Origin of the sequence: Tianweitania sediminis (genome assembly GCF_017813335.1) — a bacterium.
GTDB lineage: Bacteria > Pseudomonadota > Alphaproteobacteria > Rhizobiales > Rhizobiaceae > Tianweitania > Tianweitania sediminis.
On the sequence record NZ_JAGIYY010000003.1, the window covers coordinates 1 to 113508 of the forward strand.

Annotated in this window: 109 protein-coding genes, 1 tRNA gene, 1 other RNA gene and 1 pseudogene (1 of these 112 only partly in view); 48 read left to right on the plus strand and 64 right to left on the minus strand. The window is 62.2% G+C overall.

The genetic code is table 11. The features are described from left to right. Positions 1-693: 693 nt before the first annotated feature. The 11 genes from J5Y06_RS10565 to J5Y06_RS10615 are packed head-to-tail and all read right to left on the minus strand — an operon-like array spanning position 694 to position 12145. On the minus strand, positions 694-1284 hold the full coding sequence (locus tag J5Y06_RS10565; RefSeq protein WP_209335137.1) for a malonic semialdehyde reductase: 591 nt from the start codon (positions 1282-1284) through the stop codon (positions 694-696). A 36-nt stretch (positions 1285-1320) separates the two neighbouring features. After that, the gene (locus tag J5Y06_RS10570; RefSeq protein ID WP_209335138.1) at positions 1321-1866 is read right to left on the minus strand and encodes a flavin reductase family protein; all 546 of its coding nucleotides are present in this window, start codon (positions 1864-1866) and stop codon (positions 1321-1323) included. A 10-nt stretch (positions 1867-1876) separates the two neighbouring features. Continuing rightward, complete coding sequence (locus J5Y06_RS10575) at positions 1877-3055, minus strand: CaiB/BaiF CoA transferase family protein (protein WP_209335139.1); 1179 nt, start codon at positions 3053-3055, stop codon at positions 1877-1879. Beyond that, positions 3052-4230 (minus strand): acetyl-CoA C-acyltransferase, encoded by a 1179-nt coding sequence (locus J5Y06_RS10580; protein WP_209335140.1) that lies wholly within the window; start codon positions 4228-4230, stop codon positions 3052-3054. The genes J5Y06_RS10575 and J5Y06_RS10580 overlap by 4 nt, the downstream gene beginning before the upstream one ends. Before the next feature lie 23 nt (positions 4231-4253). Beyond that, on the minus strand, positions 4254-5639 hold the full coding sequence (locus tag J5Y06_RS10585) for an LLM class flavin-dependent oxidoreductase (RefSeq protein WP_209335141.1): 1386 nt from the start codon (positions 5637-5639) through the stop codon (positions 4254-4256). A gap of 40 nt (positions 5640-5679) precedes the next feature. Then, positions 5680-6828: an ABC transporter ATP-binding protein gene (locus J5Y06_RS10590; protein ID WP_209335142.1), complete on the minus strand. Its 1149-nt coding sequence runs from the start codon at positions 6826-6828 to the stop codon at positions 5680-5682. Beyond that, positions 6825-7637 carry an ABC transporter permease gene (locus J5Y06_RS10595; RefSeq protein WP_209335143.1) on the minus strand — a complete coding sequence of 271 codons (813 nt, stop codon included), beginning with the start codon at positions 7635-7637 and terminating at the stop codon, positions 6825-6827. The genes J5Y06_RS10590 and J5Y06_RS10595 overlap by 4 nt, the downstream gene beginning before the upstream one ends. Beyond that, a complete protein-coding gene (locus J5Y06_RS10600; protein ID WP_209335144.1) occupies positions 7634-8554 on the minus strand; it encodes an ABC transporter permease in 921 nt (306 codons plus the stop codon). Before J5Y06_RS10600 ends, J5Y06_RS10595 begins: the two co-directional genes overlap by 4 nt. A gap of 5 nt (positions 8555-8559) precedes the next feature. Continuing rightward, positions 8560-9675 carry an ABC transporter substrate-binding protein gene (locus J5Y06_RS10605; protein WP_209335145.1) on the minus strand — a complete coding sequence of 372 codons (1116 nt, stop codon included), beginning with the start codon at positions 9673-9675 and terminating at the stop codon, positions 8560-8562. Continuing rightward, on the minus strand, positions 9672-10529 hold the full coding sequence (locus J5Y06_RS10610) for an enoyl-CoA hydratase/isomerase family protein (RefSeq protein WP_209335146.1): 858 nt from the start codon (positions 10527-10529) through the stop codon (positions 9672-9674). The genes J5Y06_RS10605 and J5Y06_RS10610 overlap by 4 nt, the downstream gene beginning before the upstream one ends. A gap of 8 nt (positions 10530-10537) precedes the next feature. Next, positions 10538-12145 carry a class I adenylate-forming enzyme family protein gene (locus J5Y06_RS10615; RefSeq protein ID WP_245247776.1) on the minus strand — a complete coding sequence of 536 codons (1608 nt, stop codon included), beginning with the start codon at positions 12143-12145 and terminating at the stop codon, positions 10538-10540. Between the two features lie 99 nt (positions 12146-12244). On the opposite strand from J5Y06_RS10615, the gene J5Y06_RS10620 reads away from it, so the two are divergent. Then, positions 12245-12985, plus strand: coding sequence for a TetR/AcrR family transcriptional regulator (locus J5Y06_RS10620; RefSeq protein ID WP_209335148.1), 741 nt, complete (start codon positions 12245-12247; stop codon positions 12983-12985). Between the two features lie 883 nt (positions 12986-13868). Here the strand turns inward: J5Y06_RS10620 and J5Y06_RS10625 are convergent. From J5Y06_RS10625 to J5Y06_RS10640, 4 genes are all read right to left on the minus strand, one after another. Further along, on the minus strand, positions 13869-14930 hold the full coding sequence (locus tag J5Y06_RS10625; RefSeq protein WP_209335149.1) for a GlxA family transcriptional regulator: 1062 nt from the start codon (positions 14928-14930) through the stop codon (positions 13869-13871). Between the two features lie 54 nt (positions 14931-14984). After that, positions 14985-16412 carry an aspartate ammonia-lyase gene (locus tag J5Y06_RS10630; protein WP_209335150.1) on the minus strand — a complete coding sequence of 476 codons (1428 nt, stop codon included), beginning with the start codon at positions 16410-16412 and terminating at the stop codon, positions 14985-14987. Positions 16413-16600: 188 nt separating this feature from the next. Further along, positions 16601-17593: an ectoine utilization protein EutC gene (gene eutC / locus J5Y06_RS10635; protein WP_209335151.1), complete on the minus strand. Its 993-nt coding sequence runs from the start codon at positions 17591-17593 to the stop codon at positions 16601-16603. Continuing rightward, positions 17594-18157: a pyridoxal-phosphate dependent enzyme gene (locus J5Y06_RS10640; RefSeq protein WP_342453410.1), complete on the minus strand. Its 564-nt coding sequence runs from the start codon at positions 18155-18157 to the stop codon at positions 17594-17596. 33 nt (positions 18158-18190) lie between these two features. Between J5Y06_RS10640 and J5Y06_RS10645 the strand changes: the two genes are divergently transcribed. From J5Y06_RS10645 to J5Y06_RS10695, 12 genes are all read left to right on the plus strand, one after another. Further along, on the plus strand, positions 18191-18439 hold the full coding sequence (locus J5Y06_RS10645) for a hypothetical protein (protein ID WP_209335152.1): 249 nt from the start codon (positions 18191-18193) through the stop codon (positions 18437-18439). Between the two features lie 375 nt (positions 18440-18814). Continuing rightward, the gene (locus J5Y06_RS10650) at positions 18815-19618 is read left to right on the plus strand and encodes a HipA family kinase (RefSeq protein WP_209335153.1); all 804 of its coding nucleotides are present in this window, start codon (positions 18815-18817) and stop codon (positions 19616-19618) included. Beyond that, entirely contained in the window at positions 19618-20415 is a 798-nt protein-coding gene (locus tag J5Y06_RS10655) for a DUF3037 domain-containing protein (protein WP_209335154.1), read from the plus strand. The genes J5Y06_RS10650 and J5Y06_RS10655 overlap by 1 nt, the downstream gene beginning before the upstream one ends. A 718-nt stretch (positions 20416-21133) precedes the next feature. After that, a complete protein-coding gene (locus J5Y06_RS10660) occupies positions 21134-21298 on the plus strand; it encodes an IS3 family transposase (protein ID WP_465306312.1) in 165 nt (54 codons plus the stop codon). A 173-nt stretch (positions 21299-21471) separates the two neighbouring features. Next, the gene (locus J5Y06_RS10665; protein WP_209335155.1) at positions 21472-22872 is read left to right on the plus strand and encodes a family 16 glycosylhydrolase; all 1401 of its coding nucleotides are present in this window, start codon (positions 21472-21474) and stop codon (positions 22870-22872) included. Continuing rightward, positions 22773-23018 (plus strand): LamG domain-containing protein, encoded by a 246-nt coding sequence (locus tag J5Y06_RS23565; RefSeq protein WP_385931789.1) that lies wholly within the window; start codon positions 22773-22775, stop codon positions 23016-23018. Before J5Y06_RS10665 ends, J5Y06_RS23565 begins: the two co-directional genes overlap by 100 nt. A gap of 2218 nt (positions 23019-25236) precedes the next feature. Then, a complete protein-coding gene (locus J5Y06_RS10670; protein ID WP_209335156.1) occupies positions 25237-26136 on the plus strand; it encodes a hypothetical protein in 900 nt (299 codons plus the stop codon). A gap of 348 nt (positions 26137-26484) precedes the next feature. After that, positions 26485-26832, plus strand: a complete 348-nt coding sequence (locus J5Y06_RS10675) for a hypothetical protein (protein WP_209335157.1) — start codon at positions 26485-26487, stop codon at positions 26830-26832. Positions 26833-27044: 212 nt separating this feature from the next. Then, a complete protein-coding gene (locus tag J5Y06_RS10680; RefSeq protein ID WP_209335158.1) occupies positions 27045-27875 on the plus strand; it encodes a hypothetical protein in 831 nt (276 codons plus the stop codon). Between the two features lie 477 nt (positions 27876-28352). Beyond that, entirely contained in the window at positions 28353-29009 is a 657-nt protein-coding gene (locus J5Y06_RS10685; protein WP_209335159.1) for a hypothetical protein, read from the plus strand. Between the two features lie 474 nt (positions 29010-29483). Continuing rightward, on the plus strand, positions 29484-30026 hold the full coding sequence (locus J5Y06_RS10690; protein WP_209335160.1) for a hypothetical protein: 543 nt from the start codon (positions 29484-29486) through the stop codon (positions 30024-30026). Positions 30027-30101: 75 nt separating this feature from the next. Continuing rightward, positions 30102-30959, plus strand: coding sequence for a hypothetical protein (locus tag J5Y06_RS10695; protein WP_209335161.1), 858 nt, complete (start codon positions 30102-30104; stop codon positions 30957-30959). 1430 nt (positions 30960-32389) lie between these two features. On the opposite strand, the gene J5Y06_RS10700 is transcribed toward J5Y06_RS10695, so the two are convergent. From J5Y06_RS10700 to J5Y06_RS10710, 3 genes are all read right to left on the minus strand, one after another. Further along, positions 32390-32719 (minus strand): hypothetical protein, encoded by a 330-nt coding sequence (locus J5Y06_RS10700; RefSeq protein ID WP_209335162.1) that lies wholly within the window; start codon positions 32717-32719, stop codon positions 32390-32392. Further along, positions 32716-33048, minus strand: a complete 333-nt coding sequence (locus J5Y06_RS10705; protein ID WP_209335163.1) for a hypothetical protein — start codon at positions 33046-33048, stop codon at positions 32716-32718. The genes J5Y06_RS10700 and J5Y06_RS10705 overlap by 4 nt, the downstream gene beginning before the upstream one ends. 390 nt (positions 33049-33438) lie before the next feature. Further along, positions 33439-33720 carry a hypothetical protein gene (locus J5Y06_RS10710; protein ID WP_209335164.1) on the minus strand — a complete coding sequence of 94 codons (282 nt, stop codon included), beginning with the start codon at positions 33718-33720 and terminating at the stop codon, positions 33439-33441. 205 nt (positions 33721-33925) lie between these two features. Between J5Y06_RS10710 and J5Y06_RS23055 the strand changes: the two are divergent. Continuing rightward, positions 33926-34292, plus strand: a pseudogene (locus tag J5Y06_RS23055) (TrbI/VirB10 family protein); the annotation flags it as partial. Positions 34293-34469: 177 nt separating this feature from the next. Here the strand turns inward: J5Y06_RS23055 and J5Y06_RS10715 are convergent. Beyond that, positions 34470-34931, minus strand: a complete 462-nt coding sequence (locus tag J5Y06_RS10715) for a hypothetical protein (RefSeq protein ID WP_209335165.1) — start codon at positions 34929-34931, stop codon at positions 34470-34472. Between the two features lie 465 nt (positions 34932-35396). Between J5Y06_RS10715 and J5Y06_RS10720 the strand changes: the two genes are divergently transcribed. Beyond that, positions 35397-36290, plus strand: coding sequence for an ATP-dependent DNA ligase (locus J5Y06_RS10720; RefSeq protein WP_209335166.1), 894 nt, complete (start codon positions 35397-35399; stop codon positions 36288-36290). Here the strand turns inward: J5Y06_RS10720 and J5Y06_RS10725 are convergent. Beyond that, positions 36287-37255, minus strand: coding sequence for a nucleotidyl transferase AbiEii/AbiGii toxin family protein (locus tag J5Y06_RS10725; protein ID WP_209335167.1), 969 nt, complete (start codon positions 37253-37255; stop codon positions 36287-36289). The genes J5Y06_RS10720 and J5Y06_RS10725 overlap by 4 nt on opposite strands. A gap of 438 nt (positions 37256-37693) precedes the next feature. Between J5Y06_RS10725 and J5Y06_RS10730 the strand changes: the two genes are divergently transcribed. Further along, complete coding sequence (locus J5Y06_RS10730) at positions 37694-38131, plus strand: hypothetical protein (RefSeq protein ID WP_209335168.1); 438 nt, start codon at positions 37694-37696, stop codon at positions 38129-38131. A 68-nt stretch (positions 38132-38199) separates the two neighbouring features. On the opposite strand, the gene J5Y06_RS10735 is transcribed toward J5Y06_RS10730, so the two are convergent. Further along, a complete protein-coding gene (locus tag J5Y06_RS10735) occupies positions 38200-38550 on the minus strand; it encodes a hypothetical protein (protein ID WP_209335169.1) in 351 nt (116 codons plus the stop codon). An 808-nt stretch (positions 38551-39358) separates the two neighbouring features. On the opposite strand from J5Y06_RS10735, the gene J5Y06_RS10740 reads away from it, so the two are divergent. From J5Y06_RS10740 to J5Y06_RS10785, 10 genes are all read left to right on the plus strand, one after another. After that, positions 39359-41014: a hypothetical protein gene (locus J5Y06_RS10740; RefSeq protein WP_209335170.1), complete on the plus strand. Its 1656-nt coding sequence runs from the start codon at positions 39359-39361 to the stop codon at positions 41012-41014. Beyond that, entirely contained in the window at positions 41011-41676 is a 666-nt protein-coding gene (locus J5Y06_RS10745) for a hypothetical protein (RefSeq protein WP_209335171.1), read from the plus strand. Before J5Y06_RS10740 ends, J5Y06_RS10745 begins: the two co-directional genes overlap by 4 nt. A gap of 181 nt (positions 41677-41857) precedes the next feature. Then, positions 41858-42415 (plus strand): hypothetical protein, encoded by a 558-nt coding sequence (locus J5Y06_RS10750; protein ID WP_209335172.1) that lies wholly within the window; start codon positions 41858-41860, stop codon positions 42413-42415. Next, the gene (locus tag J5Y06_RS10755) at positions 42415-43209 is read left to right on the plus strand and encodes a metallophosphoesterase (protein ID WP_209335173.1); all 795 of its coding nucleotides are present in this window, start codon (positions 42415-42417) and stop codon (positions 43207-43209) included. The genes J5Y06_RS10750 and J5Y06_RS10755 overlap by 1 nt, the downstream gene beginning before the upstream one ends. A gap of 2 nt (positions 43210-43211) precedes the next feature. Then, positions 43212-43646 (plus strand): hypothetical protein, encoded by a 435-nt coding sequence (locus tag J5Y06_RS10760; protein WP_209335174.1) that lies wholly within the window; start codon positions 43212-43214, stop codon positions 43644-43646. After that, positions 43643-43996 carry a hypothetical protein gene (locus J5Y06_RS10765; protein ID WP_209335175.1) on the plus strand — a complete coding sequence of 118 codons (354 nt, stop codon included), beginning with the start codon at positions 43643-43645 and terminating at the stop codon, positions 43994-43996. The genes J5Y06_RS10760 and J5Y06_RS10765 overlap by 4 nt, the downstream gene beginning before the upstream one ends. After that, positions 43996-44427 (plus strand): nucleoside/nucleotide kinase family protein, encoded by a 432-nt coding sequence (locus tag J5Y06_RS10770; protein ID WP_209335176.1) that lies wholly within the window; start codon positions 43996-43998, stop codon positions 44425-44427. Before J5Y06_RS10765 ends, J5Y06_RS10770 begins: the two co-directional genes overlap by 1 nt. Positions 44428-44485: 58 nt before the next feature. After that, positions 44486-44725 carry a hypothetical protein gene (locus J5Y06_RS10775; protein WP_209335177.1) on the plus strand — a complete coding sequence of 80 codons (240 nt, stop codon included), beginning with the start codon at positions 44486-44488 and terminating at the stop codon, positions 44723-44725. Next, positions 44722-45006, plus strand: a complete 285-nt coding sequence (locus J5Y06_RS10780) for a hypothetical protein (protein ID WP_209335178.1) — start codon at positions 44722-44724, stop codon at positions 45004-45006. Before J5Y06_RS10775 ends, J5Y06_RS10780 begins: the two co-directional genes overlap by 4 nt. Next, positions 45006-45710, plus strand: a complete 705-nt coding sequence (locus J5Y06_RS10785) for a hypothetical protein (protein ID WP_209335179.1) — start codon at positions 45006-45008, stop codon at positions 45708-45710. Before J5Y06_RS10780 ends, J5Y06_RS10785 begins: the two co-directional genes overlap by 1 nt. Positions 45711-46125: 415 nt before the next feature. Here J5Y06_RS10785 and J5Y06_RS23285 read toward each other — a convergent pair whose 3' ends face one another. Beyond that, positions 46126-47502, minus strand: a complete 1377-nt coding sequence (locus tag J5Y06_RS23285) for a tyrosine-type recombinase/integrase (RefSeq protein WP_209335180.1) — start codon at positions 47500-47502, stop codon at positions 46126-46128. Between the two features lie 154 nt (positions 47503-47656). Here J5Y06_RS23285 and J5Y06_RS10795 point away from each other — a divergent pair. After that, positions 47657-47767: transfer RNA gene (locus J5Y06_RS10795), tRNA-Lys, on the plus strand. Positions 47768-47826: 59 nt separating this feature from the next. Here J5Y06_RS10795 and J5Y06_RS10800 read toward each other — a convergent pair. The 3 genes from J5Y06_RS10800 to J5Y06_RS23290 form a co-directional block, all read right to left on the minus strand. Continuing rightward, entirely contained in the window at positions 47827-49032 is a 1206-nt protein-coding gene (locus J5Y06_RS10800) for a GGDEF domain-containing protein (RefSeq protein ID WP_209335181.1), read from the minus strand. A gap of 132 nt (positions 49033-49164) precedes the next feature. Further along, complete coding sequence (locus tag J5Y06_RS10805) at positions 49165-49908, minus strand: Crp/Fnr family transcriptional regulator (RefSeq protein ID WP_209335182.1); 744 nt, start codon at positions 49906-49908, stop codon at positions 49165-49167. A gap of 103 nt (positions 49909-50011) precedes the next feature. Then, positions 50012-50140, minus strand: coding sequence for a hypothetical protein (locus tag J5Y06_RS23290; protein WP_280819030.1), 129 nt, complete (start codon positions 50138-50140; stop codon positions 50012-50014). Between the two features lie 196 nt (positions 50141-50336). Here J5Y06_RS23290 and J5Y06_RS10810 point away from each other — a divergent pair, with 196 nt between their 5' ends. Genes J5Y06_RS10810 through J5Y06_RS10820 form a run of 3 tightly spaced genes read left to right on the plus strand, consistent with a single transcriptional unit; the run spans position 50337 to position 53562 of the window. Beyond that, the gene (locus J5Y06_RS10810) at positions 50337-51653 is read left to right on the plus strand and encodes an efflux RND transporter periplasmic adaptor subunit (RefSeq protein ID WP_209335183.1); all 1317 of its coding nucleotides are present in this window, start codon (positions 50337-50339) and stop codon (positions 51651-51653) included. Further along, a complete protein-coding gene (locus J5Y06_RS10815) occupies positions 51653-52354 on the plus strand; it encodes an ABC transporter ATP-binding protein (RefSeq protein WP_209335184.1) in 702 nt (233 codons plus the stop codon). Before J5Y06_RS10810 ends, J5Y06_RS10815 begins: the two co-directional genes overlap by 1 nt. Continuing rightward, the gene (locus J5Y06_RS10820; RefSeq protein ID WP_209335185.1) at positions 52354-53562 is read left to right on the plus strand and encodes an ABC transporter permease; all 1209 of its coding nucleotides are present in this window, start codon (positions 52354-52356) and stop codon (positions 53560-53562) included. Before J5Y06_RS10815 ends, J5Y06_RS10820 begins: the two co-directional genes overlap by 1 nt. A gap of 16 nt (positions 53563-53578) precedes the next feature. On the opposite strand, the gene J5Y06_RS10825 is transcribed toward J5Y06_RS10820, so the two are convergent. Continuing rightward, on the minus strand, positions 53579-54304 hold the full coding sequence (locus tag J5Y06_RS10825; RefSeq protein WP_209335186.1) for a hypothetical protein: 726 nt from the start codon (positions 54302-54304) through the stop codon (positions 53579-53581). Between the two features lie 169 nt (positions 54305-54473). On the opposite strand from J5Y06_RS10825, the gene J5Y06_RS10830 reads away from it, so the two are divergent. Next, positions 54474-54998: a BA14K family protein gene (locus J5Y06_RS10830; protein WP_245247777.1), complete on the plus strand. Its 525-nt coding sequence runs from the start codon at positions 54474-54476 to the stop codon at positions 54996-54998. 117 nt (positions 54999-55115) lie between these two features. Next, on the plus strand, positions 55116-55409 hold the full coding sequence (locus tag J5Y06_RS10835; protein WP_209335187.1) for a PilZ domain-containing protein: 294 nt from the start codon (positions 55116-55118) through the stop codon (positions 55407-55409). 315 nt (positions 55410-55724) lie between these two features. Here J5Y06_RS10835 and ilvC read toward each other — a convergent pair whose 3' ends face one another. From ilvC to J5Y06_RS10850, 3 genes are all read right to left on the minus strand, one after another. Further along, positions 55725-56762, minus strand: coding sequence for a ketol-acid reductoisomerase (gene ilvC / locus J5Y06_RS10840; RefSeq protein WP_280819038.1), 1038 nt, complete (start codon positions 56760-56762; stop codon positions 55725-55727). An 18-nt stretch (positions 56763-56780) separates the two neighbouring features. Next, on the minus strand, positions 56781-57419 hold the full coding sequence (locus J5Y06_RS10845; protein ID WP_209335189.1) for a TetR/AcrR family transcriptional regulator: 639 nt from the start codon (positions 57417-57419) through the stop codon (positions 56781-56783). An 85-nt stretch (positions 57420-57504) separates the two neighbouring features. Next, positions 57505-59433: a potassium transporter Kup gene (locus tag J5Y06_RS10850; protein ID WP_209335190.1), complete on the minus strand. Its 1929-nt coding sequence runs from the start codon at positions 59431-59433 to the stop codon at positions 57505-57507. 229 nt (positions 59434-59662) lie between these two features. On the opposite strand from J5Y06_RS10850, the gene J5Y06_RS10855 reads away from it, so the two are divergent. Together J5Y06_RS10855 and J5Y06_RS10860 are read left to right on the plus strand one after the other, a co-directional pair. Continuing rightward, positions 59663-60064: a SpoIIAA family protein gene (locus J5Y06_RS10855; RefSeq protein ID WP_209335191.1), complete on the plus strand. Its 402-nt coding sequence runs from the start codon at positions 59663-59665 to the stop codon at positions 60062-60064. 85 nt (positions 60065-60149) lie between these two features. Then, positions 60150-60554 carry a hypothetical protein gene (locus J5Y06_RS10860; protein WP_209335192.1) on the plus strand — a complete coding sequence of 135 codons (405 nt, stop codon included), beginning with the start codon at positions 60150-60152 and terminating at the stop codon, positions 60552-60554. A gap of 19 nt (positions 60555-60573) precedes the next feature. Here J5Y06_RS10860 and J5Y06_RS10865 read toward each other — a convergent pair whose 3' ends face one another. The 4 genes from J5Y06_RS10865 to J5Y06_RS10880 form a co-directional block, all read right to left on the minus strand. Continuing rightward, a complete protein-coding gene (locus J5Y06_RS10865) occupies positions 60574-61701 on the minus strand; it encodes an ATP-dependent DNA helicase (protein ID WP_209335193.1) in 1128 nt (375 codons plus the stop codon). A gap of 214 nt (positions 61702-61915) precedes the next feature. Next, positions 61916-62512 carry a LysE family translocator gene (locus J5Y06_RS10870; protein WP_209335194.1) on the minus strand — a complete coding sequence of 199 codons (597 nt, stop codon included), beginning with the start codon at positions 62510-62512 and terminating at the stop codon, positions 61916-61918. Positions 62513-62579: 67 nt separating this feature from the next. Next, entirely contained in the window at positions 62580-63152 is a 573-nt protein-coding gene (gene ilvN / locus J5Y06_RS10875; RefSeq protein ID WP_209335195.1) for an acetolactate synthase small subunit, read from the minus strand. A gap of 41 nt (positions 63153-63193) precedes the next feature. Beyond that, positions 63194-64975 (minus strand): acetolactate synthase 3 large subunit, encoded by a 1782-nt coding sequence (locus tag J5Y06_RS10880; protein WP_209335196.1) that lies wholly within the window; start codon positions 64973-64975, stop codon positions 63194-63196. 315 nt (positions 64976-65290) lie between these two features. On the opposite strand from J5Y06_RS10880, the gene J5Y06_RS10885 reads away from it, so the two are divergent. After that, positions 65291-67108, plus strand: a complete 1818-nt coding sequence (locus tag J5Y06_RS10885; protein ID WP_209335197.1) for an ATP-binding protein — start codon at positions 65291-65293, stop codon at positions 67106-67108. A 74-nt stretch (positions 67109-67182) separates the two neighbouring features. On the opposite strand, the gene J5Y06_RS10890 is transcribed toward J5Y06_RS10885, so the two are convergent. Both J5Y06_RS10890 and miaA read right to left on the minus strand, forming a co-directional pair. Next, positions 67183-67971 carry a GGDEF domain-containing protein gene (locus J5Y06_RS10890; RefSeq protein ID WP_209335535.1) on the minus strand — a complete coding sequence of 263 codons (789 nt, stop codon included), beginning with the start codon at positions 67969-67971 and terminating at the stop codon, positions 67183-67185. Positions 67972-68107: 136 nt separating this feature from the next. Next, positions 68108-69025, minus strand: a complete 918-nt coding sequence (miaA, locus tag J5Y06_RS10895) for a tRNA (adenosine(37)-N6)-dimethylallyltransferase MiaA (RefSeq protein ID WP_209335198.1) — start codon at positions 69023-69025, stop codon at positions 68108-68110. Here miaA and serB point away from each other — a divergent pair. Beyond that, positions 69024-69911: a phosphoserine phosphatase SerB gene (gene serB / locus J5Y06_RS10900; protein ID WP_209335199.1), complete on the plus strand. Its 888-nt coding sequence runs from the start codon at positions 69024-69026 to the stop codon at positions 69909-69911. The genes miaA and serB overlap by 2 nt on opposite strands. Before the next feature lie 119 nt (positions 69912-70030). Here the strand turns inward: serB and J5Y06_RS10905 are convergent, their stop codons facing one another. The 7 genes from J5Y06_RS10905 to J5Y06_RS10935 form a co-directional block, all read right to left on the minus strand. Then, the gene (locus tag J5Y06_RS10905) at positions 70031-71635 is read right to left on the minus strand and encodes a DegQ family serine endoprotease (RefSeq protein WP_209335200.1); all 1605 of its coding nucleotides are present in this window, start codon (positions 71633-71635) and stop codon (positions 70031-70033) included. A 117-nt stretch (positions 71636-71752) separates the two neighbouring features. Next, complete coding sequence (locus tag J5Y06_RS10910; protein ID WP_209335201.1) at positions 71753-71938, minus strand: DUF2065 domain-containing protein; 186 nt, start codon at positions 71936-71938, stop codon at positions 71753-71755. A 10-nt stretch (positions 71939-71948) separates the two neighbouring features. Next, positions 71949-72998, minus strand: coding sequence for a protease modulator HflC (gene hflC, locus J5Y06_RS10915; RefSeq protein ID WP_209335202.1), 1050 nt, complete (start codon positions 72996-72998; stop codon positions 71949-71951). After that, positions 72998-74206 carry an FtsH protease activity modulator HflK gene (gene hflK, locus J5Y06_RS10920; protein WP_209335203.1) on the minus strand — a complete coding sequence of 403 codons (1209 nt, stop codon included), beginning with the start codon at positions 74204-74206 and terminating at the stop codon, positions 72998-73000. Before hflK ends, hflC begins: the two co-directional genes overlap by 1 nt. Before the next feature lie 146 nt (positions 74207-74352). Then, positions 74353-74871, minus strand: a complete 519-nt coding sequence (locus J5Y06_RS10925) for a dihydrofolate reductase (RefSeq protein ID WP_209335204.1) — start codon at positions 74869-74871, stop codon at positions 74353-74355. Positions 74872-74897: 26 nt separating this feature from the next. After that, on the minus strand, positions 74898-75794 hold the full coding sequence (locus J5Y06_RS10930) for a thymidylate synthase (protein WP_209335536.1): 897 nt from the start codon (positions 75792-75794) through the stop codon (positions 74898-74900). 9 nt (positions 75795-75803) lie between these two features. Beyond that, complete coding sequence (locus J5Y06_RS10935) at positions 75804-76640, minus strand: oxidoreductase (RefSeq protein ID WP_209335205.1); 837 nt, start codon at positions 76638-76640, stop codon at positions 75804-75806. A 74-nt stretch (positions 76641-76714) separates the two neighbouring features. Between J5Y06_RS10935 and ssrA the strand changes: the two genes are divergently transcribed. The 4 genes from ssrA to J5Y06_RS10955 all read left to right on the plus strand — a co-directional run bounded on the left by ssrA (position 76715) and on the right by J5Y06_RS10955 (position 78194). After that, positions 76715-77070: a transfer-messenger RNA gene (gene ssrA, locus J5Y06_RS10940) on the plus strand. Positions 77071-77167: 97 nt separating this feature from the next. Then, a complete protein-coding gene (locus tag J5Y06_RS10945) occupies positions 77168-77758 on the plus strand; it encodes an SspB family protein (protein WP_209335206.1) in 591 nt (196 codons plus the stop codon). A gap of 11 nt (positions 77759-77769) precedes the next feature. Next, on the plus strand, positions 77770-77958 hold the full coding sequence (locus J5Y06_RS10950; RefSeq protein WP_209335207.1) for a DUF4169 family protein: 189 nt from the start codon (positions 77770-77772) through the stop codon (positions 77956-77958). After that, positions 77955-78194, plus strand: coding sequence for a ribbon-helix-helix domain-containing protein (locus tag J5Y06_RS10955; protein ID WP_342453411.1), 240 nt, complete (start codon positions 77955-77957; stop codon positions 78192-78194). Before J5Y06_RS10950 ends, J5Y06_RS10955 begins: the two co-directional genes overlap by 4 nt. Before the next feature lie 24 nt (positions 78195-78218). On the opposite strand, the gene J5Y06_RS10960 is transcribed toward J5Y06_RS10955, so the two are convergent. Beyond that, positions 78219-82019, minus strand: coding sequence for an AsmA family protein (locus J5Y06_RS10960; protein WP_342453420.1), 3801 nt, complete (start codon positions 82017-82019; stop codon positions 78219-78221). A 148-nt stretch (positions 82020-82167) separates the two neighbouring features. Continuing rightward, positions 82168-83577, minus strand: a complete 1410-nt coding sequence (locus tag J5Y06_RS10965) for an FAD-binding oxidoreductase (RefSeq protein WP_209335209.1) — start codon at positions 83575-83577, stop codon at positions 82168-82170. A gap of 123 nt (positions 83578-83700) precedes the next feature. Between J5Y06_RS10965 and J5Y06_RS10970 the strand changes: the two genes are divergently transcribed. Further along, positions 83701-84183, plus strand: a complete 483-nt coding sequence (locus J5Y06_RS10970; RefSeq protein WP_209335210.1) for a thioesterase family protein — start codon at positions 83701-83703, stop codon at positions 84181-84183. A 179-nt stretch (positions 84184-84362) separates the two neighbouring features. Here the strand turns inward: J5Y06_RS10970 and J5Y06_RS10975 are convergent, their stop codons facing one another. Genes J5Y06_RS10975 through J5Y06_RS10985 form a run of 3 tightly spaced genes read right to left on the minus strand, consistent with a single transcriptional unit; the run spans position 84363 to position 86471 of the window. Continuing rightward, a complete protein-coding gene (locus J5Y06_RS10975; RefSeq protein ID WP_209335211.1) occupies positions 84363-84983 on the minus strand; it encodes a glutathione S-transferase family protein in 621 nt (206 codons plus the stop codon). A gap of 58 nt (positions 84984-85041) precedes the next feature. Further along, positions 85042-85929, minus strand: coding sequence for an alpha/beta fold hydrolase (locus J5Y06_RS10980; RefSeq protein WP_385931607.1), 888 nt, complete (start codon positions 85927-85929; stop codon positions 85042-85044). A 20-nt stretch (positions 85930-85949) separates the two neighbouring features. Beyond that, positions 85950-86471, minus strand: coding sequence for a cupin domain-containing protein (locus J5Y06_RS10985; protein WP_209335212.1), 522 nt, complete (start codon positions 86469-86471; stop codon positions 85950-85952). 166 nt (positions 86472-86637) lie between these two features. On the opposite strand from J5Y06_RS10985, the gene J5Y06_RS10990 reads away from it, so the two are divergent. Together J5Y06_RS10990 and J5Y06_RS10995 are read left to right on the plus strand one after the other, a co-directional pair. Further along, on the plus strand, positions 86638-87672 hold the full coding sequence (locus J5Y06_RS10990) for a phosphotransferase (protein ID WP_209335213.1): 1035 nt from the start codon (positions 86638-86640) through the stop codon (positions 87670-87672). Between the two features lie 57 nt (positions 87673-87729). Then, positions 87730-90411 carry an ATP-dependent helicase gene (locus J5Y06_RS10995; RefSeq protein WP_209335214.1) on the plus strand — a complete coding sequence of 894 codons (2682 nt, stop codon included), beginning with the start codon at positions 87730-87732 and terminating at the stop codon, positions 90409-90411. An 11-nt stretch (positions 90412-90422) separates the two neighbouring features. Here the strand turns inward: J5Y06_RS10995 and J5Y06_RS11000 are convergent, their stop codons facing one another. From J5Y06_RS11000 to J5Y06_RS11015, 4 genes are all read right to left on the minus strand, one after another. Further along, positions 90423-91634: a DUF3644 domain-containing protein gene (locus J5Y06_RS11000; RefSeq protein ID WP_209335215.1), complete on the minus strand. Its 1212-nt coding sequence runs from the start codon at positions 91632-91634 to the stop codon at positions 90423-90425. Positions 91635-91890: 256 nt separating this feature from the next. Further along, entirely contained in the window at positions 91891-92262 is a 372-nt protein-coding gene (locus J5Y06_RS11005) for an endonuclease domain-containing protein (RefSeq protein WP_209335216.1), read from the minus strand. A 790-nt stretch (positions 92263-93052) separates the two neighbouring features. Continuing rightward, positions 93053-93286, minus strand: coding sequence for a hypothetical protein (locus J5Y06_RS11010; RefSeq protein ID WP_209335217.1), 234 nt, complete (start codon positions 93284-93286; stop codon positions 93053-93055). 77 nt (positions 93287-93363) lie between these two features. Continuing rightward, complete coding sequence (locus tag J5Y06_RS11015; RefSeq protein WP_209335218.1) at positions 93364-93846, minus strand: DUF421 domain-containing protein; 483 nt, start codon at positions 93844-93846, stop codon at positions 93364-93366. A 150-nt stretch (positions 93847-93996) separates the two neighbouring features. Between J5Y06_RS11015 and J5Y06_RS11020 the strand changes: the two genes are divergently transcribed. Both J5Y06_RS11020 and J5Y06_RS11025 read left to right on the plus strand, forming a co-directional pair. Then, complete coding sequence (locus tag J5Y06_RS11020) at positions 93997-95073, plus strand: FUSC family protein (RefSeq protein WP_209335219.1); 1077 nt, start codon at positions 93997-93999, stop codon at positions 95071-95073. 162 nt (positions 95074-95235) lie between these two features. Further along, complete coding sequence (locus tag J5Y06_RS11025; RefSeq protein WP_209335220.1) at positions 95236-96291, plus strand: sensor histidine kinase; 1056 nt, start codon at positions 95236-95238, stop codon at positions 96289-96291. Positions 96292-96295: 4 nt separating this feature from the next. Here the strand turns inward: J5Y06_RS11025 and J5Y06_RS11030 are convergent, their stop codons facing one another. After that, positions 96296-96931 carry a DapH/DapD/GlmU-related protein gene (locus J5Y06_RS11030; RefSeq protein ID WP_209335221.1) on the minus strand — a complete coding sequence of 212 codons (636 nt, stop codon included), beginning with the start codon at positions 96929-96931 and terminating at the stop codon, positions 96296-96298. A 6-nt stretch (positions 96932-96937) separates the two neighbouring features. Continuing rightward, positions 96938-97426 (minus strand): CreA family protein, encoded by a 489-nt coding sequence (locus tag J5Y06_RS11035; RefSeq protein ID WP_385931615.1) that lies wholly within the window; start codon positions 97424-97426, stop codon positions 96938-96940. A gap of 305 nt (positions 97427-97731) precedes the next feature. On the opposite strand from J5Y06_RS11035, the gene J5Y06_RS11040 reads away from it, so the two are divergent. Together J5Y06_RS11040 and J5Y06_RS11045 are read left to right on the plus strand one after the other, a co-directional pair. Then, positions 97732-98310 (plus strand): SCO family protein, encoded by a 579-nt coding sequence (locus tag J5Y06_RS11040; RefSeq protein ID WP_209335222.1) that lies wholly within the window; start codon positions 97732-97734, stop codon positions 98308-98310. After that, complete coding sequence (locus tag J5Y06_RS11045) at positions 98310-99176, plus strand: 50S ribosomal protein L11 methyltransferase (RefSeq protein ID WP_209335223.1); 867 nt, start codon at positions 98310-98312, stop codon at positions 99174-99176. The genes J5Y06_RS11040 and J5Y06_RS11045 overlap by 1 nt, the downstream gene beginning before the upstream one ends. 26 nt (positions 99177-99202) lie before the next feature. Here the strand turns inward: J5Y06_RS11045 and J5Y06_RS23295 are convergent, their stop codons facing one another. Next, positions 99203-99334 carry a hypothetical protein gene (locus J5Y06_RS23295; protein WP_280819032.1) on the minus strand — a complete coding sequence of 44 codons (132 nt, stop codon included), beginning with the start codon at positions 99332-99334 and terminating at the stop codon, positions 99203-99205. 176 nt (positions 99335-99510) lie between these two features. On the opposite strand from J5Y06_RS23295, the gene J5Y06_RS11050 reads away from it, so the two are divergent. Next, positions 99511-101337, plus strand: a complete 1827-nt coding sequence (locus J5Y06_RS11050) for an aminopeptidase P family protein (protein WP_209335224.1) — start codon at positions 99511-99513, stop codon at positions 101335-101337. Here the strand turns inward: J5Y06_RS11050 and J5Y06_RS11055 are convergent. The 10 genes from J5Y06_RS11055 to J5Y06_RS11100 form a co-directional block, all read right to left on the minus strand. Next, positions 101334-101630: an AzlD family protein gene (locus J5Y06_RS11055; protein WP_209335225.1), complete on the minus strand. Its 297-nt coding sequence runs from the start codon at positions 101628-101630 to the stop codon at positions 101334-101336. The two genes, J5Y06_RS11050 and J5Y06_RS11055, sit on opposite strands and share 4 nt — an antisense overlap. Continuing rightward, positions 101627-102373, minus strand: coding sequence for an AzlC family ABC transporter permease (locus J5Y06_RS11060; RefSeq protein WP_209335226.1), 747 nt, complete (start codon positions 102371-102373; stop codon positions 101627-101629). The genes J5Y06_RS11055 and J5Y06_RS11060 overlap by 4 nt, the downstream gene beginning before the upstream one ends. A 98-nt stretch (positions 102374-102471) precedes the next feature. Further along, positions 102472-104661 carry an NAD-dependent DNA ligase LigA gene (gene ligA / locus J5Y06_RS11065; RefSeq protein WP_209335227.1) on the minus strand — a complete coding sequence of 730 codons (2190 nt, stop codon included), beginning with the start codon at positions 104659-104661 and terminating at the stop codon, positions 102472-102474. Between the two features lie 70 nt (positions 104662-104731). After that, positions 104732-106408: a DNA repair protein RecN gene (recN, locus tag J5Y06_RS11070; protein WP_209335228.1), complete on the minus strand. Its 1677-nt coding sequence runs from the start codon at positions 106406-106408 to the stop codon at positions 104732-104734. Between the two features lie 16 nt (positions 106409-106424). After that, a complete protein-coding gene (locus J5Y06_RS11075; protein WP_245247809.1) occupies positions 106425-107267 on the minus strand; it encodes an outer membrane protein assembly factor BamD in 843 nt (280 codons plus the stop codon). A gap of 182 nt (positions 107268-107449) precedes the next feature. Then, positions 107450-108400, minus strand: a complete 951-nt coding sequence (gene lpxC / locus J5Y06_RS11080; protein WP_209335540.1) for a UDP-3-O-acyl-N-acetylglucosamine deacetylase — start codon at positions 108398-108400, stop codon at positions 107450-107452. 243 nt (positions 108401-108643) lie between these two features. Beyond that, the gene (gene ftsZ / locus J5Y06_RS11085) at positions 108644-110314 is read right to left on the minus strand and encodes a cell division protein FtsZ (protein WP_209335230.1); all 1671 of its coding nucleotides are present in this window, start codon (positions 110312-110314) and stop codon (positions 108644-108646) included. A gap of 76 nt (positions 110315-110390) precedes the next feature. After that, positions 110391-111701 carry a cell division protein FtsA gene (gene ftsA, locus J5Y06_RS11090; RefSeq protein WP_209335231.1) on the minus strand — a complete coding sequence of 437 codons (1311 nt, stop codon included), beginning with the start codon at positions 111699-111701 and terminating at the stop codon, positions 110391-110393. Beyond that, complete coding sequence (locus J5Y06_RS11095) at positions 111698-112516, minus strand: cell division protein FtsQ/DivIB (RefSeq protein WP_245247780.1); 819 nt, start codon at positions 112514-112516, stop codon at positions 111698-111700. Before J5Y06_RS11095 ends, ftsA begins: the two co-directional genes overlap by 4 nt. A 98-nt stretch (positions 112517-112614) precedes the next feature. Continuing rightward, on the minus strand, positions 112615-113508 hold the 3' portion of the coding sequence (locus J5Y06_RS11100; protein WP_209335233.1) for a D-alanine--D-alanine ligase. It continues 33 nt past the right edge of the window; only the last 894 of its 927 coding nucleotides appear in the window; its start codon lies beyond the right edge, outside the window; its stop codon occupies positions 112615-112617.

Genomic DNA, 113508 nt, shown 5'->3' on the forward strand with positions numbered 1-113508 from the left:
GCCGCCGGCGGGATCAGGAACGGAGCGGCAGCACGGCCCAACCTCGTGCGTCGCCTTCGCGAGATCTCTGGCGGTGCTATGATCCTGCTGGGCCTGGGATTAGCCTTCGCCAAACGTCCTAGCTCCTAATCGGAAATCGACTTTCCTCGCTTAGCCATGCACGCACGTCGCTCTTCGACGTCTCTCTTAACACCAGCAATGCCACCTCTCAGCGACAAATGATGCTGTGCGCTCCTTGACACCAACCGCGATAGAGAAGCTGCCGTTCTGAATCTGCGTGATCGGGCAAAGTTTGCCGGGTCCGGTTCCGACCCCTTCTCGGTCATTCGGGTAGATCGCGTACCCCACGGAAGCGGCCGTTCGGGAACCGGCAGCAGTCCGTTCCGTCATGTTCGACGCTCGATATCGGCAAACGCAACTGGGAACAGGTTTCGGGAAAGCAGCCCACCAAACGCATCCGGAAAAACATCCTTCCCATACTATCCCGCTGACGTTCCCGATGGGGAATGTGCTGGCCGCTGCGCAATGCAGTCCTTCTGCTGTGCTCGTTAGACGCGAAGCAACACGCAGCCTGACCACCACCGAAAGAAACGCCAATCTTGCCGAGCGGCTTCTCGGTGGAATAGGCGACGACCGCCTCGACGGCCTCTTCGAACCGGAAACTCGGGCAATCTCGACCGTCAGGATGCGAAGCTAGACGATCGTAGCCGCTTCCTCGAAAGCTAGGCGCGGCAATCGCGGGAAGGTGCCAGACATGTTGCCGACACCGACATTTACGAGAAAGTTGCTGCGGATCGTGGTGCCTGCAAAGAAGGCCTCATCAACGAGCTTGTTGTCGAAGCCGGACATTGGACCTGTATCGAGCCCCAATGCACGCGCGGCAAGGATGAGATAGGCGCCCTGAAGACTGCCGTTGCGAAAGGCGGTTTCGTGAGCCGTCGCTGGGCTGGATGTGAACCACGATTTCGCGTCGGCATGCGGGAAAAGTTGCGGAAGCTTCTCATAAAAGGCTTCGTCGTGTGCGACGATGACGGTGAGCGGGGCCTGAAGCGTCTTCTCGAGGTTTGCCCGCGACAGTGCAGGCGCGAGCTTCTGTTTGGCTGCCGGCGACTTAACGAAACAGAAGCGGCCCGGGCTGCAGTTGGCCGATGTGGGGCCCACCTTGACTAGGTCGTAGAGGGCCCGGATGGTCCCGTCGTCGATATCCTCGTCGGACCACTTATTGTAGGTTCGCGCCTCGGTGAAAATCTGGGCGATGACGTTTGCGTCAACGGGTGACTTCATTCTGCAGGTATCCGTTTCTTTGAACTTGTTCGGTGTCTAGGACGGATCGCTGGACAGCGAGCGAAAACGCGAGCCGTGGAACACGAGTGGTTCTCCGTCGGTGCGTATCCAACCGCTGCCAGGCTGAACAAGGACGACCGTGTGATCTCCGGCATCGACCTCGTTGAAGATCGAGCATTCGAGCCAACCGCTGCTTTCCGGGACGATGATGGACCGGGTGCCGGAGCGCGTTACCTTCAAGGTCACGTTCTCGAACCGCTTCTTCGGGTCAGAGGAGGATAGCTGTCGGCACAAATCCTGCTGATGGGCCGCGAAGAGGGATATGCCGAGTTGCGGCGCCTGGCGCAGGGTCGGCCAAGTTCGCGATGTCTTCTGTATCGCGAATAGGGCCAACGGCGGGTCCATCGAAATACCCGTCATGAATGATGAGGCGACCAGGACCCGCGGCTCACCGTCCACCTCAGCGCCGATCGCGACAACGCCAGCGGGATGGTGACCGAACACGCGTCGGACACCTTGCCCATCGAGCGAGACCGGCTCCCAGTTCGATGGGATGGGACTCGTTTCCGGTGACAAAGGCATGGCGGTCACTCTACTTGGTTGTTTCGAGCAGGGCGCGGATTGCGGCCTCCTGCTGTCCGGAAGCCGGCGCTGGACTTCTTGGCGCAAGATCGAAGCCTGAGATGGAAACAGGCGATCCGACAAGTGGATAACTGCCCCGTTCCTCGTCATCGACGACGCTGAAGTAGCCGCATCCCGCCATTTCGGCCGAATTCCACATCTGGTGCAACGACTGCACCGGCCCCGCCGGAATCCTTGCTTCCTCCAACTCGCGCAGCGCTTCCGCCGAGGTGCGCTTCGCCGCCCACTCCGCCATGATCGAGCTGAGTGTCGCACCGTTGCGCCCACGGCCGGGATCGTTGGCAAAGTCCGGCTGGGCGATCATGTCGAGGCGACCGACCAGCTTCGCCCACCGCGCAAAAATCGGGTTGCCTACGACCTGAACGACGATATGGCCGTCGGTTGTTCCGTAGATGTCGGATGGCCCGGCCACCGTGCTTCGGTTGCCTGTGCGCTGCCTGTCGTGCCCGTTCCTCAGGTCCTCGATCAGCGTCGCGTTCGTCATGGACAGTGCGGTGCTCATGAGGGACGCCTCGATCAAACGTCCCTTTCCTGAGATCGTCCGGTCGTAGAGCGCGGCGGCAATGGCAAATGCCATCGCGTAAGCTGTGCTGTAGTCGACGTAAGTCACCTGCGATCGCGTCGGGCTATCGGGGCCGCCAGTCAGCGCCACAGCACCCGACATCGCCTGTGCCACGCCGTCGAAACCCGTGCGGTCGGCCAACGGCCCTTTCGAACCGAACGCCGTTATGCAGGCGAGGATGATATCGGCGCGCCTGGCTTGCAGCACATCGAACCCTATCCCCAACCGCTCAAGACCGCTCACGGGCATGTTGGCGAGCACTACGTCGCTGACGGATACAAGCCCGAGGAAGGTGGCACGATCGGCGTCGGACTTCAGATCCAGCTCGATCGATCTCTTGTTGCGGTTGTTCACGATGAACGCAGCGCCATCCAAGCCCTCGCGTTCAGCCATCAGGCTGCGATCCTCGCTGCCGCCACGACGGTCTATCCGAATGACGTCGGCACCCATGTCGGCAAGCAGGGCGCCGCATGCCGGTCCGGCAAGGAAGCGGCTCAAATCGAGTACCCGCACGGCCATCAGCGGACCTGGCTCCCGCACATCGCCCGAATTGGTTGGCGGGCTCAAGAGGTCACCTCCAGCAAGGCCGCGCAGCCCATGCCGCCGGCAACGCACATGCTGACGACGGCATACTTCGCGTCGCGGCGCTTCCCTTCAAGCAATGCGTGTCCAACGAGCCGCGCTCCCGACATGCCGAACGGGTGGCCGATACTGATGGCGCCGCCGTTGACATTCACCCGCTCTGGATCGATGCGGAGTTCATCTCGGCAGTAGACCGCCTGAGATGCGAAAGCCTCATTCAGTTCCCATAGATCGATATCCTGCACGCCAAGACCGTGGCGCGAAAGAAGCCGCGGGATTGCCAGTACAGGTCCGATCCCCATCTCGTCCGGAGAGCAGCCGTGCGACACGAAACCGCGAAAGATGCCCAAGGGCTTCAATCCGTGTGACTTCAGGAACTCGCCCGAAACGAGAACCGATGCCGACGCGCCATCCGAGAGCTGGCTCGCATTACCCGCGGTGACGAAGCCGCCTTCGCGCACAGGTTTCAACTGCCCCAGCCCCTCTTTTGTTGTTTGAGGCCGTGCGCCTTCGTCGTGGCGAAGGACGACAGGCTCTAGGCGAGACTTGCTGCTTTCCTTGTCGGTGACGAGCATCGTTGTCGCGATCGGTTCGATTTCTTCCTCGAACAGGCCGCGCTGCCGGGCCGCGCCATTCCTTGCCTGACTTTCCGCGGAGAAGGCATCCTGCGCCTCACGGCTGATGCCGTAGCGTTGTGCCACAATATCGGCGGTTTCGATCATCGACATGTAGATGTCTGGCCGCTCACGGAGCAGCGCCTCATTCTGGTAGAGTTCCCGTTTGACCTGGGGCTGAACCAGGCTGATCGACTCGACCCCGCCAGCAACCGCAGCCGGTACCCCATCGAGCCTGATGCGGCCGGCGGCATTGGCAATCGCTTCAAGGCCGGAGGCGCAAAAGCGGCTCACCGTAACGCCAGCGGAGCCGACCGGCAGACCCGCCACCAGCGCGCCATGGCGAGCCACGTTGCCACCGGTCGCACCTTCCGGATAACCACAGCCGATGATCACATCCTCGATGGCGTCGGGCTCGACCCCGGCCCGCCTGATGGCATGAGTTATCGCGTGGCTGATCAAGTCAGCTCCCTTGGTAACATTGAGGGCACCCTTGAACGCCTTGCCGATTGGCGTGCGTGCGGTGGAGACGATAAATGCTTCCAATGTCCTGCCTCCTAGCGCCGGTATCAGCCTGCCGCCGCCAAGCGGCCTGTTTCGGCTGCTGTCTTGTGCCAGGGCACCTTCGGAAGCCCAAGATTGTCGCGCAATGTCTTGCCTTCATAGTCGAGTCGAAGGAGTCCCCGCCGCTGCAGCTCCGGCGTGACCAGTGTGACGAAATCCTTGACGGCGCCGTTCGTGAAAGGCGGTAGGTAGATGAAGCCGTCGGCAGCGCCGGTCGTCAGCCACTCTTCCATCATGTCGGCCAGCTGGACGGGCGTGCAGACCATTCCCAGATGCCAGTAGCCTTCGGCGATCGCCTCGTAGAGCTGCCGGACCGTCAGGCGATCCTCTTTGACGCGCGCGATCAGCTTGGCCTTGGCCGAACCATGCTTCTGGAAATCGACATACTCGCTCTCGCCATCCACGGCCGCCAGCGGCACCGGCTCATCGAGCGGCAGGTGGGACATGTCGCCAAAGATCGGCAGGATCATACCCAAGCCGGCCTTTGGATCGATCAGCCTCTGCATCTCGTCGAACTTGGCGCGCGCCTCGGCTTCTGTTTCGCCGATAAAGGCCATCACGCCTGGCATGATCTTGAGGCTGTCAGGATCACGCCCACGGGCAGCGAGACGCTGCTTCACGCCGGCATAGTAGGCGCGCGCGCTCTCGAGGTCCGGCTGACCAGCGTAAAGAACATCGGCATAGTCGGCAGCGAAGTCCTGAGACTGCGCACTGTCCCCCGCCGTGACCGCCACCGGATAGCCCTGGGGGGGACGAGCGACGTCCAAGGGACCGCGTACCGAGAAGTGCTCGCCCTTGTGGTTCAGCACGTTGAGCTTGGCGACATCCAGGTAAACCCCGGATTCCTTGTCACGAGGAAACGCGTTCTCCGCCCAGCTGTCCCAAAGTCCCCGAGTGACGGCGATGAACTCCTTTGCCCTCTCATGACGAAATTTCCCGTCGGGCAGGCTGTCGTAGCCGAAGTTGCGCGCCTCGTCGGGCGAGAACGAGGTGACAATGTTCCAGCCCGCGCGACCGCCGCTGATGTGGTCAATGGTTGCAAACTTGCGAGCCAGGTCGAACGGGTGATTGTAGGTCGTCGAGGCCGTCGCCACCAAACCGACGTGCTCCGTTACGGCGGCCAGCGCGGCCAGCAGAGTCAGCGGCTCGTGCTTAACGATGTGGTGAAGCCGTTCTCTTGCAAGCTTCGGATTATCGAGGTCGCGAGTGGCAGCAACGTCTGCCAGGAACATCATGTCGAAACGGCCCTGCTCTGCCAGTTTTAGAGCCTCAACGTAGTGGCTAAAACGCATGTTGCCGTCCGCCGGGACGTCGGGATGCCGCCAGCAGGCAGGATGGTAACCAAGATTTCCGAGTGAAAGTGCCAGGCTCAACTGACGTTTCTTGGCCATGATAGGCCTCCCATGAGATACTTCGATTGGAATGGCTGGCTTAGGTGGTCGGGACAACGATCGGCTTGTTTGCCTTGAACCCGCAGTTCACGATTGCACCCTGCGAGAGGATGCTGTCCCCGGATACGATGGTGCGTATCTTCCAGCCGCAATCGAGCTTGACGTGAACGTGCTGGAAGGGCCCTAGGAAGGTGATCCCCTCGACCACGCCCCGAATATATGGCGCAGTGCATCCCGTGGGCTCCTGGCCGTCCTCGACGACTACACAGTCTTCAGGTCGAACGATTAGCTTCGAACGGTCGGACGCGTGTTCGGGCATGCGGGCCCGTATCTCCAGGCCTCCCTCGACGTGCACCCAGGTTTCGCCGCCACGCTCGAACATTTCCAAAACGTCCACTGCATTCGCGTCGCCAAGGAACTGCGCCGACCATAAAGTGCGCGGGCTGCGATAGATCGCCGCCGGCTTGTCATTCTCCACGATATCCCCGGCGCGCAGGATGATGATCCTGTCCGACATGGACATCGCTTCTTCTTGGTCATGCGTGACGTAAAGCGTAGGAATACGGGTCTCGATCTGGATGCGCCGGATCTCGTCCTGAAGGTTTTGCCGAAGGCGCCGGTCGAGCGCGCCGAGCGGTTCATCCATCAAGAGCAGGTCGGGCTCAAAGACGAGTGCACGTGCCAGAGCCACACGCTGCGCCTGGCCGCCTGAGATTTCGGATGGAAATCGTTTCGCCAGCTGCTCAAGCCCAACGAGCTGGAGGAAGTGCATGACGCGTCCGCGTTTCTGCACTTCCGGCAGGCCGCGCACCTTCAACGGAAACGCTACGTTATCGAACACCGATTTGTTCGGGAAAAGCGTGTAACGCTGGAACACCATCCCGATGTTACGCGCATGCGGTGGAGCGAAGGTCACGTCCCGGCCACGTGAGATCACCTTACCTTCCGAAGGCTCTGAAATCCCAGCGGCGATCGACAGGATTGTCGATTTGCCGGAACCGGAGGGCCCCAGCAGCGTCAAGAACTCGGAGCTGCCGACGGTCATGTCGATCGGATTGAGGACCCTGAGCGATCCGTAATCCTTGGCGACGCCCTGCATTTCCAACGCGGGGGATTGCTCCCGTTGGTCTTCAGGAATTCTGGCCAACTTGATGCTGCTCCCCATGGCTGTGTTGGAGTGGATGTTCATGGTGTGGCCTCGTCGGACTTCGGCTCCCGCCGCCCCCGCAACTTGCCGAGAAGAGCTGCGGATGCCCCTAAGACGAGTGTCATGACGATCAGGAGGGTTGCGATCGCCGTGACGGATGGATCGATCATCTCCTGGAGGATGGCGAACATTCGCGTCGGGAGAGTCGGAACGATCGTCGGCCCGATGAAAATGGCCAGCGTGACCTCATCCCATGAGGTAATGAAGGAGATCAGGAAGCCAACAATCACACTGATCGCTAGGTTGGGAACCACGATCTCGCGCATGATGCGCGGCCACTTCGCGCCCAGAGAACTGGCAGCCGTCCACAACAACGGGTCGAGCGTATCGACGGCATTTAGGAAGATGATCGCCGTGAGGGGAATCGCAAGGCAAGCATGGGCTAGCGTCAGGACCGGAGCAGAGCCGAGAAGCCCCAAAGGTAGCAACAGCGTAAACAGACCAGTCGCCATCACGACGTGAGGTGCGACCAGCGGCAGCATGAGGAAGATGCGCATGCCTAGGCTGATTTTTCCGTGCCGCATATGCGCAATGCCCACCAGAAAGCCTGCAACGACTGAAATGACCGATGCCCCGATCGCGATCCAGAGCGACAGCTTAGCGGATTCGAGCCACCGGCCGTCGTTCAGTACCGCGTCGTACCAACGCGTCGACACCTCGGTCGGCGGAAAGATGAGAAGGTCGGATTTGCCGAAGCTCATCGGGACGATGATCACGAGAGGCAGAAGCAGGAAGATGACCAGCAAAACGCAGTAGGCCCAGCCGAGCAGTTGCAGGGGACGCCGTCTCATTTGGTCATCTCCTGCGAAATCTTGCGGAATGAGCCTCCGGAGAGAACGAGAGCAACCAGGGCGATTGCCAGCAGGCAGATCGTCAGGAGTACGCCGGTCGCAGCAGGGATACCGCTCGAATATTGGGTGCTCAGATCGGACTTCATCTGCATTGCGATCATGATCTCGCTCGTGCTGCCGAGCAGTGCCGGCGCGACGAAGAATGCGCTCGTCAGGACGAAGACGATCAGGAAGGTCATCACGAAGGAGACGCGGATCTGCGGCCAATAGATCTCGCGGAAGATCAGGAGATTTCGGGCGCCCAGCGTGCGGGCTGCGGTGATGAGGTCCCAGTCGATCCGGCGCATCGCCGCGACCAGCAGGATCGTTGCATACGGGATCATGAAATGGACCATCGACAGGACGACTGCCCCGCGTGTGTAGGTCAGCGAGAGCGGTCGCTCGGTGGCGCCCACGCCCTGCAGCAGAGCATTAAGCGGGCCAAGGCGAGCCAGGATGACCTGCCAAGCAAATATCTTCACGAGCACCGACACCCAAAGGGACGCTACGATAAAGCCAAGGACGATCGTGGTGACACGCGGGGACTGGCGTGCCAGGAAAGCCGAAGCCGGTATGGCCAGCCAGAGCGTGATTGCCGTGACGGTGAATGCGATCTCGAAGGTCTGCCGCAGCACGATGGTATAGGGCGATTGGGTGAGCAGCGTCTGGAAGTTCGAAATCGACCAGGCACCGCCCGGCCGCAACGAATCGTATAGCGCGAGCGCCAGTGGCAAGAGCACGACAGCAAACACGAGCAGCACCGCCGGTGACAACAGCAGTCCACGGAGGAGGGCTCGCTTCAACTGGCGTTTGCGAGACGCGGCCGCGATCGATGGCGTCGATCCGGCACCATCTTCAGATATGGTGATCAAGGCCATGGGTCTTACTGCTTTACGACCCAGGCATCCCAGCGCTTCTGGACATCAGCGATGTTGTCGGCCCACCAGGCGCCGTCGATCACCGATGCCTGGGCGACGTGATCCGGTGCCGTCGGAAGAATGTCGAGGACCGCCTTGTCGACCATTTCTGCGACATTCTTGTTGCCGCCCGAGTAACCAATCGCGTTTGCCAGTGCCGCCTGCCGCTCAGCACGCTGCATGTAGTACAGCAAGGCTTCCGCGTTCCTGGCGTTCTTCGCCCCCTTCAGGATAAATGTCCACGAGCTGTGCAGAAGTGCCCCGTCCCAGGAAATGGCCACTGGCTTGTCGCTTTTCATCGCGGTAACCGCGCGCCCGTTCCAGGTGCTTCCTGCAACGAACTCGCCGGTGGCAACTCCCTGGACGGGCTGGTCCGCAGAGGTCCAGAATGCGCGAATTTCGGGTCGGATCTCGTCGAGCTTGGCAAAGGCCCTGTCAACGTCGAGCGGGTAGATCTTGTCAGGCTCGACACCATCGGCCAGCAGCGCGATCACGAGCGACATGGGCCCGTTCTGGAGCATACGGGGCCCAGGAAACCTCTCGGTGTCCCAGAAGTCGGCCCATGTCGCCATCGCAGGAGCACCTCCAGCGGTCGAGTAGACCAGAACATCGGAGTATGGCGACGCCCAGGCGCCGTACTCGCTGGTCGAGCCTTCGACCATCTCGGATGCGATGTCGTCCCAGAAGCCATCTGGCAACTTATGGAAGATGCCTTCCCGTACCCCAAGAGGATATTCCTGATCCGAGATGGTCGCGCCGATGTCCCAGGGCATGTTGCCCGCGTCGACGAACTGCTGCAGCTGGGAGAAGTTTCGCGAGCCGGTCGAGTGAACGACCTTCACCCCGCATTCTTTCTCAAATGGCTCGAAGTAGTGCTCCTGAATGGCATTGCCGTAGGAGCCGCCGCTCGAGAAGAAGATGACTTCGCCTGATATCGGCTGTCCGTCTGGATGACAGCTGGCTGCCGCCGAGGCGCTGGCCATAAAGGCCGATCCGCCCAGAGCCAGTGCAACGGCGCAGAGACTGCTTTTCGGGACTGCCCATCGCTTTTGATGTTTCGTGGTTTCGTTTGCACGTTTCATTTCATTCTCCCATTCTTGTGGCTACTGAAGTTGTCCTCCCGCCCGGTTCCCGGGTTCTTGGAGGAGTAAGCAAGCATCTGGCTGCCGACGGACTCGCCGCCTTCAGTGGCAAGCGCCAGCCGTTGCATCCGGTACATGTGCTTGGTCAGAGTGAGTGCGTCGGCCTTCGAGAGATCGAGGCTACGATAAAACAGCTCCATCTCGATCCGGACCGCCTCCGGCGGGTGCTTCGCTATGTGCTCCGCGATTTCCTGCGCCCTCCAGAGGAGCTTCGCGGGCTCTACTATCTCGTTGATGAGATTGTGCTTGAGCGCCTCCTCCGCCGCCATGGGTTCGGCCGTGAGAAGCATCCACATAGCGACCGGCGGCGGCAGCAACCGCCCCAGTCGGGTGTTCCCTCCAGCTCCCGCCATCCCATAGGCGATTTCTGGGAAGCCGAACTTGGCGCGCGTCGATGCGATACGGATGTCGGTCTGATGGAGCAGGTAGATCATTCCCTGCCCCAGGCACCAGCCGTCGACGGCGCCGATGATGGGCTTATAGCGCTCGACAGCCGCCAGATCGCGTGCCCATGCGAAGGTTTCCGGAACGTCCGCCTCGTTACGATGAGGCCAAAGGTGGTCCGCAAGCTCTTCCCGGGAATCCTTCGCCGCCTTGTAAGGCGTCTTGATGTCGTCTCCGGCGCAAAACGCCCGCTCGCCCGCGCCGGTCAAGATCCCGCAGCGAACATCATCGTCTGCGACGAATTCTTTCATCGCGAGATAGAATTCCTTGTGCATGCTCGGGGTGAGCGCGTTCACCGGCGGGTTGTCGAATGTGAAAACCGCCACCGAGCCCGATTTCGAGTAATTCAAGGACATATTCACCGCCAAAGGTTGTCGACGCGGTCGAAGGCGCCTGTTCGAAGATCGGGGCGCTCGGAGCGGAGAACGTGCTTTGCGACCTTGTCCGAGCTGGTCTTGGGCAACTCGCTCCGCAATTCGATGAAGCGCGGCACTTTGAAGGGGGCAAGATTCTGGCGGCAATGCCGGATGTAGCCGTCGACGAAGCTCTCATCGGCCCCCGCTGCGGTATCCGTCACGAGATAGATTTTCACTTCCTCGCCGCGGACTTCGTCTGGAACGCCAAGAGCGGCAGCCTCCTTGACGCCGGCCATCGAGAGCGAAACAGCCTCGACTTCCCTGGCGGCGATGTTCTCGTTCGATCGCCGGATCATGTCCTTGATCCGCCCGGTGATGTAATAAAGTCCGTCGGCATCCTTGCGGAAAAGGTCGCCGGTGCGGAACCACCCACCCTCGCGGAAGACCTCCGCATTGGCATCGGGACGTTTCCAGTATCCCTGCATGATCGAACGGCCGCGGACCCAAAGCTCGCCTTCTTGACCATCAGGCAAGGCATTTCCGTCAGGGTCGCGGATGGAAAGCTCACGGAACGGCGATGCGATACCGCAGCTCCCTGTCCCCACGACGTCCTCAAGCTCAAATGGCGAGATAATGGCGGAGCCGACCTCGGTCATTCCGTAGCCCTCACGAGCGACGAACCCGAACCGCTCTTCCATCTCGGCATGCAACTGCTTGGGCAGCCCGTAGACGACTACGTGACGCAAGGAATGGTCACGATCGTCCGGTCGCGCAGGTGCCTTTGCGAGGAGGTCGGGGAAACTGCAGAACTCGATCCGGAACCGGCGTACCCACTCCATGAACCGTGTCGTCGACATCTTTTCAGCGACGAAGAGCGTGCCGCGCACCCGGATAGCCATCATCAGCAGCCACTGCGGATCCATGTAGAAGAACGGCTGCGCCACGAGGACGTTCTGAGCTTCGAAATTCAGACGCGCAGCGGTCACGGCGCTTAGCACGAGCCAGTAGTCATGCGTCAGCATGCAACCTTTCGGAAACCCGGTGGTGCCGGACGTATACTGGATGTTCACCAGCGCTTCGGGGCTGACCTCGGGCAGAAGGGCCTCATCGGTGGAAGCCAGATCGCCCCATCTGACCGAGCGGGAAAAACCTTCGTCCACCACGATCAGGGCAATTGATGCGAGTAGGTCCCTGGTTTCAGCGTCTCCGCTCAACCGTTCGGCGAGGTCGGAGGTTGTGATGAGGTTCGTGGCGCCGCTGTCAGCTAGAACATATGCAACTTCCCTTGAAGTGTAGCCGACATTCACGGGAACCATAACGGCCCCAATACGGCCGATGGACAGCCAGGCCAGCGGGAACTCGGGCCGGTTCGGCAGCATAACCGCAACACGGTCACCAGCTTGGATGCCGAGTTCGAGAAGTCCACTTGCCACACTGCGCGTCGCAGCGGCAAGTTGCACATAGGTTATTTCCGACCCGTCGGCGATGAAGTGCCAGGCAACTCCGTCCGGGTGAGTGCGGGCTGCCTCCTCGATCACGGCGTGCAAATTGACATTGATGTCAGCTTGAATGCATCTCGCCTTGAAAGCTTCGGAGACGGCTTGGCTCATGGATAACATTCCTGTCATACCGGGCGACCGCTTTCATGAAAATCAGAATGTGATATCAGCGTCACAAAATAGATGATGTCAAGGGATAGGCGGGCGATTTTGAAGGTTGAAAAGGCGTCGACTATGTCAGCCCCAGCTGATGGCTTTGATTTCATAGATCAACTCACTCACGAGTTGGTCGAATCGGCTGCTGCGAAAAAAGCTCACAAGACGCGGGCAGCTCTCGAAATCGCAGTTGCGCAGATCCTGGCAGCCGATGGCTACCACGCTCTCAAGGTGGCCGATATCTGTGCGCGGGCGGGCGTTGGCCACGGAACGTTCTATCGCTATTGGAAGGATACGGAGAGCGCGACCTACGATACGTTGACGCACTTCATGGCCGCAATCCGCCAGAATCGACCACGACCCGAGCGCTCGGCTGACCTTTATGCGCGCATCCTCGCAGGTCACGAATACTATATCGAAGTCTACCGCCGAAATTTCGGGCTTATGCGCTGCCTGTTTCAACTTGCAGACCAAGTACCGAAATTCGCGGAATTGGACGCAGCGCAAAATCTGCAGCTGGCGAAACGCGTGGTTTCGGCGTTTGAGCGATCTGGCGAGATGGGTCCCTGGCCAGTTCATGCCGATGAAAAACTTGTCACCGCATTATCCTGTATCACTGCAGTAGACGGCTCGCTACGCATGATCTTCAACAACGCGGAGCTAGAGAGTATTGACAGGCAACGGCTCGCGGCCACCTTCTCCAATCTATGGTTTAGGGCCTTCTGCGGGAAAGATGCCGATGCAGTGGGCCTTCACCTCGTAAGGCGAAGCGAAATTGGTCAACCCGAAGAGTAGCGGGCATTTTTAGGAGTGTCCGCTTTCGCTGATTGTTGGACGAAAGCTGCCTGACGGCATTCCACACCCAGAAGCGGACAGTCCGCTCTTAGGCAGCATCAAGTGGAAGCAGCCATTCACCTTACGACCCCGTCCCTGCCATTTGTTTGAGTGTTACGTTTCCCTAAAAGCGGCCGTTTGAGTGAGATCCGCGGAGCTGCGGGTCGGGGTCCTGATAATGACCTCTACTGACGGCGCTTCTCCTGATATTCGGTCACCTCGTGACACCAGTAGCGCGGCCCGCGTCCGATGCGTCCCTGCCGATAATTTTCGAGAAGCTGCTTGAACATTCCGCCGCCCTCAGCTGGCGCTCGCGGCTTCCCCGGGCGGCGAGCAGGAGACCCTCAGCCGCATTCTTGACGCGTGCCCAGGATTTCATGCGGCCTGCCGCTGCAGCAAACGCCGTGCCGCCACCGCTGGCGAAGGCGATCGGCAGTGAGATCGTGAAGCGGCAGCATGGGTCAAGCAGACCTGGAAGCTGCTCGGCGGGCGGGACCTCCGGTGCAGTGGCACCGAAGCCCGCTTTTGGAAGAGGCGATGGAACGGAGGACTGTTATCGGAGGAAAACGTGCGTTCCCGGAGATGCTCAGCAGTGCCGATCACGAAGCGATCAGCGTAAGCGCACGGAGGTAATCCGCCCTTTGGTCGATGTCATTCCGGAGATCGTCGATCGGGAGAGTGGTCTCGAAGCGGATGCCATTCGGCACTTCTCGTGCGGTTTCCGACTTCCTCATCAAGGTGATGGAGTGCAAGCTCCCGGATCGCAACCGCACGCTTCTCGTAGGCCTCATGCATGCCCTCGGGCGTAGGGACGAAACGGACGCCCTCTTTTTCATAATCATCTTCAAGCTCGAAGCTGGCGATGCTCGGCACGGAAATCAGACGGTCGCTTCGCTTGGAAGTGACGGAACCACGTAGCGAACCTGGACGGAGAGGAAAATCCTACCGCAAGCCCGACCTGGATGAGCGGTTGTTCGGTGTAGAGCAGTAGTTCGCGGGCACGATCAATACGTACCGAGAGATAATATCGCGTAGGAGTGGTGCTGAGGTGCCGCTGGAAAAGCCGCTCCAACTGGCGGGGACTCATCTTGACCCTCTCACCTATCGTCTCAAGGCCGATCGGATGTTCTAGGTTTTCTTCCATCAGCCGCACCGCCTTCCTGACCGGAGACGGCAACGCCCCCAACTCCTGCCTCCGTCCGCCTTTCTGGTCTTCCTGCTGATCCCTTATCCACTGGTGCTGAAGCTGTGACGCTACGCTTAGTGCGAGACCCGTTCCATGGCCGTCGGCGATGATCTTCAGCATCAGGTCGATCGCGGCGGTCTCGCCCGCGCAGGTCAATCGGTCCCGGTCAGTCTCGTAGATCTTGTTGGTAACTGTCGCCAAGGGACAGCATTCGGCCAGTGCAGACGCACTTTCCCAATTGACCGTACAACGATATCCGTCGAGCAGTCCCGCATAGCCAAGAAACTGGGTGGCGGTCGAAAGTGCGCCGAGAGTTATGCCCATACGGGCAGCGCTTTTCAACGTTGCCGCCACGTAGGGCTCACTCGAGGGGTCGGTCCAAGTGCCACCGCACGTGAACAGTATGTCCGCTTCGCGCAAAGCCGGCTGCACGCAAGTGGTGTCCAGTGCAATTTCGTTCGAAGCGAAAACGGGCTTCCCGTCCTTGCTGCAGAGCAGCCACCCGTATGCCTTGAAGCCAAGCAATCGATTTGCTGCCCGCAGAGGCTCGATGGCTGACATAAGGCTCATCATCGAGAACTTTTCGGTAAGCAAGAAGCAGACGGTGAACAGCTTTCGTGCCCTTTCGCTAGGTTCGAACCTCATTGGAGAACGAACATCGTCGTCAACATTCCTTGTCAAACGGATGTTGCAGAGGGCGGCATTGCTCCGTTGCGCCATCCGACAACTGCCAATGGCAATCGTTCGGCTCACACTGAAGCGGTGTCATCGTTTCTAAGAAGCCAGACGCGGTTTCGAAGGACGGGTAAGGACACCGGGATCGGCCGTAATCAAGATGAGATCCTCCGAGAGGTCAGGTTGCTCCGCCAGGACTTCTCGGATGGTCCTGCCGGACGCGAGGACTTCTTGCGCCAGGGCCGAAGCGCGCTCGTAGCCGATGACCGGCGTCAGCGCCGTCGCGACGGCGGTACTAGCCTCCAGATGCATGCGACACGTCTCGACGTTCGCCGTGATACCGACAACGCATTTCGTGCGGAGCACGTCGCTCGCATTCGTCAGAAGCTCCAGGGAGTGCAAGACGTTAAAGGCGATCACGGGCTCCATCACGTTCAGCTGCAACTGGCCTGCTTCCGATGCGAGCGTGACGGTGAGGTCATACCCGATGACCTGGAAAGCCACCTGATTGACGACCTCCAGAACGACAGGGTTCACCTTGCCGGGCATTATCGACGATCCAGGCTGGAGAGCCGGCAAGTTGATTTCGTTGAGGCCGCCGCGAGGTCCGCTGGACAGAAGTCGCAGGTCGTTGGAGATCTTTGAAAGCTTCGTCGCCGTCCTTTTCAGCATGCCCGAAAACAGCACGAAGGCTCCGGTATCCCAGCATGCCTCGATCAGGTTCCCAGCCGACACAAGCGGCATTCCACTCACGAGCCGGAGTTCTTCCACGACTGCCGACTGATAGCCGTTGCAGGTATTGATGCCCGTGCCGATCGCCGTGCCACCGAGATTGATCTCCCGGAAAAACGCAGTGGTTTCGCCGATGCGCGCGACATCCTCCCGAAGCGTCGCAGCGAAGGCCTGGAACTCCTGCCCGAGGGTCATGGGCACGGCATCCTGCAACTGCGTGCGGCCGAGCTTGATGACATCCTTGAAGTCCTCCGACCTCGCCTCGAACTCGCTTGCTAGCCGCTCGAGAGACTTCTGCAGTTGTCCGTGCGACAACAGGATCGCAAGACGGATCGCTGTCGGGTAGACATCGTTCGTCGATTGCGCGTGATTCACGTGATCGTTGGGATGAAGCTGGTCATACCTGCCACGAGGCAATCCCAGGAGCTCCAGCCCTCGATTGGCAATCACCTCATTGACGTTCATGTTCGTGGACGTGCCGGCACCGCCCTGGAACACATCAAGCGGGAATTCCGCGAGGTGCCTGCCGTCGATGAGTTCGGCACAGACCCGACAGATGATGTCGGCCTTTCCTTGATCCAGATGTCCCAGAGCGGCATTCGCCCGCGCGGCTGCCATCTTCACGTAGGCCAGCGCCTTGATAAAGGCTGGGAAGTGGTTGATGCTGATGCCTGAAATAGGAAAGTTAACGATACCCCGAGCCGTCTGGGGACCGTAGTAGGCATCCTGCGGGATCGAGATCGCCCCGAGTGCATCCCTTTCCAGTCGTTCGACCTTTGGCGCGTCGTCGGTCATTAGCTACTCCTTGGCGGATCGCGGCTTGTCCGCGACCCCTCAAGCTGACGGAGGGCTCACGTTGCAGTCAGCGGGCCTTCCAAGGCGACCCGTGCGCATAACCGAAATTTCCGTTATGCACGTCCTGCTACCGCGGCGATTATCTGGCTCGCCTCCCGGACGAGCGGCAGCGAAGAGCTCAGCTACGGTTAGTTCTGCACCTGAATAGCCGCGCCACCAGACACGGCGCGCTCGAACGCAAGCGATGCTATCGCCGTGTCCTGGATCCCGGTGCCCGTCAGATCGGCGATGGTTATCTGATCGTCGTTCAGTCGAGCTTCCTGGATACCCGCGGTAACATCGCCCAACTCGATCTGGCGCGTTCCGCTCAAGTCGACCCCAGCGGACAGGGCATGGTGGAGTTCGCCCAGCCTCCGGGTCTGTTCAAGGCTGTCAGCCACATAGACATCGGCGAGAGCCAGCACGTCCGGATCGAGCTCGTTCTTATGCTCGGCATCGGACCCCATCGCCGTGACGTGCTGTCCGGCGGCGAGCCATTCGGCTTGCAATATCGGCTTCGAAGACGGCGTCGTCGTGACGGCGATGTCCGACCCGATCACGGCCTGCTGTGGATCAGCACAGGCGGTGACTGGAAAGCCAAGGGCCTCCTGAAGTTCACTGGCGGCTGCCCGGGCCTTCGCCGGATCCCGGGCCCAGATCCGAGCTTCCCGGATCGGACGCACGAGCGACAACGCCCGCAACTGCAGTCTCGCCTGGACTCCGGCACCTAGGATCGCAGCGGTCGATGCGTCGTTCCGAGAAAGATGTCTGGCGGCGACGGCTCCCGCCGCAGCGGTGCGAACATCCGTCAGGTAGCCATTGTCCAAGAGAACCGCCTGGACGAACCCGGTAGTGCTGGACAGCACCACCATCAGCCCGCTCGTGCTCGGGAGACCACGCAAGGGGTTGTCGAAGAAACCGGGTCCGATCTTCACGGCGAACGTCTCGAGCCCGGGCAGATAGGCGGTCTTCACATCGACTTCGCCCCTGTTCTCGGCGATGTCCAGCCGAAGGATCGGAGGCATCACTACCCGCTTCGTCGCGAGGGCGCGGAACGCTTCTTCCACGCACAGGATGGATGCCTCATCCAGTTGGACGAGTTCGCGGAGGTTCTTTTCGGTGACTACTGTGACGGTCTGCATTCACACGCTCACGCGCTTGTCATTGAATTCACCGCCGATGACGCGGCCATGAAGAGATTCGTCGATGTTGCCGCCGGAGATGATGCTGACGAGAGGTCCGCTGGACGGAGGGACCTTTCCCGAAAGCAGCGCAGCCATTCCGACCGCTCCGGCACCCTCCAAGACCTCGCCCTCCCGCTCGTAGGCATGACGGATTCCGGTGGCTATCTCCTCCTCGGTGACGAGGATAATGTCGTCGAGAAGTTCTTGGCATGCGGAGAAGGCGTGTTTGTTGGGTATGCCTATGCCACCACAAAGGGCATCGGCCAGGCTGGTAAACTCTTCCACTTCGACTGGATGCCCAGCTTCGAGGCTTGCTTTCATCGCGGCGCCGCGATCCATGGAAACCCCGAAGACGCGCGCCTGTGGCCGAAGCCCCTTGATCGCGGCAGCGACGCCCGACGACAGCCCGCCACTGCCAAGGGCGATGAGCACGGTCGCCACGTCTGGCAAGGCTTCGACGATCTCGAGGCCGATGGTGCCTTGGCCTGCGATGATCGCCAGATCGTCCGAGGGATGGATCATCGTAAGCCCTTCCTCATCCACGAGCCGCAGCGCATGCCGTTCGGCTTCGTCGCCTGGCGCTTATTGCCGACGCTTCCTCTCTGCTCCATGCGCCAATCCTTTGGTAATGGTGGCGCCCCGACCCCAGAGCGGGATCCACTGGCCGACTCTGACAAGGTCCAGCGTTTCGAAGACACGGTGATCCGTGCTGCCGACGCGATCGTGACCGCCTTCGTTTCTGCTTCCAGCTGTCTGCTCAGTTGCAGTACCAGCAGGTCCTCGCCCGGCTTTCCGCTCGTCTGAACGCTGCCTGTCATCGTACACGTTGTCTTCGATAAGGTCGCCGAAGTTCTCGATCGCCACCTTTCACGGCGAAAACACGGGTTCGTTTCCCGTTGGGCGTGCCATACTCTGCAAGGTTCTGCGGGGTTCTTGGCGGATGAGGTGCGGCCTTTTTCTTAGACCAGCACCGGAGCCAGCCCTTCATCCTCCGGCGGGCTGCCGACGATCCTAAGCATGCCGCTCGGGAGCGGACGCTGCAACCCTCTCGTTTCGCCCCCGGTGCGTGCCCTTGGCTTATAGTCGGGTTGTCTGCGTAACCTTTGAGCGGTGACGTTCACTGGCCTAGAGACAGGAATCTCGCTATTCGGAAAGCAGTGGGAGTGCTTGGGTAGGCTTATGACTCTTTCTTGCGGGACCATCCGTAGCCCGACGCGGGTAATTCGTGAAATCAAATCCTTTCCATCGAGCACCAACCCGTTTTTCGTTCAGACTGATGATGGACGCGGCTTCATCAAAGCCACGAACAATCCATATAACGGCCCCGCTTTGACCGCAGAATTGGTCGCCGCAGAGCTCGGCACTTGGTTTGGATTGCAGATTCCAGCCTTCGCCGTGATCCCAACATGTGACATCGATCTTCCCATGAAAAACGGTCAGTTGGTGCAGGGACCGTTGTTCTTCTCTGCTGAGGTGGAGGCGACCAGCTTTGATGGATCCGACTTGTTCCTGAAAAAGCTGCACGACAAGACCGACATCGCCAAGCTCGTTGTCTTCGATACTTGGATCATGAATTGGGATCGTTACGGGCTGGGTGATGCCAATGCGGAGAACCTGCTTTTCGCAAAGCGTGATAAAAGCCGGAAGTACGACCTGATCCCAATCGATCACACCTGGGCGTTCGATGGCGATTTCCCACTCGCTCTCAACGAGGATGACGTGGAAAGTCCCGGCGTATATGGACGGTTCCCTGCGTTCGAACCATATATCACTTCAGAGACGCTCGCCCCTGCGCTGCAGCGGCTCCGTAGCTTAGACCGGACGTTCGTGAAGGAAGTCATTAACTCCGTGCCCTCAGAATGGGGCGTGGGCCCCGTCGCTAGAACGACGCTCATTGAATTGATTTGCAGCCGCGCGGCGTTTGTGGTGAACACGATCGAGGAGCGGCTGATTGATGCTCCGCTCCTTCCTGGTGTGAATTGATGCGCGAAAATCAAGGATACTTCGCCCTTGTGCAGTACTCGGAACATCCCGAGCGCGCGGAGTTTGTGAACATTGGCGTCGTGCTGTTCGCGAGCCGCGCTCCTCACATCTCGATGAGATTCGCGGAGCGCCCCACGCGCGTTGACCGTGTTTTTGACATCAGTGTCGGCTCCGAGTTTTCGGACCTCAAATCAGCGATCCGGAACAAGCTCATGAATGAGTTCTCCGGTGGCTGGGACCCTGAACGGGTGAAACAATTCATTCAAATGAGGTCCGGCAAGGTTAGGTTGTCCACCCTGCGCTCGATCCTGATACTCGGATCGATGGACGAAGAGCTCAAAATCCTCTTCGACGATCTGGTTGGAGACATTCTGAAGCCTGAGCATGGCGCGAAAGCCAGAACAAAGCTTAAGAACCAACTCGCGCTAAGGGGAGTAGAAGGCCTCCTAGATCGTCCTCGGCCAGTTAGCCTGCCTTCAGGCTTGGAGGTCAAGGCGCATTACGGGTATCAGAACGGCGCGTACAACCTTCTTAAGGCAGTTTCGCTGCAAGGGTCACCCGATAGCGCGCTGGACAGAGCAAGCCCTCACATGATCGAGGGGAAGCTTCTCTTTGATCATACAGGGCCAACGGCCCGCAAGAAGCTGGTGGTGATTGGTGACGTTGCCAATCAGGAAGCGAGCTTTATCGATTTGGTGGAAGAGCAAATGCATAAGCATGATGTGGGCTTCTACCGACTTGATCAGATCGAGCCGCTGGTTTCAGAGATAAGGAAGAGCGTCGGTGGTCACCACTGACGCTCGTTAGCCTCAGAGGCACTTTGCACTCATTCGCGTTTTGGCTTCCCGCCTTCTTGCGCTTGGAACTTCAAGCGCCGCCGCTGTCAAAGTCCATTCTGAGATGCGGCTTAGCGGGCATCTGACCTCGCTCCAGCCATCACCCGGTCGATCATTGCTTGCTGCTCATCCCACTCGGCTCTTGCCGAGGTGACTGTTTCCAGGGGTGCTGGTGTAGCGGGAATGGTAGGGTACGCGAAAGGTTCCATCTCCTCGGCGAAGCCCCTTGCGCAGTGTTTCAGGATTTCCTGTCGCAAGATCAACTAGCCGCCCGACGTGCCCGAGGCACTTCTCTAAGTTGGGTAGTTGCCGCCCCCCGGTGGGCGGGTAGCGCGCCGACTGCCACCCGTAGCGGAAAAAATCGTCTTCATGGGCAGCGCGGATCGCCATCACCGCATAAACGTCTTCTGGTTCCAGCTTAAGGCCCTGCCGAAGCGCCTCCTCAAGCAGAGGCTGGAGATGATGCCGGATCTTCGGGGACTTCAGTTGTTGAGTGCATGATCACCTATCCTTCTGCTCGCGCTTGATGGGGTCGGGTGGGAAGCCGCCATAAGATCCTGCCTCACGATGCAGCTTCGCTCTGGATCACAAAGTAAGGATCGTATCCCGCATTCTCGTCACAGTATCTTCTAGGGTTCGCAGCAACCCGCGTTCTCCCGACCTCGCAATTGCAGCTATCGTGTACGTGACCATGGATCCAGAGTTCTGGCGCACCGTCTTTCAGAGCCGCGCCGAGGCGACCGTCGCCATCGGTCGCTACATCGATGGATTCTACAACCCCGTCCGGCGCCATTCGGCACTAGGCTTCATCAGCCCGCTTCAATTCGAAAGGCAGGCCGCGTAAACTGAAAACGCTCTCCACCAAGTGGGACAAGTCCACCCCGCGGTTGACGGCGCGACGGCAGAGCGGTCGCGGCCACAGCGGACGTCGACCCGCGTTACGTTCTCGCCCACCAGCTTCACGTGCAGCCGGACGCCAAACTAGAGGCCTGCTTCGGATAGAATGAGGCGGTGACGATGACACGTCAGGAGATCGCCGTCGCCCGATCACATATCGAAGCGTGGAAGGCCGTTGCGACGGGATCCGAGGAGCATGTCCTGATCCTCGAGGACGACGTGTGGTTCCGACCGGGCGCAGCCGCATCGATCGAAAGGGCATGGCGCGAGGCGTTAATTAGGGGGAACGGCGGAGGACCGGCCATGTTCTACCTGTCCTACGAGGACGCCGGCGGGACCTGCGAGCGGGCAGACGTCTGCGGGACACTGTTCCGTCCGATACGGGGACTATGGTTCCTCTGCGGCTACGTTCTCTCGCGAGGTGGAGCGCAGGCGCTGCTGCGCGCGATGCCTGTCGCGGGACCGGTCGACATGTGGATCAACAGGCAGTTCGATTGGCTGAGGCCGCTCGCCGTTATGACGCCGGCAATCATGCAGCGGCCCGACGCGGAGATTGCCACTTTGTTCAACACTTTCGACGCCCTGGTCGATCCGCCGTTCCCGCCCGATGCTCTGCCAGACGGAATCGACGATCTCGTCACCGGCTTGGTCCTAGAGCAGATTCGAGCGCAGCGGATCGTCGCCTCCGACCGCTCAAAGCATCCATGGACCATCCTGCCCGGAGACGGGCCGGGCGACGATTGGTGGCCGCCGCTCTGTTCGCTGACGGGGGTGAAGACGCCGGTCCAAGTATTCCCCTCCGGTGCACCAGGCGATTGGCGCCTGTTCCGCGACGGACGTCGGAATAGCGGGCCTTCGACCGAACCCATGCGGACCGCACGACCGATGGCGATGGACGACACGCCTTGGGCGATCGACAAAGCTGACGGATGGCCGCGCGCTTGCGAGCCAGCATCTCCGAGGAAAGGTGAGGCGGTCGAGATGCAGTGCCCACTCACCGAGCCTACCATCGAGATGCCCGCGATGCTCGGAACCTTCCCGGGCAACCTAGCGACTTTCGGATCCGACGCCATCAACCACGGCCCCGATGGCGCGACGATTACACTGAGCGCATCGGCGACGGGGGACCGCCCCTTCCGCTCCGGCGCTCTCTCGTCGGCGCATCGCTTCCTGCACGGCCGTTTCCAAATCGAGATGAGAGCGGCGCGGGGGAGCGGAATGGTCACCGGCTTCTTTCTGCACCGTCCGGCGCCACGGCAGGAGATCGACATCGAGATCACCGGCAACGAACCGCGTAGGATGCTTCTCAACGTCTACTTCATCCGGGAAACGAAGGCACGGAACTCGATTACGGCTACCGCGGCTCGCCCTGTGCGATTGATCTCGACTTCGACGCCAGCGCGGACTTCCATCGGTATGCGATCGAATGGCTTCCCGACCGAATCTGCTGGTTCGTCGACGACGTCCTTGTGCACGACCGTGGAAGCTGGGATCCGACCCCAGTTCCGCACCTGCCCATGACGCTCCACGCGAACCTCTGGTCGCCTCGGTCGGTTGAACTGGCGGGACCTGCGGACAACCGATCGCTTTCGATCACCGCATCGTTCCGGAACGTCAGGGTTGATGGCCTAAGCCACGCATCGTGCGGCGCCCGGCTCCAACGGTAACCCTTGTAGCGGAAAGTGACGCCACTCTCGTTGAACGCGATCAGGCGGCGTTCGGACGGCTACGGGCGGGAGCATCACCCCGCCCTGTCTGCATTCGCGCCACCACAGCCGCAAGAGTTCCAGGAGCTGCAGCGGGAGCATGGCGTTACGGGCCTTGCAGGCCCTTGCCCTGCTCGACAGGAAGCAGCATGCGCGTCGAGTCGACGTCATCGAGGTGCGCGACTCCGGAAACACCCAGGCCTGCGCCATAGGCGACGGAGCGCGGCTTTGCACTTGAGGCCTGGTGCGGCTTCGAGCAGCCTCCCCGCTTCCTCAACGCTCAGCACATCTGGCAGTTTGGAATAAAGGGTGATTACCAGTGCGCCTGATAGATTCCGGCGCTGCAGTGTCACCAGAAACAGAAACCGCAACGCCGAGACCGCGCCGTTGCATGGTGGCAGGACCCGCGCCGTTCTCATGCTGATCAATCTGGAAGCGGCGGACATCCTCCGTCGTTGCGGTGTGGCGCGAGCGGCCGAGATACGCGGCAAAACGCACCACGCGGCGAAGGTAATCCTGCGGCGTGGGAGGCGTGCCCCCGCATTAACATGTCGAGTTGAATACGAAGCGGCGAGATTGGTACTTGGTAGCCATGGCGAGTTCCTCGCGTTGGAGGGAACTCCATGGTCGGCTTACAGGCTTCCACCCGCTCAAAGGCTATGCATCCTAGCCATCTCCGCCGAAGCGCCCCTCTCGCGAAGCGGGTTAGTGCAGGGGGCGCGAAGCTGCCGGCGGCTACGCGGCAGGTTGACGGGCCTCCGAAGCGAAATCGGATCTCTCGACAATGAAGACCCGAACGCTCGGTGAACACCCGAGTGACCACGACGCCTACAAACGCGTTTGAGCGACCTCAGTTACTAGCCATTCACAGCTGGAGAAGGTCGCTGCAGTTTCAAAGTGCGCCCTCACCTCATGCGTGGCGAAGCTGGTCGAGCCTCTTCGGCAGTTGACCTACGAGGCAAGCCTCCGCTGCATCCGGCTGAGAGAGACACCCAACTGCATTCTCCGGAACAACAGCCCTGCCCCCTCGCCTGATCTAAAACGCGCCGCTCACGCTTGTCCGAAGCTCCAACAGTCGAGGCGAGCGAGGGGTGCGACCGCCCTCCGCAGGAGGATTTCTGGCCTCACGAGCCGAAGAAAACCGGTATTGAAATGGTCCCGTTTTCGGCAGCGGAAGGCCCATCCAGCCGCTGCCGATTTGCCTCAGTACCCCGGGGCCCTAGGACGTCTGCTAAACATGTCATCGAATCCTGCCGTGGCAACCTGCGAGTCCTTGGATCCAGGCGCCTGTGCCGGGTCCGCATCTCCTGGCAGCTTTTTCAGCCGCTAACAGAGCTCCGCCCCGTTGGTGGGACAACAGCAATTTCGGCTGAACTGCCCGTCATAACAAGCGCTTCCTGGACGTGCGGCCTCGGCAAAATGAGGCGAGGTGGTGCTTTCCCCCCCCCCGAGGGCACAGGATTCAATCCTTCCCGGGCAGCTGTTTCGAGACCGAAAAACATCGTCGAATCCTTGAGGTTACCCACGTAGCGCCGTTCTGGAATCTCGCTCGGAGGTTGCAAGGATTCAGTCCTTTAATCGAGGATTTTTTCGTAGCGTGCCAGCAAAGGATTCCCGTTAAAGCTCTGGGGATACTTAGAAATATCAAAAATGCATCAAAAGAAAACTTGGTCGGCTAATAACCCGCTAAGCGGCTGCCATTTTTGGACTTGAACCCACCTGTGGTAGCATTTATGTCTTAGGGCATTGGACCGGGTCACAGCCCGAAAAGACGGCCATGAGATCTGTCTGGGCGGCGCAGAGAACGAGAAGGTGATGCGATGAGACTTAGAGGTGAAGCTCGCGACCGGGGTGAACGCCCCAGGACAGAAGATCCTTCCTCGGTCGCGGCAGAATGCGGGGTGATGGGGCGTCCGAGACGCGGAGCGGTCAGCGCAGCTGTGTTGCCCTTATGCCAAGCTTCGCAGCGAGCGCACCGCGACGGGCTTGTCTTTCAACATTGATGGGTTGGCGCCTTCGGAACACCGGGACGGGCCCGCTGCGGGACACCCCCTGCAACGGCGGTTGGAGCGACCCCGCTTCTCCCCGCAGCCCGCTGAGGCCGGGCAGCAGAAAACACACGAAACAACAGGAGACAGACATGGCTAAGAAGCCGGAGACGAGCACTCTCCAACTGGCGGTGCAGCAGGTGATGAACGAAGAGCACCGAGCGAGTGGCACCATCCTGCCAAAGCTACAGGTGGAGAAGCGGGCGGGTGTGTCAGCCGGCACCGTAAACAAATATTATGAAAGAGCGATCGAGCAGATCCCTGATAGGGCAGCTGTCGAGCAGAACTATCACAGCTTTCTGCATAGGGCGTGCATATTCCGTAAACCTGGCGCCACAGCAGAACGGCTGGAGGACCTTTTGCATCTTGCGAGCGCCGCTCTGCTGACGGCTGCGCGCTCTGCCACGTCGCTCGCGGTTGCCGAGGCCGAGATCGTAAGACTGGTCGAAGAAAAGAACATCAAGCTCGCTGCATCTCAACTCACAAACAGCGCCGCGCTTCGTCTCACGACTGACGCAACGCGGGTGATCCAGGCGACCGGAGCAGATGCAAGCATCGCCCACCAAGTCGCCGGAGTACCTTCATCAACATGGGGCCTACGGCTGCGCGCCGTGGAGCTGGAAGATCAGCTGCGACAGGTGGTGCCCGCAACTGCATCACAAAGGGAGACAGAAGGCCTAGGGCTTGCAGAACAGGATGAGCCTAAGAACGTTGCCGGCCGCGAGAGCGACGAGCCGACCTCTGGCTCGTGGTCTGCATATCAATCGGAAACCCTGACGCTGGGATCGTCCTCCCTTACGGAACGCACAATTCAGCAGGCCGCCCGGTTGAAGCTCGAGCGCGCCGGTCAGGATCCGGACCAGATGATCGAAGGGCTGTATCGCCCTGAGGGTCGACAGGCCAAATTGCTCACCTACGATGCGATGCACGTGATCGACGGCGCTTGCGTGCCGATGAGCGCGGCTTATCGGATCGAGGCGGATCGAATCGCAGATGTGCTTTCGTGCTTGGAGGAGGCAACCAGAGCATGATCTCAAGAGCTCATCTGCAGCACATGAACCCCCGATCGGAGTGTGGCTTCTCGCACGCGGCGCCGGAAACTGGACCCCTCCTCGGAGGCCGAGCCTGCAACGCGCGCCTTCGTATGGCGAAACACCTTCTACAGGAAAGGGCAACCAGGGACACCGAGCCGCCGCCGCCCATCGAATTTTTGTGGTGGAGCAGGACATCATTGCGTCGCCAACCATCCTCGCGCGGGACCTGGATCTGTGACTGGGCCGGAGAAACCGGGCGCAGGCGAGATCTGGCAGTCCACGGCGAGGTTTGCTTGCCGAGCGAGACGTTCCGCATCTCGTTCCGTCTAGGCCAGGAGCACGATCATGAAAGCCACAGAGGCAGCGACCGTGGCGCATTTCCGGGAGGAGGACGGAGGTCGGCTACTGCGCTTCCTTGTTCGCCTTTCCGACGAGACGGCTCACAAGTACGGGATCAAGCACGACATCATCATGCGCATCGGATCGGACGTTCCGGTGCGCGACTCCTGGATTGGGAACGTGGGGATCTACTGGGATGTCCCTGGCGGCAGCGTGGGCGCTCCGTTCAGTGGCAGCTACGATGGTCATCTCATCGAGACCTACTGCCTGGGGAACGGCGTTGAACTGGCGGACGACCTAATCGGCACAGTCCTCATGATGCTGGAGCGGGCTCACGGAAAGCGCAAAAGCTAGCCCCCGCGTCCGCTTGCCGACCGAGAGCACTGTGGCAGCGGCAACTCCCAACGTCTGACGCTCGTACACCCGTTCTCAGAAGAACAAGGTTCAAAGCAGCGTGCCCGGCATGGCCGGTCGCGGCAGGCAGCGCACGCAACTAAAGCGGCGAAACACAGGTGTAGCCATCAACAAACCACCAACAATCGGGAATGTCAAACAAGGAGATACCAATGTTCGTTCGGAAGCACATACTCGATCTTCAGAGAAAGGGAATTCTCAAGCACGGGAGCGTGCCCATGCCCGCAAAAGAGCGGCAAGAGCTACTTCGCTGGGTTCCAAGCGTGTTGGAAGGCATAGCAAATCCCATGATGTTCGAGTTCCATTGGGAAGATTCAGGGATCTGGCTCGATGACATCTACAACACACATTATCCAGATGTCGGAGACGAGGAATGGTCCGAGGGGATAAGATCCCCCGTTCCACATGAACACGTGTGGCTGCAAACCAAAGTCAAGCACCCAGAACTCCTGGACTTCTACTATATCTGGATCATCCAGCGTCGGGGAATGTTCGGGTACCGCGCGACGTCGCTCACGTTCATAGAAGGAACATTAGGGTACTCTGGCATCTATTTCGAACTCTTCCCATACGGCACCCCAGACCGGCAAGTTCGTGTTCAAAGCGTATGCGGCTGGTATGCAACCGAATATGAGATTGAGGAGTACTATGATCAGGCACGATCGCTTGCTCGCTTCCTCAATATCCTTACTCGAAGGGAAACCGAATTATCGATTGAACAGCCGAGCGACAGGCTGAACAAGCGCCGACTTGAAAAGGGCAAAGAGCCTGTGGCTGTCCGAACGACTGTTCGGATCGACACCAAGTACCTCAGGAGAGCGGGCAGGACCAGACCAGGGACGCATGCGTCCCGGGTAGAGCACTTCCGGCGGGCGCATACTCGCCTTTTGCCAGACGGCAGGCGCGTCCCAGTTCGTAGCGCCATTGTCAACGCCGGAACGTCCGATGATGGACCGGAGCCGCAAAACTTTTTCATCTCGTAGTCTGCATCAGCCACTTCTGCTGGCGGAGTGAGCCTCGCTGGATGCAGCTTCAAATCTCGTGGTCAGCTGCTGCATCCCCTCACCCGGTGAAGGATGCCAGCGTCCGAATTGAAACTCTCCCTCATGAACACAGGCTGGGCACAGAAGAGCGGCCGCTTCCTGGGGAGAGGCTTCCCAATGGGCCTTGCTGTCCTCGGATAGCAACGGGTGAGCAGGCAGCAAGGCGCGGGCCATTTGAACGAACAATCACGCCACGCCGCCCCAACGTAACAGCTCTGCGCGGGCTGCCACAGTCATCTTCTCCGTGCCAGTCCATGCCAGGAGAATCTAGGGGCCTCCAAGGGGTCTCAACCCTGAGCCAGGGCGGAGCCCCAGATGTAAGGACGCTCGGCCAGTTCCGGCGTTGACGGTGGAGCCGTTCGGGCCAACCCTGTCCGCAGGATCACGACGTCGCTCTAAACAAGTAAGGAATTCCAAATGTCATCCTCAGAGAACGTCGACCTCGTAGCGTGCAAATGTCCGACGGTTTCCTTGACAGTCAAGGGTTCCGTCGGGGACGGCTACGTAGTTGAGTTGCTATTGGACCCTGATCAGGCCGAAGATTTCGGGATTGAACCGGGGCTGATCTTTCGCTTCGATCCTCACATGAAGGAGGTGCGTGGCGCTTTCAAAAGTGGCGCCTCATTTCTGCACTCCAAGGATATGGAGCTACCCTTCGGTGAACCGGGTGGCATCACCGACTTCGAGCGTTGTAAGCGTGACCCACTGCCCTTCGTAAGCGATATGGTCGAAGATGCGTTGGCAACAGCCAGGTACCAAGCCGATGTCGCGGCAGGCAGGTTGCGGGCGCTTGTGATTGTGCGTCCAGACGGTGAAATCGCGTTCGGGGTCGGCAATCTTCCTTCGGACCTCGACGCATCCACAGCACAGCAGTTCCTGGAAATGACGTTCTGGGAGGACAACTGGGAGCAGCGCTACAAGCGGACAGTGGTGCGCACCGTCGGGTCACGCGAGGACGCTGATCTCATCGCGTATGACGTACCGAATAATTTTGACGGGGCGACCGAAAGGGACGTCATCGAGGCAGGAGGGATTCTGCTGTCCGCCTTCAACGTTGTTGAACGCGCCGCCTGACGCCGAGATCGCTGCTGACAGCATCTCCAACAGAACAGAAGGCTCAATAACTGAATTTGGTCGGAGGTGCCTGGATCACCGCACCGAGACCAGCCGCGATACTTCGCGCATTGCTCTCTCTGCTGATCGGAACGCTCCAGTCCAACTGATTCGCCCCATGATGCGAGATCGTCTGTCGTATCGGGACGGCGCAGAGATTTTCCTTGGGAGGATCTGGACAGGTCAACGCGGACGCCCCTACCATGTTTGTAGACGCCGACGGTGCTGATGCCGTTGCCGTAAAGAGCTCTGAAGGCAGCGGCTTGCCCGACTTAAAGCCGCACTAACCTCGATGCCGTGGCTGGCACAATCTCCAACAAAGTCCGCGAGGCGATCAGCCGACCTGCGCGGGGACAGAGAAAGAGAGACGAGCGAGGCGATCGCTCATCCGTCAGCCAATCCGCAGGCCAAGGGCCGCAACTCAGAGGTTATGCAATGAAACTCGTCAGCACCGACATGTCTGCTTCCGTCGTGGGCGAACCGCCAGAAGCTTTGTCCGAGTGGTCCCCCTTGCTCGACGGCGCTTGGATGCGCGCGCTTCCCAGCAATGCTGAGTTGCTGGTGCACAATGACGGCGCCATGTTCTCCGTCACCCTTCACCACAACAAGATCGACATCTGGAAGGGTGTTTACCCAACGGTGACTGGCGCCAAGTTGGCGGGAACCGCAGCCGCCAAGCGGCTTCTGCGGACGGCTGACGCGCCTGCCGCCGCAGCTGAAGAGCCTGGGACGGCCTCCATCGCTATTCTCTCCGAGGCTCGGCAGAGAGATGGCTCCATCTGGAAGCCAACCGGCCTCAAGACCGTTGTGGAGCGCAACGGCATCGTCGCGTACTGCGCCATCAACTTCTTGGATGACGGCTTTGAAGGGGTGACGCGACTGGGCGACTATGTTTCCCGCCAGCATTTTTCCGACGAATGGACGGCAAAACGCAGCACGCTGCAGTGGGTGTCTCTCCTTCTGGAGCGGCATGCTTGATTTCTGGGCAAGCTGGCGGACGGCAACAGCCGTCCCCCCTGCCCTCAGCCACACAATCCCATCAGGTGCTCTACCATGAACAAGCTTTCTGCCGTCTCGAAAGAGACATCCCTCAGCATTCGCAAGGACTATCCGGATGAACCCGTCGTCTACGCTGTTTACGATGCGCAAGATTTAAGAGACAATCCTTCGCGACCAGCCCGCACCTTCCCCTCCAACAAGTACTTCGAGGCGGCTTGGTGCGCTGACAAGCGCGGTGACGCAGTCGTCATCGAGATCGACCCCAACGGTACCCTCGCACGAGGTGCAAGGCCGCGTCAGCGTGTGACCGACGCCCGTTTGGCAGAGCTGATGATCAATGCCTCTGCAGATACCGCGGCGCTGATCTCGTCGATCGCGAAACGGTCCACACCGTCTACGCCATTGTTTCTCTCCCCGGAGGCGGTGGCAAAGGTCGAGGCACTGCGGCCCTTTGGGGAAGACGAGCGGCTAGTGGCACTCTACGACGGGGAGGACATGAGCAGACCGGTAGCAGTCTACAACTACACCGATGACAAAGGAGAGGCCTCTGTTCATGGGGGCCTGAGCAGAGCTTGGTACGAAGGTCTCTTTGCTGTGGAGGTCCGTCCAGATGGTCTTATCCACGGGCATGAATCAGGCCCCGCCGACGGCTGCTCTCACGACGAATACGAGAGGCGAATGCTTGCGATCGCTGGTCGCCAAGGCTCTGCGGACGTACTGGCGATTTTGATCGAGGTCGCTGAATACTGGGATTTTCGCGACGTCTGTGAAGCCTGTAGTGAATCGCAGGACTGGTGGGACCCGCAGCACGATGATTTTCCTCCCAGCGACCTCGTCACTTCGCTGCGTGCGCGTCATGCGGCGGCCGTAGCTGCGGAAATTGCGGTTGATGGGAAAGCCAGCGTCAGTTGAGGGTTTCGAAGCGGGGAAGCTCTACGTCTTCCCGCTTCCCGTCCTGCAGCTAGGGTCATTCTAAACGCAAACAGCATGTTCGGTGCCTGCGGCGGGAGGTATGTGCATCCAACGAGTAGCCTCCGGAAGCCGTTGCCGCTCAGCCCGGGCGGCCTGTGACGCTTGCAGCTTGTAGAAAGCGTCAGCGGGATCTCGGAAAGGGCGAAGTTCCCCCATGGGAGCATTCGGTGCCCAATGTCTTCGCTGGGACGTGCCGTGAGCTTCTACATCAGGGAAGCTGCGCGTCACGGGGTGAACAGCGCAACCTTCGATTCTGTTTCAGGTAGTAACGGGGGGAATACCACGTCGCACCGGCAGATCGGCGTCACGCTGCGATGCCAGAACCAAGAGCCTGAACCTAACTCCCCGCTCCCGCCTTGTCTCACCGATAAACCAGCCTTCGGTTCTTGGGAGTCCTGCAGCGGCAGCAACAGCGGCACCTCCAACACTTCACAAGGTCAGCGAAACCTCGATGTGGATCTGGATGGAAACTTGCGCTCCTGCTTCACCTTCCGGAAACGGAGCTGCCAGCGAGGTGATCTCAACCTCGTGGATGTCCACGCAATCGGACGCAAGGGCAGCAGCATGGAGCAGGCGAGCTGTTCCTTCTAAAGCGCATTACGGATCGGCGCGACGAAGATCTCATCCTGACTGAGCGTCACTACGATATGCTGAGCGTCACAATGTGACGACGATTCAGTAGGGTACCACCACAACGCAATGCAGGTTCTCGGCAACTCACCTCGATTTTACTTTGTAACCGATGGGTTACACATGCTGGAAGGACTCACCTGGCGTTTCCAGGCGAAGTAGAAGAGTCGGCGACAGGCAGGGCAGGGACAGGGTGATGCAAGCGTCCGGGCCAAGGCGAAGGGAAGCCTTGATTTGAGCCGCAGGCACTCCGAAAAGGCCCGGCTGCTTCCGACCGTCGCCTTGCGTCATAGTCTCGTTTCGGGCCTCTGGCCGAACAGGCTGGAGGAGTGCTCATGAGCCACTGCTCCTGACTGTTCCAGAACCTCAAACAACGGGGTGTTCGACGGCCTGAGCTAGCGCCGACCAGCAGCACCTCATCGACATCGGCATCGGGTGGGTTCTCCAGCCTGAGCGCCATGCGCGGTCCGTTATTTCCGTCCGGGACGGTGCCTCGGTGGAGATCGTGACGCCGAGGCTGCGGCATTCACCGGCGGCCGCAGGGGCGCGCGCGTGCACACATGCGTTTCCTGCTGCCTCCGGATATCCGTCTTCCCATCTCGCAGTCCGTGCACAGACGGAGCCTGCGGGGCTGGCCGCAACATCTAATAGCCGTCAGCGGAAAAAGACGGAGGCCGCGCAATGGCGGCCTCCGCAGTCAGAGTGGCGTTGGCTGAGGCCCTGACAGGCTTCTGGCTGGCTCAGAGCGGCCACTCTCCATGCTCTTTTGCAGCCTTGACCCAGTCGAGCATCGTCGCGTCCGGGTCTTGCCGCACCTGCTCGAGCAACTCCAGCCAGCGCCGGGGATCGCCGACCGCCATTTCGTAGCGCAAGAAACCGCAGCCCGCCGTCGGGATGACGAGGAGCCGGAAATGCCCTCCGTCCCCGGCCGCCGGCCTACTGATTTCGAGCGTCACCAGGTCAGAGATGCCAAGAGCCTTGGCATCTGCTTTGTCCAGGTAGGAGTGCACGGAAGTGGCGAACTCGGAAAGGAAGAGAGGGTGCCCCTTGTTGCCCTTGTTGCCGCTCATTGTGCGCCTCCTGCCTTGCGAGCACGGAGGATGCGCAGCACCGTTTCCTTGGCCTCGGCGCAGGCTGCCTCGCGGACGAGAGCCCAGACGTCGCGGCCGTGCATCTCGGCGCAGGAGGCCTCGCGGCCCTCCCCTGCGACGGGGGTGCGCTGGTGGCGGTAGTGGACGACGAGCATCCCTCGGCCGTCGACGAGGTCGACGATCTCGAGGCCTGCGTCGCGCATAACGTTGAGCCCGCCCGTATCCTCGAATTCGAGACGGAGCGGGAAGTCCTCCCTGGGGACGACGGCGGACGGAGTCGTAGCGGGGTCATTCTCGTTGTGGTTCATGTGGCATTTCCTTTGTGCTGGCGGCCTCGGCCGCACGTTGGCTGGCAGGCAAGGCGAACCTTGCCGGGGGCAGGCCCCGCGCAGGTCGGCTGAACGACCTCGCGGACTCTGTTTGAGGGTGCCAGCCACGGCACAATGGTGAATGCGGTCCTTGAGTCTCGGCGGACCGCTGCCTTCTCGCAGCTCTGGTCAGCGTGCGGATTTCAGCTCCGCAGGCCCCGGAGCTTTTGTAAGCGATGGAGGGCGGGAGATCCAGATCTCCGGTGAGAAGCCGTGCAATCGTCGTTAACGGCACGTTCCGCAGAAATCAGAGCGATTTGCAGGGCCGCTGAGTGACCTCGCCGAGGTCGCCGGGTGTCTTGGTACCCGGAAAAAAGCGGCATCCCCTGATCAGGCCGCCGTCTGCAGGAGCGCATCGGCGTCCCCCTCGTCCGGCTCGGGAACCGGCGCAGGGTCCGCAGCGGGAGCGGAAGGAGCAGCCCCCGCTGCGGGAGTGTACACCGTGTCCCCGAGGTCCTTGGCGACGGTCCGCGCCTGGTCGGCTTCGTTCTCGTCGTCGATGTCCTCGACGTCCTGGGCGGCCACGCGCTTGCGGCTCGTGATGCCCGCCTGGATCGCCTTGGTGAAGGCGTCGATCTCCTGGACGGGATGGATAAGTGGCGCGCCGGGCACATCCACCCGATGCTTCCCCCATGATGCTGACGGTCATGGCCCCGCTGTCTCCAAGCCTTGGCTTCAAGCCCCTGCACTTCGCTGCGAAGGCGTTCGCGTGAATACTCGGCCACGTCCGCCCCGCGCGACCGCTTCGTAGCCGCCATGCAAATTTCTGCAGCCGAGGGACTGGGCGGCCATTCAGAACGTCCCGCAGCAGTAACCCTATGAGCTGAAGCGAGGCTCGTCATTCTGGCGACGCTGATTACCGGGTCGATTCCGGCCTTCCGGGGCGTATCACCGCACTTGTCAGCCAGAATGTCTACGACAGCGCGCCTGGCCTACGTTGTCCCTCGGGCATTCGCACGTGCTGACGGACATGCTCTTCCCCAAACGGCTCTACGCTGCAGCTGGGCGGAATGTCAGGCACCTACACCCAAGGTTACGGTGGTTTCCACGACCAGGTCGAGGGCCACTAGCTGAGGACGTTCGGCTCGGCGGTCCTTCTTGCGACTATCGGAAATGGCGCCGAGACGGCCGTCCTGGGGGGCTCTACGCTGGCGACTGAGGATACGGCATCCGACGCCGCGAGGAGCCTCGACAACGTCGCGGCAAGGCGTTTCCATCGCTCGGGAGGGCCGTCCTCCTCCGTAGCGCGGGTTGCACACCAACTTGCCCTACCGCTCCTCCACCCGTTGCGCGATGGTAGGGCACTACGATTGCGCCGGCTCAGGCGGAGCCAGATGCAAGCGCGCCGGCGGCAGTCGGCATCAGAGGACCAGCAGGATGGCGCAGCCGAGCGCGCTCGACAGGATCGCACGGAACGGCCACGACAGCCTGCGGGCGGCTGCCCCATGCCGAAGCCTGCGGAGCCGGCGGCGTGCAGCAGCATCGCGGAGGATGCCGAACAGCGTGCCGACGCCGATGTAGCCAAGGAAGAGGCCTGCGAGCACCAGCAGGAGCTTTCCGATCGCAACGATGTCGATCCAGCCTCCGGTGACATACCCGACGAGCGCCGCCAGGATCCAGGGCGAGTTCTTGACGAACTCCCATGTCTCCGCCGGGTGATAGTAGCCGCAGTAGAGCAGCGTCGCCGGTAGCGAGATGAACCAGAGGCGGACGTACAGAAAAATGCCGACGTACATCACCGGGATGACAACGGCGGCGATAAGGCCGCCGAGTCCTGCGATCTCCCCCGCTCCGGGCGCACCTCCGTTTCCGTGATATGCCATGTCAGCCTCCTTGTTCCGGAGGCGGACGTTACCGGGAAGGATCCAAGAAACGGCGTCAGGAATGTATCGGATCTTTTTAATCCAGAGCTTTGCGGTGCCCTCCTCCTTCTGCTCATCTCCGCTAAAGCCAGGTAGCGGACTGCCGGGGGACCGCGACAATCCAGCCACGCCACCAGTATGGACTCCTCGCCCAGCATCGCGGACGCCATCCACTTGTGGCGCCCGTCGACGACCACGAGCCGCTGCTTGCCTCCGTGTTCCTCCCAAAAGCCGTACGGGCACGGCCACGAGGACGCGTCCCCCAGCTGCAGCAAAGACGTCGTCGACGGCCATGCGGAGCCTCAGGCCAGGCAGCAGTTCCAGACAAACACTAGCCGGTCCACACGACCTCGCAGCCGGAAATCCTTCATGCCGCAGGCGCCGGGACTCCCCTTTCCGCGGGCGAATCCTAGACTCGACATCCCTATGGTTCAGTACGTGCGTCCCGCCGGTCCCCGGCTCGAGTTCATCCCGCCCATGCTGCCGACCCTCGCGGCGCGGCCACCGGAGGGCGGCGAGTGGATTCATGAGATCAAGTACGACGGCTACAGGACTCAAATCGCTATCGGAAACGGCGAGTGCCACGCGTTCACCCGCAACGGTTACGACTGGAGCCTGAAGTACCGGAACATCTGTGCGCGGGCACTGGAGCTGGGCGTCCAAAGCGCGATCCTCGACGGCGAAGTGATCATCCTTGGCACCGAGGGACACCCGGACTTCAAGGCGCTGCGCAGCGCCATCACCACGGCTCAGGAGCGGCTCGTCTTCGTAGCCTTCGACCTCCTGCACCTCGATGGCCACGACCTGCGCCGCATGCACCTCGTCGAGCGTCGGGCGCTGCTGGAAGACCTCGTGCCGGAGGACGGGCCGATCCAGTTCAGCGCGAGCCACGAAGGCGACGCGGGCGCGTTCTTCAGGGAGGTCGACCGGGCAGGTCTCGAGGGCATGGTCTCGAAGCGGGCCGACGGTCGCTATCTGTCCGGACGCGTGGCCGACTGGCTGAAGATCAAGTGCTTCACGGAGGATGACTTGCAGGTCCTCGGCGTCGTAGGGCGACCCGGGCAGGCGACCCAGGCGATCCTCGCAGACGGCGAAGGCAGGTATGTCGGCAAAGCCGCCGTCACCCTCGTGTCCGCGCAGCGAGAGCGGCTGTGGGCGCGAGTGAAGGAGAGGCCGGGCGCGATGCCCGAGGGGCTGCCGAAGGACGTCCAGAAGGAGAAGGCGGACTGGCTGGCCCCGGGCCTCGTTGGCCGGGTGAAGTTCCTCCGGGGAGAGGAATGGCTGCGGCACGCGACCTTGCGTGCCGTCAGCGAAGGCTAGGCCTTCATGCGCCTGTAAGCGTCTAGGTCGACAACCTTCCCGTTTTCCGGAACGACGGCGGGCGCTTCCAGCCTCGCCTGCGGCTCCAGTTCGTCCCGCTCCGCGAGCCTCAGCATCTCGTCCTGGATGTCCTGCCACCAGGCGAACGCGTCCCCGGCGACCGCCTCAAAGTCCATATGGAGAGCCTCATCGTGCTGGGCCAGGTATTCCTTCCAGATTGCGCGGTTCGCCGCCGCGAACTCGGGGGACAGCCCTTCCGGGCACTCCTTGAGCAGTATGGAGGTGTCGGCCTTTCGCTCGCGCATCGTAGACACCAGGGCACGGGCGATGACGGTATCGTTCAGCCCCGTGCGGTACATCCGCGAGAGGTCGGCGAAGTCCTTCAGGCGCGTGTTCCCGGCACCGAGCGTGATGATCGCGGCAACCTTGTCGGCGACCTGGTGTTCGAGCGGCTGCGCCCAGGCCGCGAAGGTCGGCCCCATGAACAGGCTCTTGAACTCGCGGCGGACGGCGCCTTCGGGACGCGGGCCGAAGCCAACGTCGAGGTGGGCGACGACGCGGGTGGGGCCGATCTTCGCGGTCACGGGGACGCGGAAGCCGCTGCCCTTGCCCCCCATGTCGAGGGCGTGAACCTCGCCGATTTCGACTGCCAGTCCATACTTCCGAAGGTGCGCGGCGGCGGCCGACACGGCTCCGTAGAGCGCGGGCGCGGACAGGCGGCGCTCCAGGGTCAAATCGGCGTCGCCGGTCTGCCTGACGCGCTGGTCGTGAAGTAGCCCGCCTTTCACCATAAGATCGAGGTCAGTGACCTGCAGCAGAGCCCAAAGCAGGGATTCGCAGGTCAAGCGCTCGAAGGCGACGGGGACATCGAGCCGGAAGCCCTTGGCGATCTGCTTCGTCCTGTCCGAGAGCTTCCATCCATTCTTCTCGGCTTCCGGGAGGTCGTCGCTGTATCTCTCCGGCATGATGTCCTCCCCTGTCGGGAGGATTTTTTCGCGCCGGGCATGCAAGGAACGAATCCTTGGTTCAGCTGCCGCCGTTGCGCATCGCCCGGCGCAGCTCCGCGCCAAGGGCTGCTTTCGTTCCTGCGCAGGCGGCGTGGCTGATCTGGAGGACCTCCTTGAGCTGCTGCGGGGCCGCGACGGCAATGCCGTGCGGGTAGTCCCGCCTCGGCAGGGTCGAGCGCGGGCGACCGTGCGCAGCACCGCCAACGCGCTGACAGGGAGCCACCGGTCACAGGGAGGTTGTCCCTTGTCCCGAAAAGGACCACCGGAGATTGGGAGGCCAGCGAACCTTACGCCCCGTCACGGTGACGGCTTCCTGCGCCTCGAAGCGAGTGTGATCCCGGATGTCCCGACGAGGCTCTCGAGGGCTGCGCCGTCCCCGCCCCGGCCGATGCGGTGATGGACCCGGCGGCGCGCCTGGGCGGGGTCGCAGCCGCGATCGACGAGGAGCGCTACCGCTCCGAGGAGGACGCGCCGCAGAAGGTCCGCGGGCGCAATCGGCTCCGGCCTCGGAATTCTGACGTTGACCGGCTCGGCCAGCTCTGCCTTCGCGTCTTCTGCTTCCGCGTCCCCCAAGACTCCCATCCCGAGCAGCAGCCGGAGTTCTCCGCGGCGCTCGATGGCGGCCGCCCTGGCTTCCTCGGTCTGCCGCCGAAGCAGCTCCGCGAAGGCGGCCACTGCGCACGAAACGGCATGATCGACCTGGTCCGCCTCTGGAGTGCGGGACGCGCGCAGACGCTGGCGGTAGCGGCGCGTCCGCTCCCTGCCAGCTTCGTTCCTCCCGCTTGCCTTCCTCGGCATCCCTTCACCCCCTCGCGTCACTACGGCACGGCCTAGCGTCACTACGCTACGCCTTCACCGAAGGTGACTGCCGAGCCTGCAAGGGACAAAGGGCTGCGCCCACGTCAGCTCGATTTGAGAAGCCGTGGCCGCAGCGTCCCCGCACGGGCTTTCGCAGCGACCGTGCCCGCCACGCCCGGCCTTCCGGCGAAGACCGTCGCAACGACCCGCTGGACCTCGTCGGAGCCGGGGCCGCCGACTGCGAGGAGCGCCAGCGCCGCGTCGGCAAGCGCATCGCGGACGGCGGCAGCCAACGGTTCGGGAGACCCGGCCTCAACGGCCTCGCGCTGCCTCCGGCGGGTAGCCTCCGTAGCCTTCCGCTGGTAGGCGCGGCGCGCTTCCGGATCGAGGTCGCGGACGCCGGACCTGCGGCCTGCGGTGAGCCTTGCGTAGAGCGTGTCGAGCGGGTCGGTCATGGCGCAGCCTCTTGTTGCCTCCTCGAGGCTGGCGCCGTCGGCGGAACTCGACAAGTGCGTTTCACATGTAAAACGTGAAATCGAATCGGCCCGAACGGAGGCTGCGCGAAACGGGGTCGGGATGCCTCGCTGGCGGGTCCAGTTCTCGGGGAGCCTGACCCCTTCGGGCGGAGCCGGGACGGCTAGCGCCGGAGGCCTCGCGAATCCTCGGGAGGGCGTCCACGGCAGGGCCATGCGTATCCGCAGCTACGCGGCAGGACTGGCACTGCCCTTCCTTCCTGGTCTGTACCGAAGGACAATCCCCGCGAAGCGGCACGGTCTTTCTTCCTTTTCCCGCTGGCCCTTGCTCCGCGGAGCCATAGTCTCTCTCCCAGGAGCCACGCGGCGGAGCCATGAATCCTCATTCGCGGAGCGGCCCGATTCCGAAGAGCGGCGTGTCGCTTTTCCTCCCGAATCCTCCCCTGCTAGGATCTGCGGAAATCCAGCGTTCGGAACGGGCCTGTTTGACTAGGCGCAGCCTCAGCCCGTCAACAAAGATTTCGTCCCAGTTTTCGAAGTCCGCAAAATCTGTTGCTTTTGTTTCGTCCCAGTTTCCGCGATTTCGTCCAAGCCTCCGTCGATGATGGAACGAAATGCCTGCGGAAAGCGGGACAGAGCGAGAGCGGAATCCTTGCGGCACAAGGTTTCGTCCTGCATTCGGCAATTGCGGACAGAACCATTTCATCCCATGTGTGAAATCTTCGGGACGAAAGATTGACGCCTGCGCGCCGGCGCCTGAGCCTCGTATGGAGGACGGGGAGAGAGCGCGATGATCCGACAGCCGATGCCGCCGAGGCACGCCGTTCCGGAACGGGAACAGAGGCCGCTGTCCGAGGGCGGCTACTTCCGTCCAAGGACCCGGGGCGACCTGGCGAAGGCGCTGTCGTCCAGCCGAGAGATGAATGCCATCGCTCCCGCCTCCCCGCGTCCAGCGGAGATGCTGGCGGAGGTGTCGGTCAACGGCCGGGACGTGCTGACGGCCGACGACGCGGCGCTCCACGAGCTGCTCGTGTCCAACGCCTACGCAGGCGACGAGGCGATGCCCGAGGCCACGCACTCGCTCGAGATGTCCGCCGCCGTGAGGTACCTCGGCTCCAGGGTTGAGCGGTCCGACGTGCGCGCCTCGCTGGAGCGCCTCAAGAACACGAGCGTGTCGTTCGGCTCGGCGGGCACCCGCCGCTCCGAGGACGTCCGCCTGCTGGAAGGCTATGTCGAAGTCGCCCCGGGCGAAGACGTGATCCGGTACCGCCTTCCCGAGCCCCTGCGCGTGCTCATGAGGGAGCAGCACTCCTACGCGTACCTCGAGCTGGCCGCCCTGCCGCGCATGCGTTCCAAGTTCTCGAGCCGCCTCTACAGGGTCCTCGCGCTCAAGGCGCGCGCGGCGCCGTGGAAGCCGGGCCAGGAGAACGTCCTGCGCGTGTCGGCCACTCCGGACGAGGTCGCCGGATGGGTCGGCTTTTCCGTGGCGGCCGGCGGCCGCGTGCACGTCGGCAAGCTGAAGGAGCGCTTCCTGTCGAAAGTCGTCGCGGACTTCGCGGGCGTGCGTGCGTTCCGGCTGTCGATGGACCTTGATCAGGGCGGACGCGGCAACGCGCTGCGCGAGATAGTGTTCTCGCTCGCGGTCATGCCGCCCGCGAGGCATACGGTTCCGATGTTCTTCGACCCGAGGACGGACGTGGCCCGCGTAGGCGGCAAGGATTCGAAGGAATACCGCGTCGAATCCCGGACGTGGCGCCGCGCGGCGAAGCGCTTCAGCCGGCAGTGGCGGCCGGATGGGAACTCCGAGGGAACCATGGTCCTCACCGCGAGGGACATCGCCGAGATGTGGTCTGTGGCGCTGCACGAGGCGCTGGAAGGCGTGGCGCTCTCGGACGGGTTCCATTCACGGGCTTACCGCGGCAGCCGCCTGCTGGATGCCATCGCCGCCCACGGCGCGGACGGCGCCGCGTGGGGGTTCGCCTGCGAGGAAGCGGACCGCCCCGACCTCCTTTCGAAGTTCCTGCAGTCCGGCTGGCAGGCCATCTTCGACGAGGCCGAAGCCGCAAGGCTGGCGAGGGCTCCCAAGAAGGGGAAAGAGCGCAAGGCCCCCGCGTTCATCACGGCAGAGCCCGGGCCCGAACCCGCTGCCCCGCCGTGCGAACCCCCGCAGCGCGCTCCCGCGGTGACGTTCGAAACCTGCCGCGAGATCATCCTTACCTGCGACCAGGCTCACAATTGCTACGATGCGGAAAGCATCATCGCGCCGGTCATCAAGGGCTGGCAGTACACGGGGACGCGCATCGTCTCCGTCACCCTCCGTTACTGGTCGGCGGGCGCTTACGTGCGCTGGAACGCGGGATCGTTTCCGATGTCCGAGGCCGACCTGGACGGCATCCAGAAGCGGCTGTGGAAGCACCTGGACGGGCCAGAGGAGATGGTGGCATGAGGATCGACGCGGCACGCATCATGGCCGAAGCCAAGCTGAAGGGCGGCCTTCGCGACAACGACCTGCGCCTTCTTCGGGAGTACGCCTCGAGGCCTGCTCCCGAGGAGGACGTGAGGCCTTCGCTGCGGTTCCTGCTGTCGCCTGAAGCCATCGCGCAGGGCCAGGCGTTCGTCGCCCAGATGCACAGGACGAGCCTCTGGGGATCGGGGCCGAACTCGAACTTTGTTGAGCGCATCGTGGTCCCCATGGTGCAGGAGCGCTGGCCGCTGGTGGCTGCAGCCGACGCGGCCATGGGCGGAGTGATCCTCGACGTGATTCGGAAGGCCTTGCGCATGCAGGGGCAGCTGGCCTTCTGGGAAGACGCTGCCCGGGGGCTGGCCATCGGGCATCCGCAGAGGGTCGAAGAAGCCTGCCGCAGGCTGCTCGACAGGAAGTCGGACGCGCACGGCGCCTTCGCCGAGGAAGCACCGGATGCGCATATGATGAAGGCGTCCGGCGACTTCGCCGACCGGGACCTCACGGACGACGAGGCCCTGCAGTCATCCGCGAGCAAGGCTCCGCCGGCTCCCGCGAATCCTTTCCGGCGTCCCCGCGCTCCTGTGGCCGACGACCTGCCCGCGTCCGGAAAGGTCCTGGAAAGCAGCGACGACATCCCGTTCTGAGGGCGAGTTGACGCCGCGGCGGCGGACGCCGTAAGCCGATCGCGAATTGTTAGATCCTGTCGGCTACAACGGCGGCAGGACAGGAGACACGGACGTGAGGACCTCGAACCGAATAGCGATCTGAACGCCCGCGTGGCTTTCGCCGCGCCCGCTTACGCTTTCGATTCAGAGGAGACCTCCCGTGGCTTACACCCAGAAATTTTACACGTCGGACACCCACTTCGGGCACGCCCTGATGCTGTCCGAAACCGTCAACTGCCGCCGCCCGTTCGCCACGACCCGCGAGATGGACGAGTTCCTGATCTCGGCCTGGAACGCCGTCGTGCGTCCGGACGATCTGGTTTTCCACCTCGGCGATTTCAGCTTCGGCCTTGGCGACGAGCAGCGCGTCCGCTCGATCTTCTACCGCCTCCATGGTCGCAAGCGGCTCATCATCGGAAACCACGACGTGCGCAAGGGCGGCGACCTGCATCCGACGCTCGCGGGCCTCGACTGGGACGCGCCGCCGGCGCACGCGGCGGAGACCACGGACGAGGGCCAGCGCGTCTACCTCAGCCACTACGCGCATCGGGTCTGGCCCGCCGCTCACAAGGGAGCCGCCCATTTCTACGGGCACAGCCACGGCTCGCTCGAAGGACTCGGCCGCTCCCGGGACGTCGGGGTGGACTGCGCCGATACGGGTTTCGCACCCCGCACGTTCAGGCAGCTGACTGGGGAATGGAAAGGAAACGGATTCTGATGGCAAAACTCTGGCTCTTCTCCGATCTTCATCTGGATTGGAACAACAAGCTCGCCAAACACGGCTTTGAAACCGCGGTTCCGGAGGCGGACGTGTGCGTCTGCGCAGGCGACCTGTTCCACAACACCGTGTCCAGCCTCGGCTGGCTCGAGACCTTCGTGCTGCCGCACATGCCTGTGGTTTTCGTGCCGGGTAACCACGAGTATTACGGCCACACGTTGCTCGACGACCGCGCCGAGTACCGCCAGAGGTACTGGGAGAATGACCTTCCCGAGGGGCTGCATTACCTCGACTGCGACGAGGCCGTGGTGTCCGGGGTTCGTTTTCTTGGCGCCACCCTCTGGACCGATTTCGAATTCTTCGGCGGCACCGACGAAGATCGCGCATGGCTCATGCGCAAGTGCGAGCTGGGGATGAACGACTACAGGACCATCACCTACGACAGGTACACCCGGCCGCTGACTGCGGACCATACCCGCGCCCTCCACATGGAAGCGGGGAAGTGGCTCGACGAACGACTGGCACGGCCCGGTCCCGAAGCGGATGTGGTCGTGACGCACCACGCACCCCACGGAAAGTCGGTCGCTCCCCAGTTCGAGGACGACCCGCTCACCGCGGCTTATGTCAGCGACCTCGGCGGGATGATGCTCGCGTACGAGCCGCAGCTGTGGGTCCATGGCCACGTCCACAGCCCCTTCGACTACACGGTCGGCAGGACGCGGGTGCTGTGCAACCCGAAGGGCTACCCGTCCGAAAAAGCCGCGTTCGATGCGCGGCTGGTCGTGGAGGTATGACCGTGTGGCATCTTCGCTACGACGACCCCGATTACGAGAGGAAGCGGAAGGCCGAGGCCGACCGGCTGCGGGAGCGCCACCCCTTCATCCTGTCCGTTCCCTTCGACGCCGTTCCGCTCGGATGGATGACGCTCCTCTGGCGGTACGCGGATGCCGTCGACGGCCTGCTGCGGGAGCATCCCGAAGCGCGGTACGAGACGCTCCAGATCGTGTCGCCCGAGGGGGCCTTCGCGATCCGGTTCGCCGCGAGCGCAGACATCAACGCGGCCGTCGGCAGCCTCGCGCACCGGGTCTCGGCCGTCCGCTCCCAGACCTGCGACATGTGCGGCGGCGAAGGATTCGCGATCGTCGTCGACGGCCAGGCGGCGGTGCGCTGTCCGGAGGACTCCGAGTCCCTTGGCTACAGGATTCTCTGGAAGGGCGGAGGCACGACATGAGTGTTCCTTCCGTTTCCGTCGAGCCTCGCGTCAGGCTGGCGGTCTGGGCGCTGCTGCGCGACATCCATGGCTACCGCCTCGTCGGACGGCGCCACCCCGAACTGTCGCCCCGGCTGTCGTCTCCTGTCGAGCGGCTGGACCTTGCGGCTGGCGAGGCCGTCACGGAGTCCGGACGCCGCTACACGCTGATCGGGCAGCCTGATCCCGAATTGGCGGCGGGGGTGATGGCCATGTTCTACCAGTGGCATCCGTTCGCGGATCCGGTGCTGGTCTCGCTGGAGGAACTGCCGCGCATCGCCGAGGAAATGGCCGTGGCCGCGCAGATGGCGCAAGCACTGAGAGACATGTAATGCGTGAATGGGACACGAAGGAATACCGCGACCGCGAGCAGCAGGCTATCGAAGCGCTGCGGGCCAAGCACCCCAAGGCAGGCGGCATCAGCGTCTTGTGGGCAGGCTGGATCGGCCTGACTGACGACTACCTGACGGAGATCGAGGCGCTGCTGCCGGAGGGGCATCGCATCGTCTTCTTGGATGTAACCGAGAAGATGGGCGGCGCACGGGTGCGGCTGCGCGTCGAGCCGCCTCTGCTCCAGGATACCCGCAGTGCGATCCACGACCTCGACACGAGAAAGCCGGACGGTCTGTGGTGGCGCAGCTTCCGCACCTGTCAGGTCTGCGGCGAAGCAGCGGGGATCAGGTGCAGCAAGGACGGTTGGTTCACCGTGCGCTGCGAGGAACATGCCGACGGCACCACGCCGTGGAAGCCGGAGGACCGATGAGCACCAGGCACCGGACTGAACTCCGCGACCAGGCACTCCAGGTGCTTTGGAGGCGAGGATGTCGTCCCTCGTCAAGGAACGGAGGTGGGAACTGCTTGCGGAGGTGGCCCGGCTCGCCTCCGAAGATGCGCCTACGGACCTCGCCGTCACCGATCCGGCGTTGTTTAAGAGCTGGCGCGAGGCAGTCACGCGTTACCACCTACGCGGCTGGACGCGCATGACGCCGGAACGGGTGCGCCGACTCGTCGAGCGGAGCGGCGCACCTGCCGCCGTGCCAGTGTCAGAGGAGGACCGATGAGTCGTAACGTCGTCTGCCGAGGCTGCGGATGGGCAAGCTGGCCCGTTTCGCGCGCCTGGGCCGAGCGGCGCGTTGCCGAGTTCAACCGCTTCTTCGACGATGCCAGCCCGGAGACGCAGGAGTCGTACGGGGGCCGCTCGTCGCTGGACAGCTACCGCTGCCTGCGCTGCGACGGCACGGCATTTCGCCCCATGCTGCCGGAAGACCACATCCCCGATCTCGTGACTATTAGCACAGTCGTCTGCGACGAATTGGCGGACGATCCGCCGGAGGCACACTGATGCTGATGCGTGACATGACCGAGGACGAGCGCGTGAGCACCCGCAGCCTCCACGGGTGGTGGACGCCTGACGGCTGGGAGATCGTCGAGCTGGTGCCGCTGTATTGGTCCGGCTGGGATAGCGACACCCATGCGGCGCTTGTGCGCAACATCGAGGATCGCTCGACGCGGCTCATCCGGCTCCAGGGCACGGCAGGCGGCGACACCGTAACCATGCTGCGCGAGCAGGTCGGTACGCTGCGTACCGCCTTGGCCGACACCGAGGCGTTCCTTGGGATGCTCGACGCGCAGGACGGAGACATCGAACGGCTGATGACCGAAATCTACGCTGACTTCGAAGAGCTCGGATCGCTCAATGATCCGACGCGTGACGAGAAGGACAAGCCGGACAGCCTGCAGGGCGTGAAGGAGGACCTCGTGCAATGGTTCTCGGAGGAAGGCATTCCAACGGACGGCATCGAAGTGCTGGACTCCGTCGGCATGCTGTCCGGCTTCGACACGCCAGAGTACGCGCTCGTGCTCTATCGCGACGCCGAAGGCAGGCACCACGTCCATGCGCTGCGGCAGTACCGCGACCGCTGGACGAGCGAGGAGGCCTTGGCCGAACTGGCAGAGCGCATCGGCATGTACGAACGCGTCACCGAGCGGTCGCGGCGGTTCCTCGATCACGCTCGCAGCGCCCTGGAAAGGCCCGACAAGCCATGAGATGGATGTGCTGTGAGTGCTACCGCGAAGGAGAGGGCCCCGTTCCGGATGCCTGCCCGTCATGCGGCGAGGTCGACAGTTGGTTTGCGGGATCGGCCTCATCCGGCAGGCCGCTGAAGGAGGTATGGGACGAAATCTGGGACGAGCTGCTGGGGCTGGATAGTGAGACCGTCCATTGACGCTGCGGCGCTGGGTCTGCACATCGTGCGCTGGAGAGAGCAGGACAGGCAGCCGACCGTTCCGGTGCCCCGGCGGCCGCAAATGCTACGCGATCCCCGCGGCGAAAGCCGACGGCCCCACCCCTGCGGAGATCGTCGAAGCGCATGTCGACATGCTGTTGCAGGTGGCGCACCGGACCTGAGCGTAGCACGATAGTGACACATGATGTCACTTGCATGCTACGCAGGCGCAGCCGTCAGCGCCCCGCCGCCACCCGGTGATAGCCCTCGAGGCACCAGTCCTGCCATTCCGTCAGGATCGCGTTCTTGACGTCGAGGTACTCGCCCTTGTCGTAGACCAGGGAGGCGGTCCCCTCCCGGCCCTCGTTGGCGTGCGTGATCATCTTCACGTCCTCGCGGCCGAGACGGCGTCCCTCGACGGTGTACTTGCTCATCCGGGGCGACATGACCGTGACGAAGGTCCGGCGGAGCGTATGGGTGGCAGGATTGAACGCCAGCCCGTGCAGCGCGCCTCCTTCGGCCCTCATGTCTTCCAGGACCTGGGACACGCGACGCTCGGAGATGTGGCCGTCCATGGGATCGCCGTCTTTCCGGGGCCGCTGCTGGGGGAACAGGAAGGCATTGTCCGGCACGGCGAGGCCAAGCGCGGTCTCCACCGTCAGCCGCGCGGTCTCTGGCAGCGGCAGCACCCGCCACGCCTTCGCCTTGTCCTGAGACAGCCGCCAGACCATCCCGTAGTCCGGATGCGCGATGAACTGGGACTTGCGCGCGGAACACGCGGTCATGCGCCGCTGTCCGGTCAGGAGCTGCAGGAACGACGCCAGACGGGCTTCCGCGTTCCGCTCGGACTCGAGGCCCATGATGGCGCGGCCCATCTCGTCCTGCGTCAGGACCTGTCCGTCGTTCTCGTCGTGCTCGAGGTCTTCGGACTTCCGCTCCAGAACCTTGCCGAGGCTCTCGGCAGGCGACGCTTCGATGAGGCTGTCGGGCTGGTTCAGGTACCACTTGAAGCAGCTCTTGAGGGCCGACACGGTCAGGTCGGCCTGCCGCAGGTTCTCGCCGTCTCCCCTTTTGACGATGCTCGAGCGGACCTTCACGAGGTCCTTCGTCGTGACCGACACGATCGGCTTCCCCCGGACCGGCGCGAAGTCCTTCTCCAGGTCGCCGCCGGCCACCGCTCCGAGGGCGCTGCGGTAGCCCCGGTGCGTGTCCCTGTTCCGGTGCTGCAGGACCCAGGCGAGATAGGCGTCGCGGACGGCTTCCCAGGTCTCGCCGATGCCGTGCGCCACGTCCGCCCGTTCGGCAGCCAGCTTCACGTCGCCTTCCTTCCGGAACGCGGCGATGAGGTCCTCGGGATCGCGGCCTTCCGCCTTCATCTGGCGGGCCTTCATCACCAGCTCGCGCAGCCGCGGGACGTCGTCGGCGCCGTACTCGTCCAGCGGGGCGATAGTGGCCTTCCAGTCGCGGGTCACAATGGCCCAGCTGGCGACGCGCGTGTAGACGCGGATCGCGAGGCCAGGGCACGAGCTGTCCGCGACCTTCCCCGTCTTGCCCGCCTTCAGCATGTTCCGGACCTTCCGGATCGTGTTGCCGTCGATGATTTCCGAAGCCACTGCCCTGCCCGCCTGACGATCCCCGTAACCAAGTGTGGCCTCGGGCGCTGACGGCGGCAAGCTCCCGCGTGGCCTTGTCCACGGATTTAAGGCCACGGCCAAAATAGTTTACAAGCTTCAGCTATGCCTGAACGGATTGTAGTTGCAGGAAAAGGGGTTCTGGCCAAATCTGTTGACGGGCAATTGTGTTTACAGGAACCTGAAAACGGCTGGCAGCTGACTCTTAATCAGCGGGTCACAGGTTCGATCCCTGTCGCACCCACCAGACCTCCTCCGTCGCAATCTTCGCCGCTGCGAAACTCCTGCTCTGAAAAGAGCTTGCTCTCATCGCCCCTTCGCTGATGCCCGAGCCCGCCTTGGGTTCCAGTTCGGCTCTTGAGGGCTTTTCCCATCCGCATACCGTCGACGATTGCTGGCGGCTTCCTCTTCGAAGTTCCTTGGAGGGGAAAGCTCCACGCGGTTGCGGCCGCGACCTTTGGCTTGATAAAGCGCTTCATCCGCAGCCTTGAACAGGCGCTGCATAGTAATGCCGGAACCCTGATGCATGGCAACGCCGATGCTGACCGTAACTCTGCCGCTTTCCGTGTCGCCGTAGAAAACGCTGTCGGCCACATAGGCACGGATCCGCTCAGCAAGGACAGCGGCTTCAGACAGACCCGTTTGCGGCAGTCCCACAACAATCTCTTCGCCGCCAAAGCGCGCAATCAGATCACCCGAGCGTGTTTGCTCGTCAATCGCTTGAGCGACCCTCACGAGGATCATGTCGCCGACATCATGGCCGAAGCGATCGTTGAAGCGTTTGAAGTGATCGATGTCGATCACCAGCATGGAAGTTGCACTACAAGCCTGCCGTGCTTCAGCGAGCTTGGCGTTGAAAAGCGCGTCAAACCGCCGACGGTTCATGAGGTTGGTCAACGGATCTGTTGACGCTTCTGCCTCCAAGCGCTGCCGCGCGACGAAGGCTTGGCGTTCGCGACAAAGGAACCGCCCAAGCACAAGGATCCCGATGGTTTGTGCGACCATCAACGGGCCTACGGCCCGGAGAAAAGCGCCAAGAGGATCCTCAACCGGAATCGTAAGAATGAACAGCAAGGGCAGGTTGCTAGCGAGACCAAGTGCTGCGAACTGCCTTAAAGATCCGGGCCGCTTCTGGTGGAAGATCAAGTTCGTGAAGGCCAACCCGATGAGTACGGTCGCTGCCACGTTGCAAACTCCAGCCCAGGCACCAACACCACCCGCGTAAAGTCGGGCAAGCGACACGAGAGCACCGGCCACCAGGGCTGCAAGCGTTCCTCCAAAAGGAGCCGCGAGTACCAGCATGACGCCTCGGACGTCGACAAGAACGCCAGGCAGAATTTTAAAGGCGTTCGCTAGAGCGAGACAGCCAGCCGTGCCAAAAACGACACCGAGCACGACGCTAAGGACGAAGCGGTTGTGGATGCGCTTCAGAAGAATGCCATAGCCCATCGTGACAAGGGCGAAAATGCCTAAAGAATTAACGATGCCGAGCAGAAAAGTTATGTTCAGCATTGATGCGACTCCGTTCAAGGTGGCGCATCATAAGAGTCATACATTTAATCTTCGTAGATTCAGACGTTCCGCAAGCGCGGCTTGAGCCAGGGCAGCCGGTCTCCAGGGCGAGCGGCGAGGTTTCGATGCCGCTCAGGCCCGCATGCTCTTGCTGGCAGTATCCGGCGCTTTCCGGAAGTGAAGGTAGGTCGGGTCGAATTCGGCAAAGGCGTGGAGCCTGTTGAGATCAAGGATTTCAACCTGCCGGTCGTGCTTCCGGACGAGATTGGCGTCTTTCAGCGCCATCAGGCTGCGGTTGACATGAACCGTCGACAAACCCAACGCCTCGCCGAGCTGCGCTTGCGTGATAGGAAGGGAAAAGGTGCCATTCGAAGCCAAGCCGATCGCTTGCATGCGGGCGTGCAACTCGCAGAACAGATGCGCGATCCGGATCTCGGAGCGCCGTGCCCCGAGGTTCACGAGCCATTCCCGCAGAATCGCTTCGTCAACAAGCGTTGTCGACAGAAGGGCGTTGGAGATGGTTGGGTGATTGTTGACGAGATCAAGGATCGTCTTGCGCGGAATGTCGACGACTTGTGTGGGCGCAAGAGTCGAGATGCTGTGATCCATCGTGTCAAGGATCGCGATGTGAAGATCGCAGAAGTCTCCCGGCAAAAGCAGGGCAGCAATCTGCCGCGTACCATCCACGGTGGTCTTGTGGCGGACGGCAAGCCCATTCAGCACAAGATGGACGTTCTCGGGTGTGTCGCCTTCGCGAATGAGGTCCTCGTTTGGGCCCAAGTCCCTCACGACCTTTGTAAGCGCCGTCAGATGCTCTGTGTCTTCGGGGGAAAGGTCCGCATAAAGTCCGAGCTTTCGCACAAATGCGTTGGGCACACCTTTGGCTCCTCTTCGACGCCACCATTTGGCTATCTTAGCAACTTGTCAAGGAAGCGCAGCCTTGAGGATTTCAGGCGATTTGGCGGGTGGCTTCGGGGCTTCACGCGCTCTGCACGGCATACCAAAAGTTGAAGCCCAGAAAGATCGCGACGATGACGATCAAGATGATCGCAGCCGTCATGGCAAGGCCTTTGCGGTTCTTCTGGCTCGGAGGCGTTTCGGCGGGCATGGCGTGCTCCTGACTGCTCTAATGCCTAACATGGACCTCCGGTCCCTTGTTTCCACGGCCAAGCTCGCTCGACTTTCGGTGAACCACGAAATGGCACCCGAGCGGAGGGACATGGCCAAGATTTAATTTGCTTTCGCCGGGTTGGCACCTGATCTCTCGGGAAGAACCACAACCGGCAACGATCGGAACCATGCCGATGGACCAGCGCGTTTCACGGCCAGCAACACCGCCCAATGACATTGAAGCCGCTTTGAGGCTCGGCAAGGGCCGGCGCGGGGGTCGGCGTGCTCGGTGGACAGGTTTTGCTCTGCTGCTGGCGGCCGTTGCGGGCGGCGGCTGGTACGCGTTCGGGGGTGAGGATGCCGCTGGTCCAGTTGGTTACCAAACAACGGAAGCAACAAAAGGCGATCTGACGGTGCAGGTGTCTGCAACCGGAACCTTGCAGCCGCTGACGCAGGTCGACATCTCGTCCGAACTGTCGGGCGTCGTTCGCACCGTGAACGTTGACGAAAACCAGGAAGTGCAGCGCGGACAGGTTCTGGCGGAACTCGACACCACCCGCCTTGCCGCGCAGGTCGAACGGGCGCAAGCATCGGTTCTGGCGGCGGAGGCACAGGTCGCCAACGCAAAGACGACCCTGAACGAGTCCGAAAACACGCTCGGCCGTGCGTCGAGCCTCGCCGAACGCGGTCAGGTCGCGCCGCAAGCGCTGGAAACCGCCACCGCCACGCGGGACCGCGCGCGCAGCGCTTTGCAGATCGCCCAGGCCAATCTTGCCGTCGCCCAGGCGGACTTGAAGCTCCAGCAGGCCGACCTCGCAAAAACCAAGATCTACGCGCCGATCGACGGCGTGGTGCTGACGCGCTCCGTTGATCCCGGCCAAACGGTGGCGGCCTCCATGCAGGCACCGGTTCTGTTCGTGGTGGCCGAAGACTTGAAGCGCATGGAACTGAAGGCGGCGATCGACGAAGCCGACATCGGCGCCATCGCCAAGAACCAGAACGCGCGCTTCACGGTCGATGCCTTTCCCGATCGCGAGTTCACGGCAGCCATTCGCGACATCGCCTATGCGTCTGCCACCACCGAAGGCGTGGTGACCTACCAGGCGCGCCTTGATGTGGACAACGCAGACATGCAGCTGCGGCCGGGCATGACGGCCACTGCCTCCATCATCACGCGCGAAGCGAGCGATGTGCTGACGGTTCCCAACGCCGCGTTCCGCTTCGCGCCCCCCGCTGAAAGCACCTCGAGTTTCAGCTTCCGCAACCTGTTTCAGGCGCCTCGGATGGGTTCACGCGGCGGCCGGGGGAGAGCGGGTGGCCGCGGCAACGAGGAAGGCCGGCCCCTTTATGTGCTGCGCAGCGGCGTGGCGGAAGAAGTACGCGTGGTGCCTGGCGCGAGCGATGGCGAGCGAACGGAAATCCTGTCGGGGCTTGAACCGGGAGATCAGGTCATTCTGGGTGTCGCCCGCAATGGCGGTGGTGGCGAGAGGACGGGCGGCGCAGGATCGTGATGGCTGAGCCCCTGCTTTCCTTCACCGAAGTTTGGAAATCCTATGGCCAGGGCGAAGCGCAGGTGCATGCGCTGGCAGGCGTGGACCTCGCGATCCGCGCTGGCGAGTTCGTGGCCATCATGGGGCCTTCGGGCTCGGGCAAATCCACGTCCATGAACATCATCGGCTGCCTCGATACGCCTACCTCCGGGCGCCATGGCTTCCTTGGCGTGGATGCCGGACGGCTCGATCGATCGCAGCGCGCCGTGCTGCGCAATCTCTACATTGGCTTTGTCTTCCAGGGTTATAACCTCCTGCCCCGCACCACCGCGGCGGAAAACGTGGAGCTGCCGCTGATCTATCGCGGCGTAGCGACCACCGAGCGTCGCAAGGCAGCCATGAATGCCTTGGCGCAGGTGGGTTTGGCGGGCCGCGAGCACCACACGCCTGCAGAACTGTCTGGCGGCCAGCAACAGCGCGTGGCGATTGCGCGCGCCATTGTCACCCGCCCGACCCTTCTTGTTGCGGATGAACCCACGGGCAATCTCGACACGCAGCGCAGCCATGAGATCATGGAGCTTCTGACCGGCCTGAACCGCGACGAAGGTCTGACCATCGCCATGGTCACGCATGAAGGCGACATCGCCGCCTATGCAGACCGCACGATCGACTTTCTCGATGGCAAGATCGTTTCGCACGGATTCGTGGAGGAACCTGCCTGATGCTGTGGGAAACCGTTCGCCTCGCCCTCCGCTCGGTGCGCCGCAACGCCCTTCGCTCCATCCTCACCCTGCTCGGCATCGTGATCGGCGTGGCCGCGGTGATTGCGATGGTGACGATCGGCTCGGGCACGACGGCCAAGGTGCGGGACGATATCGCCAAGCTCGGAAGCAACCTCCTGGTCGTGCGCGCCGCCCGTCCGGATCGGTCCGGCACGGCCAACTTCACCCCCCGGCGGCTCGAACAAAAGGATCTGGAAGCGCTTGGCACCGAGCTGAATGATGTACGCGCCGTATCGGGCGAAGCACAAACCCAGCTTCGCCTCGTTTACGGGTCCCAGAACACGGCTGCGCAGGCAACCGGCACGGACACGGAATACTTCACGGCTCGCGACTGGACGGTGGATCTCGGCCGCGCCTTTACGGACGGGGAAGTCCGCAGCGGCGCCGGCGTCTGCTTGATCGGACAAACAATCCGGTCACAGTTTTTCGGCCAGGGTGACCCGCTGGACGAAGTGATCCGCGTCGGCAAAACCAGCTGCCGGGTGATCGGCACGCTTGGATCGAAGGGCTACACCGGCTTCGGTCAGGATCAGGACAACTTGGTTCTGATGCCGCTCACCACGTTCCAGCGGCGCATTGCGGGAAACCGCAACATCGACACGATCTATGTGTCCGTCCGGGATGGCGCATCCACCGCTCAGGCGGTGTCCGAGGTCACCGCCATCATGCGCGAAGTGCGCGGCATCCAGCCGGGCGGCGACGACAACTTCGACGTCCGTGACATGACGCAGATCGCCGATGCGATGACCAGCGCGACCACGGCAATGACCGGCATGCTTGGCGCCGTGGCGGGCGTCAGCCTGCTTGTGGGCGGCATCGGCATCATGAATATCATGCTGGTGTCAGTAACCGAGCGAACCCGCGAGATTGGCATCCGGCTCGCGATCGGCGCGCATGAACGCCACATCCTGGTGCAGTTCTTGGTAGAAGCCACGGTTCTGTCGCTGCTCGGCGGCCTGATCGGCATCGCACTCGGGCTGGGCCTTGCCGGTGGCGCCGCATCGCTTTTGGCCATCCCTTTTGCGCCCAGCCTCACCGTGGTCGTGATCGCAGTGGCGTTTTCCGCGCTGATCGGGATGGTGTTCGGCTTCTTTCCTGCTTTGCGGGGAGCGAGGCTGAACCCGATCGATGCCTTGCGGCACGAATAGGAAGCTCGGCCTTCCGTCAGACTGCCATTGGATTGGCGAAATGCCAGTCCCGGAACATCTGCATATGCGGCAGGAGGCCGTCGGGTGCTGCAGTTGAATCACCAAGGATCACGGCTCCATCGATTTCCGGATCCGGATCAACAGCCACATGCGCCTGGATGCGGTCGGCAATTGCTTCGGCGGACATCGGCAGCTGGTAGCGCCGAAACACCACCGTTCCCGCCGTTGTCGCAAGCACCTGGTAACCGGGCTCATGCGTGAAGGTACGCAGGTTGAGCCCCGTTTCTTCGGCGACCTCGCGTTCCATGTTGAAGGCGATGTCGATCACGCCGTCCCGCAGGTCCGCTTCTTCCAGGGACCCGGCCGCGAAATAGACCTTCCCGGGATTGGCGGTCCGTTGGCTCATGCGGATCGCAACCAGCGCTCCGTCCTTTGCAACCAGAGCCGGATGGGCGAAGCAATGGATGACGCCCGGGTGGGGGCGGATGCTTCGCCAGTAAAGCAGGCTTGCGTAGTCAGTCAGGTGACAGCAGCCGCGGAGTTCGTCGTCTGCCACATCCATTTGCGAAAACATGAGCACGCCGCCGTTGAAAAGCGCTGGCTGCGCCGCCTTCTCGATATGCCAATGACGGGCAATGGCCTCCGGGTTCTGCTTCGAAAACGGCAGAGGGTCGGGGTCGAGGCGCAGATTGACCGCACGAACCGGCTGCATCTGGTTGAGAAGGAGGTCGCGTCGGGTCATGGCTGTGAGGTCCAGAAGTTGCCCCGCTCTATTGCAGTTTCCCCACACTGTCACGCGGCCAGGAGCCCAAGCGTTTGGAACAATGGCGTCCGGGATGGGTTCTTCACGGAAGGCTCAGATTTGGTGGAAAATGCGCGGGATCCGCACCGCATCTATGGGAGAATCTTCGATGAAACGCATTCTGTCCCGTTTGGCGCTCGCCACGACGCTCTTGGTCACCGGGCTGTTTGGCATGACAGCACCGTCCGCTGCGCAGATGGAACGCCTGCAAAACGAAGCATCGCAGAACAGTGCGACACGCGTGTTGCCACCCCTGCAGCGTTATGACGGTGCGCGCGAACAGGTGCGCGGCAATGTGGTGCGCGCCGATTGGCGAGGCGATCGACGCCATTGGCGGCGAGACCGGGATCGCCGCCACTACCGGCAACACCGCCGCTATCATCGTGATCACTACCGCCGCGGTCGCGGGCCGGCGGTCTATTTCGATTATGGACCAAGCTATCGCTACGTCGAACCACGCTACGTCCAGCCGCGTTACGTCGCCCCACGCTTTGTGCGCCCTGCCCCTCGGATCCGCTTGTCGGCGGCCCATGTTCGCTGGTGCCACGCGCGCTATCGGTCATACCGGTCGTCCGACAACACGTTCCAGCCCTACAACGGACCGCGTCGGCAGTGTTACTCGCCCTATAGCTGATTGAGCTTTCGGGGCTGGTTCGGCCCCCAGCCTCTCTGCGGCCATCTTCGCGCTTGAACAATTTTCCCATAGCCATCTATTAGCGGTTGCATACAAAATGCGTAGCGGTTGAGGGAAATGTCTGATCCAGACGATCAACAAGCGCGGCAGCTGCACCGGCAGCGTGTGCTGAAGGGCGCGACGATCTTGAACGGCGTTTCGCAGTCAGAGATCAGCTGCACGATCCGCAACATGCATGAGCATGGCGCCGAGCTTCGGGTATCGCCCGAGGCCTTGGTGCCGACGAGCTTCCTGCTTTACGTGCCTGTGGACGGCATCGCCTATCAAAGCGAGTTGCGTTGGCGCACGGGCAACAGAGCCGGCGTGCGCTTCACCGGCACCGCTCCCAAGCCGCACTGGCACTACGGCTGATCCCGAGAAAAACGCACGCGCCGCAACCTGAGCCGCGAGCGCGTATTAGATTTTCACCCCGACGAACTTTGCTGCGTAACGTGCGCAGAACGGGGGAAGTTCGTTCTTGCCGATACCCCGCACGCCCGCAGGGGCTTGCCTCCGAGGACGTGCAAAAGAAGGAATCGTGGATCGGCTGTCAGGCCGAAGCGTTCCGGATCAGTTCACCGACTTGTCGACAAGTTTGTTCTATACCCCGCACGCCCGCAGGGGCTTGCCTCCGAGGACGTGCAAAAGAAGGAATCGTGGATCGGCTGTCAGGCCGAAGCGTTCGGATCAGTTGACGGATTTGTCGACAAGTTTGTTCTTGCCGATCCACGGCATCATGCCGCGCAGCTTCTCACCGACCTGCTCGATCTGGTGCTGGTCGTTGGTGCGGCGGATGCCCTTGAAGCGGGCCATGCCCGAGCGGTACTCCTGCATCCATTCGGACGTGAAGCGACCGGTCTGGATATCCTTCAGGACGCGCTTCATCTCGGCCTTGGTGTCTTCCGTGATGATGCGCGGGCCCGAAACATACTCGCCCCATTCGGCGGTGTTCGAGATCGAGTAGTTCATGTTGGCGATGCCGCCTTCATAGATCAGGTCGACGATCAGCTTCACTTCGTGCAGGCACTCGAAATAAGCCATTTCCGGCGCATATCCGGCTTCCACAAGCGTCTCGAAACCGGCGCGGATGAGTTCCACGAGGCCGCCGCACAGAACAACCTGCTCCCCGAACAGGTCGGTTTCGCACTCTTCCTTGAAGTTGGTTTCGATGATGCCGGAGCGACCGCCGCCGACGCCGCAGGCGTAGGACAGCGCGAGGTCGAGCGCATTGCCCGAAGCGTCCTGGTCGACAGCCACGAGGCATGGCACGCCGCCGCCCTTCTGGTATTCGCCGCGCACGGTGTGGCCGGGGCCTTTCGGCGCGATCATCACGACGTCGATCGTCTTCTTTGGCTCGATCAGGCCGAAATGCACGTTGAGGCCGTGGGCGAAGGCGATCGCGGCGCCATCGCGGATGTTCGGGGCGATGTCATTCTTGTAGATATCGGCCTGCAACTCGTCGGGCGTTGCCATCATCATCAGGTCGGCCCAACCGGCGAGTTCCGCCACGCTCATGACCTTGAGCCCGTCGGCTTCCACCTTCTTGGCCGTGGCCGAACCCTGCTTCAGCCCGATCGCGATCTCCTTGGCGCCGCTGTCCTTCAGGTTCAGCGCATGCGCGCGACCCTGGCTGCCATAGCCGATGATGCCGACCTTCTTGCCCTTGATCAGATTGAGATCGGCGTCGCGATCATAATAAACACGCATGGTGGTTCCTTCCCTCAGGTGGTGGTGGGTTTGACGTCAGTGTCCGGGTTTCGCCGGGTTCTCTCGCGCGCCGTAAAGCGCGAAGAATTGGGTGACCGCGCGCTGCGCGTCGGCCAGGATCTCATCGGGTTTCAACTCGATCGCCTCGCCAAGCAGAAGCCGCACCTGCACATCGCGGGCCACCAAGCCGAACAGCGTGCGAAAGGTTTCTTCCGTGTCGTCGAAATGGAGGAGCCCTACGGCACGGCCTGCTTCCAGAACGGGCTTCAGCCGCTCACCGATGGCGAAGCGTCCATTGGCCAGCACGATGGCGCCAAGCGTGTTGGGCGGAGATCCGGCTCCGCCAATCGCCACCCGGTTCAGCGCGAGCGACGTCCGGCTCGAAATCACGCTCAACCAGTTGGCGGCGAAATCCCTGAGGCTGTCACGCAAGGCACTGCTGTCGAGATGCTGGGCATCGAAATTGCCGGCACGCACCTGCGATGCCTGCCAGCGCACGGTTTCGCTGAGCAGGCCGTCGCGATCGCCGAACCACTTGTAAAGCGTTTCCTTGGAGCAGCTGGCGCGCCGAGCCACAGCTGTCATGGTCAAAGCATCGCCCTTTTCCACCAACAGCTCGAGCACGGCGTCGAGCACGGCCTGCTGTCGTTCTGAAGGGATCGCCTCGGCGCTCATTCAACCGTACCGTACGTTACGGTTCGGCTGATTAGCGGGAAGATGTGGCGCGCGCAAGCACCTTCTTTGCGGGCTGGACCTTGTTCTAGACGGCGACCTGAGTGCCGATCTCGACAACGCGGCCGGTGGGGATCTGGAAATACTCGGTCGCGTCGGCGGCCGAACGCGCCATGGAGATAAACAGGCGGTCCTGCCACTGCGGCATGCCGGAATTGGCGGATACTTTCAGCGACCGGCGGGACAGAAAGAAGGACGTCGTCATGATGTCGAACTTCCAGCCGAGCTTACGGCAGATCGCCAGTGCGCGCGGGATATTGGGGCGCTCCATATAACCGAACCGCAGCGAAACGCGCATGAATAGCGGGTTCAGATCTTCGATCAGCGCCCTTTCTTTCTCGGGCACGCGCGGCGTTTGTGCCGTCACCACGGAAAGGATCACGTTCTTCTCGTGCAGCACCTTGTAGTGCTTCAGGCTGTGGAGCAGCGCTGTGGGCGTGCGCTGAGGGTCGGCCGTCAGGAACACGGCCGTGCCTGGCACCAGCGTCGGCGGCTTCTTGGCGAGCTGTTCGATAAAGAAGTCGAGCGGCACTTCGTTCTTGCGCGTCTTGTCGAAGAGCGTCCGGCTCCCGACCACCCAGGTGCCCATGAGCACGATCACAAGGAGCGCGACGAGGATTGAGGCCCAGCCGCCGTCGAAGACCTTCACGATGTTCGACACAAAGAAGCCGATGTCGATGCTGATGAAGATCGCCGATAAGGCAATCGCCACCGAAACCGGCCATTTCCAGATGCGCAGCATGGCGACAAGCAGAAGGATGGTGGTGATCAGCATGTTTCCGGTGACGGAGATACCGTAGGCGGCCGCAAGCGAGCTGGACTCCTGGAAGCCGATCACCAGCATGAAAACCACGATGCCGAGTAGCATGTTGACGCGCGGCATGTAGATCTGCCCCGACTGCTCCGCGGATGTATGCTGGACCTGGAGCCGCGGCAGCATGTTGAGCTGCACCGCCTGGCGCGTCAGCGAAAAGGCGCCGGAGATCACGGCCTGGCTGGCGATCACGGTTGCCACCGTCGCGAGCAGCACCATCGGCACAAGCGTCCAGCCCTCGTTCATCTCAAAAAACGGGTGCCCGATCACGCCGTCATGGGCGAGCACAAAAGCGCCCTGCCCGAAATAGTTCAGCAGCAGGCAGGGAAACACCATAACGAGCCACGCCATCACGATCGGCTTGCGGCCGAAATGACCAAGGTCGGCATAAAGCGCTTCCGCCCCCGTAACGGCCAGAAACACCGCACCAATGGTCACGAAGGCTGTTGCCGGCGAGTGCATCAGGAACAGCACGATGTAGTACGGGTTCAGCGCATACAGGATGCCGAAATCATCCGAGATGTGGATCAGCCCGGACAACCCGATCGCCAGGAACCACAGCGCCGTCAACGGACCGAACACAATCGCCACCTTGGCTGTGCCGAAGCGCTGAACAGCAAACACAAGCGCCAGGATCACCAGCGTGATCGGCACCACATAGGGCTCGAACCGAGGCGTAACGACCTTCAGGCCTTCAACCGCCGACAACACCGAAATGGCCGGCGTGATCACCGCATCGCCGTAAAACAGTGCCGCTCCCACCATGCCGACGCCCAGGAGAACGGCGGGACGCGATGCAAAGCTTGAGCGAACCAGCGCCATCAGGGACAAGGTGCCGCCCTCGCCACGGTTGTCCGCGCGTAGAACAAACAGGATGTATTTCACGGTGACGATGATCGTCAGCGCCCAAAAGATCAGCGACAGGACGCCAAGGATCTGCTCGCGCGTGGCGAGGTTACCGCCGCTGGCCGCATGCAGCGCTTCGCGGAAGGCATAGATCGGGCTTGTGCCGATATCGCCGTAAACGACGCCCAGCGCGCCGAGCATCAGGATCGCAAGCCCCTCGTTTCCGTGTGCGGTTGTCTGCTGGGAAGTGGGGGATACTGCGGGTGACGCTGTGACGGTTGGCTCGTCAACACTCATGATAGTGCCCTCCTTTCGGGCGGGCGGCTCATTACGCCTGCTTGGCGGTAAGATCAATCGGCATCATCCGCACACCTCCCGCTGCCCAAGGGTGAGCTAGTGCGCCTGCATTGGCCGTGTTGGCCTGAAGCCCTATCTAGGCAAGGCGCTTCCATTTGGGAGGTGGCCCGCAGCGGGAGCCCCGCGGTGCGGTCTGGTTTTCACGAGCAAGGAAACAAGAGGAAACTTCATGCCTTCTTCCCTGGACGCAGTTCCGGCAGTCCGGCGCATCGAAACGGACCGCGATGACGTGTTTGCTTGTGAAATCACCGGGCATGTTTCAGCCGCTGATTTCGAGAACCTCTACGGCCTTCTTGAGGGCGCCTACGCCCTTCACAATCAGGTCGATGTGCTCGTGCATTTCACGAATTATGATGGCGTCGACTGGTCGGAAGTGTCGGACAACACGAAACAGGAAGGCCAGGAGCATGCCAGCCGGCATGTTCGTCGTTGCGCCTCCATCGGCGGCCCTGACTGGGTGTCCTACTTCAAGGGCTGGTTTGCCCCTTCCGTTGATGTCGAACTGAGGCGCTTCGAAGACGACGAAGAAGAACAGGCATGGGCCTGGATCGGGGCGCGCCCGATCGGCTGAGGATCTACTTCCACAATCAAGCTTATCGCCAAGACCGCAGCCGTGAGCTATGATGGGTCCCGTGGTTTTAAGGGGGACCATTCAAATGAAACGTGTCGATGATGTCTTTATCGGCCTGGGACTTGCTTGGCTGATTGCCGGTATGTTGATGGGCACCTGGTTGGGTGCTTCAGGCAACTTCCAGTTCACCAACACACATGCGCACATGAACCTCGTCGGCTTCACGGCCTCCGTGCTGTTCGGCCTGATCTACCGAGCCTATCCATCCATGAAAGCGTCCCGCCTCGCTCTTCCGCAGCTGGCGCTTTATCAGGCCGGAACAGTTCTGTTGCTGGCCGGCAAGGCCGTGATCGACAATGGCGGCTCCGAGGGCTTGGTCGGCATCGGTGCCATTGTGGTGATCTTGGGTGTCGCGCTGATGCTGGTTGTGTTTTTCGCCCGCAACCGAACCGTTGATGTACCCACGACGCTGACGCCAAGCCTGGGCTAGCCACGGCCGGCTCCAAAACTCAGCGCACGACGGTCAGGCGCTCGGCAGCGCGCGTGACCGCCGTGTACAGCCAGCGTTGCCGGGTGTCACGGAACGCCCAGCTTTCATCGAACAAGACCACGTTGTTCCATTGCGAGCCCTGCGATTTGTGCACGGTCAGCGCATAGCCATAGTCGAAATCGTCAAAGCGCTTCTTGAGCTGCCAGGAAATTTCTTCATCCGGCGTTTCAAAGGCCGCCTTCAGAAGCTTGATCTTGGCCACGCCGCGGTCGGGATCGTCTTCTTCCGGCGAAACCAGCAGGTTGATTCCCGGCTTCACCGTTTCGCGTGACGCCGTCATGACCTTCCAGAGCGAACCATTCAGCAGCCCCTTGGAGGGGTCGTTGCGCAGGCAAACAAGCTTGTCGCCCGCTTGCGGGTAGTCGGCCGTGAACCCTTTCAGTTCCCGCAGCCGTGCATTGTAGCGCCGGCGCGTGCGATTGGTGCCGACCAGCACCTGATCGGCGCCCAGCACCAGGTCCTGGTTGACCTCGTCCTTGCCGATCACCTGTGCAGTGCCGTAGTCGCCATACATGAACTCCTTGCCTTCGCGGACTTCCAGCGCCAGCCGGATGATCGGGTTGTCGCGGGCTTGGCGATGGATTTCCGTCAGGAGGTGATCGGGTTCATGCTCGGTAAAGAACCCGCCGCCCGAAATCGGCGGCAGCTGGCCTGGATCGCCCAGCACCAGAATCGGCGTGCCGAAGCTCATCAGGTCGCGCCCGAGTTGCTCGTCCACCATGGAGCATTCGTCCACGATGATCAGCTTGGCGCGGGCTACGGGGCTTTGCCGATTGAGCGCGAAGGTGGGCGACATGGAGGTCTTGCCCGGTGCCTCGTCGGACACGGCCTCTTCACCGCGCGGGCGGTAGATCAGGGAATGGATGGTTCGCGCGTTCGTCGCGCCTTTTGATCGCAGCACCTGCGCCGCCTTGCCGGTGAAGGCCGCGAACTGCACGCTGCCATCGACATTCTCGGCGAAATAGCGCGCCAGCGTCGTCTTGCCGGTGCCGGCATAGCCGAACAAGCGGAAGATCTGCGGCTTGCCTGATTTCAGCCAGCGCGCGACCGCCTGCAGCGCGTCGTCCTGTTGTGGGGAAAACTTCATCCCCAGCTCAAAGCGGATTCGAGGCAGGAGGGCAAGACAGAGCTATCGAGGTCAGTTGCGCGGAGTCGTTGCCCTTGGCCGCCAGTTCCCTCACCAGCCGGTCGGGGTTCGGATCTCGTACGTGGAAGGCCATGCAAGCGTCTCCGATCTAGACGACGTAACCTAGCGCCTAGACAAAAAGAACACAGGGCAACACAACCAGGCTGCTGGCCTCCTAGCGGAGCATCGGCCACAACGTCGCCGCAAGCAAAATACCCATCGTGATATTGAACCACTTCAACTTGACGGGGTCGGCCAGGAACCCGCGTAGCGCCACACCAAACCCGGTCCAGGTCGACAGGCTGGGCAGGTTCACGATCGAAAAGGAAACCGCGATGATCATCACCGACCAGAACGGGTCAACCGGGTTGGTGTAGATCGCCATTGCGCTGACGCCGATCACCCAGGCTTTCGGGTTGACCCACTGAAACAAAGCGGCCTGGAAGAAGGTCAGGGGCTCGGCTCGGTTTTCCTTCGCTGTACCCATGGTGCGTGATGTGCCGATCTTCCAGGCGAGGTAAAGGAGGTACCCGCCACCCAACACTTTCAGGGCGACGTTCAACGACGGATAAGCGGTCAGCAAAGCACCAAGGCCAAGCCCGATGGCCAGCAGAAGCGAGAAAAAGCCTGCGCCGATCCCCAGGATATGCGGCACGGAACGCGCAAAGCCGAAATTCACGCCGGACGAAAGCAGCATGAAGTTGTTCGGCCCAGGCGTGATGGAGCTCACAAAGGCAAATGCCAGGAGCGCAAGGAAACTGTCATGAGACATGAGATGACCTCGAAGGCGGAAACGCTCCGGTTACTGGATGGCGTTTCCGCGCTCTGCTGCGTTTTGCCTACATGCCTTCCGGCCCGCGGTTCATGGCCGCCACCCCGGTCCGACAGATCTCGATCAATCCGAGCGGCCGCATGATGGTGATGAACTGCTCGATCTTGGAAACCTTGCCGGTGATCTCGAAAATGAAGTGCTCCGTGTTGGCATCGATGACGCTGGCGCGAAACGCCTCCGCCAGCCGCAGAGCCTCCACGCGGTTTTCGCCTGTTCCAACAACCTTGACCAGCGCGAGCTCGCGTTCCAGCGGCCGTTCCTGCCCGAGTTCGGTCGCACGCACTGAAAGGTCGACCACGCGGTGCACGGGAACGATCCGCTCCAGCTGATGGCGGATCTGGTCCAGCACGTGAGCCGTCCCGCGGGTCACGATGGTGATCCGGGACAGATGGCTCTGGTGCTCGGTTTCCGAAACGGTGAGGCTCTCGATGTTGTAGCCACGGCCCGAAAACAGGCCGATCACCCGCGCGAGCACGCCGGGCTCGTTGTCGACGATCACGGAAAGCGTATGGCTTTCGGGCTGTTGAAGGTCCCGGGCGATGAAGTAGGCCGATCCGGTCGGCTGAAGCTGCGCGTTCATGGTCTTTTCTTGTCTCCGATCTTCACCCGGGCATTCGCCACTCAAACCAGCATCTTGCCCTTGGCGTCGATGGCCGTTGCGACGACCTCGTCCGTGGCTTCATCCGGCAGGAGCATTTCGTTGTGCGCCTTGCCCGAGGGGATCATCGGGAAGCAGTTCGCGAGGTTGGCCACACGGCAATCAAACAGAACCGGCTTCTTCACGGCGATCATCTCATTGATGGCATCGTCGAGTTCGTCCGGCTTGTCGCAGCGAATGCCATGGCCGCCATAGGCTTCGGCGAGCTTCACGAAGTCCGGCATCGCTTCCGTGTAGGAATGCGACAGGCGGTTGCCGTGCAGCAGCTGCTGCCATTGCCGCACCATGCCCATATACTGGTTGTTGAGGATGAAGATCTTGATCGGCGCTTCATACTGAACGGCCGTCGACATTTCCTGCATGGTCATCTGCACCGAAGCGTCGCCCGCGATGTCGATCACCAGCGCGTCGGGATGCGCGATCTGCACGCCGAGTGCTGCCGGCAGGCCATAGCCCATCGTGCCCAGCCCACCCGAGGTCATCCAGCGGTTGGGCTCCTCGAAGCCGTAATGCTGGGCCGCCCACATCTGGTGCTGCCCCACTTCCGTGGTGATGAAAGTTTTGCGGCCCTTGCTCATCTCGTAAAGCCGCTGGATCGCATATTGCGGCATGATCACGTCGCGGTTCGGCCGGAAAGCGAAGCTGTCACGCGCCCGCCACTGCTCGATCTGGCTCCACCAGGGACGCAGAGCGGCGTGGTCGGCGGTCACCGTTTCGCGCCACAAGCTGACCATCTCGTCGAGCACCCGGCCGCAATCGCCGATGATCCCAACATCGGCGCGCACCGTCTTGTTGATAGACGACGGATCGATGTCGATGTGGATCTTCTTGGAATGGGGGGAAAACGCATTGAGCCTGCCGGTGATGCGATCATCGAAGCGCGCACCGACGCAAAGCATCACGTCGCAATCGTGCATCACCATGTTGGCTTCATAAGAGCCGTGCATGCCGAGCATCCCGAGCCAGGCGGGTCCTGATGCGGGATAAGCGCCCAGTCCCATCAAGGTCGAGGTGATCGGAAACCCGGTGAGTTCAACGAGTTCACGCAGCAGCGCGCTGGCTTGCGGTCCCGCGTTGATGACGCCACCACCCGAATAGATCACCGGGCGCTTGGCCGTAGCCATGAGCGCGACGGCCTGGCGGATGGCTTCGAGGTCGCCTTCAAGCTTCGGCTGGTAGGACGTGCGTGGTGCCGGCTGCGGCGGCGTATATATGCCGCGTGCAAACTGAACGTCCTTGGGAATATCGACGAGCACGGGTCCGGGACGACCCGTCGTGGCGATATGAAAGGCTTCGTGCAGGATCGCTGCCAGTTCATTCACGTCGCGCACCAGCCAGTTATGTTTGGTGCAGGGCCGCGTGATGCCAACCGTGTCGGCTTCCTGGAACGCATCGGAGCCGATCAGGGTGGTCGGAACCTGGCCGGATATACAAACCAGCGGAATGGAGTCCATCAGCGCATCCTGCAGCGGGGTCACCGCGTTGGTTGCACCGGGACCGGACGTGACAAGCATCACGCCGGCGCGCCCGGTCGAGCGCGCATACCCTTCCGCCGCGTGGCCAGCGCCTTGTTCATGGCGCACGAGGATGTGCTGGACTTCTTCCTGCTGGAAAAGCTCGTCATAGATCGGCAGCACGGCACCACCCGGGTAACCGAAGATGTGCTCGACGCCATTGTCCTTCAGCGCCTGCACCACCATTTCGGCGCCCGACATTTCGCGCGTTCCGCTGGTTGCGTTGCTCATGCTCTCCATCCCGTCTCTTCTCGGCCCTGGGGGCGGGTCTGCTGCTGTCTTCGAGGCAATAAAAAAGGCCCCCGAGGGAGCCTGTGTCTTGCGCATGGGGTGCTTTCGCCCGGCGGTTACACCGCCTTGCCCACGCGCCATCCTACTACAATAATGGTTGTCTTGGTCATGGTGGGCGACCCTAAGGGCAAGATCACGTTCCGTCAATCCCTGCATAGCGGCCCGCACGAAGAATGTGCCATTGAACGTTTTCGCCGAACCTGCTCTTAACCACTGCGCCGCTAGGATACCCGCTGCATCGGGAGATCAAGCGTGATGTATGCCGACAAGGAGTTGCGTGCGGGCGAAGCAACATCGCAAGAACGCCGCGGCGCTGCACAGCCTGACTCGCGCATCCTCGGCCGCATCACAGCCTGTGATGGCGCCCGCGCCACGATCGCCGCCTTCGCATATGAGGGGGATGGTGCGATTCAGTGGACCGTTGGCCGGATGATCTCGGTCAATCTGGGCGGCACGCGCACAGTTGGGCTGGTTTATCACATCGGCACGACGGCTCTCACCTGGGACTCGGCCAACAGCAATCCGATCGAGGTCAAGATCGAGCTCGTGGGCGAAGTCCGCGATACGCCGGATGGGCCCGTTTTCGACCGGGGCATCACGATCTACCCCCATCTCGGCGCTTTGGCCCACCGCATCCGTGGCCGCGACCTGCAGGCTGTGTATGACCTCGGCGGCCGCCGTTCCGTCACGGTTGGAAATCTGACCCAGGACGACTCGATCGGAGCCAATGTCGCGATCGACGATGCGCTGAACCGCCACTTTGCTGTGGTCGGAACGACCGGCGTCGGCAAATCGACGGCTGTGTCGCTTCTGGTTCGCAAGGCCGTTGCCGCACGCCCGGACCTCCGCGTTCTGATCTTCGATCCACACAACGAGTTCTCGTCCGCCTTCCCGGGCCAGGCAAATCGAATCGATCTTGCCGGTCTCGATCTTCCATTCTGGATGTTTCGGATGGAGGAACTGGTCGAGGTTCTGTTCCGCGGCCGCAAGCCGGATCCCGACGAGGTCGACCTCCTGCGCGAACTGATCCCCTTGGCCAAGGCGGCTTACCGCAACGGCGGCCAAGTGGCGGTGCGCCGGTATGACGACGCCGCCGGTATTACGGTCGACACGCCGATCCCCTTTCGCATCGCCGATCTGACCCGTATGCTGGATGAGCGCATCGGCATGCTGGACAGCAAGGAAGCGCGCCCGGCGATGCGCGCGCTGCGCTCCCGTATTGACGGGGCCATTTATGATCCACGCTATCGCTTCATGTTCGGCTCGCGCCTGATCGACGACACTATCCACCAGGCGATCGGCAAGATCTTCCGCGTGCCCCATGAGGGCAAGCCCATCACCTGCTTTTCCATGGCCGGCATGCCGGCGGAAGTGGTGAATGCGGTGTGTAGCGTTTTGGCGCGCTTGGCCTTTGATCTGGCCATGGGCAGCGGTGGCCGCCTCAAGATCCTCGTGCTTTGCGAGGAAGCGCATCGTTATATGCCGTCCGATCCGGCGCTGGGCTTTGCTCCCGTCCGCCATGCCTTGTCGCGCATCGCCAAGGAAGGACGCAAATACGGCTGCTATCTTGGCGTCGTCACGCAGCGTCCAGGCGAGCTCGACCCGACCATCCTGTCGCAATGTTCCACCGTATTCGCTATGCGGTTGGCGAACGAGCGAGACCAGGACATCATCCGGTCCGCAATTTCGGACTCCTCGGCCTCCACCCTTTCCTTCCTGTCGTCCATGGGTCAGCGCGAGGCAATCGCGTTCGGCGAAGGCGTCGCAACCACCATGCGGCTGAAGTTCGAGCAACAACCCGCATCTCTGCTGCCCGGCGCCCAGGAAGATGTGGAGTCTTACAGTGAAATCGCCGAGGACGTGGATCTGGCCGAAATCGTCGACCGTCTTCGCGCCACGCCGCGTGCCGAACAGGTGCAAACCACCGCACCACTGGTAGCACCGCAGCGGCCGCAGGCGGCGCCCAGCCTGAGCCAGGCCGGCGAGCGCAACTATGTTGCGCCTTCCCGCGGCGAACCTGAGCCGCTACGTCCGATGCGCCGCGCCACCGACACGCCGTTCGGGCGGTTGTAGAAGATCCGCCCTTCTCTTTTTCCCTGATGGGGTATGCGTGGTGAGCCCGCGCCGTGCCGCGGCAGCTCAGCGCATCAAGCGCTGACGCGGTTCCGGCCCATGCGCTTGGCCTGATAAAGCATCCGATCGGCACGACGGTAAAACGACTCGGCGTCTTCCGAACCGTCCCAGATCGCAAGCCCTACACTCGCCGTCACCTTCAGCCGGACATTGCCGGATGTGATCGTCATGGCCGCAATGGCCTTGCGGATACGCTCCGCCAGCTTGAACAACAGTTCCGGGGTCATGTTGGGCGCCACGACGGCGAACTCTTCGCCGCCCAGCCGAGCCACGACGTCGTGATGCCGCGTCATATCCTTGAGGCAGTTGGCAACTTCGCGCAGCACCTGGTCGCCGACATCATGGCCGTGATTGTCGTTCACCAGCTTGAAGTGGTCGAGATCGAGGATCAACAAGCCGACCGGCTTGTCGATGCGCGCGAACTCGCCGAGATATTCGGGCAACGCATCATCGAAATAGCGCCGGTTCTGTGTGCCGGTCAGGCCATCGGTGAGCGCTGCCTGCTGCAAGGTCTCAGAGCGCTGCGAGAGCGTTTCCGTCATCGCACGGAGAGTTCCTTCGACCCGTACCTGTCCACGAATCAGGGGATAGATCAGGAAGGTTCCGAAGATGATGCCGGTTGCCAGCAAGACGCCGGACGCAAACAGAAGTTGCGCCACATAGACCCGATCACCGGCCAGCTGAGACGAAAGCGAGGTGACGTCCGCATGCAGCACACCATAGGCGTGCAGGTTCAGCACCCCAGCGCCGAGAACCAGCGCGACGAAGACGAAGAACGCTGATTCAGCCTTGTGGAACCGCACCATTTCCCCCGTTGTCTCCTGACACTCTTCTAGGCCGAAGGCAGCTTACATCAAGTTAATTTCGTGATGCAGAAATGGCGTTGCAGCCCCAAACTGGATGCTGCCTGCCACCGGATTTTCTTCTTTAAGGAACTTCTTAAGAAAAGCCGCTGATCCTTTGCCACTCTGGCCCGAGCTGGTTTCGAAACCACGTGGACTGCCGTCTTGAATACTGTCTTGTCGCGATCTTTGCCCGTTCGATCGCGTCAGCAAGTGTCACGCGATTTTGAAGAACCCCGGTCAACTCGCGCACCCCGATCGCTTTCATGGAAGGCATCGCCGGGTCAGGTTGCGCTGCAAGAAGCGCGGTGACTTCCTCCAGCGCCCCCTCCTCCACCATCCTGTCAAAGCGCTGGTCGATTCGGGCGATCAGCGTCGGACGATCCGGTTCAATCACCTTGAATGTTGCGCTCGCGCGATCGATCAGCGGCGGGCGGCTGTCGGCCTGCCAGGCGGCGATCGAGCGGCCGGATGTTTCCAGCACCTCAAGGGCGCGAACAATGCGCTGCCCGTCGCTCGGACGCAGGATGGTGGCGACCTCCGGATCTTCGGCGCGCAGGATCCGGTGCAGCTTCTCCGGTCCCTCTTCATGCAGTTTATAGCGCCAGCGGTTGCGCACATGGTCGGGGATCTCCGGCATTTCCGCGAACCCTTCCACCAGTGCGCGGAAGTAAAGACCGGTGCCACCCACGAAGATGAAGCGCCTGCCCTCTTCTGACGCTGCCAGCGCTGCGACATCGCGCAGCCAGGAGCCGGTGGAAAAGGCGATACGTGGTGAAACATGGCCATAGAGCCGGTGCGGCGCCTGCCGGAGCGCATCAGCGTCAGGCCGCGCCGTGATCACCCGCAGGACGTCATAGACCTGCATGGAGTCGGCGTTGACGATCACCGCGTTCTGTTGTTCGGCGAGGCGAAGCGCCAGCGCCGACTTGCCGCTCGCGGTTGGCCCCGCTATCAGGATCGCGTCGCGGATCAAGGCCGCTTTATCGCTCGAACGTTGCGCGGGTTGTTCCATGGCTCTGGTTGTTACGCTCGTTTCTCATCCTAAAAACCCGGTGCTGACTGCCCTTCTTGCCACCCGAGTTGCGGCGGCGGTGGGAGCAGGTCCGGTTTCCTGGTTGAGCGAAGCTGTCGCCTGCGACCTTTCCCCGGATCCGTCTCTCCCCAAAAGCGATGTCGAACGGGCGGGGCGGGAAGCTATAGCTGATCACCCCGTCGATATCATAGTGCAGGACGCGGCACAGCGCAGGAAAAAAATCCTCATCGCCGATATGGACTCCACCATGATCGAGCAGGAATGTATCGACGAACTGGCAGCCGAGGTTGGTCTCAAGGACCACGTCGCCGCCATCACCGCTCGCGCCATGAATGGTGAAATCGCCTTTGAACCAGCGCTGCGGGAGCGTGTCGCCCTTTTGCGCGGCCTTGACGCGGGCATCATCCGCCATGTGATCGACACCCGTATTCGCCTGGCTTCGGGTGGCCGCACATTGGTCGCCACCATGCGTGCCAACGGTGCCTACACCGCATTGATCTCCGGTGGCTTCCGCGACTTCACCGATCCGATCGCAGCTGAGCTCGGCTTTCATGAGAACCGTGCCAACCAGCTTGATGTCGAGAACGGCCGCTTCAGCGGAACCGTGGCGGAGCCGATCCTGGGCCGCGAAGCCAAGGCTGAGGCACTGCGTGCGATTGCTGCCGAACGTGGCTTGCAGCTGTCCGATGCCCTCGCCGTAGGCGATGGCGCCAACGACCTCGACATGATTCGCCTGGCAGGAAGTGGCGTGGCATTGCACGCCAAGCCCGTTGTTGCCGAACAGGCACCCGTTCGCATTGATCATGCTGATCTGACTGCTCTCCTCTTCTTGCAGGGCTACAAGGCGTCCGACTTTGTTCATTGAGAACGCAGTGCAGCACGTTGGACGACCTCCCGGACTTGCTTCCGGATAGATCCATCCCGAAAAACAAAAAAGGGCAGCCACTTGGCCGCCCTTCCGGATTCTTCAGCTGAAGTTTTCGGCTACTCGATCCGCACGGTTACGAAGCGCAGCTCACCCGTTTTTGAAGCCAGCATGAGCAGCGCGTTCTTGCGGCCCTGCTCTTTGAGGCTGCTGATGCGATCGAGCACATCCTTCGGGGTTGCAACCGACTCCTGGGCGATCTCGGTGATCACCTCGCCGGCCTCGATCCCCTTTTCGGCGGCCGCGGATCCTTCTTCCACACCCGTGATCACGACCCCGGACACTTCCTTGGCAATGGAAAACGCGGACCGTTGTTCGTCCGTCAGTTCCTCAAAGGTCATACCAAGTGCAGCTGCATCCGCAACATCACCCTGATCCGGCTCTTCCGGTGCTGCGCTGTCGATCTCGGCTTCCGCCATCTGTTCGCCGTCCTCGAGCCGGCCAAGCGTGACCTTTACCGTTTGCTCGGCGCCCTTGCGCACGATCAGGACATCGACGGCTTTGCCCACGGGGCTATCTGCAACCACGCGCGGCAGATCGCGCATTTCGCGCACGTTCTTGCCGTCGAACTTCAGAATCACGTCGCCCGGCTGGATGACGCCATTGTCCACCGGACCGCCCTTGATGATGCCCGCAACAAGCGCGCCTTCCGCCCTGTCCATGCTCAGGCTCTCGGCAATATCCTCGGTGACCGGCTGGATGCGCACGCCGAGCCAGCCGCGGCGGGTTTCCCCGAATTCCCGCAGCTGATCCACCACGTTGCTCGCCAGCTTGGCGGGAATGGAAAAGCCGATGCCGATGGACCCACCGGACGGCGAAATGATCGCCGTGTTGATGCCCACCACTTCCCCATACATGTTGAACAGCGGCCCACCGGAATTACCGCGGTTGATTGCGGCATCCGTTTGGATGAAATCGTCATAAGGGCCGGAATTGATGTCGCGGTTGCGCGCTGAAACAATGCCCACCGTCACGGTGCCGCCCAAACCGAACGGGTTACCGATCGCCATCACCCAATCCCCGATCCGGATGCGATCGGAGTCGCCGAAGCGCAACGACGTGAGCTTACGCGCCGTCGGGTCGACTTTTAGAACGGCGATATCTGTTTTGGTGTCGCGTCCAACCAGCTCGGCCTTCAGCTTGCCACCATCGGAAAAGATCACCTCGATCTCGTCGGCATCCGCAATCACGTGATTGTTCGTGACGACGATCCCTTGTTGCGCATCGATCACGAAGCCGGACCCAAGCGACTGGACATCGCGTGGGCCTTGGCTCTGCCCTTCGCGGTTCTTGAAGAACTCCTCAAAGAAGTCCTGGAAGGGCGAGCCTTCCGGCAGTTGCGGCATCGGCACCGCATCCGGGCTGTCCGAGCCCTTGGCGTGCTGCGATGTCGAGATATTCACCACGGCACCAAGGAGGTCTTCGGCGAGGTCTGCAACGGACGCAGGCCCTTGGATCGGGGTCGGCTGCGCCGGCTGGCCAAGCGGCACGCCCTGCGGGTTCTGTGGATTGCCTTGTGCTTCGCCTTCGGGAACCGCGTCGGGCGCGACATCAGGAAGAACCGGCGGCGTGACCTGCGCCGAAGCCGGACCGAAGCCACTCGTTGCAAGGAAAGCAGTGGCAATCAGCAGGCGCAGACCTGCTCCAACCCCGGTCGACGTCATGGAACTTCTCCGTTCATCCGATGGTGCCACGCAGGCCCAGAGCGGTGTGTCGACATGTTTGCGGGAATTGAGGCGCGTTTGCGACCGTCTCTTTCAAGCCCCGCAATAAATCCTGCGTTATCCGCGGACCACCCAAACCAGCACGACCCCGGCAAGCATGGCCACAAGGCCACTGATGCGCAGCGTTGTGTCGGCGGTGGTCCGAACCTCTTCCGCCAACCGGCGGGCGAAGTTCGGAAAGCCACAATAGATCAGGCCCTCGATAACGAGCACGAGGCCGATCGCGTCGAGAAAGTCGTTCAACGGAAAACGACTACTGAGCCGGCGTCGGCGCCGTTGCCGGTGCTTCCGGAACGAGGCCGGGCACCGGAGCGTCTTCGGTCGTGCCGCTCAGATCTTCCTGAGGCGTTGCTGCCGCGGGCGTAGGGTTCGCGGGCGTTGCGCCAGCAGTTGCTGGTCGCGCTCCGGCCGCAGCCGACGCATTGTTGCCGGTTGGGCTTTGGAAGAACCGGAAGAACTCCGTGTCCGGCGACAGCAGCATCGTCGTGCCCTGCCCGTCCAGCGCCGCGTCGTAAGCGGCCATGGACCGGTAGAACTCGAAGAACTGCGGATCGCGGCTGAACGCATCCGCAAAGATCGCGCTGCGCTCGGCCTCGCCTTCACCACGAAGAATTTCCGACTCGCGCTGGGCTTCGGCGGTGATTTCCACCACCTCGCGATCGGCGCGAGCGCGGATGCGCTGGGCGGCTTCACGACCGCGGGCACGAAGACGCTCGGCTTCGGCGAGGCGCTCGGCGCTCATGCGGTCATAGGTCTGCTGCGACACTTCCTGCGTCAGGTCGGTGCGCCGGATGCGCACATCCGTCACTTCCAGGCCGAGCGACTCAGCGTCGGGCCGCACCTGGTTCGCCACTTCGCGCATCATTTCGCTACGCTCTTCAGAAAGAGCGGCTTCGAAACCGCGCAAGCCGTAAACGCGACGCAGGGCGGCATCGAGGCGCGTACGCAAGCGCTGTTCCGCCAGCTGCACGCTGCCGGACACGGTGGACCGGAACACCCGCGGATCGGCGATGCGGTAGGCAAGGTAGGCGTCCACCTCGTAGAACCGGCCGCCCGATACCTGAACGCGGATATTATCGAGGTCGAAGCGCAGAACGCGGTCGTCCACCAGCTGGACGTTGTCTGCATTCAGGAAGCCGAACGGCGCCTTGAAGTAGATGCCGGGCTCCGTCTTCACGTCGACGATCTCGCCGAAGCGCAGCACGATGGCCTGTTGGCGCTCGTTCACCACGAACACAGAGGAATAAACCAGCAGTGCCAGCACTGCGAGGATAATCAGGATTGCAGGAAGACGGTTCGCCATCAGTTCGTTGCTCCCGTCGTCGCCTGCGCGGCTGGACGCGGCTGGTTAACAACCGGAGCAGGCGCGCGAGTCTGCGCTTCCGGCCGGTTTTGGAGTTGCGGCAAGGGCAGGTATGGCACGACACCCGACCCGCCTGCGCCGGTGCCCGGCTCGACGATGACCTTGTTGGAATTGCGCAACACGCGCTCCATGGTTTCAAGGAACAAGCGCTGCCGCGTGACCTCCGGCGCTTTCGCGTATTCATCGTACACGGACACGAAGCGCTGCGCCTCACCCTGTGCTTCCTGCACCACGCGGGTCTTGTAGGCTGCCGCTTCTTCGCGAAGCTGCGCCGCCTGTCCCCGCGCCTGGCCGAGCCGCTGGTTGGAATACTGGTTGGATTCTTCCACGAAGCGGTCTTCGTCCTGTTCCGCGCGCTGCACTTCCTCGAATGCGTTTGCCACTTCGCGCGGCGGCGCCGCATCTTCGATCGAGATCGCGTTGACGTTCAAGCCTGCGCCATAGCTGTCCAGCGTCTGCTGCATGATGGCGCGCACGTCTTCTGCAATGCCCTGGCGGTCGTCGCGGAAAATGTCCTGGGCCGGTCGCCGGCCAACCGATTCGCGCATGGCGCTTTCGGCAACCTGCCGCAGCATGTCGTCAGGGGTGGCAACCTGGAACAGATAAGCCGTCGGATCGGCGACCTGATAAGCAACCGAGAAGCGCACATCCACAATGTTCTGGTCGCCCGAAAGCATCAAACCACTGGAGTTCGCATTGTTGCCGCTGCGTGTTTCGCCGATGTTGATGAGCTTTTCAGCGACGTTTGCCACTTCGACGGTCTCGAAAGGCCAGAAGTGAAAGTGCAGGCCTGGCTCAGAAAGGTCCGGCTTCGGCTTGCCGAACCGAAGTTCCACCGCGATCTCATCCGGCTGCACCGTGTAGATCGACTGGAAGGCCCAGAAGGCAACGAGAACCAGAGCGATCAGACCATACAAGGCCGGCCCGCCGCCGAGACCCGTTCCCGCATTGCTGCCGCCGCCGCCTCCGCCTGGAAGCGCGCGCCGCAGCCGATCCTGGCCGCGCCGAATGATGTCTTCAAGATCGGGCGGTGTGCCTTGCGGACCGCTTGGTCCTCTTGGCCCCTGGCCCCACGGGCCATTGCCGCCGCCACCGCCGTTGCTCCCCCACGGCCCGCCGCCGCCATTGCTCTGATTATTCCAGGGCATCAAGTACCTTTCAAAACATGCCGTATTGCGGGGAGTTAAGCGCTCCACCCACACCCAGTACCTTCTATAAGGACGCGAAAGCGCGCTTTCAACGCGACGTCACGCGCAGTTTAAGCTCCAACTGCGATAAAGCGGGGCGCGGGGCTTCAGGGAGAAGCACGGCGGCGCTCGTAAACGACGCTCCGGGTCGGATAATCGTCCCTTTCGCCAGCCGGTACTTCCACGGAGCGGGTGGGCACGAAGCGCTGCGGATCAATGGCGGGAAAGGTGGTATCGCCGTCGATCTCGGCCAGCACATGCGTCACCCGCAGCCGGTCTGCAATGCCGATCGCCTGCTCGAAAAGCTGCCCCCCACCAATCACGCAGATTTCATCCGCATCGGGCATGGTTTTGGCTCTTGCGCGGGCGAGCGAAAGCGCATCCGCCAGGGAATGCACCACCTCCACCTCCCCGGGGCGGTAATCCGCGTTGCGTGACACCACGATGTTCAAGCGCCCCGGCAGCGGCTTGCCAAGGCTTTCATAGGTCAGGCGCCCCATCACCACCGGCTTGCCCATCGTGTCGGCCTTGAAGCGCTTTAGGTCGGTGGAAAGCCGCCACGGCAATCCACCTGCGCGCCCGATCACGCCGTTGGCGGAAACGGCTACAACCAGCGTGATGTCCATCGCTTCATCCTTCCGAGCCGTTTGGCTCAAACTGCTACATCTGCTGCGATGGCGCGGTGAGGATCATAACCATCCACGGCGAAATCTTCGATCCGGTAGTCGTCGATGCTGTCGGCATGCCGGGTCAAGCGCATGCGAGGCAGTGCTCGGGGCTGGCGTGACAGTTGCTCGCGCGCGGCATCGAGGTGGTTTCGGTAAAGGTGGACATCGCCACCCACCCATACGAAGTCGCCGAGTTCAAGCTCGGCCTGATCGGCCAGCATCAGCATCAGCGCCACCGTTCCCACCCAGTTGAAGGGCGCGCCAAGCATCAGGTCGACGGAACGCTGCATCATCATGCAGGACAACCGTCCCTTCGTGACATGGAACTGGTACACCATGTGGCAGGGTGGAAGCGCCATTTGGCCGAGATCGGCCACATTCCAGGCGTGAAACAGCATGCGCCGGCTCGCCGGATCGCGCTTCAGCGTTTCCACAAGCGCGCCGATCTGGTCGTAAACCTTTCCGTCGGGTCCTTGCCAGCGCCGCCACTGCTTGCCGTAGATCGGCCCGAGGTCGCCCCACTGCGCGGCGAATGCATCATCCGTAAGGATGCGCGTTTCGAAGTTTGCCTGGCTGATCGTTTCGCCGGACGCCTGCCGGTATTTCTGCAAAGGCCAGTCTGTCCAGATCCGCACGTTTTGTTGCAACAACGAGCGCAGATCCGTGCGTCCTGTCAGGAACCACAGCATTTCCTTGACGGCCGTTTTCCAGAACACTCGCTTCGTGGTCAGGATCGGGACCGTCCCGTCGGAAAGATCGAAGCGAAGCATCTCGCCGAACAAGGAGAGAGTGCCGACGCCCGTCCGGTCAAGTCGCTCGTCGCCGCGCTCCAGAACCCGTCGCATGAGATCGAGATAGTGTTGTTCCCCGTGGCTCATGATGGTGCTGGATCAGCCATCTTCCGGAAAGTCGGTGCCAAGCGCCAGGTCTCGATGCGCTTCGAGTTCTGTGATCGTGTTCAGAAGGTAGCGGGAAACGACCTTGTGCCCGCCAGCCCCCAGGACGATGTGCAACGGCGGTTTGTCCATCTGCGAAAGCGTGATCATGGCTTCGCCGGCGCGAACCGGATCGCCGGCCTGCTTGCCGCTGTAGCCGTCGAGGTCGGCAAACCGCTTGCCGACGGTGTCGGCATAATCGGCGATTTGCGTGCTGGTGCGCTGGAGCGAGCGACCTGCCCAATCGGTGCGGAAAGGCCCTGGTGCCACACAGGTGACCCGGATCCCGAGCGGGCGCATCTCGTTGGCGAGCGACTTGGAAAAGCCTTCCACCGCGTGCTTGCTCGCAGCGTAATAGCCGGAGCTCGGATTGCCGACGAAGCCGGCAACCGAGGTGATGTTCATGATGTGCCCACTGCGCTGCTTGCGCATGAGCGGAAGCACGGCTCGGGTCAGGGCAAACAGGCCGAACACATTTGTTTCGAACTGCGCCCTGATCGCCTCGTCTTCCCCTTCCTCGACCGAGGTCAGATAGCCGTAGCCTGCATTGTTGACGAGTACGTCGATGCGCCCGAAGCGCTCTTCCGCGGCCGCAACGGCTTCGGTTATCTGGCTCTGCTGCGTCACGTCGAGGTCGAGCAACAGGACGTTGTCACCGGCGAGGTCGGAAAGGCTCGACTTGTCCCGCGTCGTGGCAACTAGGTTCCAACCCCGCTTGGCGATCAACTCGGCCAGCGCACGTCCGAAGCCGGTCGAACAGCCGGTGATGAACCAAACCGGGTTGTCTGCCATGGTGTTCTCCACAGAATGCCGTTTCGCGGTTCATCCCGCGTTTTTGGCTTGGGTGCAACGGTCAGCTTGCACCGGCCCTTTGCAGAAGCTTGCAGAACCCTTATATCTCGTTTGTCGGCTTGACCGACTATGGAAATAAACGGCCGTTGAAATAAGCCATTCGGACCCGGGGGCGGTACCCGGCGCCTCCACCACGAACCGCTGGAAACAGCGGCTGGTGCTGGGGGCGAAATAGGATCGACGAGGGTGTAAAGAGCGGACTTTTTCCCGGCATTGTACCACCGTTATCGGGCTAAACTTGTAGTTGCAAACGACAACTATGCGGAAGCACGTCTCGCCGCTTAATGCGGTGCGATAGCTTCAAATCAAGCCCTAGGGGTTCGCACTTCTAGGCGGGGTTCGGAGGTACCTGGCAACAGAAACCTCCACTTCCCTTCTTTGATGACGCAGGCGCGATTGCTCGGTTTACGGAACCGAGAAGCTTCTCTAAACCTTAGCTCACGATTCAATCGGAACTGCTTGCGGCCATGGCCGAAGACCACATCCGCTACGATATTCTGGCCCAGGAGGCTTTGCGCGGCGTTATGCGCAAGGTGCTGACGGAGGTTGCCCGCTCGGGCCGGCTTCCCGGCAACCATCACTTCTTCATCACCTTCCTGACGGGTGCTCCCGGTGTGCGGGTTTCGACGCGCTTGAAGGAGCGCTATCCCGAGCAGATGACGATCGTGCTGCAATTCCAGTACTGGGACTTGAAGGTCACCGACACCGGCTTCGAGGTTGGCCTCTCCTTTTCCGATGTGCCCGAAAAGCTGGAAGTTCCGTTCTCAGCCGTGCGCGGCTTTTATGATCCCTCGGTGAACTTCGAGCTGGAGTTCGATGTCAAGCCGGTTGAACCAGCCGAGGTGATCCCCGTCGAGCCTCCGGCCCCCGTTCTCAAGGCAGTGGACACGGCAACCGAACCGAAAACGGCGCCGAAATCGGCAAAGGCGGATCCGAAGAAGAAGGCCGATAAGCCGGCGGCTGCGGCAAAAACCGACCTGGCGGAACCCGCTGCCGGCGAAGAAGGCGCCGTGAAAAGCGCCGACGTCGTTTCCCTCGACGCGTTCCGTAAGAAGTAGGCGGCAAGGGAATGGGCGACCTCGTCAATCTTCGCTCCGTGCGCAAACAGCGTGCGCGCATTGAAGCGGAGCGTCAGGCGGAAGAAAACCGGCAACGCTTCGGCCGCACCAAGGCTGAAAAAACGCAGCAGGAACAAGCGGAAGCGCGCCAATCCTCCCTGCTCGATGGTCACCACCGGGGTGACCGCAAGCCCTCGTGATCACCCGGGTCGCCAAGCGTTCCGTTTCGATCGGCGGCCACCGAACAAGCATTTCTCTTGAAACGGCGTTCTATGCCGAACTCGAAGCCATCGCAGAACGGCGCAACACCAGCGTAGGCCGCCTGGTGGTGGACGTCGATGCAAGCCGCGACACGGATGTGAACCTGTCTTCGGCGCTGCGCCTGTTTGTTCTGGCCGATCTGCAAGCACGATTGGCGGCAAAGGAAACCGCCTGATCCAAACCGGCGTTTGACCCAGCCCTAGCCGTCCGGCAGGTTCTGGAACACGCCGGGCAAGGTACCGCCGGCGCCGGGTGCGGAAGGGGGCTGCAATGGCTGCAGCGACTGCGAACTCGATTGCCCAAGCGGCAGATCGAGAGGCGGCACCTCCACCGGCGGGCTGGGAGTGGTCGTCGGCGCTGGTGTTGGCTGCGGCTGGGGTGCGGCTTCAATCGCCGCGTCGCGGGCCGCTTGCGCGGCCGCAGCGGCCGCTTGCGCCTGCTCTTCGGCGTCGCGGCGCGCTTGTTCGGCTTGTTGGCGCGCTTCTTCTTCCGCCCTTTGCCGCTGTTCTTCTTCCTGGCGCAGGCGTTCCGCTTCGTTGCGCGCGTCTTGCAAAGCCGCGTAATAGCGGGTTTCGCGGCGCAGCCGTTGTTGTTCAAGCAAAAGCGCCTGCATGGCTTCCACTCGCGCCTGCTCGATCTCCAGGGCGCGCTGCGTCAGGAACTGCGACAAGGCAGCCGTATCGTAGGTGACGTCAGGGTTCTCCACCGGCCCCGCGAAGCGCACGGTCACCGTGGGTTCGGAGCCCACCAGCGCCGCATTACCGGGTTGGTAGGCGATGGTGGCCTGTCCATTCACCGTGGTGGTGCGCGCATCGAATGTCAGATCAACAGCCATGGTTGATTCGGGCGCCGCGAAAGTCGTCAGGGGGGCACGAAAAACGCCGTTGGCGACCGCAAAGGCCGCCTCGGCATCACCGGCTTGGTAAACGCCTTGCCCAACAATACCGGGTGCGAACTCCGCCACCGCGATCTGGTCCACGGTGCGGCCGATCTGGTCGGCTTGGGCAAGCAGTGCGGGCAAGGCGGTCGGGTTCAAGCCCGAGATGGTGAGCCCCTTCAGCGTCACGGTTCCCGAACCGGACAAGGCGGCAACCATCGCTTCGGGCGACTTGCCGCTGGCGCTGACCGTGATGCCGAAATCACCCTGTCCGCCGAGAGCCTCGTTGCCGCTCACCCGCTCAACTGCGCCATTCGCCAGCGCCAATTGCGCAGACAGGAGGCCGTTGCCCCCTGCGTTCTGGAGGCTCACGAGACCGGAGATTGTGCCACCGGCAAACTCGCCCTTCAGGTCGGTAATCCGCAATCCCTCTCCGTCGAGCCGCAGTCCGAAGCTGGCATCTGAAACCAGCAGCCCGATGCCGACTTCGAGTTCGCCCGCATTCAGCTTCAGGTCAACGGTGAACGGCAGCAACACCTGGCTGGCGAAGGGTGTTTGCGACCATTCCCCGGCTGGCCCGGCTTCGAAAGGATCGATCCCCGTTACCATCCCAGCGGCCGTTTCGAGGTCGAGGTCGGCCAAAAACAGGTCGCCGGCCAAATGCGGCCGGCCTTCGATCACCTCGCCGCTGATCGTCCCTTGAACGTCACCGCCGTTCCAGGAGCCCTGGACATTGGCTTCGAGCCTGCCTTCCGCGAGCGAAACGGGACCGGCAAGCCCCACCGCAGCACCCAGGCCCATGCCGCGCACGCCAAGTCCCGTGGTCATCAGCCAGGGTTCGATATCGCCGGCAGTAAGACGCGCGTCGCCTTGTGCGCGGAGGGTTCCGTCGCGCATGAACACGGTCCCGTCGAAGCCACCATCGAGGTCCGTGCTGCGCAGGGTGGCCGATGTGCGCAGACCTCCCGCCAAGGTTCCATGAAGCTGGAGATCGGCTTCCGTGCGGTCGAGAAGCCCCAGCGGCAGGGCGGGCAAGCCGGCCAGCGCAAGAAGAGCGGCGCCATCTTCGTTGGCCGCATCAAGCGACAGGATCAACGGCAGGTCGAGTATTGGCTTGTCGAGGTTGCTGCTGCTGGCTGTCAGCTGCAAGCGTGTGCCGCCGCTTGTGCCCCTCGCGCTGACGGCGAGGCCACGTGCCCCGTCGCCCGCCGCCGCGGCACTTGCCACCACATCCAGGCGCGTGTCGGCGAACAGCCCCGGATAGGCCACGGCCCGAGCCTGGAGCTCGCTGACAACAGGGTTCTGCGGGAAGCGGGCCGCGAGCTGCTCCACAAGCGGCGCGAGGTCGGTGGCGATCAGCGATGCATCGATGTCGCCCGTCGGCTGAGCGTCCAGATGGTCGAGGCTGCCCGTTGCGCTGATGCTGGCACCAGCCAGCCCGCTGATCGCGAGCCGGTCGATTTCCAGCCTGTCTGCGCGCAGGCGCAGCGCAGTGTCGAGGCTGTCTGCAACAAGGCCATAGGCACGCACAGGCCCGGCCTGGACGGTGAAATCAAGATCATGGTCGGCGAGCCGCGTTTCACCCCGGTCGCTCACGAAGATCGAAGCAAAGGCTGCAAGCCCGTCCACGTCCAGTGCATCGCCGTCGAGTTCAACACGAATGGAAGGGCGCGCATTGGGCGGCTGCGCGCGCTCAACGGCGCCGCGGAACCGTGCATCGCCCAGTTGAAGCTCAAGATCGGTCAGGCTCTGCCGCGTTCGGCTGATGTCCACCTTGGCATCGAAGCCTGCCGCCGGCAGCACGCGGATCGCTTCATCCACGTCGCGGGAGAGCCAGGCGGCAAAACCGGACGGCTGCGCCACCGCAAGCAGCAACTCGCCCGAAAAGCCGAAGTCCTCGCCCACCCGCAGGACACCACTGCCTTCCAGCGTCGTGCGGCCGGGCAGCGTCGCGGCGAAGGTTTGCAGGCGCCAGCCACCCGCATCAGGCTGCGCGGAAAGCCGCACGTCCCGGATCGTGGTATCGCCTGCAACCACCGCCGGCAGGTTCACCTCCACCGTTCCCGGGATAGTGGGCTTCGGCAAAGCGTTGACCACGCGCTCCAACGCCGCGATCCGCTGTTCGAGGGTGATGCCTGGCCCTGCGGCGCCCGCAACGGTTTCATCGAAGCGCACCTGCGCCCCATCGGCCGTGATGAAAAAGCTCGGCTCTTTTTCCAGCGAAAGTTCCGCCGACCCTTCCGCTGTATAGGGATTGTCGAGCGGTCCTGTTTCGAAGCGATAGTCCGGCAACGCGAAACGGTCGCTCTCGAGGGCGAAGCTTCCGGTGAGCCGGTAAGCCGGCACGGCTTCCGCTTGCGGCGCTGCGTTTTCGGCGCCATCTACGGTGGGAACAGCGGCCTCGTTTCGCGCGGCAAGCCGCAGCGTCCCGGTATAGTTCGGTTGCGTGCCCTCGAACTGCAGCGTTCCGTCGAGATCGACGCTGAAGGGGATCTGCTGCGGGGTCACCCCGACACGCAGCCGCATGCTGCCGCTTTCATCCACCGCGCCAGTGCTGACCGCGAGTGCGGCCGGTTGCCCGTCGATCTCTGCCACGCCCTCCATGCGCCACGGACCGGCCAGCGAGCGCGCCGATAGCGTCGCATCAAGGCCGCTCAGGCTGTGGGTGCTTCCGCTCGGCCCATGCACGAGGTCGACCTGCCCATCCGTGATCGTCAGCGCTTCCACCGAAATCTGGCGCGGGTCGAACCGCGTGTTGGGTCGCACGGCCCAGTCGACGGCGCCGCTTTCATCCACGACGATCCGCAGGTGCGGCTGAACAAGCCGCATGTCGAAGATCCGGAATTCTCCGCTCATGAACGGCGCGAGTTCTGCATCCATGGAAAAGGTTGCCGCCGTCATGGCGGGCTGACCCGGTTCGGTGCCCGCCACTTCCACATCCGCGAAGGTCACGGAAGGAAACGGCAGCAAGCGCGCACTGGCATCACCGCGCACGGTCACTTGCCGGCCTAGGATGCGCGTTGCTTCGGCTTCGAACTCCGCGCGGTAACTGGACCAGTTGATGAAATACGGGGCGACCAGCGCTGCGGTGAGCAGCAGCACGACCAGACCTCCGATGAACACAAACAAACGGGCCAGCAGGGATGCTCCATGACTTCCGGCGCGGGGCCGGTTCTGTTCTTGCTTTCCCCCACTCTAGTACGGCCTGTGCCGCGATGAAACCGCCCGGCCGTCGCTAAGCCCCGTCTTTCACCTGATTCTGAACGGGAACCTATGCCGGTAAGATCTTGCCGGGATTCAGGATATTGAGCGGATCGAGTGCCGTTTTCACAGCGCGCATCACGTCAACGGCGGGCCCCAGTTCCTCGCGCAGATAGGCCATCTTGCCCTGCCCGATGCCGTGCTCCCCGGTGATCGTCCCGTCCATGGCAATCGCCCGGCGCGCCAGCCGCTCGATGAAGGTTTCGGCCCGTGCGATCTCGTCGGGATCATCCATGTCGATGAGGACCAGCGTGTGGAAATTGCCGTCGCCCGCATGGCCGACAATGGGCGCCACCAAGCCGAGTTCGTCGATGTCCTGTTCCGTTTCCGCGATGCAGTCGGCCAGTCGCGAGATCGGCACGCAGGCATCCGTCGACAGCGCCTTCTTGTGGGGCGCGAGCGCTTCAGCTGCATGATAGGCCTGGTGGCGCGCTTTCCATAGCTTGGCGCGCTCTTCCGCAACCTTGGTCCAGTGGAAAGGCCCCCCGTCGAGGTCGGCAGCGATCTCGCCAAAGAGTTCGGCTTGTTCGGCAACACCCGCGTCCGAGCCGTGAAACTCGAGGAACAGGCAGGGCTGCTCGGGATAATCGGTCTTGTTGTAGCGGTTGATCGCCTGCATCTGCAGCGCGTTGACGAGCTCGATGCGGGCCACGGGGATGCCCATCTGGACGGTGGAGATCACCGCACGACACGCAGCATCAAGGCTCGGGAAGGTGCAGATGCCGCCAGAAATCGCCTGCGGAATGCCGAAAAGCTTGAGCGTCAATTTGGTGATGATCCCAAGCGTCCCCTCCGATCCCACCATCAGCCGCGTGAGGTCGTAGCCCGCGCTGGTTTTCTTGGCCCGCTTCGCTGTTTGCACGATTGTGCCGTCGGCCATGACCACCTCGAGCGCCAGCACGTTGTCGCGCATCGTCCCGTAGCGTACCGCGTTGGTGCCGGATGCCCGTGTCGCCGCCATTCCACCAAGCGAGGCATTAGCACCGGGATCGATTGGAAAGAACAGGCCGGTGTCGCGCAGGTGAACGTTCAGGTCCTCGCGCGTCACGCCCGGCTGAATCGTGCAGTCGAGGTCATCGGAATCCACCGAAAGGACCTTGTTCATGCGGCTGGTGTTGATCGTGATGCCGCCGGCCGGCGCATTCACCTGGCCTTCCAGCGAGGACCCCACGCCGAAGGGAATCACCGGAACCCGGTTCGCGGCGCACAACTTCACGATCGCGCTCACTTCTTCCGTGGTTTCCGGCCAAACCACCGCATCCGGCGCCTGGGTCGGCAGGTAGGTTGTTGTGTGGCCGTGCTGCTCGCGAAAAGCCTGTCCGGTCTGGAGCCGATCGGCAAAACGCTGCTTCAACTCTGCGACAACTGCAGCGATTCCGTCTTCGTTGCGTGCGGCCGCAACGGCATCCTTCAGCGCCATGGATGGCCTCCTGTTTCTGTTGGCGGCCGACGAAGTAAGCGACGGCCCTTCCTTGGCGCGTGTCCTATCGTTTAATGATGCGGCATGCACCGGTTTTCATCTGATTGTCTTTGAGGCTTCAAAATGTCCACGCCCGCACCTTTCACCTCCACCCCGCTCGACATCGAGAAGGAATGGATCGATTACAACGGGCACCTCAACATGGCCTTCTACAATGTCTTGTTCGACCGTGGTGTCGACCAGGCCTATGACATCCTCGGCATCGGCGCCGACTACGCCAAGACCCGCCGCCTTACGACCTACACGGCCGAGGTGCATGTGTGTTACGTGCGCGAACTGCATCTGGGCGACCGCGTCACCGTCTCGTTCCAGATCCTCGATACGGACGAAAAGCGCATCCACGTGTTTCAGGAAATCCACCACGTGGATGGGTGGCTCGCGGCCACGTCGGAGGGCGTGACCCTGCATGTCGATATGGCAGGCCCGAAGGTCACCCCGTTCCCACCGGACATTCTGGAGAAGATCGAGGCCATGAAGCAGGCGCATGCTTCCCTGCCTCGGCCGGAGCGGGCCGGCCGCTCCATTGGGATCAAGCGGAAGAGCTGAGGCCGGTTGATCTCGATCAAATCAGGCTGGTCGGTGGCTTGGTAGAAGGGCTCCGTCAACAGGAGCCCCGACCATGCCATACGAAACAATCGTCGTTGTATCCGCCGTTCTCGCCGTTTTCGCCTTCTTCGCCGGCGTCACGCTCTTCAGCGACCTGACGTCCAAGGAGCACTGAAGGTTTATCCGTAGGCGTAGGGCCCGCCCGCCTTCAGCGCGCGCTTGTAGGCCGGACGTGACTGGATCCGCGTGAGCCAGGCGACGGTTTTCGGCCGGCTTCGCTCGAGCCCCGCTCGCGCCCGGGCGGCTTCCAGGGGAAAGCTCATCATGATGTCGGCTGCGCTGATGTCATCCCCGGCGAACCATTGCCGTTCCTTCAGCGCGCCTTCCACGAAGTCGAGGTGAACGTCGATCATCGGCTGGATCCGCTTCATCGCGATCCTGCCCATGATCGGGATCTTGCTCAAAACCAGCGCCACCAGCAGCGGCGGCATCAGCGAACCTTCCGCATAATGCAGGAACTGCCGGTAGCGCAGCATGCCGTCGTCCGCATCCGGCGGCCCGAAGCGTCCGCCCGCCTTGTTCACGAGGTACTCCACGATCGCCCCGCTTTCGGCGATCACCCGCCCTTCATCCTCGATCACAGGCGATTTGCCGAGGGGATGGACGCGCTTCAGCTCGGGTGGCGCGAGCATGTTCCGCAAACGCTCGTAGCGGCGGATCTCATACGGCAACTCCAGTTCCTCCAGCATCCAGAGGACGCGCTGCGAACGAGAATTATTGAGATGGTGAACAATGATCATTGAAGCTCCTGGAGAAGCGGCCATGCCAATTTTTGTCAGTGCAGTGGCGCTTGAGTCTTCAATCACCCGCGCGCCCCACTTCCACGATTGCGTCTGCGAACACCTGCGGAGCTTCTTGCGGAAAGTTGTGTCCGACACCGGGCACGATCTCCCGCCGATAACGCCCGGTGAACCGATGCGCCGTCTGGTCTTCTGCCGATGACCCCGTCACGCCGTCGTCGGCACCTTCCAGCACGACGCTTGGGACGCTGATCGAAGGCTGTTGCGCCAGCCGCTGCTCGATCTCCTCCACCCCAGGATCTCCCCTCACGACCCCGTAGCGGTGGCGGTAGGAGTGGATCACCACCTCCACGAAATCGGGATTGTCGAAGGCGTCGGCCGACTGATCGAATGTCGCCTGACCGAAAGTCCAGGTCGGCGACCACAGTTTCCAGAGAAGATGCGTGAGCGCCCGCCGATTGCGCGACAGCCCCTCCACGCCGCGGTCTGTATGGAAGTAGTATTGGTACCAGTACCGGAACTCCGTTTCGGGGTCGGCCGGCTGCCCCGCATTCGCGATATCCTGGATGTTGTAGCCGGTGCCGCAACTCACCAGCCCGGCAACCCGCTCCGGCCACAAGGCGGCGACCACGCAAGCCGCACGCCCGCCCCAGTCATAGCCACCAAGGACTGCCTTCCCGATACCGAGCGCATCCATGAGTGCCAGAAGATCATTGCCCAGCGCCGCCTGCTCGCCCGAGCGCATCGTTTGCGGCGACAGAAAGCGCGTCGGACCGTACCCCCTGAGATAGGGAACGATGCAGCGGTAGCCGCGGTCGGCGAGCATATCAGTGACGGCGTCGTAGGCATGCACGTCATAAGGAAAGCCGTGCAGCAGGATTGCGACCGGGCCATCCGCCGGACCGGCCTCATGGTAGCCAACCCTGAGAACACCGGCTTCGATCATGTGCAGGTTGGCGCTCCTGGTCACGATGGGTCACGCGCCCCGCCGAACCAGCCGTCAAGAGCCCCGCCGGTGATCGGATCCGTATCTGGCAGCGCAACTTGCGCCAGCGCGTTTTCGATCGCATCCGCAGCCATGTCGCCGGGGCTTGTGATGTCGCCATGCTGTCCTGCCGGGTAACCGCCTGCCACGCGAAAGTCGGTGGACGCGTTGATGCGCTTGTGGCCAACCCCCGCCGGCACGATGCAAACATCACCGATCGCCACCTTGGTGGTGATGCCGCTGTCGCCGCCGAACCCAAGCACCGCATGGCCGGACACGCAGGCCAGCACTTCATGACCCTGGGTATGGAAATGCCAGAACGGATAGACGGTATAAACCCATGTTCCGGTCCAGCCATTCGCCTCAAACAGCCGGCACGCTGCCGCACCATCTCGCGCGCTATCGGGCAGGCGCTTCTTCCAGAAAACGAAGGGCAGCGCGCTGTTCGGAATCCCGAGGCTGCGATCGCGGGCAAAAACCTGATGGAGAAAGGGTTCGCTCAAGCTGGTTCACCTGCCTGTGGGTCTCGCCTGTGCGCCGGGCGCACCACGCTGAGACCGCATCTTTGCAGAGCAATGAACAGCGCTGGGGCCGGTTCCACAAGGCCGCTCCTGCGTTGTGTCGCAGGTCCGGCTCCGCTAACATCTTTGCGGGGCTCGGCGGGACGTCATGGACGGATTTATTTCCGAAACGGTGTTGAAGCGGGACGTCTTTTCGGAGACGCACAAGGGACACCTTGTCGGCCGACCTGATCAACCGGTGATCCGGCGCATCGTGTCGGCGGCGCCGTGGTGGTCGAAGCCACTGGCCTGGACGCTGGCGCGCCGCGAAATACGTGCTCTGCGCGCAGTTGATGGCATGCGCGGCACGCCGCAGCTTCTCCTCACCGACCGGCATGGCCTGTTCCGCACCTGGAGCGAAGGCACGCCCCTGCATCTCGCACGCCCCAGCGAAGCCGCCTTTTACCGCGATGCTGCGGCCCTTCTGCGCCGCTTGCGCCGGGCGGGCATCACCCACAACGATCTCGCCAAGCCGCAGAACTGGCTGATGACCCCGGACGGATCGGCGGCCGTGATCGATTTCCAGCTCGCCTCCGTCCATCGTCGTCGCGGCCCGCTTTATCACACCATGGCCTACGAGGATTTCCGCCACCTCCTGAAGCAGAAGCGCGCCTTCGCGCCGCATCTGCTGACGCCGGCCGGCAAGCGCCTCCTGGCCCGCCGCTCGCTGCCGTCGCAGATCTGGCGCGCCACGGGCAAGCGCTGTTACAACCTGGTCACCCGGGGCATCTTCAACTGGTCGGATGGCGAGGGCACCGGCGATCGCCTCGACAACGAGGGCGCAGCGATCCGCGCGACCTTGGGTGCCCTGCCCGGCGTTGCCGATGTCGCGCTCGCCACTTACCCGCTGCCCCGGAAAGGCACCGGCATCTATGCCTTCGTCGAAGCCGGCGCCGGACTTGAGCCGCGCGCCCTTGCCCGCCACAACACGTCCGCCGATCTCGTGCAGCCGGTTCGCGCCCTGCCGCGCGATCCGCAGGGCAATGTGCGCACCGATCTCCTCCAGCTGATTGCGATGAACCGCATGCAGGAGCTGGAAGAACGCACTGCGGCCGACCCCGCCCTGCACAAGCTCGCCACCGAAATTGCCTGCGGACGCTTGAACATGACGGACCGCCGCATCGCCGCCAAAGAGTGCTCCTAGAACCAAGCGCGAACACAATTTCTGGTACTTCGCGCCCGAATCATTACATTGCCGGATATGTCCGATCCCTTTGACCTGCCCTTTTTCGACGAGCCCGGCGGCGAGCCGGCGGCGCCCAAGCCCGCTGCACGCCCCCCCGAGCGTTCTGCTGGCGGCGGCATTGCCGCGCGCGCGATGGCGGCGCGTGGCGGTCAAACGCAGGCGCCCGACTATCTCAGCGGCCTCAACCCCGAACAGCGCCTCGCGGTCGAAACCACCGAAGGCCCGGTGCTGGTTCTTGCCGGTGCGGGCACCGGCAAGACGCGCGTGCTCACCACCCGCATCGCCCACATCCTGGCCACCGGCCGCGCTTATCCCTCGCAGATCCTCGCCGTGACCTTCACAAACAAGGCTGCGCGCGAAATGAAGAGCCGCATCGGCGTCTTGGTCGGCGAGGCGGTGGAAGGCATGCCCTGGCTCGGCACCTTCCATTCCATCGGCGTCAAGCTCCTGCGCCGCCATGCCGAGCTGGCCGGCCTGAAATCCTCCTTCACCATCCTCGACACGGACGATGTCATCCGCCTGATCAAGCAGCTGATCCAGGCCGAGGGGCTGGATGACAAGCGCTGGCCGGCGCGCACCTTCGCCAACATGATCGATGGCTGGAAGAACAAGGGCTATGGCCCCAAGGACATCCCCGAAGGCGACGCCCGCTCCTTCGCCAACGGGAAGGGGCGCGAACTCTTCCAGGCTTATCAGGACCGCCTGCAAACGCTGAACGCCTGCGATTTCGGCGATCTGCTTTGCCTGCCGATCCGCATGTTCCGCGAACATCCGGACGTGCTTGCGGAATATCACCGCAAGTTCAAATACATCCTCGTTGACGAGTATCAGGACACCAACACCGCGCAATATATGTGGCTGCGCCTCCTCGCCCAGCGGCCGAAGTCACGTCATGACACGGCTCCCCAAGGCGGTGCTAACCGCCCGTCCGACCGTTCGGACGCGCCCGCGCAGGCCAGCGCCGGCAGGCGCGATGCAGCCGTGAGCGAAAAAGAACCGCAGCAAATCAATATTTGCTGCGTGGGCGATGACGACCAGTCGATCTATGGCTGGCGCGGCGCGGAAGTGGATAACATCCTGCGCTTCGAGAAGGACTTTCCGGGTGCGGCCGTGATCCGCCTGGAGCGCAATTACCGCTCCACCGCCCATATCCTCGGCACTGCCTCGCATCTGATTGCCCACAACGAGGGCCGCCTCGGCAAGACGCTCTTCACCGAACACGCGCGCCCCGACGATTCCAAGGTCATGGTCCATGCCGCCTGGGATTCGGAGGAAGAAGCGCGCGCTGTCGGCGAAACCATCGAGCAGCTGCAGCGCCCCGATGAAAACAACCGCCGCCACAACTTGAACGACATGGCGATCCTCGTGCGCGCATCCTTCCAGATGCGCGAATTCGAAGACCGCTTCGTCACGCTCGGCCTGAACTACCGCGTCATCGGCGGCCCGCGCTTTTACGAGCGCCAGGAAATCCGTGACGCGATGGCCTATTTCCGCGTCGTCGCGCAGCCGGCGGACGACCTTGCCTTCGAGCGCATCGTCAACACGCCCAAGCGCGGCCTTGGCGAAACCACGATCCGCCAGCTGCACGACATCGCGCGCGCCCGCGGCGTGCCGATGCTCAACGCGGCCGAAGACATCGTGGAAACCGAGGAGTTGAAGCCCAAGCCGCGTGCTTCGCTCCGCAATGTCGTCGAGAACTTCCGCCGCTGGCAGAAGATGCTCGACAACACCCCCCACACCGAGCTCGCCGAGATCATCTTCGAGGAGTCAGGCTACACCGACATGTGGAAGAACGACCGCTCGGCCGAAGCGCCGGGCCGGCTCGAAAACCTCAAGGAGCTCATCCGCTCCATGGAGGAATACGAGTCGCTGCGCTCCTTCCTTGAGCATGTCGCGCTTGTGATGGATGCCGAGCAGAACGCCGAACAGGACGCCGTCAACATCATGACGCTCCATTCGGCCAAGGGCCTGGAATTCGAAACCGTGTTTCTGCCGGGCTGGGAAGAAGGCCTGTTCCCCCACCAGCGCAGCCTCGATGAAGGGGGCCGCTCCGGCCTCGAAGAAGAGCGCCGCCTGGCTTATGTCGGGGTCACCCGCGCCAAGCGCAATCTCCATATCTGGTTCGTGTCCAACCGCCGCATTCACGGCCTGTGGCAGTCCACCATTCCGTCGCGCTTCCTGGACGAATTGCCGGAAGCCCATGTCGAGGTGGAAGAATCCGGCTCGTCTTATGGCGGTTATGGCGGCGCCTTTGCGCCCGGCCGAGGGGGCAACTACGGCGGCGGTGCCGGCCGGCAAAACCCTTATGGCGCGTCACGCTTCGACAATGTCGGCTCCGGCTCCTTTTCCAACACCTATGCCACGCCCGGCTGGGCTCGGGCCCAGGCGAACAAGACATCCGCCACCGACCGCAACTGGGGCACCCGCTCCGGCGCCGGTGTCGAGCGCATCGGTTATGGCGAAACGGATTCGCTTCGCGGCGCAGGCCGCGGCTCGGTGAAAGGCCGCACCATCGAAGGCGAACTCGTCGCCAAATCCGTCGCCGACACCCCGTCAGCGTTTTCGGTGGGAGACCGCGTGTTTCACCAGAAGTTTGGGAATGGCAATGTGGCGGCGATCGAGGGGAACAAACTGACGATCGATTTTGATAAGGCAGGGCAGAAGCGCGTGCTCGACGGGTTTGTGACGGGGGTTTGAATACATCCCGACTAGCGGTACTTCCCGCCACAGGACTCACAATGCGCTAGAACATGTTCGATCCAACGATCGAACCACACCCAGTTGCCGTAGTCGCCGATGCATCCGAAACCTTTTGCGTCTTTTTTCGCGTCAAGCTCTCGCCAAAGCTTGAGATGATCCTGCATCCCAAAAGCAGGAAATCCTCGATTTCTTATTTCTTCGACAACTTTACTCGGCGGATAGCGTTTTTTGTTCACTTCCTTGAGGATTATTTTCCCAATAGCATCTGCTTCGTCACTGCCGGGATTCACAACTTGAATGGCGGCATCTGCAACTCCAGCGTTCTTGGCGGTTAATGGAACAAAGCCATAGGACATTCTATACCCAGGGTCCCTCATTTGTGCATCACTCAGTCCATGCTCGAAAGCGTGAATTGCAGCCTCCACATGCTTTGGTAATCCAGCCGCCTTTTTCAGGGCGGCCCTTTGCTCTCGGCCGAAGGAGACGAACTGAAGCGCCAGTGGCAACCTCCGCTCCAGCCCATATTGAGCCCCAAACTCCTCTTTCAACAAATCGTTGAAGTTCAAAGCACACGCTTGGAGCTTGGCACCCAACACATCATCTATGCGGTTGGTGGAGCGATGTTCAATCTCATGCCTAATCTGAAGTAAAAAATTCAGGTTGCTTGAGACACCACCCCTTGCCGGACATTTAGGATGTGTAAGGCATTTGCCAAGTTCCCAGAACTTGTCCGCGCCTTCTTTCGTCCTCTGACCCGGGTAGCGATAGTCAACCCCGTCGCGCCGAAACCAAGCGTGTAGGAGGTAGGTCCAAGCGATAATTGCGGTAACAATGAAAAGCTCCGCACGGAAGGTTAACCCTGCAGAATTGAATGTTTGCACGCCGGCAATCATTGCCTCGCGGGCTTTTATCAGGAGCTCATCTCCACGTACACTTAGACCAGTTTCATGGTCTATGTCTGGCCAAGTGGAGAGAAACTCGTCTAGTTCGTTCTCACTACCAACCTTGACGGACTTGTGCTTGACTCCAGATCGGATTTCACTGATCAACCTGTGATTGATCGATCGCGTCGGCCGGGTGAAATACGATAGGATATCTTGGTCGTTTGTGAACTCTCTACCGCGACGTATCATAGCTTTGACGATCGAAACCTCCCAGCTCTGCAACGTATTGCCTCGCCGCCTGATCTTCTTTCGCGCTGGTATGAGTTCTTCGGCCATCGTCTTATCTCTACATCCTGCCCAGACAATCCTTATAAGTTGAGGCGAGTTTCTTACAGCCTGAAACGCCGGCAACCTCCCTTCTCCCCTTGTGGGAGAAGGTGGCTGAGCGAAGCGAAGTCGGATGAGGGGTGTTCCAGCTTGGCACCGACACCGCTCATCCGTCTCGCCGCTGACGCGGCGATCCACCTTCTCCCACAAGCGGCGAAGGTCACGCACTCCACCGTTGCACCTTATCCTCAAGCCGCAGCGCTGATCACCGCCAAGGCTGCAAACTCTCATCCCGCGCATAAGCAACAATCGTATCGCAGACACCATTCAGATCGCGCAGCACGTCATCGTTCCAGAACCGAAGCACGCGAAACCCGCGCGCCTTCAGCGCCGCATCACGCATTTCGTCATAATCGCTGTCGGCATGCTGCGTGCCATCGATCTCCACGATCAACCGGCTCTTCAAGCAAACAAGATCCGCAATCGCGTTGCCGATCGGGTACTGACGGCGAAATTTGATGCCGTCCAAGCGCCGGCTGCGCAGTTCCTGCCACAACCGATCCTCCGCCTCCGTCGCGTTGTGACGCATGGCACGGGCGAAGCTTCGGTGACGAGGGGAAACGGGTTGGTGCGGCATTACGTGATGCTAGCGGAAAGGTCCCGCTTGACCTAGCACCCCTCATCCGACTTCGCTTCGCTCAGCCACCTTCTCCCACAAGGGGAGAAGGACGAGCGCGTCACCGTCGCGCCCGTCTCATCATCCTCAGTGAGCAGGAACGACAACCGAACTGAAGCAACAGTGCGGAGCGAAAACCTCAGAGCAGCAAGCACACCGGGAATGGCACCGCCTTCTCCCATGCCGCGACCTTCCCTTCTCCCCTTGTGGGAGAAGGTGGCTGAGGGAAGCGAAGTCGGATGAGGGGTGTTCCAGCAGGGCAAGGCGATGGATGAAAACCCCTCAACCACCTCGCCGCTGACGCACCGATCCACCTTCTCCCACAAAGGGAGAAGGCCACGCGCTCATCTCTCCCCGGAAAAAATTCCATCCACGCCCCTCCCCACTGCCCCTATCCTCCCCCTCGTTCTTTCCGGCGGGATCGCAGGTCGCGACGGTGGTCGGCGGGAAAGAACCGGCGGTTCGGAAGCGGCCTAACGTGGGCCGGTGTCCGGATGGAGCGTCGGGCCAAGGCCGTTATTCCCCCTCCCGCTACGGCAGCGGGGGCGTGACGCGAATGTCACTTAAGCCGTCCGGCGATGAGCCGGCGGCGAAGCGGAGGCGGTGTTCGACATCCAACGCTGAACGGGTGGCTGCGCAGCCGCAGTCATACAATCTCACGAGCGACTTCGCAGCCGCCCGTTTTCCCGCGAAACGCGGGTTCATTGGCCAAACCGGGATCCGGGGCGTGGCAAGGCGGACGCTTGGCCGCTCAATCCTTGTTGTTCTCGCGCTTTGCCCGCGTTTCCGCGTCCATGTTTTCGAAGCTTTCCACCACGCCTTCGGTCTTCTGCTTGGCATCGGGAACGGCCTGGCGCTGGTTGTGCACGCTGAGCTGGTCATTCCCCTGGAGCTGGTTGTTGCCCATGGTGTCGTTCGCCAGGTCGCTTTCGCTGATGTTGGTGTTGTCTGCCGTCGCGCGAGGCGTCTTGTCGGTGTTGCTCATGATGCACTCCTTTGCTGATGGGCGGCCAGCGAAGAAAGGCCGGCCTCCCGAACCCAACGGCTTGGGAGCCGATCCGTTCAGTTTCGCAGGCTGGCGCTGATGGTTCCATCGCTTTCAAGGATCAGGCTTTCCACCTCCTCCAGCCCGCGTCCGCCGCTCGCCCGCACGGCGCTCAAGGCTTCGTCGCGGGTGACGCGCTCGCGGCGCAGGGCGTCGTCACAGAACGCACCGTTGCGGGCAAGCAGCGTGGGCTCGGAGCGCACGATCTTGGCAAACCCCTTGGAGCGCACGGAACAGAATGCGACCAGCCATTGCATGGCGATCAACAGCGCCAGCCCGGTCGCGCCTTCCGCCAGCGCGATGCTTTCGTTGAGCAGGATGGCCGACAAGGTCGAGCCCAGCGCCACCGTCACCACGAGGTCGAAGGCGTTCAGCTTGGCGAGCGTCCGTTTGCCGGAAATGCGCAGGAAAAGAACAAGCGCGACATAGGCCAGCACGCCCACGAAGATCGTGCGCACAATGCCTTGCCAGTTCTGGAACAGCATGTTCCCCCAATCCATGACGCGCTCTCCTTCGCAATGCTTCCTGCGGGACAAAGACTAGCGCAGCGCTGGCAGACCGCCACCCACTTGTCCGCTGAACGCGGGCCGGGCAGCGTTTGCAAGCGGCAGTTGGAACACGCGCCCGTTCCCTGGCGTTCGAATGGCTCCATGCAGCACACCTATCTCGATCTTCCCGCGCGAGTGTTTCGGCGGATGGCCGCAAACACCGAACCGCTCCGGCTCGCCGTGCAAACGGCGTGCGGCGTGGCGCTGGCTTATGGCGCCGCCCTGGCGATTGGCCTCCCGTCTCCCTCCTGGGCCGTGTTTTCGGCCATCTTCGTGCTGCATGTCAGCGTGGGCGGCACGGTGGGCGCCGCGATCCAGCGCGTCCTGGGCGCCGCGATCGGCCTCGGCATTGGTCTGGTCATCCTTTACACGATCGGCTTTGGCGGCTGGCGCAGCTTCGTGTCTCTGTCGCTTGGCGTGGGGGTCATGGCGGTCGTCGCCGGTTACTGGCCGCGCTACACCTACGGCCTCGTCACGGTGACGATGCTGATAGCAGCCCCCGACTACGAGCTGCTGGAATCGGCGCTGGTGCGTGCTGGCGCGATCACGCTCGGCACCTTTTGCGGAACGCTGGCCGGCGCGCTTGTTTGGCCGGTGCGGGCTCATCGTCGTGCCCGCCAGCACATGGGCCGCGCCATAGAGCGATGCGCCGAGCTTCTGGACGCAGCTTTGACGCGTTCGCGCGCGCGCGAACATGCCGATCTGCAAGCGCTTCACGACCAGATCGGCGACGAGATGCACCAGGCGCAGGACATGATCGGCCAATCGCGCAAGCGCCAGGGCACGGAGAACCGGGCCGGCCGCAACAGCGCGGTGCGCCGCGAGATCGATCGCCTGTGGTACACGCTGAACCTGGTGGACCGCTCCACCGCCCATCCGCTCGCCTGGGATGCCTTGCGTATGATCGACGAGCCCACCCGCAAGGCGACTGAACTTTGCGGCTCCTTCTTGCGTGATTTCGGCCGGGCCTTTGCGCAGGATGGTGACCTGCCCGAGCCTGGTGAAGCCGTAAACGCGATCATGGATCTTGTGGACGCCACAAAGGAACTGCGCCGCAAGCAGGCCACTCTGTCGCTCGAGCTCCGAGATGTTGAGCGCCTGTTTTCGCTGTCGTTTGCCTGGGAACAGCTGGCCGACAATCTCCGAGATCTTTCTGATGCGGCAACCAACAAGGGGTGAGCGGACGTATTCCGCCCAGAAGCTCCCCGCGGGGTGCAGGCGCCGGAATAACAAGCTCTTTTTTGCAAGGAACACGGCAGCGGGATGCCCGTTGTCGTCTCACAATTCGAGCTCGCGGTGGCGGAAACCGCCGCCCCGTGCGGCAGCAAAAAAGCAGGAAGAATGGAACTTGGCGATCAGGTTCTGATCTACACAGGTCCGGCCGACGCGGATGACCTCATGGTCATTCTGCAGGACGGCGGAGTGGAATGCGAGCGCATCGCTTCGCTGGACGCGCTGCTGGACAGGGTGAAGATGATTGGCGCGGCGGTGATCGCCGAGCACGCGTTGTCCCCCGCTGAGCAGGCGAAGGTGCGAGCCTGCGTCGACACCCAGCCGCCCTGGTCGAGCTTTCCCTTCGTTCTGCTGGCTGCCGAAGACACCGGGTCCTGCATGCCGGACCCGCTCGCCGTGTTCGGGGCCGTCACCGTGGTGCCTCGCCCGCTCGATCCCCGGAGCCTCGTAACGAACGTCCGCGCCGCACTTAAAGCCCGCCAGCGTCAGTTCTGGGTCCGGGAGCTGCTGGACAACCGCACGCAAACGCGGGAGCGGCTCGAGCACAGTGAGAGACGCCAGCGCCTGCTGATCCGCGAACTGCATCATCGCGTCAAGAACACGCTTGCGACCGTGCAGGCGCTGATGGGTTCTACCGCCCGCTCCGCCCTGTCCGTGGAAGAATTCCGCCAGGCGCTGCTCGGCCGAATCTCAGCCTTGTCCCATGTCCATGAGATCCTGACGGAAGACAAATGGCAGGAAGCGCCGCTGCGCGCCTTGTTTCTTTCGGAGCTCAGCAGTTTCGGCGACAGCATCAGGCTTGAAGGCCCCGACGTGATGATCCCGTCGCACCTGGCTGTGCCGCTTGCCATGGCTGCCCATGAGCTTGCGGCCAACGCGCTGCGCTATGGCGCGCTGTCGGCACCTGGCGGTCGTGTGAACGTGTCCTGGTCCATCGAGCCCACGCCGGAGCGCGACATTCTCCGCATTCAATGGCGGGAAGAAAAAGGGCCGCCCCTGCCGGTGCCGACGCGGCGTGGCTTCGGCACGCAACTCCTGGAGCGCGTGTTGCGCCAACAGGCGGCAGCCGACATCGAGATCGACTACAATCCGGCTGGTCTGCGCGTCACCATGAGCGTACCCCTGCCCCAGCGCACGCACTTCCACCTGTTCGAAGAAACATGACGCGTCACGCTTCCCACTTGGCGAGGAAGTCGGCGGGGGAAAGCGCCTGCATGTCGGGAATGGCCTCGAACAGCTTTTCCTTCGGCCAGTCCCACCAGCCGAGCCGCCCAAGGCGATCGGCAATCTCCGGCTCGAAGCGTGGCCGGATCACGCGTGCCGGATTACCGGCAACAATCGTGTAGGGCTCCACCGGCCGCGTCACGACGGCGTTTGCGCCGATCACCGCGCCCGAACCGACGGTCAGGCCCGGCAGGATTACGGCGCCATGGCCGATCCAGACATCGTGCCCGATTGTGACATGAGCGGCTGCGCGCGCTTCGCGAACCGCCTGGTCGACGCCGAGAAAACGGAAGAACTCGTTTGGGCGGTAGGAGATCTTGTGGCTGGTGATCCGCTCGATCGGATGCGCCAGCGCGTTGATCCGAACGTTGGACGCGATCGAACAAAACTTGCCGATCGAGGCATGCGCGGCTTCGCTGTGGCGCTCGAAGTAGCTGTAGTCGCCGACCTGCACGTCGCGCAGGATCACCCGCTCGGCGATCACAACGTGGCGCCCGAGCTTGCAGCCTTTCAGCTCCACGCTTTGGTGGAAACGCGGCTCATCCGGGATGAAGCGGAGATCGTCAGGCTGCTGCGGCATGACCGGTCAGGGTTGGCCGCGCGTCCAGGTGACGTCCTGTCCAAACAACGGCACGGTCGAGATCGACATCTTGGCGGAACCGTCCTGCACCTGGCGGCTGTGCGACAGATAGATCAGCGTGTTGTTGGCCCGATCAAAGATCCGGTTCACCACGCGTTGCTTCCAGATCAGGCTGATGCCCTGGTTGAAGACTTCCTCGCCGCCCTTGGACAGGTTGATGTCTCCAATGGTGATCGGGCCGGTCTGGCGGCAGGCGATGGATGAATCGGAGGGATCCTCGAACCAGTTACCCTTCTGGAGCCGGTCGACTAGACCTCGCTCGAAATAAGAGATGTGGCAGGTCACACCCTGCACTTCCGGATCGGGAATGGCTTCGACGATGATGTCATTGCCCAGCCAATCGACGCCGACCTCACCCACCTCCTGCGCATGCGCGGATGCGAAAGGAAGAACAAGGGCAAGGGCAGCAACACGAGCCAGCTTCTGAATAAACACTTGGATCCTCAAGACACGCAGCGACACGCCTAATGTAAGCGCTTGCAGATGGATTGCGAGCCACGATTGCCCCTTGGACAAGATGCGCCTTTTCGCGGCACACGGAACTCGCTATCTAACCGCGATGCGCCCTCCCTTGCCGTTCCAAGCTGCTTCGCTGCGCCTTTGGGCAGCGATGGTCGTGTTGGGGGCGGTGATCGGGCTTTCTTTTGCGCTCTGGATCGAAAAGGGATCCGCCATTTTCATGGCTCTCCTTCAGTCCGGGATGGCGTGGTGTTTCTGACAGGATTTCGGAGTTTTTCGCGATGATGCGCGCAATAACCTTAGCGGTTGGCGTTTTGATTGCCGCCATCGTCGGCTTCATGTCCTATGACTGGTACCGCACGTCCAATGCGCCCGGCCAGGCCTTCGGAGCGCCTTTTGCGTTGGTTGATCAGAATGGCGCGCCGATCACAGAACAGGCGTTTCGCGGGCAGCCGACAGCGATCTTTTTCGGCTTCACCCATTGCCCGGAGGTTTGTCCCACCACTCTGTTCGAAATGGACGGCTGGCTGAAGTCTCTCGGGTCAGAGGGCGAGGACATCCGCGCCTATTTCATCAGCGTGGACCCGGAGCGTGACACCCCCGAGATCCTGAAGAACTATGTCGGCAATGTTTCTGACCGCATCACCGGGATCACCGGCGAACCTGACAAGGTTGCCGCGATGGCGAAATCGTTCGGCATCTACTGGAAAAAGGTGCCGCTGGAAGATGGCGACTACACGCTCGATCATACGGCCTCGGTGCTGCTTCTCGATGAGACCGGCGACTTCTTTGGCACCATCGCCTATGGCGAAGCGCAGGACGCGGCGCTCGCAAAGCTGAAGCGGCTGGCGCAATCCTGATGGTCGAACAGATCCGTCTGGTTATCGAAGGGGTCGGTGCGCCGATCCGGCAGTTGCACCGAAAACTGGAAGCCGAGTTCGAGGAAGACGGATATCCCATCGCTCTCGTCGAACTCGACGAAGCCGCCGACCGCCACGAGATCTCGGTCTATGCGGACGCCGACGAGCAAGCGACGGCGACAAAGCGCATCGAGGCAATTTCTCCCGATACCGCGGTGCGGGCCGAACCGATTCCGGATATCGACTGGGTGTCTGCCTCGCTCGATGCCCTCCAACCGGTACGGGCCGGCCGCTTTCTTGTTCATGGCCGCCACGATCGCGCCAAGCGTCGCCCCAACGACCTGCCTCTCGAAATTGAAGCCGGCCTTGCGTTCGGCACCGGACATCACGGCACAACGGCCGGCTGTTTGACTGTCATGACGGAGGTCGTGCGGCGCGAACGGCCGCGCTTCATGCTGGATCTCGGCACCGGCAGTGCCGTACTCGCCATCGGCCTTGCCAAGCTGACACGTCGGCCGGTGCTTGCAACCGATATTGATCCGATTGCCGTCGCCGTCGCGCGAGATAATGCGCGGCTGAACGGCGTCGGTGCACTCGTTCGATGCGACACAGCCGTCGGGTTCTCTGCCCGCAGCATTGCGTCGGCAGCCCCTTTCGACCTGATCGTCGCAAACATCCTGGCGCGACCGCTGATGCAACTCGCGCCCCAGATGAGAAATAGCCTGCAACCCGGCGGCTCGATCATCCTGTCAGGAATACTCGAGCGTCAGCGGAATGCAGTTGTGGCAGCCTATGTTGGCCAGGGCTTCCGCCATGTCCGAACGCTGCCCCTGGAGGGCTGGGTCACCCTCCACCTGAAGCGGTAAGCGTCGCCTGAACCGCTTGGAGGCGCTTAGCGCGACTGATTGACGATGCCCTTGGCAACGTGATTGTCGACGATGCGCTGGGCTTCCCGCGAACGGGCTTCAACGATGGCGTCGAGGGCGGTGCGGAAGAAAGAACGCTTTGCGGTGGTCTTGGTCATCTTGATCTCCAATACCTGACTGACAAGCAGGAAGGTAAGGTTTGCTGACCTATAACACCATAAAAGATTGTGCATGGCAGCAATGCTAGTTTGCAGCGCACAACAACTCGCTGCTTCAAGACCCACCACAATCGGCAAAGCCGTGCTAGACGGGTCGCGTTTGCGAGGGGATTGCGATGTTCCAGACCTTTGAAGCTTCGGCCGATCCAAGTCAGGGGGCGGAGCGCGTCGCCGCGCTGCGCCGAGCCATGGCGGAAGCGGGCGTCGACGGCTTTCTTGTTCCGCGCGCGGATGAGCATCAGGGCGAATATGTCGCGCCACGCTCGGAGCGGCTGCAGTGGCTCACCGGCTTCACCGGATCGGCGGGTGCCGCGCTGGTGCTCCTTGAGTGTGCGATCCTCTTCGTGGACGGCCGCTACACACTTCAGGTGCGGCAGCAAACCGACCCCGCTCTTTTCGAATACGAGAGCCTGGTGGATCTGCCGCCCGCCCAATGGCTGGCAGCCAATCTCACCTCAAGCACGCGTCTCGCCTTCGATCCGTGGCTACACACAATTGCGGAGGTGAAGGGGCTGCGCGCGGCTGCCGAAAAGCGAGGCGCCACCCTTGTGCCGGTCGACAACCTGGTAGACCGCGTTTGGGCAGACCAGCCGCAACCACCGCTCGGACCCGCTTCGATCCAGCCGGAAAGTCTTGCCGGGATGCTGGCGAAGGAGAAGCTGCCGCTGCTTGCCGAGCGGGTTGCGGAAAGCGGAGCGACGGCAACGGTTCTCACTGACCCCTCTTCTGTCGCCTGGGCTTTCAACATCCGTGGCAGCGATGTCCCGCATACGCCGCTGATGCTCGCTTTCGCCATCATCCCGGCCGAAGGGCGGCCGCAACTCTTCGTCGACAACCGCAAGCTCGACATCGAGGTGAAGGCCTACCTCACCCAGCTTGCGGATCTTCGATCACCCGACTTGCTGGAAGGTGCCGTCCGGGCTGCGGCGTCGCAAGGACCGGTCGGGCTCGATTTCGGCCTGGCTGCTGAAGCGCTGCGGCTCCTTGTCGAGGATGCCGGAGGCCAGATGGTTGCGCTGAGTGACCCGGCTCGCCTGCCGCGCGCAACGAAAAACAAGACCGAGCTCGCCGGCAGTCGCGCTGCGCACCGCCGCGATGGGGCGGCCATGGCGGACTTTCTTTGCTGGCTGGACGCGCAGGACGCCGGCAGTGTCGACGAGATCAAGGCCGTGCAACAGCTGGAAGCCTGCCGACGCCAGGCCGGCGATGATGCGCAGATGCCATTGCGCGACATCTCGTTCGACACGATCTCGGGCGCTGGTCCCAATGGCGCGGTGATCCATTACCGCGTGACACGAAAGACCAACCGCCGTCTTGGCGAAAATGAGCTTTTTCTCGTGGATTCCGGCGGCCAGTATCAGGACGGCACCACCGACATCACGCGCACGGTAATTCTGGGCACGCCTACCGCCGAGATGAAGCGGCACTACACCCTGGTTCTAAAGGGGCTGATCGGCTTGTCGATGCTGCGCTTCCCCGTGGGAACGCGTGGGTGCGACATCGATGCCATTGCCCGCATGCATCACTGGAAAGCCGGACTGGATTACGCGCATGGCACGGGCCACGGCGTGGGTTCCTTTCTGGCCGTGCATGAAGGCCCGCAGCGGATCGCCAAAACAGGAACGGAGAAGCTTCTGCCAGGTATGATCCTGTCCAACGAGCCCGGCTACTACAAGGCGGGCGCCTATGGCATTCGGCTGGAGAACCTGATCGTCGTGGAAGACGCGACCGCGATCGAAGGGGGCGACCTGCCGATGCATGCGTTCGAAACGCTGACCCTGTGCCCGTTCGACCGGCGCTTGATCGACACTGCCCTGCTCGCCCCCGAAGAACGCGCCTGGCTCGACAGCTATCATGCCCGGGTTCGCAAGGAGATCGCCCCCATGCTGGGCGGCGAAACGCTGGCTTGGTTGGAGGCCCAAACCGAGCCGCTGCCTGCCTAGCCGACGAGGCTCCGCATGGCCGCGAGCGTGATGGCGCCCGCAACAAAGGCCACAAACATGGGCATGCGGGTGCCGGCGAGTGCTGCAACGACCAGCGCGGCCCATTCCGCAGGGCCGCCCATCATGGCGGCCGGCGCCACGAGCGTGGTCAGAACGGCGGCAGGGACGGCCTCCAGCCCCGCCTGAACCCGCGGATGGATCCTGCTGAACTGGGACAGGACGATGTGGCCGCCGACGCGCGTCAGGTAGGTCGCAAGCGCACCGAAGAGGATGATCCAGAGATTGGCGGTCACGTCGTGGCGGGCTCCACATCGGCAAGTGCAGCTGGCTCTTCGCGAAGCGGCAAGCAGGCCGCCAGCACAACGCCGGCAATCGCGCCCACCGTCACATGCCACGGAGAGCCGATGTAGCGGTAGGCGAGGATCGAGGCGGCAGCGCTGACGATCACCACGGGCAACCAGCGCGGCCGGTTGCGAAAGCCCATGACGAGGCCCAAAAAGTAGAGCGGCAGGAGGAAGTCGAGCCCGATCGCGTGAGCATCAGGCATGACCCGGCTGCCGAACTCAGCGCCAATCCAAGACATCAGGATCCAGGCGCCATACATCGGGAGCGCCACACCCATATACCAAACGAGCGTCACGGGCCGGCCGTTCTCGACGCGGCGCTCGGATTCTGCAAACACTGGATCCACGAGGAAAAAGAAGGCGATTGCCTTTGTGACCGGTGACCAATGCGGCACATTTTGCCCGAGCGCGGCCGAATAAAGCACGTGCCGGAAATTGACCGCAAAGATCGAAAACACGATCAGCCAGGGTGCTACTCTGTGTCCGAACAGCTCAAGGCCTACCATCTGGCTTGCGCCAGCAAAGATGGTCGCACTCATCAAGGTGGCTTCGGCAATCGTCAGCCCGTTTTCAACGGACATAGCGCCAAAAAGAACCGCGAACGGCGCCGAAGCGAGGAGAATTGGAACGCCAGTTTGCACGCCGCGCCAAAGATCGGCTTTCCAGCCAACGGCAGGAAGTAGGTTGGGCATAAGCTCAGTCTCGAATTGTCTCGCGTGCGGCCCGTTTAAGGGAGCAGGTCCAGCCCGTCACACGAATTCCGTTGATCCAGTTGTGAGCGCGGTACGGCCTAGCGGCCGATCCTTTCGAACCACTGGTCTTCCGTGATGACCTCGATCCCCAGATCGGTTGCCGACTTCAATTTGGAGCCCGCGCCAGGACCCGCAACAACGAGGTCCGTTTTCTTGGACACCGAGCCCGAAACCTTGGCACCAAGCTTTTCCGCCATCGCCTTCGCCTCGTCGCGAGACATGCGCTCGAGGGAGCCTGTAAACACGATCGTCTTGTTGGCCACCGGCGAAGAGGACGTATCCACCGGCACCTCGGGAAGCGGCGTCACCTGCCCGAGCAGCGCATCCACGGCTTCGCGGTTGTGCGTTTCCGCGAAAAACTCGACGATCGCTTCCGCCACGACAGTGCCGATCCCGTTGATCGCGGTGAGCTCTTGTTCGGCAGCAGCCTTCGCGTCCTCCTCTGTCACGCCAACCGCACTGTAAAACGCCTCGAAGCTCAGATAATGCCGCGCCAGGCGCCGCGCGTTGGTGTCTCCAACGTGCTGAATCCCAAGCGCGTAGATGAAGCGCGTCAGCTCGATTTCACGGCGATCCTCAATGGCGGCAAGCAGATTGTCCACTTCCTTGAAGGTTCGTTGGCCTTCTGCCCGCACGCCCTTGCGCTTGGCGCCCGTGCTTTCTTCCCGCTTCAAGGCATGGCTTTCGCGCTGTTCCAGCACCGCAGCCTTCAGGGCATCGACGCGTTTGTGGAGCGTGAAAATATCGGCTGGCGTTCTAACCAGCTCCTTTTCGTGCAGCAGTTGCGCATATTTTTCACCAAAGCCCTCGATGTCGAAGGCGGTGCGCGACACGAAGTGACGCAGCCGCTCCACAGCTTGCGCATCGCAGATAAGCCCGCCGGTGCAGCGGCGCACCGCCTCGCCTTCTTCGCGCACCGCATGGCTGCCGCAAACCGGGCAGTGATCGGGAAAGCGGTAGGGCTCCGACCCTGCCGGGCGCGCGTCTTCCACCACGTCCAGGATCTGCGGGATAACATCGCCCGCGCGCTGCACGATCACCGTGTCGCCGACGCGGATATCGCGCCCGTCCCGCAGTGGCTGACCATCATTGCCGATGCCGCGGATGTAGTCCTCGTTGTGGAGCGTCGCGTTGGTGACCACAACACCGCCGACAGTGACCGGCCGCAGCCGCGCCACCGGCGTCAATGCACCGGTGCGGCCGACCTGGATGTCGATGGCTTCCAGGACGGTTTGCGCCTTTTCTGCCGGAAACTTGTGCGCAATGGCCCAGCGGGGGCTGCGCGACACAAAGCCAAGACGGGCTTGCAGCGCAAGGTCATCCACTTTGTAAACAACGCCGTCGATGTCATAGCCGAGCGAAGAACGTTGCGCCTCGATGCTGTGGTAGTGAGCCAGCATGTCTTCAGGATTGGAAAGCCGCTGCATCAGGGGATTGGTGGGAAAGCCGTATTGACGGAACAGCTCCACCATCTGCGTTTGCGTGCTGCCCGGCATGTCACTCACTTCGCCCCAGGCATAGGCGAAAAAATGCAAGGGCCGGCTGGCGGTAACGGACGGGTCGAGCTGGCGCAGCGAACCTGCAGCGGCATTGCGCGGATTGGCGAAGGTCGACTTGCCGTTTTCGGCCATGCGCCGGTTGAGCTCCGCGAAATCAGCATGGCTCATGTAGATTTCGCCGCGCACTTCCAGAACAGCCGGCGGGTTGCCACGCAGGACGTTCGGAATATCCGGAACGATGCGCGCATTGGCGGTGACATTCTCCCCAACCGCACCGTCGCCGCGGGTGGCCGCAGTCACAAGGCGCCCGTCCTCGTAGCGAAGCGACAAGGACAGGCCATCGATCTTCGGTTCGGCCGTGATGGCGATCGGCTCGTCAGGAAGGCGCAGGAAGCGCCGGATTCGCGCGACGAAATCATGCACGTCCTCATCGGAGAACGCATTGTCGAGCGAAAGCATCGGCACGGCATGGGTGACCTTGGCGAACTTCTCCGAAACCGCGGAGCCGACACGATCCGTCGGTGAGTCCTCGCGCTTCAGCTGCGGGAAGCGCTGCTCGATGGCGAGGTTGCGGCGGCGTAGCGCGTCATATCCGGCATCGCTGATCACCGGTGCATCTTCACCGTGGTAACGCCGATCGTTTTCGGCGATCTCGGCGGCGAGCCGCGTCAGTTCTTCCGCAGCCTCTTTTTCCGTAAGTTCGGAAACGGCTCTGTCGACTACTTCCATTCCGGCACGCCTCATCCTTGTCGCGCCCGGACCATGCCTTGCTGGCGCATCCGGCTCAAGATAGCGCTTGTCAGGAGGTTTCGGAGGTTTCCGCCAAAAGCCGCTCAGCGGCGGCGCGTGCTTCGGCGGTGATCGTCGCGCCGGCCAGCATGCGGGCGATCTCTTCCTTGCGTTGTGCCCGGTCGATGGCTGCAATGCCCGTCGCCACCCGGTCGGCGGCACCCGACTTGGTGATGAGGTAATGGACGCCGGCGCGCGCCGCCACTTGCGGGGCATGCGTCACGGACAGGACCTGCACGCGCTCGGCCAAACGCGCGAGCCGCTGGCCGATCGCGTCCGCCACGGCACCTCCGACTCCCGTATCGATCTCGTCGAAGACAAGCGTCGGCGCGGAGCCGCGATCCGCCAGCGCGACTTTCAGCGCAAGAAGGAAGCGCGACAGCTCGCCTCCCGAGGCAACTTTCATGATCGGGCCGGCGCGGGTACCGGGATTGGTGCGCACCCAAAACTCGATCTGGTCGTTGCCATCTTCACCGCGCGTTTCGGGATCCGTGGACAGTTCAACCAGAAAGGCGGCGCGTTCGAGTTTCAAGGCCGGCAATTCGCCCATCACCGCCTTCACCAAGGCTTCCGCCGCCGCTTCGCGCAACTCGCTGAGTCGCGCTGCACGGCTGTCATAGATCTGGCGGGCCGTCTGCGCTTCGGTTTCCAAAGCGCCGAGCCGTTCTGCCCCCGTGTCGAGATCTGCGAGATCCGCGATCATGCCGTCGCGAAGCTTGGCCAGATCATCCACGGGTACGTTGAACTTGCGACCGGCCGCCCGCAAAGCGAACAAACGTTCTTCGGTTTGTTCCAGGACGCGTGCGTCGAAGTCGCTGGCCCGCATCGCGGCTTCCACGCTTGATTGTGCGGCATCAAGCGAAAGAAGCGCTTCATCGAGGCTGGTGATGATTTCGTCCAGCAGGCCGGGCGCTTCCGGTGCCTTGCGCTGCAGCCGACGCAGAAGGCTTGATAGCTGCGGTACCGCGGAGGTCGAGCCTGACAGAACTTCCTGTGCATCCCCAATCTCGGACGCGATCTTCTCGGCCTGCATCATCGCCGTGCGCTTGGCGGCAAGATCGCTTTCCTCGCCCGGTTGCGGGTCGAGCTTGCCGAGTTCTGAAACCGCGTTGCGGAGGTAATCGCCCTCGCGTTCGGCCGCTTCCACTCGCGCACGATGCTGCCGCAGCGCCTGCTCGGCCGTTTTCCAGGCCTGCCACGCCTGCCCCACCGCTGCGGTTTCGCCAAGATGCCCGCCGAACGAATCGAGGATGGTGCGGTGAGCAGCCGGATCCACAAGCGCCCGCTCGTCATGTTGGCCATGGATCTCAACGAAATGGCGCCCGATCTGGCGCAAGAGGCCGGCGCTTACAGGCTGGTCGTTGACGAAGCCGCGCGTCCGGCCATCCGCGGTTTGCACGCGTCGCAGGATCAGTTCACCGCCTTCATCGTCGATGGCATTCTCGGAAAGGAAGGTACGAGCCGGATGGTTGATCGGCAGGTCGAAGCTTGCCGTCACCTGACCTTGGGGGGCGCCTTGCCGGACCAGCGCGCCATCCCCCCGCGCGCCCAAGGCGAGCGACAGCGAATCAAGCAGAATGGACTTGCCGGCGCCGGTTTCACCGGTCAGCACCGACAGGCCGGATGACAAATCGATTTCCAGCCGTTCAATCAGAACAATGTCGCGGATCGAAAGATGCGTCAGCATGGGACGCCGCGATGCCTCAGGTGCCGAGGATCGAAGCTCCAGCCCGCGAAATCCAGGAGCCGGTATTTTCCCGCGGCTCCAATCCGCCGGACTGCAGCAACGCGTAGGAGTCTTTGTACCACTGGCTGTCCGGATAATTCTGGCCGAGCACGGCAGCCGCAGTTTGCGCTTCCGAAGCGAGACCCATCGCCAGATAGGTTTCCGTCAGGCGAGCCAGCGCTTCCTCGACGTGCCGGGTGTTGGAATAAACCTCCACCACGTAACGGAAGCGCTTGGCAGCCGCGATATATTCACGCCGCTCGAGATAATAGCGGCCCACCTGCATTTCCTTCCCGGCGAGCTGGTCGCGGGCAAAGCGGATCTTCGCGTTGGCATCCTCGACATATTCCGACTCGGGCCAGCGCTGGGTCACCTCTTCCATTGCCTCGATGGCGCGACGCGATTCCTTCTGGTCCTGCGTCACGTCCTTTATCTGACGGAAGTAGCTTAGGCCCACGATATACTGCGCGTAAGCGGCATCTTCCGAGGACGGGTAAAGCTGGACATAGCGCTTGCCCGCGTTGATCGCTTCCTCGTAGCGGCCCTGCCGGTAATTGGTGAATGCACCCATCACCATCGATTTGCGGGCATATTCCGAATAGGGGTGCTGCCGGTCGACGGCGTCGAACTTCTTTGCAGCCTCGCTGAGGCGGCCGGAGTTCAGGTTCGCGAGACCCTGGTTGTACAGCTGGTCCGCCGGTTCGGTCTGTTCGACATAGGTCGCCAGGTCGATGTCATCGTTGGAAGCACAGGCACTCAGCGCGATTGGCACGGCTGCGAGGCCCGCAAGAACCAGGATACGCTGAGCCAGAAACAACATTTCAGCAATCGAATGAACGGCCATCGCTTCACCCCTCTCCACGCCCAGGCGCGGGACGCGGATCTAATAGCCCGCCCATAAACCACATCGCCCATGAGGGGCAACGCTATCAGGAGGCATTGCTGCGAATTTGTGGCGGAACGGAGATCCTGAACTACCCGGAACCCGCCTTCAAGCGCCGGTCACAGGCTCCAGGGCGCGAACACCGGGGCGTTGACCGCCACCATCTCGATCGAACGGCCGCGCTCGCGTCGGGTGGTTTCCACGATCTCGAAGGCCGACGAATCGGAAAGCAGCGCCCGCAAAACGGCGGCGTTCAGCTTGTGTCCGCCGCGATAGGATCGAAACGAACCCAGGAAACGCGCCCCCGCGAGGGCAAGGTCGCCCATAGCATCAAGCATCTTGTGGCGAACGAATTCGTTGGGATAGCGCAGGCCCTCGAGATTGATGACCCGGCCGTCTTCGCCGATCACCACCGAATTTTCCAGCGAAGACCCCAGCGCATAGCCGGCTGCCCACAAGCGCTCCACGTCCTTCATGAAGCCGAAGGTGCGGGCCCGCGCGATGTCACGGCGAAAAACATCCGCATCAAGCGTCGCGGAAAAAGACTGCCGACCGATTGCGGCATCCGCGAAATCAATCTCCACCTCGAACTGAGTGCCGGCAAACGGCTTGAACTCGGCCCAGGAGGCACCCTGCTCCACCCGCACCGGCTTCAGGATCCGGATATAGCGACGCGACACATGCTGCTTTTCCAGGCCGACCTGATCGAACGCGTCAACAAAGGCGGCGGCACTGCCGTCCAGGATCGGCGCTTCCGTGCCATCCATCTCCACCAGCACATTGTCGATGCCGAGCGCGTAAAGCGCGGCCATCACATGCTCAACCGTTGCAACATGCAGGCCAGCTGGATTACCGAGCACGGTGCAGAAGTCGGTGGCGCCAACTTCCGAAAACAGCGCCCTAATTTCGCCTGCTTGCTCGCCTGACTTGGAAACGTGGAACGTAACGCCCGTGTCGGCATCGGCCGGGCTGAACTGGATCGAAACGGGCTTGCCGGTATGAACCCCGACGCCTGAGAGGGAAACACTCGCCTTCAGCGTCGTTTGGCAATCGAGAATTCCAGCGCCCATATACTCGTCCAGCTTGGCGTTATCGGTTCCCTGCATCCGCCTGGGGCGGCGCGAGGTGGGTCGTCTTGCCCTGATTTGGCCGCAAGATACGCTGTGTCCGCGCGCAGACAAAATCACGCTTCATTACCCCTTGTTACGGCTCTAAGGCCGAAACTTCAGGTCTTAACATATTGTAAACACATGCTTTTCAGAAAACAGGGCGACCCGCGTGGGATCGCCCTGTTTCAGTTCATTGGAGACGGTTCAGTTTGCCTGGCGACGCAGGAAAGCCGGGATCTCCAGCTGATCGTCGTCTTGTGCGGCACGCGGCTGTGGTGCGACGCGGCCATGGTCATCCAGTTGCCCGCGACGCGGCGCATAAAGCGATGGGTCCTGGCTCGCTGCGCGCGGCTGCGGCTGGGCTTCCCGCAGCCGTGGTTCACGCGGCTGGGCTGGCTGGAGGCGTGCCGGCTCTTCTTCGCGACGCGACAAACCGGTGGTGAGGCGCTTCAGGAGCCCCATCGGGCCGCGGTCTTCACCTTCGCCAGCGCGGGCGGCATGGTCCATTTCCGCACGCACGACCGGTGGGAAGTCTTCCACCCGCGGCATCCGGACGCCAGCAGGGGCCGCCTGCTGCACCGGCATGGGCGCGGCTTGAACAGGTGCCTGCTGCACAGGCTGCTGAACGGGCATCGGACGCTGTTCAGGCTGCGCGGCAGCGGGGAAAAGCTTGCTTACCGGGCGAAAGTCCTCCGCCGGAGCGGCGGCCTCCGCGCCCATTTGCGCTTCCTGGTGCATCTCCGCCATGCGCAGGGCTTCCGTGACCGGATCAATTGCAGCGCGCATCGGCTCGGCCGCCGACTGCGGGGCCTGCTGCACCGGAGCGCCGCTTTGCGCTTGAACGGGCTTCTGTGCCACCGGCTTCATCGGCTGGCGGATGGTGATCGGAGCCGCGGCGATGTCGCTGGCAGCCTTGTCGATGCCGGTGGCCACCACCGACACGCGAATAACGCCTTCCAGTTCTTCGTCGAAGGTCGCGCCGAGAATGATGTTGGCATCCTGGTCGACTTCTTCACGGATGCGGGTTGCCGCTTCGTCCACCTCGAAGAGGGTGAGATCGCGACCGCCGGTGATGGAGATCAGGAGACCCTTCGCGCCCTTCATCGACGATTCGTCGAGCAGCGGGTTGGCAATCGCAGCTTCGGCGGCAGCCATCGCACGACCCTCGCCCGATGCTTCGCCGGTGCCCATCATGGCCTTGCCCATCTCGCGCATCACCGAACGGACGTCGGCGAAGTCGAGATTGATCAGGCCTTCCTTGACCATCAGGTCGGTGATGCAGGCCACGCCCGAATACAGCACCTGATCGGCCATGGAGAAGGCGTCGGCGAAGGTGGTCTTGTCGTTGGCAATCCGGAACAGGTTCTGGTTCGGAATGACGATCAGCGTGTCGACCGACTTCTGCAGCTCCTCGATGCCGAGGTCTGCCGTTTTCATACGGCGGCCGCCTTCGAAGTGGAACGGCTTGGTGACGACGCCAACGGTGAGGATGCCCTTCTCACGGGCTGCGCGCGCGACAACCGGAGCAGCACCGGTGCCCGTGCCACCGCCCATGCCAGCCGTCACAAAGCACATATGGGTGTTCGACAGATGATCGATGATCTCGTCGATGCATTCTTCCGCTGCGGCGCGACCAACTTCCGGCTGCGATCCCGCACCGAGACCTTCGGTGACATTGGCGCCGAGCTGGATCAGGCGCTCGGCCTTCGACATCGTCAGCGCCTGCGCATCAGTATTGGCCACAACGAATTCAACACCGCGCAGACCGGCGGTGATCATGTTGTTGACCGCATTGCCGCCGCCGCCGCCAACACCAAAGACGGTGATGCGAGGCTTCAGCTCGGTGATGTCCGGCCTTTGAAGGTTGATGGTCATTTTTCGTCGTCCTTTTCGCCTTTTCCTGCCGCGTCGCCGCCGCGGCTGACATGGGGACCGAAGTCCCCGCCAAACTCTAGAAACTGTTGCGCAACCACTGGCTCACACGACTGAACCGTCCACCGGTTCCGGTCAGCCGGTGGGATACACCGCCCCGCACCTGGCCGATCTCGAAGTCGGCCACTTGCGGGTAGATCATCAGGCCGACCGCCGTTGCGAAGGCCGGCCCTTTCGCCGCTTCGGGCAGACCGGCGACGCCCAAGGGGCGACCGATCCGCACGTTGCGGCCGAGAACACGCCGGGCTGATTCCGGCAGCCCCTGCAATTGAGCACCACCGCCCGTCAGCACCACCCGCTTGCCGACAAGGTGGCTGCTGCCGGACTGCGTGAGCCGATCGCGCACGATCTCCAGTGTTTCCTCGATACGGGCACGGATGATCCGGTTCATGGCAGCACGCGGGATCTGCATGCCGCCGTCATCATCGCCGCTGCCGATCGGCTGAACCGTTACGAGATCGCGGTCGTCGCCGTTGGCCGGCAATGCGGAACCATGCATGACCTTCATGCGCTCCGCGTCGTCCATAGCCGTGGAAAGGCCGCGGGCGAGGTCCATGGTGACATGTGCCCCGCCGATCGGGATTGAAGAGGCATAAACCATCTTGCCCGCAAAGAAGACGGACATGGTTGTGGTGCCCGCGCCGATGTCGATGCAGGCAGCGCCCATCTCGCCCTCGTCATCCACAAGAGCCGAAAGGCCGCTGGCATAAGGCGTTGCCACAAGGCATTCCACCGACAGGTGCGCCCGGTTGATGGCGAGTTCGAGGTTACGCAGCGGCGCAGCGTCCGCCGTCAGCACATGCATGTCGACGCCAAGAACGTCGCCCACCATGCCGCGCGGATCCTGGATGCCGCGCTCCGTATCCAAGGAGAAGCCGACTGGAAGCGTATGCACCACCTGCCGCTCGTGGCGCAGGGCCTGGCGGGCACCCGCTTCAAGCACGCGCTTGACATCGGCATCATCGGTTTCATGGCCGCCGAGATTGACGGTGGCCGCCGAAGCTTCGCTCTTCAGGCGCCCGGAGGACAGGTTGACGATGAGCGAATCGATGGTGAGGCCAGCCATGCGCTCAGCGGCGTCGACCGCCAACCGGATCGCCTGCTCCGCACGATCCAGATCGACGATCACGCCCGACTTCACGCCGCGCGACCTTTGATGACCGATGCCCAGGACCTGAATGCGATGGGTGCGCCCACGCAGCAGCTGGCTTTCCTCGCATGGCTTCAGCTTGGCGATGATGCAGCAAATCTTGTGCGAACCAATGTCCAGCACCGACACGATGCCGGAGCGCTTGGCCGGATGATCAGACGATGTTCCCAGCCAGCTCATATCCGCTTACCCGCTTTTTTGGCGGCCTTCTTTTCGGCCTCGAGCTGGGCGACGCGGCGCTCCATGGCTCCTGGCGTGAGCTGCACAATGAAGCGCTCCTTGAAGCGCAGATCGACTGCCGCAATGTCGCGCGACAGGAGGCCCTGCTCCGCATCAAGAGCCAGAAGCTCCTTGATGGCGCCGTGAAAGTCGTTTTCCGGCAGTTTGATGCGCACGCCGTTCGCGAGATAAAGATCCCAGCGGCGCTCGGCCACGAGGTTGATAGCCTTCACCTCGCCGGCAAGCTTTGGGTAGGCCGCGAGTTCAGCCATGAAGGCGGCCGCCTTCTGCGGCGCGCCAGCCCCAATCACCAGCGGCAAGTCGCGGACGTTGCGACCATCGAAAGGCGCAATCGGCCGACCATCAGCCTGGATCACCGTGAGGTCATTACCCTGCTGCCAGACCGCAAACGGCACGCGTTCGCTAATCGCCACTTCGATGGCGTCCGGATAAATCTTGCGGACGGTCGCAGCTTCAACCCAGGGCAGTTCAAGCAGGCGCTCGCGCGCCGCGTCGGCGCTGAAGCCGACGAGCGCCGTCCAGCCACTCAACTGCAACTGGCCAAGCACGTCGATCTCGGAGGTCTGATGATCGCCGCTGACGCGAATGTCGGTGACGGCGAAGCCCGTGCGCGCGGTAACCGCCTGCATCACGGCCGGCATATGCCCGCCGACGATGCCGCCGTAGATGCCGGACGCAACAAGAAGCGCAACGCTGAGACCCGTCGCAGCAAAGCGCGGGATGCGGGCTTCAACATCCTCCAGACGCGACAACATACGCATCGGGCGGCGAAGGAATCTCGGAACAACAAGGCTTTCGTGAAACTGTTCGCCGGGACGAAAGCTCCTGCGCGATCCGTTAGGAAAACCCGACCTCAACGCGAACACGACGCGTCCTCCACCATCCAACTCAACAAGTCGCCGAAGGAATGCCCTGCCTGAGCGGCAATTTCGGGCACCAGCGATGTCGGCGTCATTCCGGGTTGAGTGTTGATCTCCAACCAGACGACTTCCCCGTTTTCGGAGAAGCGATCGTCGTAGCGGAAGTCCGACCGGGTCACGCCCCGGCACCCAATCGCTTGATGAGCCTTGAGGGCGAGTTTCTGTACAGTTTGGTAAATATTCGATGAAAGTTTTGCCGGAACCTCGTGTTTGGAGCCGCCCGCGACGTATTTGGAATCATAATCGTAGAAGGCGTGGCCGACCGGCAGGATCTCACACACGCCGAGCGCCACATCGCCCATCACCGCGCAGGTCAGCTCGCGGCCATACACGTAGCGCTCAACCATCACCGTATCACCGTACGGCCAGTCGGACGCGCCGATCCGCTGCGGCGGAAAGGGCTGGTCTTCCTTGACGATCACGACGCCGAAGCTCGACCCTTCACTGACCGGCTTCACCACGTAAGGCGGCTTCAAGGGATGCTTGCTGCCGATGGACAGGCGGTTCATCACGCGCGATTCGGCAACAGGAATTCCCTGCGCGCTGGCCACCCGCTTTGCCAGATCCTTGTTCATAGCAAGAGCTGACGAAAGCACTCCCGAATGGGTGTAGGGGATCTGCAGATATTCGAGAACGCCCTGGATCGTTCCGTCCTCGCCGTAAGGACCATGAAGGGCGTTGAAGGCGACATCAGGCTTGAGTTCCGCAAGCACCTGGCTGACGTCGTTGCCGACATCCACACGCGTCACGGTGTAGCCTTCGGCTTCCAGATGGTCGGCGCATGCCTTGCCTGACGACAGGCTGACGGGGCGCTCGGACGAGAACCC

Coding starts and splice junctions, on each gene's coding strand:
- J5Y06_RS10565 (WP_209335137.1), bottom strand. CDS start 1,284: ATGAAGTCACCCGTTGACGCAAACGTCATCGCCCAGATTTTCACCGAG.
- J5Y06_RS10570 (WP_209335138.1), bottom strand. CDS start 1,866: ATGCCTTTGTCACCGGAAACGAGTCCCATCCCATCGAACTGGGAGCCG.
- J5Y06_RS10585 (WP_209335141.1), bottom strand. CDS start 5,639: ATGGCCAAGAAACGTCAGTTGAGCCTGGCACTTTCACTCGGAAATCTT.
- J5Y06_RS10590 (WP_209335142.1), bottom strand. CDS start 6,828: ATGAACATCCACTCCAACACAGCCATGGGGAGCAGCATCAAGTTGGCC.
- J5Y06_RS10595 (WP_209335143.1), bottom strand. CDS start 7,637: ATGAGACGGCGTCCCCTGCAACTGCTCGGCTGGGCCTACTGCGTTTTG.
- J5Y06_RS10600 (WP_209335144.1), bottom strand. CDS start 8,554: ATGGCCTTGATCACCATATCTGAAGATGGTGCCGGATCGACGCCATCG.
- J5Y06_RS10605 (WP_209335145.1), bottom strand. CDS start 9,675: ATGAAACGTGCAAACGAAACCACGAAACATCAAAAGCGATGGGCAGTC.
- J5Y06_RS10615 (WP_245247776.1), bottom strand. CDS start 12,145: ATGAGCCAAGCCGTCTCCGAAGCTTTCAAGGCGAGATGCATTCAAGCT.
- J5Y06_RS10625 (WP_209335149.1), bottom strand. CDS start 14,930: ATGGCGCAACGGAGCAATGCCGCCCTCTGCAACATCCGTTTGACAAGG.
- J5Y06_RS10630 (WP_209335150.1), bottom strand. CDS start 16,412: ATGACCGACGACGCGCCAAAGGTCGAACGACTGGAAAGGGATGCACTC.
- eutC (WP_209335151.1), bottom strand. CDS start 17,593: ATGCAGACCGTCACAGTAGTCACCGAAAAGAACCTCCGCGAACTCGTC.
- J5Y06_RS10640 (WP_342453410.1), bottom strand. CDS start 18,157: ATGATCCATCCCTCGGACGATCTGGCGATCATCGCAGGCCAAGGCACC.
- J5Y06_RS10645 (WP_209335152.1), top strand. CDS start 18,191: ATGCCGTTCGGCTTCGTCGCCTGGCGCTTATTGCCGACGCTTCCTCTC.
- J5Y06_RS10650 (WP_209335153.1), top strand. CDS start 18,815: ATGACTCTTTCTTGCGGGACCATCCGTAGCCCGACGCGGGTAATTCGT.
- J5Y06_RS10655 (WP_209335154.1), top strand. CDS start 19,618: ATGCGCGAAAATCAAGGATACTTCGCCCTTGTGCAGTACTCGGAACAT.
- J5Y06_RS10665 (WP_209335155.1), top strand. CDS start 21,472: ATGACACGTCAGGAGATCGCCGTCGCCCGATCACATATCGAAGCGTGG.
- J5Y06_RS10675 (WP_209335157.1), top strand. CDS start 26,485: ATGAAAGCCACAGAGGCAGCGACCGTGGCGCATTTCCGGGAGGAGGAC.
- J5Y06_RS10680 (WP_209335158.1), top strand. CDS start 27,045: ATGTTCGTTCGGAAGCACATACTCGATCTTCAGAGAAAGGGAATTCTC.
- J5Y06_RS10685 (WP_209335159.1), top strand. CDS start 28,353: ATGTCATCCTCAGAGAACGTCGACCTCGTAGCGTGCAAATGTCCGACG.
- J5Y06_RS10690 (WP_209335160.1), top strand. CDS start 29,484: ATGAAACTCGTCAGCACCGACATGTCTGCTTCCGTCGTGGGCGAACCG.
- J5Y06_RS10695 (WP_209335161.1), top strand. CDS start 30,102: ATGAACAAGCTTTCTGCCGTCTCGAAAGAGACATCCCTCAGCATTCGC.
- J5Y06_RS10700 (WP_209335162.1), bottom strand. CDS start 32,719: ATGAGCGGCAACAAGGGCAACAAGGGGCACCCTCTCTTCCTTTCCGAG.
- J5Y06_RS10705 (WP_209335163.1), bottom strand. CDS start 33,048: ATGAACCACAACGAGAATGACCCCGCTACGACTCCGTCCGCCGTCGTC.
- J5Y06_RS10715 (WP_209335165.1), bottom strand. CDS start 34,931: ATGGCATATCACGGAAACGGAGGTGCGCCCGGAGCGGGGGAGATCGCA.
- J5Y06_RS10720 (WP_209335166.1), top strand. CDS start 35,397: ATGGTTCAGTACGTGCGTCCCGCCGGTCCCCGGCTCGAGTTCATCCCG.
- J5Y06_RS10725 (WP_209335167.1), bottom strand. CDS start 37,255: ATGCCGGAGAGATACAGCGACGACCTCCCGGAAGCCGAGAAGAATGGA.
- J5Y06_RS10730 (WP_209335168.1), top strand. CDS start 37,694: ATGGACCCGGCGGCGCGCCTGGGCGGGGTCGCAGCCGCGATCGACGAG.
- J5Y06_RS10735 (WP_209335169.1), bottom strand. CDS start 38,550: ATGACCGACCCGCTCGACACGCTCTACGCAAGGCTCACCGCAGGCCGC.
- J5Y06_RS10740 (WP_209335170.1), top strand. CDS start 39,359: ATGATCCGACAGCCGATGCCGCCGAGGCACGCCGTTCCGGAACGGGAA.
- J5Y06_RS10745 (WP_209335171.1), top strand. CDS start 41,011: ATGAGGATCGACGCGGCACGCATCATGGCCGAAGCCAAGCTGAAGGGC.
- J5Y06_RS10755 (WP_209335173.1), top strand. CDS start 42,415: ATGGCAAAACTCTGGCTCTTCTCCGATCTTCATCTGGATTGGAACAAC.
- J5Y06_RS10765 (WP_209335175.1), top strand. CDS start 43,643: ATGAGTGTTCCTTCCGTTTCCGTCGAGCCTCGCGTCAGGCTGGCGGTC.
- J5Y06_RS10770 (WP_209335176.1), top strand. CDS start 43,996: ATGCGTGAATGGGACACGAAGGAATACCGCGACCGCGAGCAGCAGGCT.
- J5Y06_RS10775 (WP_209335177.1), top strand. CDS start 44,486: ATGTCGTCCCTCGTCAAGGAACGGAGGTGGGAACTGCTTGCGGAGGTG.
- J5Y06_RS10780 (WP_209335178.1), top strand. CDS start 44,722: ATGAGTCGTAACGTCGTCTGCCGAGGCTGCGGATGGGCAAGCTGGCCC.
- J5Y06_RS10785 (WP_209335179.1), top strand. CDS start 45,006: ATGCTGATGCGTGACATGACCGAGGACGAGCGCGTGAGCACCCGCAGC.
- J5Y06_RS10800 (WP_209335181.1), bottom strand. CDS start 49,032: ATGCTGAACATAACTTTTCTGCTCGGCATCGTTAATTCTTTAGGCATT.
- J5Y06_RS23290 (WP_280819030.1), bottom strand. CDS start 50,140: ATGCCCGCCGAAACGCCTCCGAGCCAGAAGAACCGCAAAGGCCTTGCC.
- J5Y06_RS10810 (WP_209335183.1), top strand. CDS start 50,337: ATGGACCAGCGCGTTTCACGGCCAGCAACACCGCCCAATGACATTGAA.
- J5Y06_RS10815 (WP_209335184.1), top strand. CDS start 51,653: ATGGCTGAGCCCCTGCTTTCCTTCACCGAAGTTTGGAAATCCTATGGC.
- J5Y06_RS10820 (WP_209335185.1), top strand. CDS start 52,354: ATGCTGTGGGAAACCGTTCGCCTCGCCCTCCGCTCGGTGCGCCGCAAC.
- J5Y06_RS10825 (WP_209335186.1), bottom strand. CDS start 54,304: ATGACCCGACGCGACCTCCTTCTCAACCAGATGCAGCCGGTTCGTGCG.
- J5Y06_RS10830 (WP_245247777.1), top strand. CDS start 54,474: ATGAAACGCATTCTGTCCCGTTTGGCGCTCGCCACGACGCTCTTGGTC.
- J5Y06_RS10835 (WP_209335187.1), top strand. CDS start 55,116: ATGTCTGATCCAGACGATCAACAAGCGCGGCAGCTGCACCGGCAGCGT.
- J5Y06_RS10845 (WP_209335189.1), bottom strand. CDS start 57,419: ATGAGCGCCGAGGCGATCCCTTCAGAACGACAGCAGGCCGTGCTCGAC.
- J5Y06_RS10850 (WP_209335190.1), bottom strand. CDS start 59,433: ATGAGTGTTGACGAGCCAACCGTCACAGCGTCACCCGCAGTATCCCCC.
- J5Y06_RS10855 (WP_209335191.1), top strand. CDS start 59,663: ATGCCTTCTTCCCTGGACGCAGTTCCGGCAGTCCGGCGCATCGAAACG.
- J5Y06_RS10860 (WP_209335192.1), top strand. CDS start 60,150: ATGAAACGTGTCGATGATGTCTTTATCGGCCTGGGACTTGCTTGGCTG.
- J5Y06_RS10865 (WP_209335193.1), bottom strand. CDS start 61,701: ATGAAGTTTTCCCCACAACAGGACGACGCGCTGCAGGCGGTCGCGCGC.
- J5Y06_RS10870 (WP_209335194.1), bottom strand. CDS start 62,512: ATGTCTCATGACAGTTTCCTTGCGCTCCTGGCATTTGCCTTTGTGAGC.
- ilvN (WP_209335195.1), bottom strand. CDS start 63,152: ATGAACGCGCAGCTTCAGCCGACCGGATCGGCCTACTTCATCGCCCGG.
- J5Y06_RS10880 (WP_209335196.1), bottom strand. CDS start 64,975: ATGAGCAACGCAACCAGCGGAACGCGCGAAATGTCGGGCGCCGAAATG.
- J5Y06_RS10885 (WP_209335197.1), top strand. CDS start 65,291: ATGTATGCCGACAAGGAGTTGCGTGCGGGCGAAGCAACATCGCAAGAA.
- serB (WP_209335199.1), top strand. CDS start 69,024: ATGGCTCTGGTTGTTACGCTCGTTTCTCATCCTAAAAACCCGGTGCTG.
- miaA (WP_209335198.1), bottom strand. CDS start 69,025: ATGGAACAACCCGCGCAACGTTCGAGCGATAAAGCGGCCTTGATCCGC.
- J5Y06_RS10905 (WP_209335200.1), bottom strand. CDS start 71,635: ATGACGTCGACCGGGGTTGGAGCAGGTCTGCGCCTGCTGATTGCCACT.
- hflC (WP_209335202.1), bottom strand. CDS start 72,998: ATGGCGAACCGTCTTCCTGCAATCCTGATTATCCTCGCAGTGCTGGCA.
- hflK (WP_209335203.1), bottom strand. CDS start 74,206: ATGCCCTGGAATAATCAGAGCAATGGCGGCGGCGGGCCGTGGGGGAGC.
- J5Y06_RS10925 (WP_209335204.1), bottom strand. CDS start 74,871: ATGGACATCACGCTGGTTGTAGCCGTTTCCGCCAACGGCGTGATCGGG.
- J5Y06_RS10935 (WP_209335205.1), bottom strand. CDS start 76,640: ATGGCAGACAACCCGGTTTGGTTCATCACCGGCTGTTCGACCGGCTTC.
- J5Y06_RS10945 (WP_209335206.1), top strand. CDS start 77,168: ATGGCCGAAGACCACATCCGCTACGATATTCTGGCCCAGGAGGCTTTG.
- J5Y06_RS10950 (WP_209335207.1), top strand. CDS start 77,770: ATGGGCGACCTCGTCAATCTTCGCTCCGTGCGCAAACAGCGTGCGCGC.
- J5Y06_RS10965 (WP_209335209.1), bottom strand. CDS start 83,577: ATGGCGCTGAAGGATGCCGTTGCGGCCGCACGCAACGAAGACGGAATC.
- J5Y06_RS10970 (WP_209335210.1), top strand. CDS start 83,701: ATGTCCACGCCCGCACCTTTCACCTCCACCCCGCTCGACATCGAGAAG.
- J5Y06_RS10975 (WP_209335211.1), bottom strand. CDS start 84,983: ATGATCATTGTTCACCATCTCAATAATTCTCGTTCGCAGCGCGTCCTC.
- J5Y06_RS10980 (WP_385931607.1), bottom strand. CDS start 85,929: ATGATCGAAGCCGGTGTTCTCAGGGTTGGCTACCATGAGGCCGGTCCG.
- J5Y06_RS10990 (WP_209335213.1), top strand. CDS start 86,638: ATGGACGGATTTATTTCCGAAACGGTGTTGAAGCGGGACGTCTTTTCG.
- J5Y06_RS10995 (WP_209335214.1), top strand. CDS start 87,730: ATGTCCGATCCCTTTGACCTGCCCTTTTTCGACGAGCCCGGCGGCGAG.
- J5Y06_RS11000 (WP_209335215.1), bottom strand. CDS start 91,634: ATGGCCGAAGAACTCATACCAGCGCGAAAGAAGATCAGGCGGCGAGGC.
- J5Y06_RS11005 (WP_209335216.1), bottom strand. CDS start 92,262: ATGCCGCACCAACCCGTTTCCCCTCGTCACCGAAGCTTCGCCCGTGCC.
- J5Y06_RS11010 (WP_209335217.1), bottom strand. CDS start 93,286: ATGAGCAACACCGACAAGACGCCTCGCGCGACGGCAGACAACACCAAC.
- J5Y06_RS11015 (WP_209335218.1), bottom strand. CDS start 93,846: ATGGATTGGGGGAACATGCTGTTCCAGAACTGGCAAGGCATTGTGCGC.
- J5Y06_RS11020 (WP_209335219.1), top strand. CDS start 93,997: ATGCAGCACACCTATCTCGATCTTCCCGCGCGAGTGTTTCGGCGGATG.
- J5Y06_RS11025 (WP_209335220.1), top strand. CDS start 95,236: ATGGAACTTGGCGATCAGGTTCTGATCTACACAGGTCCGGCCGACGCG.
- J5Y06_RS11030 (WP_209335221.1), bottom strand. CDS start 96,931: ATGCCGCAGCAGCCTGACGATCTCCGCTTCATCCCGGATGAGCCGCGT.
- J5Y06_RS11040 (WP_209335222.1), top strand. CDS start 97,732: ATGATGCGCGCAATAACCTTAGCGGTTGGCGTTTTGATTGCCGCCATC.
- J5Y06_RS11045 (WP_209335223.1), top strand. CDS start 98,310: ATGGTCGAACAGATCCGTCTGGTTATCGAAGGGGTCGGTGCGCCGATC.
- J5Y06_RS23295 (WP_280819032.1), bottom strand. CDS start 99,334: ATGACCAAGACCACCGCAAAGCGTTCTTTCTTCCGCACCGCCCTCGAC.
- J5Y06_RS11050 (WP_209335224.1), top strand. CDS start 99,511: ATGTTCCAGACCTTTGAAGCTTCGGCCGATCCAAGTCAGGGGGCGGAG.
- J5Y06_RS11060 (WP_209335226.1), bottom strand. CDS start 102,373: ATGCCCAACCTACTTCCTGCCGTTGGCTGGAAAGCCGATCTTTGGCGC.
- ligA (WP_209335227.1), bottom strand. CDS start 104,661: ATGGAAGTAGTCGACAGAGCCGTTTCCGAACTTACGGAAAAAGAGGCT.
- recN (WP_209335228.1), bottom strand. CDS start 106,408: ATGCTGACGCATCTTTCGATCCGCGACATTGTTCTGATTGAACGGCTG.
- J5Y06_RS11075 (WP_245247809.1), bottom strand. CDS start 107,267: ATGTTGTTTCTGGCTCAGCGTATCCTGGTTCTTGCGGGCCTCGCAGCC.
- lpxC (WP_209335540.1), bottom strand. CDS start 108,400: ATGGGCGCTGGAATTCTCGATTGCCAAACGACGCTGAAGGCGAGTGTT.
- ftsZ (WP_209335230.1), bottom strand. CDS start 110,314: ATGACCATCAACCTTCAAAGGCCGGACATCACCGAGCTGAAGCCTCGC.
- ftsA (WP_209335231.1), bottom strand. CDS start 111,701: ATGAGCTGGCTGGGAACATCGTCTGATCATCCGGCCAAGCGCTCCGGC.
- J5Y06_RS11095 (WP_245247780.1), bottom strand. CDS start 112,516: ATGTTGTCGCGTCTGGAGGATGTTGAAGCCCGCATCCCGCGCTTTGCT.